Annotated in this window: 104 protein-coding genes and 1 riboswitch (2 of these 105 cut by a window edge); of the genes, 73 read left to right on the plus strand and 31 right to left on the minus strand. The window is 70.2% G+C overall.

The features are described 5' to 3' along the window. From truB to AB0J78_RS12895, 9 genes are all read left to right on the plus strand, one after another. A protein-coding gene (gene truB, locus AB0J78_RS12855; protein ID WP_363789098.1) for a tRNA pseudouridine(55) synthase TruB crosses the window boundary here: on the plus strand, positions 1-746 show its 3' portion. Its footprint begins 163 nt before the window's first position; 746 of the gene's 909 nt are visible here — the last part of the coding sequence; the start codon falls outside the window, past its left edge; its stop codon occupies positions 744-746. 106 nt (positions 747-852) lie between these two features. After that, positions 853-1,839, plus strand: coding sequence for a bifunctional riboflavin kinase/FAD synthetase (locus tag AB0J78_RS12860; protein WP_363789099.1), 987 nt, complete (start codon positions 853-855; stop codon positions 1,837-1,839). A 122-nt stretch (positions 1,840-1,961) separates the two neighbouring features. Continuing rightward, a complete protein-coding gene (locus AB0J78_RS12865) occupies positions 1,962-2,444 on the plus strand; it encodes a helix-turn-helix transcriptional regulator (protein ID WP_363789100.1) in 483 nt (160 codons plus the stop codon). A 221-nt stretch (positions 2,445-2,665) separates the two neighbouring features. Continuing rightward, positions 2,666-3,226, plus strand: a complete 561-nt coding sequence (gene thpR, locus AB0J78_RS12870; RefSeq protein WP_363789101.1) for an RNA 2',3'-cyclic phosphodiesterase — start codon at positions 2,666-2,668, stop codon at positions 3,224-3,226. Between the two features lie 149 nt (positions 3,227-3,375). Beyond that, positions 3,376-3,645, plus strand: a complete 270-nt coding sequence (gene rpsO, locus AB0J78_RS12875) for a 30S ribosomal protein S15 (RefSeq protein ID WP_132674863.1) — start codon at positions 3,376-3,378, stop codon at positions 3,643-3,645. Between the two features lie 254 nt (positions 3,646-3,899). Continuing rightward, complete coding sequence (locus AB0J78_RS12880; RefSeq protein WP_363789102.1) at positions 3,900-6,149, plus strand: polyribonucleotide nucleotidyltransferase; 2,250 nt, start codon at positions 3,900-3,902, stop codon at positions 6,147-6,149. A 102-nt stretch (positions 6,150-6,251) separates the two neighbouring features. After that, positions 6,252-7,592, plus strand: coding sequence for a pitrilysin family protein (locus tag AB0J78_RS12885; RefSeq protein WP_363789103.1), 1,341 nt, complete (start codon positions 6,252-6,254; stop codon positions 7,590-7,592). Between the two features lie 209 nt (positions 7,593-7,801). Continuing rightward, entirely contained in the window at positions 7,802-8,545 is a 744-nt protein-coding gene (gene dapB / locus AB0J78_RS12890) for a 4-hydroxy-tetrahydrodipicolinate reductase (RefSeq protein WP_363789104.1), read from the plus strand. Positions 8,546-8,561: 16 nt separating this feature from the next. Continuing rightward, on the plus strand, positions 8,562-9,011 hold the full coding sequence (locus AB0J78_RS12895) for a hypothetical protein (RefSeq protein WP_363789315.1): 450 nt from the start codon (positions 8,562-8,564) through the stop codon (positions 9,009-9,011). A gap of 16 nt (positions 9,012-9,027) precedes the next feature. On the opposite strand, the gene AB0J78_RS12900 is transcribed toward AB0J78_RS12895, so the two are convergent. Further along, positions 9,028-10,209, minus strand: coding sequence for an FAD-dependent monooxygenase (locus AB0J78_RS12900; protein ID WP_363789105.1), 1,182 nt, complete (start codon positions 10,207-10,209; stop codon positions 9,028-9,030). A gap of 87 nt (positions 10,210-10,296) precedes the next feature. Between AB0J78_RS12900 and AB0J78_RS12905 the strand changes: the two genes are divergently transcribed. From AB0J78_RS12905 to AB0J78_RS12935, 7 genes are all read left to right on the plus strand, one after another. After that, entirely contained in the window at positions 10,297-10,869 is a 573-nt protein-coding gene (locus AB0J78_RS12905; protein ID WP_363789106.1) for a TetR/AcrR family transcriptional regulator, read from the plus strand. A 361-nt stretch (positions 10,870-11,230) separates the two neighbouring features. Continuing rightward, positions 11,231-13,051, plus strand: a complete 1,821-nt coding sequence (locus AB0J78_RS12910) for a hypothetical protein (RefSeq protein WP_363789107.1) — start codon at positions 11,231-11,233, stop codon at positions 13,049-13,051. 218 nt (positions 13,052-13,269) lie between these two features. Further along, positions 13,270-14,883: a hypothetical protein gene (locus AB0J78_RS12915; protein ID WP_363789108.1), complete on the plus strand. Its 1,614-nt coding sequence runs from the start codon at positions 13,270-13,272 to the stop codon at positions 14,881-14,883. A gap of 8 nt (positions 14,884-14,891) precedes the next feature. After that, on the plus strand, positions 14,892-16,130 hold the full coding sequence (locus AB0J78_RS12920; RefSeq protein ID WP_363789109.1) for a YeeE/YedE family protein: 1,239 nt from the start codon (positions 14,892-14,894) through the stop codon (positions 16,128-16,130). A gap of 44 nt (positions 16,131-16,174) precedes the next feature. Continuing rightward, the gene (locus AB0J78_RS12925) at positions 16,175-16,366 is read left to right on the plus strand and encodes a hypothetical protein (RefSeq protein ID WP_363789110.1); all 192 of its coding nucleotides are present in this window, start codon (positions 16,175-16,177) and stop codon (positions 16,364-16,366) included. 69 nt (positions 16,367-16,435) lie between these two features. Beyond that, positions 16,436-16,711, plus strand: a complete 276-nt coding sequence (locus tag AB0J78_RS12930; RefSeq protein WP_363789111.1) for a hypothetical protein — start codon at positions 16,436-16,438, stop codon at positions 16,709-16,711. 270 nt (positions 16,712-16,981) lie between these two features. Next, positions 16,982-17,818, plus strand: a complete 837-nt coding sequence (locus tag AB0J78_RS12935) for a transposase family protein (RefSeq protein WP_363789112.1) — start codon at positions 16,982-16,984, stop codon at positions 17,816-17,818. A 221-nt stretch (positions 17,819-18,039) separates the two neighbouring features. On the opposite strand, the gene AB0J78_RS12940 is transcribed toward AB0J78_RS12935, so the two are convergent. Together AB0J78_RS12940 and AB0J78_RS12945 are read right to left on the minus strand one after the other, a co-directional pair. Then, on the minus strand, positions 18,040-18,534 hold the full coding sequence (locus AB0J78_RS12940; protein WP_363789113.1) for a VTT domain-containing protein: 495 nt from the start codon (positions 18,532-18,534) through the stop codon (positions 18,040-18,042). A 24-nt stretch (positions 18,535-18,558) separates the two neighbouring features. Next, the gene (locus AB0J78_RS12945) at positions 18,559-19,122 is read right to left on the minus strand and encodes a GNAT family N-acetyltransferase (RefSeq protein ID WP_363789114.1); all 564 of its coding nucleotides are present in this window, start codon (positions 19,120-19,122) and stop codon (positions 18,559-18,561) included. Between the two features lie 78 nt (positions 19,123-19,200). Between AB0J78_RS12945 and AB0J78_RS12950 the strand changes: the two genes are divergently transcribed. Continuing rightward, entirely contained in the window at positions 19,201-20,424 is a 1,224-nt protein-coding gene (locus tag AB0J78_RS12950) for a crosslink repair DNA glycosylase YcaQ family protein (RefSeq protein WP_363789115.1), read from the plus strand. A 200-nt stretch (positions 20,425-20,624) separates the two neighbouring features. On the opposite strand, the gene AB0J78_RS12955 is transcribed toward AB0J78_RS12950, so the two are convergent. After that, entirely contained in the window at positions 20,625-21,614 is a 990-nt protein-coding gene (locus AB0J78_RS12955) for a DUF4097 family beta strand repeat-containing protein (RefSeq protein ID WP_363789116.1), read from the minus strand. Between the two features lie 30 nt (positions 21,615-21,644). Then, positions 21,645-22,253 (minus strand): toxin-antitoxin system HicB family antitoxin, encoded by a 609-nt coding sequence (locus tag AB0J78_RS12960; protein WP_363789117.1) that lies wholly within the window; start codon positions 22,251-22,253, stop codon positions 21,645-21,647. Positions 22,254-22,395: 142 nt separating this feature from the next. Here AB0J78_RS12960 and thyX point away from each other — a divergent pair, with 142 nt between their 5' ends. From thyX to AB0J78_RS12985, 5 genes are all read left to right on the plus strand, one after another. Further along, positions 22,396-23,148 carry an FAD-dependent thymidylate synthase gene (thyX, locus tag AB0J78_RS12965; protein ID WP_132620715.1) on the plus strand — a complete coding sequence of 251 codons (753 nt, stop codon included), beginning with the start codon at positions 22,396-22,398 and terminating at the stop codon, positions 23,146-23,148. A gap of 169 nt (positions 23,149-23,317) precedes the next feature. Then, positions 23,318-23,944: a TIGR03085 family metal-binding protein gene (locus tag AB0J78_RS12970; protein WP_363789118.1), complete on the plus strand. Its 627-nt coding sequence runs from the start codon at positions 23,318-23,320 to the stop codon at positions 23,942-23,944. A 135-nt stretch (positions 23,945-24,079) separates the two neighbouring features. Then, the gene (gene dapA / locus AB0J78_RS12975; RefSeq protein ID WP_363789119.1) at positions 24,080-25,012 is read left to right on the plus strand and encodes a 4-hydroxy-tetrahydrodipicolinate synthase; all 933 of its coding nucleotides are present in this window, start codon (positions 24,080-24,082) and stop codon (positions 25,010-25,012) included. A 7-nt stretch (positions 25,013-25,019) separates the two neighbouring features. Continuing rightward, positions 25,020-26,744: a ribonuclease J gene (locus AB0J78_RS12980; protein WP_363789120.1), complete on the plus strand. Its 1,725-nt coding sequence runs from the start codon at positions 25,020-25,022 to the stop codon at positions 26,742-26,744. A gap of 329 nt (positions 26,745-27,073) precedes the next feature. Then, positions 27,074-27,313, plus strand: coding sequence for a hypothetical protein (locus AB0J78_RS12985; protein WP_363789121.1), 240 nt, complete (start codon positions 27,074-27,076; stop codon positions 27,311-27,313). A 64-nt stretch (positions 27,314-27,377) separates the two neighbouring features. Here the strand turns inward: AB0J78_RS12985 and AB0J78_RS12990 are convergent, their stop codons facing one another. From AB0J78_RS12990 to AB0J78_RS13020, 7 genes are all read right to left on the minus strand, one after another. Further along, positions 27,378-28,202 (minus strand): ESX secretion-associated protein EspG, encoded by an 825-nt coding sequence (locus AB0J78_RS12990; protein WP_363789122.1) that lies wholly within the window; start codon positions 28,200-28,202, stop codon positions 27,378-27,380. 3 nt (positions 28,203-28,205) lie between these two features. Next, on the minus strand, positions 28,206-29,408 hold the full coding sequence (locus tag AB0J78_RS12995) for a hypothetical protein (RefSeq protein ID WP_363789123.1): 1,203 nt from the start codon (positions 29,406-29,408) through the stop codon (positions 28,206-28,208). A 32-nt stretch (positions 29,409-29,440) separates the two neighbouring features. Next, entirely contained in the window at positions 29,441-30,004 is a 564-nt protein-coding gene (locus AB0J78_RS13000) for a DUF3558 family protein (RefSeq protein WP_363789124.1), read from the minus strand. Between the two features lie 26 nt (positions 30,005-30,030). Next, complete coding sequence (locus AB0J78_RS13005; RefSeq protein ID WP_363789125.1) at positions 30,031-30,363, minus strand: hypothetical protein; 333 nt, start codon at positions 30,361-30,363, stop codon at positions 30,031-30,033. A 316-nt stretch (positions 30,364-30,679) separates the two neighbouring features. Beyond that, positions 30,680-32,215 (minus strand): long-chain fatty acid--CoA ligase, encoded by a 1,536-nt coding sequence (locus tag AB0J78_RS13010; RefSeq protein WP_363789126.1) that lies wholly within the window; start codon positions 32,213-32,215, stop codon positions 30,680-30,682. 58 nt (positions 32,216-32,273) lie between these two features. Continuing rightward, complete coding sequence (locus AB0J78_RS13015) at positions 32,274-33,401, minus strand: DUF5938 domain-containing protein (protein ID WP_363789127.1); 1,128 nt, start codon at positions 33,399-33,401, stop codon at positions 32,274-32,276. A 30-nt stretch (positions 33,402-33,431) separates the two neighbouring features. Then, complete coding sequence (locus AB0J78_RS13020) at positions 33,432-34,235, minus strand: SDR family oxidoreductase (RefSeq protein WP_363789128.1); 804 nt, start codon at positions 34,233-34,235, stop codon at positions 33,432-33,434. A 185-nt stretch (positions 34,236-34,420) separates the two neighbouring features. On the opposite strand from AB0J78_RS13020, the gene AB0J78_RS13025 reads away from it, so the two are divergent. After that, on the plus strand, positions 34,421-35,053 hold the full coding sequence (locus AB0J78_RS13025; protein ID WP_363789129.1) for a TetR/AcrR family transcriptional regulator: 633 nt from the start codon (positions 34,421-34,423) through the stop codon (positions 35,051-35,053). Between the two features lie 63 nt (positions 35,054-35,116). Here the strand turns inward: AB0J78_RS13025 and AB0J78_RS13030 are convergent, their stop codons facing one another. After that, complete coding sequence (locus AB0J78_RS13030; RefSeq protein WP_363789316.1) at positions 35,117-36,667, minus strand: alpha/beta hydrolase; 1,551 nt, start codon at positions 36,665-36,667, stop codon at positions 35,117-35,119. Between the two features lie 150 nt (positions 36,668-36,817). Further along, entirely contained in the window at positions 36,818-37,564 is a 747-nt protein-coding gene (locus AB0J78_RS13035) for a lysophospholipid acyltransferase family protein (RefSeq protein ID WP_363789317.1), read from the minus strand. 183 nt (positions 37,565-37,747) lie between these two features. Between AB0J78_RS13035 and AB0J78_RS13040 the strand changes: the two genes are divergently transcribed. Both AB0J78_RS13040 and AB0J78_RS13045 read left to right on the plus strand, forming a co-directional pair. After that, entirely contained in the window at positions 37,748-40,237 is a 2,490-nt protein-coding gene (locus AB0J78_RS13040; protein ID WP_363789130.1) for a DNA translocase FtsK 4TM domain-containing protein, read from the plus strand. 250 nt (positions 40,238-40,487) lie between these two features. Beyond that, positions 40,488-41,729 carry a sialidase family protein gene (locus tag AB0J78_RS13045; protein WP_363789318.1) on the plus strand — a complete coding sequence of 414 codons (1,242 nt, stop codon included), beginning with the start codon at positions 40,488-40,490 and terminating at the stop codon, positions 41,727-41,729. Between the two features lie 178 nt (positions 41,730-41,907). Here the strand turns inward: AB0J78_RS13045 and AB0J78_RS13050 are convergent, their stop codons facing one another. The 3 genes from AB0J78_RS13050 to AB0J78_RS13060 all read right to left on the minus strand — a co-directional run bounded on the left by AB0J78_RS13050 (position 41,908) and on the right by AB0J78_RS13060 (position 43,648). Next, positions 41,908-42,411 (minus strand): phospholipase, encoded by a 504-nt coding sequence (locus tag AB0J78_RS13050; RefSeq protein ID WP_363789131.1) that lies wholly within the window; start codon positions 42,409-42,411, stop codon positions 41,908-41,910. A 175-nt stretch (positions 42,412-42,586) separates the two neighbouring features. Then, positions 42,587-43,105, minus strand: a complete 519-nt coding sequence (locus AB0J78_RS13055; RefSeq protein WP_363789132.1) for an amino-acid N-acetyltransferase — start codon at positions 43,103-43,105, stop codon at positions 42,587-42,589. Between the two features lie 42 nt (positions 43,106-43,147). Continuing rightward, a complete protein-coding gene (locus AB0J78_RS13060; RefSeq protein WP_363789133.1) occupies positions 43,148-43,648 on the minus strand; it encodes an amino-acid N-acetyltransferase in 501 nt (166 codons plus the stop codon). A gap of 132 nt (positions 43,649-43,780) precedes the next feature. Here AB0J78_RS13060 and rimO point away from each other — a divergent pair, with 132 nt between their 5' ends. From rimO to AB0J78_RS13095, 7 genes are all read left to right on the plus strand, one after another. Continuing rightward, on the plus strand, positions 43,781-45,199 hold the full coding sequence (rimO, locus tag AB0J78_RS13065) for a 30S ribosomal protein S12 methylthiotransferase RimO (protein WP_363789134.1): 1,419 nt from the start codon (positions 43,781-43,783) through the stop codon (positions 45,197-45,199). After that, a complete protein-coding gene (gene pgsA / locus AB0J78_RS13070; RefSeq protein ID WP_363789135.1) occupies positions 45,196-45,786 on the plus strand; it encodes a CDP-diacylglycerol--glycerol-3-phosphate 3-phosphatidyltransferase in 591 nt (196 codons plus the stop codon). The genes rimO and pgsA overlap by 4 nt, the downstream gene beginning before the upstream one ends. Further along, complete coding sequence (locus AB0J78_RS13075; protein WP_363789136.1) at positions 45,783-46,274, plus strand: CinA family protein; 492 nt, start codon at positions 45,783-45,785, stop codon at positions 46,272-46,274. Before pgsA ends, AB0J78_RS13075 begins: the two co-directional genes overlap by 4 nt. 206 nt (positions 46,275-46,480) lie before the next feature. Beyond that, a complete protein-coding gene (locus AB0J78_RS13080) occupies positions 46,481-46,912 on the plus strand; it encodes a helix-turn-helix transcriptional regulator (RefSeq protein WP_363789137.1) in 432 nt (143 codons plus the stop codon). A gap of 405 nt (positions 46,913-47,317) precedes the next feature. Continuing rightward, positions 47,318-48,148: a PspA/IM30 family protein gene (locus AB0J78_RS13085; protein WP_363789138.1), complete on the plus strand. Its 831-nt coding sequence runs from the start codon at positions 47,318-47,320 to the stop codon at positions 48,146-48,148. Positions 48,149-48,164: 16 nt separating this feature from the next. Next, on the plus strand, positions 48,165-48,977 hold the full coding sequence (locus AB0J78_RS13090; RefSeq protein WP_363789139.1) for a hypothetical protein: 813 nt from the start codon (positions 48,165-48,167) through the stop codon (positions 48,975-48,977). 161 nt (positions 48,978-49,138) lie between these two features. Continuing rightward, complete coding sequence (locus AB0J78_RS13095; protein ID WP_363789140.1) at positions 49,139-50,407, plus strand: solute carrier family 23 protein; 1,269 nt, start codon at positions 49,139-49,141, stop codon at positions 50,405-50,407. A gap of 120 nt (positions 50,408-50,527) precedes the next feature. On the opposite strand, the gene AB0J78_RS13100 is transcribed toward AB0J78_RS13095, so the two are convergent. Together AB0J78_RS13100 and AB0J78_RS13105 are read right to left on the minus strand one after the other, a co-directional pair. Next, entirely contained in the window at positions 50,528-51,307 is a 780-nt protein-coding gene (locus AB0J78_RS13100) for a DNA-formamidopyrimidine glycosylase family protein (RefSeq protein ID WP_363789141.1), read from the minus strand. A 4-nt stretch (positions 51,308-51,311) separates the two neighbouring features. Next, on the minus strand, positions 51,312-52,142 hold the full coding sequence (locus tag AB0J78_RS13105; protein ID WP_363789142.1) for a ParA family protein: 831 nt from the start codon (positions 52,140-52,142) through the stop codon (positions 51,312-51,314). Positions 52,143-52,258: 116 nt separating this feature from the next. Between AB0J78_RS13105 and AB0J78_RS13110 the strand changes: the two genes are divergently transcribed. Together AB0J78_RS13110 and AB0J78_RS13115 are read left to right on the plus strand one after the other, a co-directional pair. After that, entirely contained in the window at positions 52,259-52,987 is a 729-nt protein-coding gene (locus AB0J78_RS13110) for a class I SAM-dependent methyltransferase (protein ID WP_363789143.1), read from the plus strand. Positions 52,988-53,280: 293 nt separating this feature from the next. After that, the gene (locus AB0J78_RS13115) at positions 53,281-53,700 is read left to right on the plus strand and encodes a DUF3040 domain-containing protein (protein WP_363789144.1); all 420 of its coding nucleotides are present in this window, start codon (positions 53,281-53,283) and stop codon (positions 53,698-53,700) included. 84 nt (positions 53,701-53,784) lie between these two features. On the opposite strand, the gene AB0J78_RS13120 is transcribed toward AB0J78_RS13115, so the two are convergent. The 3 genes from AB0J78_RS13120 to AB0J78_RS13130 are packed head-to-tail and all read right to left on the minus strand — an operon-like array spanning position 53,785 to position 58,245. Further along, on the minus strand, positions 53,785-56,037 hold the full coding sequence (locus AB0J78_RS13120) for a DUF3488 and transglutaminase-like domain-containing protein (protein WP_363789145.1): 2,253 nt from the start codon (positions 56,035-56,037) through the stop codon (positions 53,785-53,787). After that, positions 56,034-57,284, minus strand: coding sequence for a DUF58 domain-containing protein (locus AB0J78_RS13125; protein WP_363789146.1), 1,251 nt, complete (start codon positions 57,282-57,284; stop codon positions 56,034-56,036). The genes AB0J78_RS13120 and AB0J78_RS13125 overlap by 4 nt, the downstream gene beginning before the upstream one ends. Position 57,285: 1 nt before the next feature. Further along, positions 57,286-58,245: a MoxR family ATPase gene (locus tag AB0J78_RS13130; RefSeq protein WP_363789319.1), complete on the minus strand. Its 960-nt coding sequence runs from the start codon at positions 58,243-58,245 to the stop codon at positions 57,286-57,288. Between the two features lie 582 nt (positions 58,246-58,827). On the opposite strand from AB0J78_RS13130, the gene mraZ reads away from it, so the two are divergent. From mraZ to AB0J78_RS13150, 4 genes are all read left to right on the plus strand, one after another. Next, positions 58,828-59,259 carry a division/cell wall cluster transcriptional repressor MraZ gene (mraZ, locus tag AB0J78_RS13135; RefSeq protein ID WP_363789147.1) on the plus strand — a complete coding sequence of 144 codons (432 nt, stop codon included), beginning with the start codon at positions 58,828-58,830 and terminating at the stop codon, positions 59,257-59,259. Between the two features lie 209 nt (positions 59,260-59,468). After that, on the plus strand, positions 59,469-60,467 hold the full coding sequence (gene rsmH, locus AB0J78_RS13140) for a 16S rRNA (cytosine(1402)-N(4))-methyltransferase RsmH (RefSeq protein ID WP_363789148.1): 999 nt from the start codon (positions 59,469-59,471) through the stop codon (positions 60,465-60,467). After that, positions 60,464-61,198, plus strand: coding sequence for a hypothetical protein (locus AB0J78_RS13145; protein WP_363789149.1), 735 nt, complete (start codon positions 60,464-60,466; stop codon positions 61,196-61,198). Before rsmH ends, AB0J78_RS13145 begins: the two co-directional genes overlap by 4 nt. Beyond that, positions 61,198-63,042: a penicillin-binding protein 2 gene (locus AB0J78_RS13150; protein WP_363789150.1), complete on the plus strand. Its 1,845-nt coding sequence runs from the start codon at positions 61,198-61,200 to the stop codon at positions 63,040-63,042. The genes AB0J78_RS13145 and AB0J78_RS13150 overlap by 1 nt, the downstream gene beginning before the upstream one ends. A 160-nt stretch (positions 63,043-63,202) precedes the next feature. Here the strand turns inward: AB0J78_RS13150 and AB0J78_RS13155 are convergent, their stop codons facing one another. Further along, a complete protein-coding gene (locus AB0J78_RS13155) occupies positions 63,203-64,549 on the minus strand; it encodes an MFS transporter (RefSeq protein ID WP_363789151.1) in 1,347 nt (448 codons plus the stop codon). A 200-nt stretch (positions 64,550-64,749) separates the two neighbouring features. Between AB0J78_RS13155 and AB0J78_RS13160 the strand changes: the two genes are divergently transcribed. Beyond that, the gene (locus tag AB0J78_RS13160; protein ID WP_363789152.1) at positions 64,750-66,468 is read left to right on the plus strand and encodes an IlvD/Edd family dehydratase; all 1,719 of its coding nucleotides are present in this window, start codon (positions 64,750-64,752) and stop codon (positions 66,466-66,468) included. Between the two features lie 97 nt (positions 66,469-66,565). Here AB0J78_RS13160 and AB0J78_RS13165 read toward each other — a convergent pair whose 3' ends face one another. Then, positions 66,566-67,075: a CHAP domain-containing protein gene (locus tag AB0J78_RS13165; RefSeq protein WP_363789153.1), complete on the minus strand. Its 510-nt coding sequence runs from the start codon at positions 67,073-67,075 to the stop codon at positions 66,566-66,568. A 296-nt stretch (positions 67,076-67,371) separates the two neighbouring features. On the opposite strand from AB0J78_RS13165, the gene AB0J78_RS13170 reads away from it, so the two are divergent. From AB0J78_RS13170 to AB0J78_RS13220, 11 genes are all read left to right on the plus strand, one after another. Beyond that, positions 67,372-68,982: a UDP-N-acetylmuramoyl-L-alanyl-D-glutamate--2,6-diaminopimelate ligase gene (locus AB0J78_RS13170; protein WP_363789154.1), complete on the plus strand. Its 1,611-nt coding sequence runs from the start codon at positions 67,372-67,374 to the stop codon at positions 68,980-68,982. Between the two features lie 94 nt (positions 68,983-69,076). Continuing rightward, the gene (gene murF, locus AB0J78_RS13175) at positions 69,077-70,567 is read left to right on the plus strand and encodes a UDP-N-acetylmuramoyl-tripeptide--D-alanyl-D-alanine ligase (RefSeq protein ID WP_363789155.1); all 1,491 of its coding nucleotides are present in this window, start codon (positions 69,077-69,079) and stop codon (positions 70,565-70,567) included. Further along, positions 70,564-71,631, plus strand: a complete 1,068-nt coding sequence (gene mraY / locus AB0J78_RS13180; RefSeq protein ID WP_132675152.1) for a phospho-N-acetylmuramoyl-pentapeptide-transferase — start codon at positions 70,564-70,566, stop codon at positions 71,629-71,631. The genes murF and mraY overlap by 4 nt, the downstream gene beginning before the upstream one ends. Positions 71,632-71,819: 188 nt before the next feature. After that, positions 71,820-73,217: a UDP-N-acetylmuramoyl-L-alanine--D-glutamate ligase gene (gene murD, locus AB0J78_RS13185; protein ID WP_363789156.1), complete on the plus strand. Its 1,398-nt coding sequence runs from the start codon at positions 71,820-71,822 to the stop codon at positions 73,215-73,217. Positions 73,218-73,278: 61 nt separating this feature from the next. Then, the gene (gene ftsW / locus AB0J78_RS13190; protein WP_363789320.1) at positions 73,279-74,643 is read left to right on the plus strand and encodes a putative lipid II flippase FtsW; all 1,365 of its coding nucleotides are present in this window, start codon (positions 73,279-73,281) and stop codon (positions 74,641-74,643) included. 53 nt (positions 74,644-74,696) lie between these two features. Beyond that, entirely contained in the window at positions 74,697-75,788 is a 1,092-nt protein-coding gene (gene murG, locus AB0J78_RS13195; RefSeq protein WP_363789321.1) for an undecaprenyldiphospho-muramoylpentapeptide beta-N-acetylglucosaminyltransferase, read from the plus strand. Further along, the gene (murC, locus tag AB0J78_RS13200) at positions 75,785-77,242 is read left to right on the plus strand and encodes a UDP-N-acetylmuramate--L-alanine ligase (protein ID WP_363789157.1); all 1,458 of its coding nucleotides are present in this window, start codon (positions 75,785-75,787) and stop codon (positions 77,240-77,242) included. The genes murG and murC overlap by 4 nt, the downstream gene beginning before the upstream one ends. Continuing rightward, positions 77,239-77,964: an FtsQ-type POTRA domain-containing protein gene (locus tag AB0J78_RS13205; protein ID WP_363789158.1), complete on the plus strand. Its 726-nt coding sequence runs from the start codon at positions 77,239-77,241 to the stop codon at positions 77,962-77,964. The genes murC and AB0J78_RS13205 overlap by 4 nt, the downstream gene beginning before the upstream one ends. Before the next feature lie 58 nt (positions 77,965-78,022). Further along, positions 78,023-79,255, plus strand: a complete 1,233-nt coding sequence (locus tag AB0J78_RS13210; protein ID WP_363789159.1) for a nitric oxide synthase oxygenase — start codon at positions 78,023-78,025, stop codon at positions 79,253-79,255. Between the two features lie 200 nt (positions 79,256-79,455). Then, entirely contained in the window at positions 79,456-79,710 is a 255-nt protein-coding gene (locus AB0J78_RS13215) for a helix-turn-helix domain-containing protein (RefSeq protein WP_363789160.1), read from the plus strand. Next, positions 79,671-80,615, plus strand: coding sequence for a transcriptional regulator (locus AB0J78_RS13220; protein WP_363789322.1), 945 nt, complete (start codon positions 79,671-79,673; stop codon positions 80,613-80,615). Before AB0J78_RS13215 ends, AB0J78_RS13220 begins: the two co-directional genes overlap by 40 nt. Here the strand turns inward: AB0J78_RS13220 and AB0J78_RS13225 are convergent. Next, entirely contained in the window at positions 80,606-81,523 is a 918-nt protein-coding gene (locus AB0J78_RS13225) for an SDR family oxidoreductase (protein WP_363789161.1), read from the minus strand. The two genes, AB0J78_RS13220 and AB0J78_RS13225, sit on opposite strands and share 10 nt — an antisense overlap. Before the next feature lie 490 nt (positions 81,524-82,013). Between AB0J78_RS13225 and ftsZ the strand changes: the two genes are divergently transcribed. From ftsZ to AB0J78_RS13285, 12 genes are all read left to right on the plus strand, one after another. After that, on the plus strand, positions 82,014-83,459 hold the full coding sequence (gene ftsZ, locus AB0J78_RS13230) for a cell division protein FtsZ (RefSeq protein WP_363789162.1): 1,446 nt from the start codon (positions 82,014-82,016) through the stop codon (positions 83,457-83,459). A 72-nt stretch (positions 83,460-83,531) separates the two neighbouring features. Then, positions 83,532-84,245, plus strand: a complete 714-nt coding sequence (gene pgeF, locus AB0J78_RS13235; RefSeq protein WP_363789163.1) for a peptidoglycan editing factor PgeF — start codon at positions 83,532-83,534, stop codon at positions 84,243-84,245. Beyond that, on the plus strand, positions 84,242-84,976 hold the full coding sequence (locus AB0J78_RS13240; RefSeq protein WP_363789164.1) for a YggS family pyridoxal phosphate-dependent enzyme: 735 nt from the start codon (positions 84,242-84,244) through the stop codon (positions 84,974-84,976). The genes pgeF and AB0J78_RS13240 overlap by 4 nt, the downstream gene beginning before the upstream one ends. Positions 84,977-85,047: 71 nt before the next feature. Then, on the plus strand, positions 85,048-85,704 hold the full coding sequence (sepF, locus tag AB0J78_RS13245; protein ID WP_363789165.1) for a cell division protein SepF: 657 nt from the start codon (positions 85,048-85,050) through the stop codon (positions 85,702-85,704). 20 nt (positions 85,705-85,724) lie between these two features. After that, positions 85,725-86,012: a YggT family protein gene (locus AB0J78_RS13250; protein ID WP_363789166.1), complete on the plus strand. Its 288-nt coding sequence runs from the start codon at positions 85,725-85,727 to the stop codon at positions 86,010-86,012. A 51-nt stretch (positions 86,013-86,063) separates the two neighbouring features. After that, positions 86,064-86,906, plus strand: coding sequence for a DivIVA domain-containing protein (locus AB0J78_RS13255; RefSeq protein ID WP_132675130.1), 843 nt, complete (start codon positions 86,064-86,066; stop codon positions 86,904-86,906). Between the two features lie 96 nt (positions 86,907-87,002). Then, positions 87,003-87,419: a hypothetical protein gene (locus AB0J78_RS13260; protein WP_363789167.1), complete on the plus strand. Its 417-nt coding sequence runs from the start codon at positions 87,003-87,005 to the stop codon at positions 87,417-87,419. 256 nt (positions 87,420-87,675) lie between these two features. Next, positions 87,676-90,828 (plus strand): isoleucine--tRNA ligase, encoded by a 3,153-nt coding sequence (gene ileS / locus AB0J78_RS13265; protein ID WP_363789168.1) that lies wholly within the window; start codon positions 87,676-87,678, stop codon positions 90,826-90,828. A 119-nt stretch (positions 90,829-90,947) separates the two neighbouring features. Further along, positions 90,948-91,063, plus strand: a riboswitch (SAM riboswitch). A gap of 34 nt (positions 91,064-91,097) precedes the next feature. After that, a complete protein-coding gene (locus tag AB0J78_RS13270; protein WP_363789169.1) occupies positions 91,098-92,420 on the plus strand; it encodes an aminotransferase class V-fold PLP-dependent enzyme in 1,323 nt (440 codons plus the stop codon). A gap of 224 nt (positions 92,421-92,644) precedes the next feature. After that, positions 92,645-93,154 carry a signal peptidase II gene (lspA, locus tag AB0J78_RS13275; protein WP_363789324.1) on the plus strand — a complete coding sequence of 170 codons (510 nt, stop codon included), beginning with the start codon at positions 92,645-92,647 and terminating at the stop codon, positions 93,152-93,154. Between the two features lie 41 nt (positions 93,155-93,195). Beyond that, positions 93,196-94,080, plus strand: a complete 885-nt coding sequence (locus AB0J78_RS13280; protein ID WP_363789325.1) for an RluA family pseudouridine synthase — start codon at positions 93,196-93,198, stop codon at positions 94,078-94,080. Positions 94,081-94,223: 143 nt separating this feature from the next. After that, on the plus strand, positions 94,224-94,508 hold the full coding sequence (locus AB0J78_RS13285) for a hypothetical protein (protein WP_363789170.1): 285 nt from the start codon (positions 94,224-94,226) through the stop codon (positions 94,506-94,508). Positions 94,509-94,597: 89 nt separating this feature from the next. Here the strand turns inward: AB0J78_RS13285 and AB0J78_RS13290 are convergent, their stop codons facing one another. After that, a complete protein-coding gene (locus AB0J78_RS13290; RefSeq protein WP_363789171.1) occupies positions 94,598-95,521 on the minus strand; it encodes an AsnC family protein in 924 nt (307 codons plus the stop codon). A 197-nt stretch (positions 95,522-95,718) separates the two neighbouring features. On the opposite strand from AB0J78_RS13290, the gene dnaE reads away from it, so the two are divergent. The 6 genes from dnaE (at position 95,719) to AB0J78_RS13320 (ending at position 104,896) form a co-directional block, all read left to right on the plus strand. Next, the gene (gene dnaE, locus AB0J78_RS13295; RefSeq protein WP_363789172.1) at positions 95,719-99,303 is read left to right on the plus strand and encodes a DNA polymerase III subunit alpha; all 3,585 of its coding nucleotides are present in this window, start codon (positions 95,719-95,721) and stop codon (positions 99,301-99,303) included. 105 nt (positions 99,304-99,408) lie between these two features. Next, positions 99,409-100,626, plus strand: a complete 1,218-nt coding sequence (locus AB0J78_RS13300) for a cytochrome P450 (protein WP_363789173.1) — start codon at positions 99,409-99,411, stop codon at positions 100,624-100,626. Between the two features lie 129 nt (positions 100,627-100,755). Then, positions 100,756-101,994, plus strand: a complete 1,239-nt coding sequence (locus tag AB0J78_RS13305; protein WP_363789174.1) for a cytochrome P450 — start codon at positions 100,756-100,758, stop codon at positions 101,992-101,994. A gap of 41 nt (positions 101,995-102,035) precedes the next feature. Continuing rightward, the gene (locus AB0J78_RS13310; RefSeq protein WP_363789175.1) at positions 102,036-103,217 is read left to right on the plus strand and encodes a sensor histidine kinase; all 1,182 of its coding nucleotides are present in this window, start codon (positions 102,036-102,038) and stop codon (positions 103,215-103,217) included. After that, positions 103,214-103,858 (plus strand): response regulator transcription factor, encoded by a 645-nt coding sequence (locus tag AB0J78_RS13315; protein WP_363789176.1) that lies wholly within the window; start codon positions 103,214-103,216, stop codon positions 103,856-103,858. The genes AB0J78_RS13310 and AB0J78_RS13315 overlap by 4 nt, the downstream gene beginning before the upstream one ends. Positions 103,859-103,969: 111 nt before the next feature. Beyond that, positions 103,970-104,896, plus strand: coding sequence for a hypothetical protein (locus AB0J78_RS13320; protein ID WP_363789177.1), 927 nt, complete (start codon positions 103,970-103,972; stop codon positions 104,894-104,896). Positions 104,897-104,928: 32 nt separating this feature from the next. Here AB0J78_RS13320 and AB0J78_RS13325 read toward each other — a convergent pair whose 3' ends face one another. After that, complete coding sequence (locus AB0J78_RS13325) at positions 104,929-106,899, minus strand: arabinofuranosyltransferase (protein ID WP_363789178.1); 1,971 nt, start codon at positions 106,897-106,899, stop codon at positions 104,929-104,931. Positions 106,900-107,093: 194 nt separating this feature from the next. Between AB0J78_RS13325 and AB0J78_RS13330 the strand changes: the two genes are divergently transcribed. Then, positions 107,094-107,705, plus strand: coding sequence for a DUF2567 domain-containing protein (locus AB0J78_RS13330; protein ID WP_363789179.1), 612 nt, complete (start codon positions 107,094-107,096; stop codon positions 107,703-107,705). Between the two features lie 29 nt (positions 107,706-107,734). Here the strand turns inward: AB0J78_RS13330 and AB0J78_RS13335 are convergent, their stop codons facing one another. Genes AB0J78_RS13335 through AB0J78_RS13345 form a run of 3 tightly spaced genes read right to left on the minus strand, consistent with a single transcriptional unit; the run spans position 107,735 to position 109,989 of the window. Further along, a complete protein-coding gene (locus tag AB0J78_RS13335) occupies positions 107,735-108,529 on the minus strand; it encodes a hypothetical protein (protein ID WP_363789180.1) in 795 nt (264 codons plus the stop codon). A gap of 40 nt (positions 108,530-108,569) precedes the next feature. Beyond that, the gene (locus tag AB0J78_RS13340; RefSeq protein ID WP_363789181.1) at positions 108,570-109,250 is read right to left on the minus strand and encodes an LON peptidase substrate-binding domain-containing protein; all 681 of its coding nucleotides are present in this window, start codon (positions 109,248-109,250) and stop codon (positions 108,570-108,572) included. Between the two features lie 58 nt (positions 109,251-109,308). Beyond that, on the minus strand, positions 109,309-109,989 hold the full coding sequence (locus AB0J78_RS13345) for an NUDIX domain-containing protein (RefSeq protein ID WP_363789182.1): 681 nt from the start codon (positions 109,987-109,989) through the stop codon (positions 109,309-109,311). A 119-nt stretch (positions 109,990-110,108) separates the two neighbouring features. Here AB0J78_RS13345 and nadA point away from each other — a divergent pair, with 119 nt between their 5' ends. The 4 genes from nadA (at position 110,109) to AB0J78_RS13365 (ending at position 114,658) form a co-directional block, all read left to right on the plus strand. Further along, a complete protein-coding gene (gene nadA, locus AB0J78_RS13350) occupies positions 110,109-111,122 on the plus strand; it encodes a quinolinate synthase NadA (protein ID WP_363789183.1) in 1,014 nt (337 codons plus the stop codon). Continuing rightward, complete coding sequence (locus tag AB0J78_RS13355; RefSeq protein ID WP_363789184.1) at positions 111,119-112,717, plus strand: L-aspartate oxidase; 1,599 nt, start codon at positions 111,119-111,121, stop codon at positions 112,715-112,717. Before nadA ends, AB0J78_RS13355 begins: the two co-directional genes overlap by 4 nt. Beyond that, positions 112,714-113,562, plus strand: a complete 849-nt coding sequence (gene nadC / locus AB0J78_RS13360; RefSeq protein ID WP_363789185.1) for a carboxylating nicotinate-nucleotide diphosphorylase — start codon at positions 112,714-112,716, stop codon at positions 113,560-113,562. Before AB0J78_RS13355 ends, nadC begins: the two co-directional genes overlap by 4 nt. Before the next feature lie 193 nt (positions 113,563-113,755). Next, positions 113,756-114,658: a type II CAAX endopeptidase family protein gene (locus AB0J78_RS13365; protein WP_363789186.1), complete on the plus strand. Its 903-nt coding sequence runs from the start codon at positions 113,756-113,758 to the stop codon at positions 114,656-114,658. Here AB0J78_RS13365 and AB0J78_RS13370 read toward each other — a convergent pair. Continuing rightward, positions 114,622-115,343 carry the 3' portion of a carbon-nitrogen hydrolase family protein gene (locus AB0J78_RS13370; RefSeq protein WP_363789326.1) on the minus strand. The gene runs 70 nt beyond the window's last position, so 722 of the gene's 792 nt are visible here — the last part of the coding sequence; its start codon lies beyond the right edge, outside the window — the gene reads right to left on this strand; it ends in the stop codon at positions 114,622-114,624. The two genes, AB0J78_RS13365 and AB0J78_RS13370, sit on opposite strands and share 37 nt — an antisense overlap.

The following is a 115,343-nucleotide window of genomic DNA, read 5'->3' on the forward strand; positions in this document are numbered from 1 at the left end:
GTGTGCTCGTGCTCGGCCTGGAGCGGGCGACCAAGCTGCTGGGCCACCTCGCCCTGGACACCAAGGCGTACCTGGCCACCATCACGCTCGGTGCCGCCACCAGCACCGATGACGCCGAAGGCGAGGTCATCACCACCGCCGACGCCTCCGAGGTGGACGAGACCGCCGTCCGCGACGGCGTCGCGGCGCTGACGGGCGACCTGCAGCAGGTGCCGAGCGCCGTCAGCGCGGTCAAGATCAACGGCCGTCGCGCCTACGACATCGCGCGCAGCGGCGAGACCGTCGAGCTCGCCGCCCGGCCGGTCACCGTCTCCCGCTTCGACGTCCTCGACCTGCGGCGCACCGAGCGGACCACCGAGCTGGACGTCCTGGTGGAGTGCTCGTCGGGCACCTACGTGCGGGCGTTGGCCCGCGACCTCGGAGCAGCGCTCGGCGTGGGCGGGCACCTCACCGCCCTGCGGCGCACCCGGGTCGGGCCGTTCGGCCTGGCCACCGCGCGCACGCTGGATCAGCTGGAGGAGACCCCCGAACTCTCGATGGGCCTGGACCAGGCCGTCGAGACCGCCTTCCCCCGCCGCAACGTCGACGCCTCGACCGCTCGCGCGCTGTCGCACGGGCAGGTCGTGACCGCCGCCGGCGTCGAGGGGACCTACGGCATGTTCGATCCCGACGGCCGGGCGGTGGCGTTGGTCCGCGACCGGGGCCGCACGGCGAAGGCCGTCCTGGTCATCGTCCCCGGGAACTGACGACGGCCCCGCCGGGTGGTGGAGGGCGCCGCCGCGTGGCTGCGGTCGGGCGGTTCGAAACCACCGCTCGGCGCGTGATCGCGCGGGGGAAGTAGGCTTCTGGGTCGTGCAGCGTTGGCGTGGTTTGGAGCAGCTTCCCGGTGGTTGGGGCCGTTGCGTGGTCACCATCGGTGTCTTCGACGGTGTGCATCGCGGCCACCAGAAACTCATCGCGCACGCGGTGCAGCAAGCTCGGCGGCGGGGCGTTCCCTGCGTGCTGATGACCTTCGACCCGCACCCCGCGGAGGTCGTGCGCCCGGGCAGCCACCCGGCGCAGCTGACCACGCTGCGGCGGCGGGCCGAGCTCGTCGAGCAGCTGGGTGTGGACGTGTTCTGCGTGCTGCCGTTCACCCGCGAGCTGTCCAAGGTGCCCGCCGAGGGGTTCGCGCACGAGGTCCTCGTCGAGAAGCTGCACGCCGCAGAGGTCGTGGTGGGGGAGAACTTCACCTTCGGCCACAAGGCGGCGGGCAACATCGACCTGCTCACCAAGCTCGGCGAGCGCTTCGGCTTCGAGGTCGCCTCCGACGCGCTGGTGTCCGGGCCGGTGGAGCGCTCCGACGACTCCGGCGGCACGTCGGTGACGTTCTCCTCCACCTACATCCGCGCGTGCATCGACGCCGGTGACGTGGTGGCGGCGGCCTCGGCGCTGGGACGCCACCACCGCATCGAGGGCATCGTCGTGCGCGGCGCGGGTCGCGGCGGCAAGGAACTGGGCTTCCCGACGGCCAACCTGTCCACCCCGGACTACACGGCGATCCCCGCCGACGGCGTCTACGCGGCCTGGTTCACCCACCGCAGGCGTGGTGCGTCCCAGCCGGGGCCGGCGATGCCCGCGGCGGTGTCGGTGGGCAGCAACCCGACGTTCTCCGGGACCGAGCGCACCGTCGAGGCCTTCGTGCTCGATGTGGACGCCGACTTCTACGGCGAGCGCGTCGATCTCGACTTCGTGCAGCGGTTGCGGGCCATGGAGCGCTACGACTCGGTGGACGCGCTGATCGATCAGATGAACGCCGACGTCGCCGAGACCCGCCGAATCCTCGGAGTGCGGGCGTGAGCTCCGCCGCCGGGATGAACAGGTTTTCGGGTTCTGGACCCCGTGCGGCCGGTGAGCTGGCAGGATTCGATTCCGGATCACCCCGGGCTCACCGGGGTGGCGGTCACGCAGGGGGAGCGAAGGTGGCGGAGAGCAGCAGCGTCCAGCGAAATCTGGCTCTGCAGCGGCAGTGGTACGGCGAGCCGCTGGGGGACCGGGTGCGCCGACTGGTCGTGGCCTTCCGCATCTCGCAGGCCCAGCTGGCCGACGTGCTCGGCATCAGCGCGCCGATGCTCAGCCAGGTGATGAGCGGCCGCCGCGCCAAGATCGGCAACCCGCAGGTGCTGGCCCGGCTGGTGATGCTGGAGCGCAAGGTCCTCATCCCGGGTGTGGCCGCGGGCGAGTCGGACGCGATCAAGCAGGCCCTGGAGGACGTGCGCCAGTCGCAGCCCTCGGTGGGGCGCGACAACCTGCCGGTCAAGCAGACCGCCAACGGCGAGCAGATCGCCTGGCCGGTGCTGCTGGAGGTGGCCAAGCCCACCGAGCTGGAGGCCGCGGCCTCGCTGCTGGAGGGGCGCTATCCGCGCCTGGCGGGACTCCTACGCCGAGCCGCCGACAGCGAATAGGGCTTTTCAGCGAGTAGCCGTGGGCGCTTTGCGTGGCGGTGCGGGTGGCGGAACCTGAGCGGCTTCGTGGACTCCGGGCGCCACTCCTGATGTATGCCAATACACGGCGTCGCGGCGTCCTCGCCACGAAGCCGCTCAGAACCCGCGGCGGTGCCGGTTGAGTCCCCCACCTGAAGCTGCGGCTTTGCCGCACTCCAGGGACGGGCCGTCATACTTGCGGCATGCGGTTGTTCACCGCGTTGTGGCCTTCGGGTGAGGCGGTCCGGCACCTGTCGGAGGCGATCGCGGCCTTGGACCCGGCTCGGGTGACCGAGGCGACGGCGGGCGTGCGCAAGTTCCGCTTCACCGCCGCCGAGCGCTGGCACCTGACGTTGCGCTTCCACGGCGACGACGCCGATCCGCAGCGCGTCGCCGACCGCCTCGACCGCCGCATGGCGCACGTCACCGCGGCCCCGCCCGTGCTGCGCATGACCGGCTCGGGAACGTTCCGGGGAGTGCTGTGGACGGGTGTCGAACCGGCCACCGAGACCGACCGGCTCGCCCTGCGGGAGCTGGTGCGCGCGGCCGGTGGCGACCCGCACGGGTTCCGGGCGCACCTGACGGTGGCCCGGTGGGCGTCCGGTCGTGCCGACCGGCGGTGGATGCCGGGTCTGCTCGCCGGTTACGCGGGTCCCTGGTGGACCGCCGGAGAACTTGCGGTGATGCGCAGTGACCAGGGCGAAGGCGGTCCGGTGTACCGGGCTGTGCACCGCGTGCCGGTGACGCGCGCTGCGTCGGGGTAACCCAGGCGAGCAGGGCTTCCCTGTTATCCTGGCCTGTGGAACGGCTGCAGTCCGTGGTGGCCGATTTCCGGGGTAACCAGTCCTCACGGCGGTGGCGCCGCACGGCAGCTCGCCGCCCACAGACACGGGACATGCAGAAGGAGTATTTCGTGGCGCTGTCCACTGACGAGAAGAAGCAGATCCTGGCCGAGTACGGCCTGAAGGACAACGACACCGGTTCGCCGGAGGCCCAGGTGGCCCTGCTGACCAAGCGGATCACCGGCCTGACCGAGCACCTCAAGCAGCACAAGCACGACCACCACTCGCGTCGTGGTCTGCTGCTGATGGTGGGTCGTCGCCGTCGTCTGCTCAACTACCTGACCAAGGTGGACATCGAACGCTACCGTTCGCTGATCCAGCGACTCGGTCTGCGTCGTTGACATGACACCGGGGGGAGTGGCCACGGCCGCTCCCCCCGGTGCGTAAAACCGGGCGGTGCCTCGCAGGCGCCGCCAGCAATTCAATAGAGCGCTCACGGTGGCAAGCACTGGGTGCAGGCGTCCGCCGGTCCTCGGTAGTGGCTGCCGGGCAAGTCGTCACGAGACGGTCCCGGGAGCTTCGATCGATGGCCGGCCTTGTCGGATCACCGATCCGGATGCTCCTGCCGTGGGCGTTGTGACGATAGGGAGTCACCTTGACTGAAGCGATCGAAGAGGGCGTGTACGAGTCGACCGCCGTGCTGGACAACGGCGCGTTCGGAACCCGTACCGTCCGTTTCGAGACCGGCCGGCTCGCGAAGCAGGCCGCCGGGAGCGTCGTCGCCTACCTCGACGACGAAACCATGCTGCTGTCGGCCACCACGGCCTCCAAGCAGCCGAAGGAGCACTTCGACTTCTTCCCGCTGACCGTCGACGTCGAAGAGCGGATGTACGCCGCGGGTCGCATCCCCGGCTCGTTCTTCCGCCGCGAGGGCCGGCCGTCCACGGACGCGATCCTGACCTGCCGCCTGATCGACCGCCCGCTGCGCCCGTCGTTCGTCGACGGCCTGCGCAACGAGGTCCAGGTCGTGGTCACGGTCATGAGCCTGAAGCCGGGCGACCTCTACGACGTGCTGGCGATCAACGCCGCGTCGGCGTCCACCCAGGGTTCGGGTCTGCCGTTCTCCGGTCCGATCGGTGCCACCCGCATGGCGCTGATCGACGGCCAGTGGGTCGCGTTCCCGACGCACGAGCAGCTCGAGCGCGCCGTGTTCGACATGGTCGTCGCGGGCCGCATCGTCGGTGACGACGTCGCGATCATGATGGTCGAGGCCGAGGCCACCGACAAGACCATCGACCTGGTCGCCGGTGGCGCCCAGGCGCCGACCGAAGAGGTCGTGGCCGCGGGTCTGGAGGCGGCCAAGCCGTTCATCCGCACCCTGTGCGTGGCCCAGCAGCAGCTGGCCCAGGCGGTCGGCAAGGACACCCAGGACTACCCGGTGTTCCCGGCCTACCAGGACGACGCGTTCACCGCCGTCGAGCAGGCCGTGTCCTCCGAGCTGGCCGAGGCGCTGAAGATCGCTGGCAAGCAGGAGCGGGAGACCCGCCTCGACGAGATCAAGGCGTCGGTCCTGGAGAAGGTCGGCACCGGCGAGGGCGAGGCGTTCGAGGGCCGCGAGAAGGAGATCGGCGCTGCGTTCCGCTCGCTGACCAAGAAGCTGGTCCGCCAGCGCATCATCCGCGACCAGGTCCGCATCGACGGCCGCAGCCTGACCGACATCCGCAGCCTGTCCGCCGAGGTCGGCGTGATCCCGCGGACCCACGGTTCGGCGCTGTTCGAGCGCGGCGAGACCCAGATCCTGGGTGTCTCCACGCTGAACATGCTGCGGCTGGAGCAGACCATTGACTCGCTCTCCCCGGAGACGACGAAGCGGTACATGCACCACTACAACTTCCCGCCGTACTCGACCGGTGAGACCGGCCGGGTGGGCAGCCCGAAGCGTCGCGAGATCGGCCACGGAGCGCTGGCCGAGCGCGCGCTGATGCCGGTGCTGCCCTCGCGCGAGGAGTTCCCGTACGCCCTGCGCCAGGTCTCCGAGGCGCTGGGCTCCAACGGTTCGACCTCGATGGGCTCGGTCTGCGCCTCGACGCTATCCCTGCTCAACGCGGGTGTGCCGCTGAAGGCGCCGGTCGCAGGCATCGCGATGGGTCTTGTCTCCGACGAGGTCGACGGCAAGACCCACTACGTTGCGCTGACCGACATCCTCGGTGCCGAGGACGCCTTCGGTGACATGGACTTCAAGGTGGCGGGCACGAAGGAGTTCGTGACCGCGCTGCAGCTGGACACCAAGCTGGACGGCATCCCGTCCGAGGTGCTGGCGCAGGCGCTGGGCCAGGCGCGCGACGCCCGGTTCACCATCCTGGAGGTCATGGCCGAGGCGATCGGCAAGCCGGACGAGATGAGCCCGCACGCCCCGCGCGTGACCTCGGTGACCGTCCCGGTGGACAAGATCGGTGAGGTCATCGGGCCGAAGGGCAAGATGATCAACTCGATCACCGAGGAGACCGGCGCCGAGATCAGCATCGAGGACGACGGCACCATCTACGTGGGTGCGGCCGACGGCCCGTCCGCGGAGGCGGCGATCGACAAGATCAACGCCATCGCGAACCCGCAGCTGCCGAAGGTCGGCGAGCGCTTCCTGGGCACCGTCGTCAAGACCGCGGCCTTCGGCGCGTTCGTCTCGCTGCTGCCGGGCAAGGACGGCCTGGTGCACATCTCCAAGCTGGGCAACGGCAAGCGCATCGGCAAGGTCGAGGACGTCGTGAACGTCGGCGACAAGCTGCGCGTGGAGATCGCCGACATCGACAACCGCGGCAAGATCAGCCTGGTGCTGGTCAACGACGAGGACGAGAAGTCGGGCGAGAGCGAGGGCGAGGCCGCTCCGGCCGAGGCCTCCGCCGAGTGATCCTCTGATCAGAAATCGCGATGCGGCCCGTCCCGGTCTTCCGGGGCGGGCCGTATTGTCGTGAGTGCGCGGGGATCGCGCGGAGGCGACGAGAACAGGGTTATGAAGCAGCAGAAGCAGACAGCCGGGCACCTGCAACGTCCCGGGACCACTCGGGTTCTCGGTGACAACGGTTCCGCGGAAGTGCGGCGGACGGTGTTGCCGGGTGGCTTGCGCGTGGTCACCGAACCGGTTCCCGGCGTCCGTTCGGCATCGGTGGGCATCTGGGTCGGGGTCGGCTCGCGAGACGAGACCAGGGCGCAGGCCGGTGCCGCGCACTACCTGGAGCACCTGCTGTTCAAGGGCACCGCGAAGCGGACCGCCGTGGGCATCGCGCAGGAGATCGACGCCGTCGGCGGTGAGCTCAACGCGTTCACCTCCAAGGAGCACACCTGCTACTACGCGCACGTGCTCGACGAGGACCTGCCGCTGGCCATCGACATGCTCTGCGACGTGGTCTTCGACGCGGTCAACGACGCCTCCGACGTGGACGTGGAGCGCAGCGTGGTCCTGGAGGAGATCGCGATGCGCGACGACGATCCCGAGGACCTGCTGCACGAGCTGTTCTCCACGGCCGTGCTGGGCGACAGCCCGCTGGGGCGTTCGGTGCTGGGCACCGAGGAGTCGATCAGCGACATGACCCGCAACCGGGTGCACGGCTTCTACCGGCGCAGCTACCAGATGCCGAAGATGGTCGTGGCGGTCGCGGGCAACGTCGAGCACGCGAAGGTGGTGCGGCTGCTGCGCAAGGCGCTGGGCGACCGGCTGACCGGCGACGAGCGCCCGGAGGCACCGCGCGGCGGCCGGATCCGGCTGCCCAAGCAGGAGCGGCTGGTGCTCGAGCCCGACGACACCGAGCAGACGCACCTGCTGATGGGCTGCCGCGGCCTGGATCGCTACGACGAGCGGCGGTTCGCGCTGGGCGTGCTCAACGCGGCCCTCGGCGGCGGGATGAGCTCGCGGCTGTTCCAGGAGATCCGCGAGAGCCGGGGCCTGGCGTACTCGGTGTACTCGTCGAGCACGGCCTACTCGGACGCGGGCACGTTCTCGGTCTACGCGGGCTGCACGCCGGAGCGCTTGGGCGAGGTCGCCTCGGTGATCCGCTCGGTGCTCGCCGACGTCGCGGCCGAGGGCCTGTCGGCGGAGGAGGTCGATCGGGGCCGCGGTCAGCTGCGGGGTGGCCTGGTCCTGGGACTGGAGGACAGCGCGGCCCGGATGAGCCGCATCGGCAAGACCGAGCTCAACTACGGCCGCCACTACACGGTCGAGGAGACCCTCGCCAAGATCGAGGCGGTCACGCCCGAGGACGTCGCGACCCTCGCCCGGGAGATCCTCAACCGCCCCTTCACCACCGCCGTCGTGGGCCCCTACAAGACCCCGGAGGACCTGCCGGAAGGCGTGTAGTGGGCGGTTCTGGTCCGAACCGTCCATGATCGACGTTCCTTCCGTGCGGTCGGTTCGGACCAGAACCGTCCCCGTCCTGGACTCACGCGCGCGCTCGTGCGGATCACCGGGATGGTGTCGGTCACCACGCGGGGTGGGTCGTCGGGTGGCCGTGGGCACGATGCATAGACTTCTGGTGAGCAGCGTCGGTGCGGAGAGGTGTTTCCACGGTGATCAAGGTTGGTGTGCTGGGCGCCCGCGGGCGGATGGGTTCCGAAGCGGCGCGAGCCGTCGGCGAGGCCGCCGACACCGAGCTGGTCGCCGAGGTCGACCAGGGCGATCCCATCGAGCGGCTGGTCGAGTCCGGCGCGCAGGTCGCCGTTGACCTGACCCACCCCGACTCGGTGCTCGACAACATCAAGTTCTGCGTCGAGAACGGCATCAACGTCGTGGTCGGCACCAGCGGTCTCGGACCGGCTGAGCTCGACTCCATCCGCACCTGGCTGGCCGCCAAGCCGGAGGTCGGCGTGATCGTGGCGCCGAACTTCGCGATCGGTGCCGTGCTGTCGATGCGGTTCGCCGAGCTGGCCGCCAAGTACTTCGAGTCCGCCGAGATCGTCGAGCTGCACCACCCGAAGAAGGCCGACGCGCCCTCGGGCACCGCGGCGCGCACCGCCCAGGTGATCGCGAAGGCTCGCGAGGAAGCCGAACTCGGCGAGATGCCCGACGCCACCACCAAGGACCCGGACGGAGCCCGAGGCGCCGAGGTCGACGGGGTGCGGGTGCACGCGGTGCGGATGACCGGACTGGTCGCGCACCAGGAGGTGCTCTTCGGGACCGAGGGCGAGACCCTCACCATCCGCCACGACTCCTACGACCGGCGTTCGTTCATGCCGGGCGTGCTGCTGGGCGTCCGCGAGGTTCCCAGCCGTCCGGGCCTGACCGTGGGGCTCGACGTGCTGATGGGGATCTGAGGTGGCCAAGCAGCTGATGACGGCGCGCACCGCCGCGTTCGTCATCGCGCTCGTGCTGCTGGCCTACCTGGTGCTGATGGGCGGCCGCGCGATCACGATGATCATCAGTGGTGAGCCGGTCTTCATCGCGCTCGGCCTGGCTATCCTGGTCTTCCCCGTGCTGGGCGCAGTTCTCGTCGCCGACCAGCTGCGCTTCGGCGCCGCCACCGAGCGGCTGGCCCGCAGGCTCGACGACGAGGGCGTGCTGCCCGACGTCTCGCACCTCCCGCGCCGACCCTCGGGCCGGATCGAGCGGGAGGCGGCCGACGAGTGGTTCGACGCCAAGCAGTCCGAACTCGAAGCGGCGCCGCAGGACTGGCGCCGCTGGTTCGCGCTCGCGCAGGCCTACGACCTCGCCGGTGACCGCAACCGCGGTCGCAAGGCGATGCGCAAGGCGATCGACCTGGAGCGCGACGACAAGGCCTGAGCCGCAGGCGAAACGCTCAGCCCAGCGCCTCCGCCGCGGCCTCGGCGTCGTGCTCGTGGATCCACTGCAGCGTGTCCGGGATCGCCGCGAGCCGCCGGTCGCGGTCGTCGGCGTCCGGCCCGTCGGGCAGGTGCAGCAGCGCCGACGCCACCCACGAACTCCGCTGGACCGCGCGCGTGCGGGCGCGGCGGAGGCGTTCGTAGCGGGGCAGCGCCTGATCCGGCGCGAAGCGGTGCAGCAGCGAGGCGAGGGTGGCCGCGTCTTCGATGGACTGGTTCGCGCCTTGACCGTGGTGCGGCAGCATGGCGTGCGCGGCGTCGCCGAGCAGCACGATCCCGTCCCGGTGCCAGCGGGTGAGCGGCCGTTGCCCGAACAGGGCCCATCGCTTGTGCAGGCTCGTCGCCGCGACCATCTCGCGCACGCCCGGGTGCCAGTCGGCGAAAGGCGCGCGGAGCCGGTTAGCGGGCACGTCCTCCACCCAGCTGGAGCTCGTCCACGTCGGTGGGTCGTCCACGACGGCCAGGAAGTTGACGAAGGAGCCGTCGCCGATCGGGTAGTGCAGCACGTGGGCGCCGGGCCCCATCCAGAACTGGATGGCGCCGGGGTCGGGCAGCGAGGGCATCGCATCAACGGGGATCAGGCCTCGAAAACCGCTGGTGCCGGAGTAGCGGGCCGTTTCGTCGTCCGCGACCCACCGGCGCGCGGTGGAGTGCACGCCGTCCGCGCCGACGACGAGATCGGCGTGCGCCGTGGCGCCGTCGGCGAAGTGCAGCTCGTATCCCGGGTTTTCGGTCGAGATGTCGACGAGCTGGTGGTCGAGGTGGAGGTCGTCGTGCCCGCAGGCCTCGGCCAGAGCGGCCTGGAGATCGGCGCGGTGCACGCCGTAGTACGGCGCGCCGAACCGGGCCGCGTAGTCGGCGCCGGCCGCGAAGGCGGCGATCCGCCGGCCACCGCGCCAGTCCCGATAGACGAGCTCGGTGGGCACGGCGCTGCGGGCGGCCAGGCGGTCGCGCAGGCCGAGGGCGTGCAGCACGCGCGTGCCGTTGGCCGACAGCGCCACGGCCGCACCCACTTCCCGCAGCTCGGAAGCGCTTTCGTAGACCGCGGACCGGATTCCCCTGCGCCGCAACGCGATCGCGAGCGTGAGCCCGCCGATTCCCGCGCCGATGATCGCTACCGATGGTGACCTCGTCGTCATGTCCACCTCCGACGGTCGTGCCGGCAATCGTTGTACCGATCGGTACAACGATTGCACGCTAGTTGTACCGATCGGTACGGTCAAGGGGTGAGTTCACGAGGCGACAAGCGCGCCGAGCTGCTGCGGAAGGTCGTCGAGCACCTCGCCGAGCACGGCATCGCCGACCTGTCCCTGGCGCCCACGGCCGAGAAGCTGGGTACCAGCAAGCGCATGCTGCTGTACTACTTCGGCAGCCGCGAGGCGCTCATCGCCGAGGCGATCGCCGCGAGCCGTCCCGACGTCTCCGACCTGTTCCGCGAGGTCGGCGATACCGGTGACCTGGAGCGGGCGGCGTGGGAGCTGTGGGAGGCGATCACGCGCGGGCGCCAGCAGCGGCCGATCCGGATCCTGTTCCAGGTGCTGAGCCTGGCCCCGACCCAACCGGAGCGCTACGCCGAGCTCGCCGCGGACGCCGTCAGGGCGATGGTGGAGCCGCTCGTGCCCGTCTACCGGGGGCTCGGCTTCGACGAGCTCGAGGCGCGTTCCCGCGCGAGCCTGCTCATCTCGGGTCTGCGCGGACTGTGCCTGGACCGCATCGTCACCGGCGACGAGGAGCGGATCGAGGCCGCTGCCGGTGTGCTCATCCGAGCCGCCACGACGGCGGAGAACCGGAAATCCTAAGTCCGGTTGAGCTTTCGCGAATACCGCCGTTCGGGCTACTGATCGTTTTTACCAGGCGCTTCTCAGGATCTTGTGGGAAGGGATCCCACGACGTGGTTGAACGTTGACACCTCGTGAGCCTTTCTTGATTATTACTGGCATGTCCAGGTTCGCCTGTCTGGTGGCTCGCCTGCATGTCGATCTCCGGCAGCAGGCCAGCGCGCTCTGTCACGCCTAAGGGATCTCTTTCTCCCGCCGCTGCAAGGCGTTTTCTCTCTCTCCGAGTAGTTCACGACGACGCACGTTCGGAAAACCGCGCATTCCGAACGCGCGAATTCGTCGTGCCCGAATTCGGAATTCTCCACGAAAATCCGGAGCACACATGAAGAAGAGTCTTCGAAGACTGCCCATCGGGCTGGCCGCCATAGCTCTCGCGGTCGGTTCGGTCACGTTGCCGGTTCAGGACGCCTACGCCGATGTCGACGTGTCCTCGCAGTCCGTGAAGGGTGCGGACGGCAAGGACTACACCGTCACCAACCACGTCGTGAAGAGCGCGCTGGAGAAGTCCACATCGGACGGCAAGCCCAAGGAGTGGCTGGTCGTCTGGGCGGGCGACGAGAACATCGCCGACACCGCGGTGGCCGACGTCCGCAACCTGCCGGGCTCGCTGGCAGGCGGCACCGGCAAGGTCGCCAACGCCCTGCCAGGACCGGACTTCCTGGCGATCATCGACGCGACCAAGGGCTCACCCGGCTACGGCCAAGTGGTCAACACGGTCACCGTCGGCCCGCTGGTCGAGAACGAGCCGCACCACATGCAGTACGTGTGGCACAAGGGCGACACCATCTTCGCCGGTGCGCTCTTCGGCGCGGCGACCTACGCGTTCGACGTGACCTCGTTGCCCAACGTCAAGCTCAAGGGCATCAGCCTGCCGACGCAGACGCCGGGCGGCTCCGTTCCCGACGCGTACTGGACGCTCAAGGACGGCACCGCCTACGGCACCTACATGGGTGGCCCGGTGGCTCCGGGGCCGTACCGGTACTCGGACGGCTCGGTGCACCTGGGCAACGGCTTCGCCGGCAGCCCCGGCGAGGTCGTCCGCTTCGACGAGAACGCCAAGGTGCTCTCGGAATCCCCGGCCGCCACACCGGGTGGGGACAACGAGAAGCTGTGCGACAACCTGCCGCGGATCGGTACGCCGACCTGCGCCAACCCGCACGGCATCCAGGCCCGCGAGGACCTGAACACCCTGGTCACGGCGGACTACACCGAGCCGCGCAACATCATCCTGGACCCGGTGAAGGCCCCGTCGCCGTACCTGCGGCGGCCGACCGTGCGGACCTGGGACATCGCCGACCGCAACCACCCGAAGCTCAAGGCGGTCAGCTACCTCCCGAACGGCCCGCGGGCCAACCCGGAGGACCCGCTGCACCAGGAGCAGCGGGCCGTCATGGAGACCACCGTGACGAACCTGCCCGGTCACAAGGGCGCGTTCGCCCAGACCATGCAGGGCGGCGCGGTGTTCTACACGCCCGACATCACCGCACCGGAACCGCACTGGCGCCAGGTCTTCGACGACGGTGCAGCGGTCGTGAACTTCGACAAGGCCAACGACCGCAACGGCGGCAGCTCCAACGGCGGCTGGATCCAGACCAGCCCGGACGACCGGTTCCTGTACCGGGCGATCCAGGGGCGCGCCGCGGGAACCTTCGGCAAGGACGACCCGGGCACCACGGGCGGCGTGTACACATTGGACATCCAGAAGCTGGTCAACTCCGGCAACGATTTCCAGTGCAACATCGACACCATCGCCGAGTCCGAGCACGGCGGTGCCGAGGCCGACTGCCCGACGGTGGCCGGGACGACGCCCATCAACCCGGGCAAGGCCGCAGGCGGTCCGCACTGGGGCGGGTACGACAACTTCGTGCTCGGCCCGGACGGCAAGTACACCGAAACCCAGTCGCCAGGCCGTCTCGCGGTGTCGAACTACTTCGTCGCGCGGTCCGGCAACGACGGTGACCACAAGGTCAACATGGTCGACCTCGGCCCGGACGGGAAGGTTTCGCTCGACGACACCTTCCGCGACGAGGTGACCGGTGAGCCAGGCGTCAACTTCAACCGGCGGTCCTGGCCGCACGGCGAGTTCGGCAACGCCAAGCCGCACTCCGAGCTGTTCGTGGTCTCCGACGGCGACCTGAAGTAGTTCGCGGAGTCGGCCACCGGACACCTGGACTCAGCGGCGAGCGGGTGGCCGCCGCTCCACGGCGGCCACCCACCTCCCGCGGACCGCTTCCAGAGTTGCGCGTGACGAGGTGTCAGAACCCGCGGCGGTGCGAGCCGAGTCCCGCACCTGACGCTTTCCTGAACGAATCCCTGCTTCTTCGACTAGAGCGGATGTGGAACATGCACAGCCACACCGGAGTGTCCAGTGTGGACTTCCTCGCGCTGGTGCTGCGCGTGCTGTTGCTGAGCGGCACCGCGGTGGTCGCCGGCATCGGCCTGCTGCGCGCCGGAGCGGTGATGCGCCCGTGGTCCGCCTGGATCGCAGGCGTCGGCACCGCCGCGCTGGCCGGGTTGTCCGCTGTGGTCCTGCACATCAACACCGGTTTCGCCATCGCGCACGTGGTCCTCGCCCTGGCGGTGCCCATCGCGCTGCGCTGGCGCGGCCCCTCGACCTTCCTCGGCTTCGGCCTGGCGTTGCTGCTCATCGCCGAAGCCGCCCTCGGCCACACCTCGCTGGCCTTCTTCCTCGACACGATCTTCGTCGCGGTCGCCGTGGTCTGGTTCGGCCTGGCGCTGGCCAAGTCCTGGCGCTCCGACAGCGGACTGCGCCCGCGACCCATCGCGCTGACCGGCGCCATCGCACTGGTCGGAGCGGGCATCGGGCAGCTGGTGCTGTCGGGCGTCTTCGACCGCAGGTTGTGGAGCACCGGCTACGGGATCACCGTGCTGGTGCTGGTCATCGGCGCCGTCTCCGTGCTGGCGGTGACCCTCGCGCTGCGCGAGGAACGGCGCGTCTACCGCCTCGGCGCGATCGGCGTGCTCGCCGTCGTCCTGGCCTGGGCCACGTTGCCCGGCATTCCGCGCCCGCACGACCTGCCCGTCCCCGGCATCGCCCGGCTCGCCCAAGCCGCCGGAACGCCGGTGCTGGTCAGCCCGCAGCGCGCGGGCCGAAACCTGGTGCACTTCCCGGAAAGCGCCGGACAGGGCATCACCGTAGAGCAGGGCGACCGGATCGCCCGAGCGGTCTCGATCCCCGGCGCCTCCGGCACGTGGGCCGAGGTCGACCTGCCTCCCGGCAGCAGCGACCTGGTCATCTCCCGGGCAGGCGAGACGGGGACCGTCGAGGTCGACACCGGTGATCTGCCGGAGGTTCCCGGCGCGGCCGACCCGGAGTGCGCCAGCGCTGCCCTGGGCGGCATCATCGCCGGTGCGCCCGCCCCGGTGATCTGCCCGAACACCGAACTTCTCGCCGAGGACGCCGACGCGCTGCGCAAGCAGGTCTCCTACCTGGCCGAGCTGAAGGTGCCCTCGCTGTCCGTCGTGGGCGACGACACACCGCGCGGCAAGGCCGCGACCGACGTCGTCCTCGCCGAAGCCGCTCACCTCGGCGTTCCCATCAACGACAACCCCGACGGGGCGTTGCTGCAGGTATCGGGCTGGCAGAAGGCGTCCCACACCTTGGAACGGGTGAACTTCCTGTACGGAATGCACCTCGCGCCCTGGCTGTTGCACGGTCCGGTGGTGAACTCGACCGCGGGTGCGGCGCTGCCGCTGCGCTTCGACCCGCGCGACCGCAACGCCCTCACCTACGGCATGACCCAGGCGAGCGCCTTCGGCGACCCGCCGTCGCTGTCCGGATACCGGGAGTGGGCGCGCGCCCGCGGCGAGAACATCGCCGGCGAGATCACCATCTACGCATCCGCCCAGGTCGACGTCATGCAGATGGGCGGACACGAGCATGGCGGAAACCTCGGCCAGTGGATCCCGCAGGGGACGATCGTGGCCATCTCAGGTCCGCTCACGGAGAAGTAGGAGTGCAGATGTCTGTTGTGGACGTTGAAAGACCAGCCCCACCACCGGTGCGCACGGCACCGCCCGCGCAACGAGGAGTCGTGGCGATCGGCATCGCGATCGCCGTCTTGCTCGGGCTCGCCGTGGCCAACGCCGCCGGGTGGAAGATGACCGTGCTCTACGGCGTCGGCCTCGCCCTGGGGCTGGTGCTGTTCCACTCCCGGTTCGGGTTCACCTCTGCATGGCGCCAGCTGATCACCGTGGGACAGGGCCGCGCGATCCGCGCGCACATGCTCATGCTGGGCGTGGCGGCCGTGCTGTTCGCGGGAATCCTCGGCAGCGGCTACTCGCTGTCCGGCACGCCCGAACCGCAGCTCCAGACCGCCGGCCTCGGCGTCGTGTTCGGCGCGTTCCTGTTCGGCGTCGGCATGCAGGTCGGCGGCTCCTGCGCCTCCGGCACGCTCTTCGCGGTCGGCAGCGGGCAGACCGCGATCATCTTCACCCTCGGTGGGTTCATCGCCGGCTCGGTGTTCACCGCGTTCATCTCGCCGTTCATCAAGAGCGTGCAGAGCATCGGCCCGAAGGTCTCGCTGGCCGAAACCCCGCTCGGCTACGCCGGTGGCGTGCTGATCACGCTGGTCATCATCGGTGTCATCGTGGGGGTGTCGCTGCTGGTCGAGCGGCGCCGCACGCCTCCGCCGATCGACCAGCCGCCGATCGCCAAGGGCGTGCTGCGCGCCCTGCGCGGCTCCTGGCCGCTGTGGGTCGGCGCGGTGCTGCTGGCCGTGCTCAACGCGGCGACGCTGTTCGTCTCCGGCAGCTCGTGGGGCATCACCTCCGCGTTCGGCTTGTGGGGTGCGAAGATCCTCGGCTGGATCGGCGTCGACGTCTCCACCGCCCCGTTCTGGCAGGACCCGGAGAACGCCGCGAAGCTCACCGCATCCGTACTCACCGACCGGATCTCGGTGATGGACTTCGGGATCATGGCCGGCGCGCTGATCGCCGCAGCCCTGGCCGGGGCCTTCACCCTGCACCGCAAGATCCCGTGGCGGATGGCCGTCGGCGCGGTGCTCGGCGGAGTCCTGATGGGCATCGGCGCGCGCTTCGCAGGCGGCTGCAACATCGGTGCCTACTTCTCCGGCGTCGCCTCGTTCAGCCTGCACGGCTGGCTGTGGGGCGTGATGGCCATCTTCGGCACCTACGCCGGTGTCGCGCTGCGACCGCTGTTCGGGCTGGGCAACCCCAAGCCTTCGGACGCCGTCTGCTGATCTTCCACCGGCCGCGGCCGGTGGTGGGGAAAAGGAGGAACAACATGTTCAAGTCCGTCCGCCGTGCCGCCGCGTCGGTGGCCATCGCCGTGAGCGCCGTGCTGCTCACCGGAGGCGTCGCCAACGCCGAGTCGGTGTGGGTCCTGCCGGGTGTCGACCTCGGAGCCGTGCTCACCCCGACCGTGCAGCTGCCCACCCAGCTGCTGGCTCCTGTCGTCGCGCTCCTGGCCGGCTGACCAGCTAGTTCGGACCCGCCGCGTGGCCCGCGCACCGCGCGGCAGGTCGACCGAGAGAAGGGAACCCGCATGAAGCACACCGCACCCCGCGCCATCACCGCCTCGCTCCTGGTCGGAGCGGCCCTGTGCACCGCAGCGCCGGCCGCTCTGGCGGCACCGGAAGCCCCGGCTGCCGTCACGGCCCAGGACGGCCCGGCCGTCGTCGACGAACCCGACACCGGCGACCTCAACAACAAGTGGACGTTCGCCCCGGTCGGAGTACCGGTCTTCGGCCTGATCGACTCGGTCCTCGGCGTCCCGGCCCGCCTCGGCCTCCCGGCCCTGCCGACCCTGCCGAGCTTCTGACGAGGCTTTCTCCGGGAAGACGACGTCCCCTCGCACCCCACTGCGAGGGGACGTCTCCGCGAGGAGACGCCCCCTTTCGACGCACCCCACCCGGCCTCAGCCCGCAATCCAACCCCGGTTTTCAGTGAGGTGATCTCAGTAAGGCGTGGTGGGTGTCGCCGTGGCGTGATCTGTGGAGGCGGCAGAGAGCCTGCCTAATGAAGTGGGACGTGGGGACTCCTGGTAGAAGAACTCCGACCAAAGATGATCTTCACCAGGTAAGGCCCCCACGTGATCACCTATCGTGCCATCCTCGATGTTCCTCGTGATCTCGCCCTGTATCTCGCCAGACTGCTGGCCACCCATCGGTGCGAGCTGGGCACCCGGAAAGGCCGTCGGGCACTGAGCCCGTTCGGTCAGGCAGTGCTGGGATTGCGTTGGTTCCGGGACAACACCGCTATCGCCAGACTCGCACGTGATCACGGGATCTCCCGCGCGACCGCCTACCGCTACCTCGACGAGGTCACCGACGTACTCGCCGACCAGCACCCTGACCCGCACGAAGCTCTCCGGCAAGCCAAAGACGACGGCTGGACCTCGGTGATCTGCGACGGCAAGATCTTCTCCTCAGACCGGGTCAACGAAAAGACCATCAGCGCCAAAAACACCGTGATCGACCGGTGGTACTCCGGAAAAACCCGCGAACAGGGCGGCAACATTCAAGCGCTCGCCCAGCCCGACGGGTTCCCGATCTGGGTCAGCGACGTCGAACCAGGCTCGGTCCACGACATCACCGCCGCCGACAAACACCTTCTCGGCACCCTGCATTGGGCCGCCTCCCAGCTCGACCTGCCCACCCTGGCCGACGCCGGCTACCAGGGCGCCGGCGCCGGAATCCACACCCCGGTCAAACGCTCCAAGAAACACCCCGGCAGCCCACTCACCACCGACAACCACACCTACAACCTGCTCCTGCGCAGCCTGCGTGCTCCCGGCGAACGCGCATTCGCCCTCCTGACCGGACGCTGGCGAGCCCTACGCCACTTCACCACCAGCCCCCGCAAAATCGGCCGCATCGTCCAAGCCGCACTCGTACTCACCCACCACGAACACGGCCGCCTGACCTAACTCTTACTGAGAACACCTCAGTGGAAGTCAGGACCCGGATTTCCACCGAAGTCGGTCCCTGATTTCAGTGGAAATCGGAACCGGAGTCTCCGCCGGGGCCCGGGTCCGGGGCCCGGGTCCTGGGATCGGAGCCCGTCGTTTGGGGTTCGGAGCCCGGGATTCGGGGTTGGGGTTCGGTGGGAGTTGGGACCCGGATTTCCACTGAAATCCGGGTTGTTGGATTAGAGCCAGGCGGCCATCGCTGATGGGGCCGCGGCAAGGGCGCCGAAGCGGGCGAAGCGGCCGATGAAACCGGTGATCAGGAACGTCGACACCGGCACCTTGGCCCAACCCGCGATGATGGCCACCGCCGCGAACGGGGGAAGGCTGGCGGCGGCGCTGATCAGCAGGACGGTGCCCGCCCAGACCGGGCGGGTCCGGCAGTTCTCGCGGAACTGCTCCAGCCACGTCTTCCAGCGGCCCTTGGACTCCGGTTTCTCCCTCTTCTCCCTGCGCATGAACGCGGGAAGGCGGATGGTGCCCCTGGCCGCGTAGTAGTGGAGGAGCTTGCCGCCGATCTGACCGGTGGCGATGACCAGCGCGAGGACCCACCAGGGGATGTCCGGTTCCTTGAGCACCAGGCCCACCGCGAACAGCTCGACGCTGATCAGCGGGAGGAGCGCGGAGGCCACCGACACACCGAACGTGGTGGACAGCAACCCGATGATGGTCAGCACTTTCGGCTCCCGAGGGGGCAGGCGTCAGTGGTGCTCGAACTCGAATTCCAGCGGACCGGTCAGGCGCATCTCGCGAAGCGGGCGCCCACCCGCGTCCAACGTGCGAACAGTACCGTCCGGTGCCCACCCCGCAGCGCGGTAGAACGACAGCGACGCCGAGTCCGACTCCGGGACCCACGCGATGCCACGCGTCGCACCGTGCGCGGCGAACCGACGACCCATCGTGCCGAGCAGCCGTCCGGCGTGACCCCGACGACCCCATCGCGGCTCCACCAGCAGCGAGCTGACCAGCACCGTCGTCGACGCGTCATCGGGGAGGGAGCCGTCGGCGGCGGCGACTTCGGGCTCCGGGGCAGGGCCTGCGACGCAGAAACCCACGGTCCAGTGTCCCTCGATCGCGAGTAGCACGGTGGCCGCTCCGGAGGTGACGGCTTCTCGCCACTCCTGCTCGACCTCGGCGCTGTCCAGCCCGGCCAGCACGGCGGGGGACAGGATCTCGGCGTAGGCGGTCTGCCACGTCTCGACCTGAATGCGTGCGATCTCGGCGGCGTCGGACGCCACTGCTTCGCGCACATCGGCTTCAGCCATGCGCGACAACCTAACGTGTCGGTTCCGAGCACCCGGCAGCAGTCCGCGTTGTCGGGGAGTGCTGGCACCATCGCCCGGGTGCAGACCATCAGCAACGACACGGCACGGCGAACGGCATTGGCGGCGCAGGGCTTCGCCGACCCGCGACCACGCGGCGCGGTGACCCGGCGGCACCTCCAACGGGCCCTGTCCCGGACCAAGCTGTTGCAGCTCGATTCGGTCAACGTCGCGGTGCGCGCGCACTACATGCCGCTGTTCAGCAGGCTCGGCGCCTACCCGGCGGAACTGGTCGACACCGCTGCGTGGTCGCACACCGCGCGGCAGCCCCGGATGCTCGTCGAGTACTGGGCCCACGAAGCGTCGCTGATCCCGGTCGAGGACTGGCCACTGCTGCGCTGGCGGATGCGCGAGTTCGGCGGTGCGTGGCGCAAGCGCTCCCGCGAGCTGCTGGAGCAGAACCCCGAGCTGGTCAACGACGTGCTGAACGCCGTCAAGGAACTCGGACCGATCGGTGCCGGCCCGCTGGAACGCGAGCTCGGCGGCGGGGAGCGGCAGGGGCGCGGCCCGTGGTGGAACCGCACCGACACCAAGCGGGTCTGCGAGCTGCTGTTCGCGATGGGAGAGCTGACCACCGGCACCCGCCGAGGTTTCGAGCGGCTCTACGACCTGCCGGAACGCGTGCTGCCCGCCGAAGTCCTAGCCCACGAGCCCGAGGACGCCGAAGCCGTTCGCGCACTCGTGGAGCGCTCCGCCCAGGCCCTGGGCATCGGCACCGAGACCGATCTGCGCGACTACTACCGGCTGTCCCCGGACCAGTCCAAGCAGGCGGTCGCGGAACTCGTCGAAGACGGTGTGCTCGAACCGCTGGTGGTGCACGGATGGCGCCAGCCCGCCTACCGCCACGTCGAGGCCCGCGCTCCCCGCAAGGTCGAAGGCCGGGCGCTGCTGTGCCCGTTCGACCCGCTGATCTGGGAGCGCTCGCGCGCCGAGCGGATCTTCGGCTTCCGCTACCGCATCGAGATCTACGTTCCAGAACCCAAGCGGCAGTACGGCTACTACGTCTTCCCCTTCCTCCTCGACGGTGAGCTCGTCGCCCGCGTCGACCTCAAGGCCGACCGGGCGGCGGGCGTGCTCCGGGTGCCCGGAGCGTTCCTCGAACCCGGCCGCGATGCCGCGCCCGTCGCGCCCGAGCTGGCCGCCACCCTGCGCGAGATGGCGACCTGGCTCGGCCTCGACGAGGTAGTAGTAGGCGAAAGAGGCGACCTAATACGCCCCCTCAACGCGGAACTCGGGCGTCTTTGAGGAATTGCTTTGCGTGGCGGTGCGGGTGGCGGAACCTGAGCGGCTTCGTGGACTCCGTGCGCCACTCCTTATGTATGTCCAATACACGGCGTCGCGGCGTACTCGCCACGAAGCCGCTCAGAACCCGCGGCGGTGCCGGTTGAGTCCCACACCTGAGACAGCGGCTCCGCCGCGTCTTGAACGGTTGTGCGCAGCGGGTTTCAGCTGGCCGTGGTGAGGACTGCGTCGCCGCTGCCGGTGCGGCCGAAGATGCGCAGCGTTGGCTCGGTCTCCGGTCGCTGCTCGGCGACGTCCAGGTCGCTGCGGGCGGCACCGGTGGACGAGGTCAGGTCGACCTCGGCGTTCGTTCCCCGGTGGATCGACACCTGCAGCTCGCCGGACCCGGTGATCAGCTCGATCTGCCCGTCGACCGCGTCGGCCAGGGTGATGTCACCGCTGCCGGTGCGCACCAGCACGTCGTCGGAGACCTCGCCGAGCCAGATGGCACCGGACCCGTTGGCCACCGAGGACGGTGCCTCGATGACGCCGACCTCGACGTCACCGCGCCCGGAGCGCGCGTGCACGCCGCCGCGCATCGCGCCCAGCCGGAGGTGTCCGGAACCGCTGCGCACGGTGGCCCGGTCGGTGGCCTCTTCGATCGAGACGGTGCCCGTCCCGGCCTGCACGTTGACCTTCCCGGCAGAACCGGACACGGCGACCTCGGCGGACCCGCTCTGCACGCCGACCTCGGAGCCCAGCGGCGCGGTGACCCGCACCGCGAGCGGAACTCCGCGCAGCGGTGCGTTCGACGGGGCTCGCACGACCAGCCGGCCGCTGGACATGTCGATCCGCGTGCGGCGCACGGCCTCGATGATCGGCTCGCGCGGCAGGTTGCCCAGGTCGAGCCCGCCGCGGCCGCCGGGCGTGCCGAACTGACCACCGGGCGTGCCGAACTGCTCGGTGACCCAGCTCAGCAGCCCGGACAGCCCGTTCTGCCAGTCCTGCCCGCCCGAGCTCGGATCGTGCCGGACCTCGACGTGGGTCATCGCCGTGTCGGTCAGCTCGACCACGACCGAGCCGCGGTTGTTGCCGATGTCGATGCGGATCGGAGCGGCGGAGTCGAAGTCCTGGCTGCGCAGCAGATCCGTCAGTTCTTCCTCGGCCTCGGACCACTCCTGGTCGAGGTCGGGTTCGTCGTTGTTGTCGGTCATCTCAACTCGCCCTTCCGCTGTGTGGCCGGATCAGCCCTGCACCCAGCCGCGAACGCGGGAGCCGCCGCCCTCGCCACCGGGCCAGCCGCCGAAGCCGGGCCCGTCCCACGGCCCGCCGCGACCACGCCCGTGGCCGTGCCCGCCGTGCCCGTGCCCACCGCGTCCGCGACGCGGCCTGTCCCACGGGCCGCCGCGTCCGCCTCCGCGCAGCGCGCCCTGCACGGCCTGCGCGACGAAGGTGTTCAGCGACACGCCCTGGGCGGAGGCGGCCTGCTCCGCCTGGGACTTGATCTCCTCCATCAGCCGCAGGGTGATGCGGCTGATGTCGCCGTTGTCGCCGCTGGGCGGCGGGGGCGGTGGTGGCTCGGCCTCGTCCTCGGTGTGCGACGGGCTGCTGCCGCCGCCGCTGACCACGACGCGCACGTCGCGGCCGTCCAGTCGGAGGTCCACGACCTGGCCGTCGAGGTTCGTCGTGACCTCGGCCGCCAGGTCGGACAGTGCGTTCATGATCGCCAGCCGCGCGGCCGGCTCGATCGCGCCGGAGAGCACCGCCGCCGTCTGCCGCGTCTGGTCGTCGCCGGCGGCAGCGGCGGAGGTGAGGTCTTCGCGAAGCTGGTCGATGTACGGGTTCAAGTCCATGACACCACTATGGCGGCATCCGTGACGTCATGCAAACACCCGATGGTGTCATCTGGCGTCAGGCGATCTTGTCGGGCCAGCCGGTTAGGCTTTCGGGCAACACATGGGGAGTCGTGAGAAGCAGGAAAGGGGCACGCCAGTCGTGACCGAGATCGTGCGGCCGAAAGTGCAGCTGATCGGCAAGACCGAGTTCTTCCCGCCCGAAGACGTGGACTGGTCGACCGACGCCGACGGTGGGCAGGCGCTGGCCGAGTTCGCCGGTCGTGCGTGCTACCAGTCGTGGCGCAAGCCGAACCCGGCGACCGCCACCAACGCCGGGTACCTCAAGCACATCCTGGAGGTGGGCCACCTGTCCGTGCTGGAGCACGGGTCGGTGTCGTTCTACCTGACCGGGATGTCCCGCTCGTTGACCCACGAGCTGATCCGCCACCGGCACTTCTCCTACTCGCAGCTCTCGCAGCGCTACGTCCCGGAGCGGGACGCGGCGATGGTCGAGCCCGACGTCATCGCCGAGGACCCGGAGCTGCACGAGAAGTTCGTGCAGGCGGCCGAGGCGAGCGTGCAGGCCTACAGCGACCTGCTGGCGGCGCTGGAGGAGAAGTTCGCCGACGAGCCGAAGATGACGCTCCGCCGCAAGCAGGCCCGGCAGGCGGCGCGCTCGGTGCTGCCCAACGCCACGGAGACCCGCATCGTGGTCAGCGGCAACTACCGCGCCTGGCGGCACTTCGTCGCGATGCGCGCCTCCGAGCACGCCGACGTGGAGATCCGCGGCCTGGCCGTGGAGTGCTTGAAGCAGCTGCAGAAGGCCGCGCCGAACGTCTTCAGCGACTTCGAGATCACCACGCTCAAGGACGGCACGGAGGTCGCCTCCAGCCCCTTCGTCACCGAGGGCTGAGGATCATCCTGATCTGTGGTCATCTCGCTCGCCGGTGCGTGTAGCGGAACCTGACACGCGCCCGTCGAAGTTCGACCAACGGCACCCGTGGGGAAACCGCGGGTGCCGTTTTCGTCTCGATCGCGGACACGTCCGACACTCGGGAAGATCGGCGTTTAGAGTGGGCGCCATGGGTGTCGCCAGCGAAGAACGCCAGCTGTTGTGCGAGCTGTTCGAGCAAGTCGGCCCGGACGCGCCGACGCTGTGCGAGGGGTGGACGACGAGGGACCTCGCGGTCCACCTGGTCGTGCGTGAACGCCGTCCGGACGCGCTGGCGGGCCGGCTGATCAAGGCGCTGGCCGAGCGCGGTGAGCGCGCCGAGCAGGAGCTGCGCGAGCTGGCTTGGCCGGAGCTGGTCGACCAGGTGCGGCAGGGGCCGCCCAAGTGGAACCCGATGAGCATCGGCGGGGTCGACGAGACGGTCAACGCCGCCGAGTTCTTCGTGCACCACGAGGACGTTCGCCGCGCGCAGCAGGGCTGGCAGCCGCGTCCGTCCGACGAGGCCCGCGACGAGGCGCTGTGGAAGTCGCTGGGCCGGGTCGCGCGGATGTTCTACGGCCGCAGCCCGGTGGGCGTGGTGCTGCGCCGCCCCGACGGCACCGAGATCCCGGCCAAGCGCGGCCCGCGCACGGTGCGCATCATCGGCGAGCCCAGCGAGCTGCTCCTGCAGGCCTTCGGTCGGCGTGAAACCAAGGTCACCTTCGAGGGCAACGAGGCCGACGTCATGGCGATGCAGGACCTGCGCCGCTCGTTCTGAAAAACTGCTCGTCAGAGCACCGCTGGACCGAAAGAAACACGGCATTTCGAGCCCGCCGGAGACGCCTTTCCGGCGGGCTCGGTTCAGCTCGGCCGGTGGTCTTCAGCGGGTTCCTGACCAGGTAGCGTCAGGACCATGACCGACTGCCCCACCGCCATTCCGGGCCGCCCGTTCGGCCGCGTCCTGACCGCCATGGTCACGCCGTTCGACGAAGACGGAAAGGTCGACCTGAAAGTGGCGCAGGAGCTCGCCGCTTACCTGGTCGACAACGTCGGCAACGACGGGTTGGTCGTCAACGGCACCACCGGTGAGAGCCCCACCACCACCGATCGGGAGAAGGAGCAGCTCCTGCGCGCGGTGGTCGAGGCCGTGGGCGACCGGGCGACCGTCGTCGCCGGTGCAGGCACGAACAACACCGAGCACTCCGTGGAGCTGGCGCGCTCCGCCGAGAAGGCCGGTGCGCACGGCCTGCTGGTCGTGACCCCCTACTACTCCCGGCCGCCGCAGGAAGGGCTCTTCCAGCACTTCTGGACCGTCGCCGACGCCACCGACCTGCCGGTGATGCTCTACGACATCCCGCCGCGCAGCGTGGTGCCGATCCAGGTCGACACCCTCAAGCGGCTGGCCGAGCACCCGCAGATCGTCGCGGTCAAGGACTCCAAGCACGACCTGTGGGCGGGCAGCGAGGCGATGAACGATGCGGGTCTGGCCTACTACTCCGGTGAGGACCCGCTGAACCTGCCGTGGTTGTCGGTGGGTGCGGTCGGTTTCGTCAGCGTGATCGGCCACGTGGTCGGCGACCGGCTTCGCAAGATGCTCGACGCCTACGAATCCGGGGATGTCGCAAGCGCTCTGGAAGTCCACAAGGGACTCCTCCCGGTCTACCGGTCGATGAACTTCGTCGGTGGTGTCATCTTCGCCAAGACCGCTCTGCGGTTGTGCGGCTACGAGACCGGGCAGCCGAGGCTGCCGCTCCCGGCCGCCACCGAGGAGCAGGTGCGGTTGATCACCAGTGACCTGTGGGATGCTGGTTTGGTATTGGTCAACCCGGACGCAGCACAGAGGTGACACAGCGTTGAGCGCACAGGCGACAGCCACCGAGTACCACCCGGTGACGCCGACTTCGTCGGCACCACCACGCCCGTTGGCCGAAGGTGGTCTCAGGGTCGTCGCGCTCGGTGGCATCGGCGAGGTCGGCCGGAACATGACGGTCTTCGAGTACGAGGGCCGGCTGCTGATCGTCGACTGCGGCGTGCTGTTCCCGGAGGACGACCAGCCCGGCGTGGACCTGATCCTGCCGGACTTCGGCGCGATCGAGGACCGGCTGGACGACATCGAGGCCCTGGTCCTCACGCACGGCCACGAGGACCACATCGGCGCGGTGCCGTTCCTGCTGCGGCTGCGGCCGGACCTGCCGGTGGTCGGCTCGAAGTTCACGCTGGCGCTGCTGGCGGCCAAGTGCCGCGAGCACCGGCTGAACCCGCAGCTGATCGAGGTTGCCGAGGGCCAGCGCAGCACGCACGGCGCCTTCGACCTGGAGTTCTTCGCGGTCAACCACTCGATCCCGGACGCGCTGGCGGTGGCCATCCGCACGCCCGCAGGGGTCGTGCTGCACACCGGTGACATCAAGCTCGACCAGTTGCCGCTGGACAACCGGCTGACCGACCTGGCGGGTTTCTCCCGGCTGGGCGACGAGGGCGTGGACCTGTTCCTGGTCGACTCCACCAACGCCGAGGTGCCGGGCTTCGTCACGCCGGAGCGCGAGATCGGCCCGGTCCTGGACCGGGTGATCGGCAAGGCCACGCAGCGGGTCATCGTGGCCTGCTTCGCCAGCCACGTGCACCGCGTGCAGCAGGTGCTGGAGGTCGCCCAGACGCACGGCCGCAAGGTCTGCTTCGTGGGCCGGTCGATGGTGCGCAACATGGGCATCGCCGCTGATCTGGGCATGCTCGACGTGCCGGAGGGCCTGCTCGTCGACCTGGACCAGGCGCTGGAGATGCCGGAGGCCGAGGTCGCGTTCGTCTCGACGGGCTCGCAGGGCGAGCCGCTGTCGGCGCTGTCGCGGATGGCGCGCGGCGAGCACCGGCAGATCGGCATCCGCGCCGGCGACACGGTGGTGCTGGCGAGCTCGCTGATCCCGGGCAACGAGACGGCCGTGTTCGGCGTGGTCAACGGCCTGGTCCGGCTGGGCGCCCAGGTGGTGCACCAGGGCCACGCGAAGGTCCACGTCTCCGGTCACGCCTCCGCCGGCGAGCTGCTGTACCTGTACAACGCGGTGCGCCCGAGCAACGTGATGCCGGTGCACGGCGAGTGGCGCCACCTGCGCGCGAACGCCGAGCTGGCCCGGTTGACGGGTGTTCCCGCTGATCGCGTGGTGATCGCCGAGGACGGCGTGGTGGTCGACATGGTGGACGGCATCGCGAGCATCGCGGGCCGCGTCGAGGTCGGTCACGTCTACGTCGACGGTCTGTCGGTGGGTGACGTCGGTGAGTCGACGCTGTCGGACCGGTTGGTGCTGGGCGAGGGCGGTTTCATCGCGATCACCGTCGCGGTGGACGCCACGAACGGGCGCGCGGTCTCGTCGCCGACGATCTCCGGCCGGGGGTTCTCGGACGACCCGAAGGCGCTGGACGAAGTGGTGCCGCTGGTGGAGATGGAGCTGGCGCGCACCGAGGCCGAGGGCATCACCGACACGCACCGCATCGCCCAGTCGGTGCGGCGGGTCGTGGGCCGCTGGGTGGCCGAGAAGTACCGCCGCCGCCCGATGATCGTGCCGAACGTGCTTCCGCTCAGTTCCTGATCCCGTAGCTTGAACGGGGTGGCTCGGAAATCCTTCCGGGCCACCCCGTTCGCGCGTTCGCGTCACCCCGGGTGACCGCCTGGTCTGGGCGGACATCATGATCGGTGCTCGTTTCCGATCACCCGTTACCCGGTCGTGCGGGAGTCCTCTGAGGAATGCCCGATTTCACCGTGCACACAGGGTGTTTTCGAACACCTCACGAGTGGAGTCAGTGGCACGTTGGCGTGACCCACCGAGCTGGGTGGCGCGTCCGCTGCCAGGGTGAATCCCGCCGGTTCGAGCTTACTTCGTTCCGCTGGAAAACCACTCGCCAAGATTGGGGTCTGAAGGTGCGCACTTCCGCTCGACTTCTCGGCGCTGCCGCCGCTGCAACGGCACTCATGGCCATCGGGGGCCCGGCCTTCGCTGACAGCTCGGACAACGAAGGGGTCAACCTGCTCAACGACAACAACGTGAGCGCCGTACCGATCCAGGCGTGCGGCAACAACGTCGGGGTCCTGGGCGTGGCGGCGCCGATCGCCTCTCCGCAGCACAGCTCCTGCGTCAACGCGCCGATCACCGAAGGCTGAGCCGACGCGGCACCGTCGAAGAGGGGCCGACCTTCTCTGGGAGAGGTCGGCCCCTCTTCGCGTCTCAGACGCGAGCCGCCGGGCGGGTGAGCAGCCGGATCATCTCGTTGATCGTTCCGACGAGCTTCCGGGAGTCGGCCGGTGCCAGCGTGTACCACTCGCGCCCGTCGCGCCCCGGCTTGCGCTGGGCCAGGTAGCAACCGGCTTCGGTGGCGAAGAACTGCGTGTTGAACGGCAGCGAACGCGTCCGCCGAACCTTCTGGTCGTAGGCGCGCACGGTGATGAGCCCTTCCAGGCTGCGCTTCGCGGTGAAGGCGTTCGTCAGCGCTTTCGCTTGCGCGCCGCGGACTCCGGCGTAGCCCAGCGCCGAGGACAGGCTCCGCTTGGAGCCGCCCATCCGCGTGGTCACCTGCGTCAGGTGCGCGTAGGGGATCGACACCGACGCGTCCTCGGCGGCGGTGACCTTGCCCAGCAGGTTGATGGCGTTGCCCGCCGGACCACCGTGCTCGTGCCGCTTGACCCGGATCTCCCGCAGGTCGTCAGGGGTTTCGCCGTCCGCCTGGTACGCCTGGACGGTGCTGCGGCCGTACTCGACGAGCACGGCGTTGAAGTCCTCGCCCTCGCGCGCGTGAACGGCGAGCCCGATCGCCAGCGGCGGTCGGGCCAGCAGGTGGACGGCCTCTTCGACGAAGGGGTGCAGCTCGTCGCCGTCGAACAGGCTCTGCTGGATGAGCTGGCGCCGACCGAGTTCGGCTGCCTCGCGGCGGTCGTCCTCGGTGGCGTCCAGCGGCAGCCAACCGACCCGCAACAGGGGGTGCAGCTGCAGGTCGAACCGGGTGCAGAGGTAGTTCGCGGCGGCGGGAGGCAGGCTCAGTTCACGCCTGGCCACGTATCAGCGGCCTTGGTCGGCGTCACCGAAGACGGGTGGTGCGGTGCGCTGCATGTCGTTGGTGAACACGTCGTCCCGCTCGACGAGCCAGCCGGGACGCTGGTGCTCCTGCTCCTCGGACTCACCCTGCTTGCCGCGCCCGGCACCGGCACCCGCCCCGGGTGCACCGGCCTGGCCACCACGACCGGCGGCGGCGCCACCGGAGGCGTTCGCGCCACCGGCACCGCCGAGACCGCCCATCCCAGCCCGGCCACCGGCACCGCGACCTGCGGGCACACCTGCGCCGTCGCCGCTGCGACGACCACCGGGGCCGCCGTTGGGGGAGGGCGCCCAGCGACCGTTGTGGGGGTTCTGCCGCTCCCACGCGCCGGTCTGCGGGTTCTGCCGGAACAGCGTTCCGTCCGGACCGCGCACGACGCCCGGCGGAAGCCCGGGAGCCGTGGGGGTCGGCGTCGCCCAGGACGGGTTCGACGCGGCCGGCGCGGACGGTGCGTGCACCGCGGGTGCAGCGCTCGGAGCCGAAGCCCAAGCCGACGACGTGCCGGACGGTGCGGAGTGCGCGCCACCCGAGTACGAGGAGCCGCTGTCACCAGCGGAATACGTGCTCGAAGTCGGGTAGGACGACACCGGTGGAGCCGCGGGCGGCGGCTGGTCGGCGGGCTGGAACTCCGGCAGCCGCGCGATGACGCCCTCGGTCTGCTGGCTGTAGCGCTCCATGACCTGGTTGGCCTGCTGGTTAGTGTCCACGTAGGCCTGCTGCCGGTCCTCGTAGTCCGACATCCACCCGGTCACCGGGTTCGAGTCGAGGCCCCAGTCCTCGACCCACCCCTTCTGCGGCGGGTCGAGAAGAGCACCCTGCCCGCTCGGCAACGGGTCGTCCTTGACGGGAAGAGCCTGAAAAGTCTCCCGCTGGTAGGTGTTCTGCTCCTCCAGAGCAGCCTTGACATCACGCGAGGTGGAGGCAGCGGAGTGGGCCAGCGGCTTGATCTCGGCGATCGAGGCGTTCGCGGCATCGGCAGCGGCGCCTTCGTGGGCCGCTTCCGCAGCGCGCAGGGCGTCGGCGATGTCGGTCGCCATCTGATCGAAGTTCTTCGCGACGTTCTCCCAGAGCTTCACGCCCTCGTCCGAAGGAGATGGCAGAGCCGCAGCATCTGGGGCGCCACCCATCTGCTTCCGGTATTCCTTGGCGCTACTGGCGTAGCACATGTCCAGCATCGTGTTGTCTCCCCAGAGGATCCTTATTTGGCGGCGGGAAGGGTGGGCACCGACGCCTCAAGCGCTTTCTGCGTCATCGAGCACGGGTCCGCGGTACCGAAGGCGAACGCGCCCAGCACCTGGTTGTTCATCGTTCCCAGGTACATCCAGCAGTTCTGGGTCTGGGTCGGGTCTGCCTTGTTGCCCTGGACCGTCGGGTGACCGGCGATGTTCAGTTCGCGGTAGTCGACGAACGTGGCCTTGTTGTCGATGTACCACTGGACCGAAGTGTTGGACGGTCCGAGTGAAAGGGTCGTGGCGCCGTTCTCGGACTTCCAGGTGCACTGCGGTGGCATGTCGGGGTCCACCGAACTGGTCTCGACCTCACCGGCTGGATTGAGGCCCAGCGACGTGGCGGTGTCAGCCGGGAGCAGCTGGCAGAGGTCAACAGCGGACGCGTCCTTGGGATCGCTGATCGCTGGACCGGTCTGGCCCTGGGGCGGCGGTGGTGGCGCGGTGTCGTCGCCCGAACCACCCGAGCACGCGCCCATCGTGATGGTGAGCGCGACGGCCGCGCTCGCTACCAGGCTTCGCTTCAGAGTCTTCATCTCCGCCATCTTGCCGTGATCGAGATTCACTGTTCGGTGTGGCGCACGCTGGAGGCTGCGGCGTCGTCGTTGCGCCTGTACTCGTCCAGGGTGGCCTGGTAAGCCTCGATCTTTTCGGTGAGCTTGGTGTTCAGCTCCTTGACGATCATCTGAAGGGATCCCTGGTCACCGACGGCGCGCTCGTTGATGGCTTTGAATGCCGACGAGGTGTAGTTGTCCTTGGCCGTCAGTTCACCGGCGAAAGCGCCCGGACCGGACCTCGCGATGCTCTGGACCATCGAGCGCGCGTTCTCCCGGATGTCTTCGAGCTTCTTGATGGCGCTCTCCAGCCCAGCTGGATCGACCAGGTACCCGGCCACGGCGGTGTTCCCCCTACTTCGAATGACACGTCTGGCGTGGGTCCATCTTCGGCGATCACCTGCGGTGATCACAGCTTTTTGGACCGGCGCACATTATGAATGCGATCACCCTACTGGGTGAGTCGATTCGGGGGCGGATCACCTGGATGTCGCAATCCGCGACCGGAACTTCGCGCTGAACTGCGCGTTCGCGCATGACCTCGGGGTGCCGACAAGCCCGTTTCGACGCGACTTCCCCTAGCAGGCGTCGAAACCGCGAAGGTCGGCCGACACGACCCCCCGCGTGTCGGCCGACCGCCCCCGATCCTGAACTCGATCAGTTCTCCAGGATCTGCTTGCGGATTTCTGGTTTGAGGACCTTGCCGATCTTCGATCGGGGGAGGTCGGACCAGATCTCCAACTGCTTGGGCGTTTTCACGCCGCCCAACCGCTCCTTGACGAACGCCGTGAGCTCGTCGGGCTCGGCCCGCCCGCCGGCGCGGAGCTGCACCACCGCGGTGACCCGCTCGCCCCACTTCTCGTCCGGCAGGCCGAGCACCGCGCAGTCCTGCACGGCGCGGTGCTCGCGCAGGGCCTGCTCGACCTCGGCGGAGTAGACGTTGAACCCACCGGTGATGATCATGTCCTTGGCGCGGTCGACGATGAACAGGTAGTTCTCGGCGTCGAGGTAGCCGATGTCGCCGGTGTGGTGCCAGCCGTGCTCGCTGACTTCCTCTGTGGCGGAAGGGTTCTCGTGATAACCGGCCATGACCAGCGGGCCGCGCACCACGATCTCGCCCCGCTCGCCCCTGGGCAGCTGCGCACCGGACCCGTCCATGACCGCCACCTGCGTCAGCGGGCTCGGCCTTCCCGCGGACGAAAGCCGTTCCACCGCCACCGTGCCGTCCGCGCGGAAGTGATCCGCCGGGGGCATCGTGGCGATCATGTTCGGCGCCTCGGTCTGCCCGAAGAGCTGGCCGAGCACCGGGCCGATCCGCTCCAGCGCTTCCCGCAGCCGGGTCGGCGACATCGGTGCGGCGCCGTACCAGAGGCAGCGCAGCGAACTCAGATCCGTCGAGTCGAGGTCGGGGTGGTCGAGGAGCCCGTAGATCACCGTCGGCGGCAGGAACGCGTGCGTGATGCGATGCCGTTCGACCAATCGCAGGAATTCGCCCAGGTCCGGCTCCGGCATGATGACGATCTCGCCGCCCAGCGACAGGATCGGCCAGGTCAGCACGCCTGCGGAGTGGGTGAGCGGCGCCAGCGCCAGGTACCTCGGCCGGTCGCCGAACGGGTAAGACATCAGCGTCAGGGCGGTCGCCGTGGCCATGTTGGTCCCGGTCAGCCGCACCCCCTTCGGTTCGCCCGTCGTGCCACCGGTTCCGGCGAGCATGCACAGCTCGTCACCGGCGACCGCCGGTGCCCGGTGGCCCGGGTCGTCGACCCCGATCCAGTCGGAGAAGGTCAGCGCACCGTCGACCTCCCCGTCCAAGCAGACCAGGGTGAGGAGTTCCGGCAGCTCGTCGCGGATGCGCTGCACCAGCGGAGCGAACCGCTCCTGGAACAGCAGGCACCGGCAGCCGAACATCGACAGCAGCTGCCGGTTCTCCGCCGCCTCGTTGCGCGGGTTCACCGGGCACCACACCGCGCCCGCGCGGGAGATGCCGAAAACGCTGGTCAGGGCGAGCGGATCGTTGCCCGACAACACCGCGACGCGGTCTCCGGGCCGGATTCCGGAGGCGATCAGAGCCCTGGCCACCCGCCAGGACGATTCCTGCACCTCGGCGTAGGTCAGCGATTCCCCGTTCGTGGTCAGGCAGGGCCGCTCGTCTCCGAGCGAAGCCCCTTTGTCCAGGTATTCGGCCAGCTGCACGGCTACCTCGCTGGGTCGGGCGCGCCGGTCGCCGAACGTCGGCGACCGGCGCGGCGGGTCACTGGTGGACTTCGACGATCGGGTTGAGCACGAGCCCGAAGGCGCGCAGCGTGCCCAGGAGCTCCCGGTGGCCGAACGCCTGGCAGCCGGAGGCGAAACCCGCCCTCCTGGGGCGGTCCTGCAGCAGGTGCGCGGCCGCGTGCACGTTGAGCAGCGCGGTCTGCTTGTAGTTGCAGTTGCCGTGGATGACGCAGTGCGCGCGCCCCAGCGGACCCGAGGCGTGCACGGAGTCCAGCGAGGTGTTGATCCGCGGGTTCTCCCTCGGCGGCATCTCGCTTCGGACCTGCGCCGACGTGGCGTCGATGACCTCGTACTTCTCCTGCTCGGACTTGCCCTCCATCTGCTGCAGGGCGGCCGTGACGATCTGCGGCACGGCCTGCATCAGCTCGCGGTTGAACACCCCGCCCGACGCGCGGGCGTTGGCGACCCGGGGGTCGTTCTTGAACCACACCGGGTGCGAGGTTCCGCCCCACGGCAGCGCGAGCGCGAGCTCGTGCTGGCCCGGAACGACGACCTCGGTCAGGCCACCGTCGGCGGGCCACGCCACGAACTGGTTCTGCTCCAGGTAGAAGGCTTCGGAGAACGCCGCGTTGGTCAGGATCGTGTTGGTCGAGGCGACGGTCGGGTAGCCCTTCCAGAACACCTGGATGTCGAGGGTGTCCAGCCCGGGGGTCTCCAGGCAGATGTTGGCCGCGATCTCGCCGATGGTGTACATCTGCGCCAGACCGGGGGACAGCAGCAGGCCCTGGGCCGCGAAGTCGGCGCCGTAGCGCCGTTCCACGTCGATCATCCAGTTCTGCTCGCCGTTGGGATCGGTGTAGTGCGCACCGATGTCCAGGCACGCCTGCACGACCTCGTAGCCGTAGCGGGCGAAGGGGCCGACGGTGTTGATCACGACCTTGGCGCCGCGGAACTGTTCGGCCAGCGCCGACGCGTCGTGCTCCACCTCGACGATCTCGTGCGGCACGGTCTCCACACCGGGAACCGCCTCGACGGCTTCCTTGACGCGCTGGTGATCGCGGCCGGCGGCCAGGAACGGGATGTTGTACTCGCGCAGGTATTCGCAGATGAGGCGTCCCGTGTAGCCGGAGGCCCCGTAGACGACGACAGGCTTGTCAGTGCTCACGAACTCGTCCTTTCGCAGTGGAGAAGTGGCTCAAATGCCCATGCCGCCGTCGACCGGGAGTCCTGCTCCGGTGATGTACTTGGCGGCTCCCGATGCCAGGAACACGACGGCGTCGGCCATGTCGTCGACCTGCCCGAGCCGTCCCTGCGGCGTCAGGTCCACGACCGCCTTGGCGGCTTCCTCGGGGGAGGGGAAGAGCCCGATCTCCGCGCAGTCGACGGCGAGCTGGTTGCCCATCGCGGTCGGGGTCAGGCCGGGGTAGATGCAGTTGACGCGAACCCCGTAGCCGAGCTTTCCGGACTCCGCGGCCGCGACCCTGGTCAGCCGGTCGATGGCGGACTTCGTCGCGGAGTAGATCGAGATCCCGGGGAAGGCGATGGTGGCTGCGACGGAGGCGACGTTGACCACGGCTCCGCCGTTGCCGGCCGGACCGTCCGGGCGCATCGCGCGGAAGGCGTGCTTGAGCCCCAGCGCCGTGCCGAGCACGTTGACGTCGAGCATCTTGCGGACGTCGGTGGGGTCGAGATCGGCGACGAGACTGGTGATCTCGACACCGGCGTTGTTGACCAGCAGGTCGAATCCGCCGAGCGCGGCGATGACCTCCGGGACCGCCGCGGCCCAGCTGTCCTCGTCGGTGATGTCGAGCTTGATGAATTCCGCCGTGGCGCCCTTCGCTCGCAGCGACTCGGCGGTCTGCTTGCCCTCGTCGTCGAGCACGTCGCCGATGGCCACGGCGGCGCCCGCGTCAGCAAGCGCCTCGGCCATTCCGGCGCCGAGGCCGCGCGCACCCCCTGTGACCAGTGCTCTTCTTCCGGACAGGTCGTAACTCGTCATGCGGAATCTCCTCCTTGAGATCACTGCTGAGCTCTGCCCTCGAACCTGGAGTGCGAGTTGGGTCACCATAGAAGCGTTCTTTGACAGTCGTCAAGAAATCCTTTGACAAGTGTCAAGGAAAGGGTGAGGGATAGACTGGCGGGCAGCCACGACGCCGGATCCAGCCAGCCGACAGGGACGAACCCGTGACCGAGGTCGCTGAAACCAAGCAGGAGCGGATCGCTCGCCGCCAGGTCGACAAGTTCGAGACGCGACGCAGAGAGCTCGCCGTCGCGACGCTCCACACCCTCGCCGACCTGGGATACGCGCGCACGAGCCTGCGGGAGATCGCGCAGAACTCAGAGTTCTCGCACGGCGTCCTGCACTACTACTTCGCCGACAAGCGGGACCTGATCACCCAGGCGGTCCGGCAGTACGAAGAGGTCTGCGTGACCCGCTACGACGACGTCGTGGCGAACGCGGGTACCGCCGAGGAGCTCCGGAACGGCTTCGTCGACATGTTCTTCGGGACCCTCAAGGCCGACGCCCACCTGCACCGGCTCTGGTACGACCTGCGCAACCAGAGCCTGTTCGACGAGTCCTTCCGCAACGACGTGCTCGACATCGACGGCCGCAGGCAGGAGATGATCTGGCGCGTCCTGAGCCGCTACGCCGAGCTCTCCGGCACCGAACCGGCCACCTCGCGGGCGGCCGCCTACGCGACCCTCGACGGCGTCTTCCAACTCGCCCTGCTCCACCAGCTGTCCGAAATGGACGAACAGGTCGTCGGCCTCGCGGAAGAACTGGCCCGGTTGATGGACCTCCTGCTCGCGAAATAGCCCCCAGCACAACGAAACCGGGCCGACCTCCTTCAGGAGGCCGGCCCGTTCTCGTGGGGTTGGTCAGCGGTGGTTGGACTGCAGGGCTTCTCGCAGGACCGCCGGTTGGCCGTGGGCGGACTGGGTGCCCACCGCTTCCGGGGTGGGTTGCGGCAGCGGCTCGCACGTGGTGTCCGGGCCGTCGCCGGGCTGGCGGGCGGGGAGCTTGCCCGTCAGCAGGTAGTCCGCGATCTGGTCGTCCTCGCAGGCGTTTCCGCTCAGCGAGCCCGAGTGGGTGGTGCCGCCGGGGAGGCTGATCAGGCTGGAGTTCGGGAAGCGCTCGCGGGCCTCCAGGGCTCCCGGGAACGGGGTGGCGGCGTCGAGCTCTTCGCTGATGAGCAGCGCGCTCTCGACCTCGCTGCCGTCGACCTCGACCGGCTTGCCCGCCTTGGCGGGCCAGTTCAGGCACGGGGCGTTGTACCAGGCGTTGCCCCAGGTCTCGAAGGGCGCCTTGGCGTGGGTCTCCCAGTTGTCCTCGCGCCACTGCTCCCAGCTGGTCGGCCACTGGATGTCCGTGCACTGCACGCCCGTGTAGATGGCGTAGCCGTTGTCGTCGCCCGGGGCGTTGGTGTCGTCGTAGAGCGCCTTGGCCGGGGCCCAGTCGCCGTTGTTGACCCACGCCGAGAACGCCTGCGCGCGCTCCGGCCAGACCGACGTCGAGTACCCGGCCTGCAGGAACAGGTCCGTCCACTCCGACGAGCCGATCACGCCACCGGCGGGCTGCTGGTCGAGCCTGGCGAGCTGGTCGTAGTACTGCTCCTCCACGTCGGCCGCGGTTGTGCCCAGGTGGTAGGTCGCGTCGTTGCGGGCGACCCAGTCGAAGAAGATCTTGATGTTGCGGTCGAAGGCCACGTCCTGGTTCAGGTTCGCCTGGTACCAGATGTCCTCGACGTCGACCACGCCGTCCATCACCACGCGCCGCATCCGCTGCGGGTGCAGCGTGCCGTAGACCTGGCCGAGGTAGGTGCCGTAGGAGAAGCCGTAGTAGTTGATCTGCTCCTGGCCCAGCGCCTTGCGGATGCTGTCCATGTCCTCGACCGAATCGGTGGTCTTGATGTGGTCGAGGAGCTTGCCCGCGTTGCCGCACGCCTTCGCGTAGCCCTCGGTGCGCTCCAGCCAGGTCTTCTCCAGCTCGGGCGTGGGCACGTAGTGCGGGCGGTCGTAGCCGAAGTAGTTCGGGTCGCACGACAGCGCGGGCTCACTGCTGCCCACGCCGCGCGGGTCGAAGCCGATCCAGTCGTAGGCCGCGCCTGCGTTCTTCGGCACGTACGAGCCGAGCACGCTCAGGTTCAGCCCCGAACCGCCCGGGCCACCCGGGTTGACCAGCATGACTCCCTGGTACTGGTACTCCGGAACGGTGTGCTTGACGCGCGAGACCGCGAGCTTGATCTGCTCGCCCGCCGGGTCGGCGTAGTCCAGCGGAACCGAGACCGCGCCGCACTCGGCACCGGCCTTCTGCAGGGACTCGCTGGCGCACGGACCCCATTGGATCGGCGCCGGTGTGAATTCGGGTGCCGGCGCGGCCGATGCCGAGCCGACCGTCGGCGATGAGCCGATCAGCAGCCCGAGCGCCAGCGCGGTGGTGGCGGCTTTTTTCACGAATCGTCCTCGTCTGTCCGAGTTCTCGCCGGTGACGGCGATGCAGTGTGGACAGTTAACGAGATCGAATCGGTTCAGAGATCGTGATTGGCGAAAAATGGTCGAACCGGCCGCGTTTCCGCTCGGTCACCTGCTCAGCCAGGGGGAGGGCTTGTCGGTGACCGGGCGGGTCGGGTCCTGGTGCAGCGGTGCCTCGGGCTCGTCGATGCGCAGCGGGATCAGGCCCTCGGTGATGGCGCGCATGATGCGGTCGCGGGCGCGCGCGGCGTCACCGACGCGATCGGCGGCCAGGTCGGAGAGGTCCACCGGGGAACCGAAGTGGACCCGCATCGTCGGCCGCCGCACGAGAGCCCGCAACCACGACGAGAGCAGAACCCACAGGTCACGAGCGCTCTCCACGCGGACCATGCCGTAGCACATGGCCTCGTGCGCACCCCACTGGCTGATCGGGATCACCGGGGTCCCGGCGGCCAGCGCCATGCGCGCCACACCGGTCTTGCCCCGCTCGGGCCACATGTTCGGCTCCAGGGTGAGCCGCCCCTCCGGGTAGACCAGAACCGGATTCGGGTCCTCGGTGAGCGCGTTGACGACCTTTCCCAGCGCCTCGCCCGCGCTCGCCTTGCCCCGGTCGGCGCGGACGTGACGCCCGGCGCGCATGATCGAACCGATCACCGGCGCGTCGAACAGTCCTCCGGTGGCCACGAAGCGCGGCGAGATCCTGCGCTCCCGGCAGGCCGCGATGAGCACCAGCGGATCCAGGTTGCCGATGTGGTTGGCCGCCATCAGCAGCGGCTTCCCGCGCAGGTCATCCGGCACGTCGCCAGTGATGATCAGTCGCCCGGTCAACGCGATCAACGCGCGGTCCACGCGCATCAGCGCGCGCCACAGCCTCGGCGTGGTGCGGAACAGGTTCTCGCGGTCGCTTCGGTGTGTCGGCTCCGGGCCGCTGGGCAGGGCAACCATGATGGGCAAGGATCTCATGGCTTGTGCGCCGGAAGGGCGCGAACCCCTGTGGTTGTTGTGACGGGAGAGGCGGGTGCCGATACCGTGTGGGGCATGGCGAGCCGGACAACTAACGGGGGGCGGGGCTCGTCGCGCGGCAAGGCGGCGACGCAGCGTAGCGGCTCCGCCGCGAAGCGTGGCGGCTCCGCTGCGGGGGCGAAGGGCAAGAGCAGCGCCTCCAAGGGGCAGAGCAAGCCGAATCCCCGATCGACGCACGCGCCGCGCAAGACGCCCGCGAAGCGCACCCCCGCCAAGAACACCAAGAAACAAGGCGGCGGACTCGGCGGCGTGGTCCGCGCGGTCGGCAAGACCCGCGAGCTCGACCCCGCCCACCGCCGCGACGGAATCGCGCTGATCCACCTCGCGCTGGCCGTGATCGTGGCCGCGGGTGTGTGGTGGAAGGCGGGCGGGCCGGTCGGTCACTGGTTCGACTGGGCGCTGCGCTCGGTCATCGGCATCGGCGCGCTCGTGCTCCCCATCGTCCTGCTGATCACCGCGGTGATCCTGATGCGCACCGAGACCAGCCCAGAAGCCCGGCCGCGCGTGGTCATCGGCTCGGTTCTGCTGCTGTTCGCGACGCTGGGAACCATCCACGTCCTGTCGGGTTCCCCGTTGGAGTCCGAAGCATGGCCCGTAGCGGGAGGTGCACTCGGATTCGTCGCCGGTGGCGCGCTGGCCTACGGCCTGACCGGCTACGTCGCCGTTCCCGTGCTCGTCCTCGCAGGACTGTTCGGGCTGCTCGTGCTCACCGGGTCCTCGGTCCGCGAGGTGCTCGCCAAGCTGCGCGGCGAGGGCCACGACGACGAGGGCGGCTTCGAACCCGCGCCCAGCAAGGCCGAACTCGAAGGCGATCCGAATGCGGTCAAGCTGCGCCGCCCGTCCCGGCGCCGCCAGTCGGCGATGTCCGAGCAGGACGAGCAGCTCTCCCTCGACGACGTCCCGGACGAGCCGGCCAAACCCGCCAAGCCCAAGGCCGCCGAGGTCCCGGCCGCCAAGCCGGAGAAGCCCGAGAAGCCGAAGAAGAGCGATCAGCCGCTGATCAGCCGCGACGTCGAGGGCGACTACCAGCTGCCGCCGCTGGACGTGCTCACCGACGGGGACCCGCCGAAGAGCCGCAGCAAGGTCAACGACTCGATGATCGAGGCCATCACCGCGGTCCTGGAGCAGTTCAACATCGACGCGCAGGTCACCGGCTTCACCCGGGGCCCGACGGTCACCCGCTACGAGGTGGAGCTCGGGCCCGGCGTGAAGGTCGAGAAGATCACCGCGCTGACCAAGAACATCGCCTACGCCGCCGCCACCGACAACGTGCGGCTGCTCGCCCCGATCCCCGGCAAGTCCGCGGTCGGCATCGAGGTGCCCAACAGCGACCGCGAGATGGTGCGGCTCGGCGACGTGCTGCGCTCCAGCGATGCCGCGAAGGACACGCATCCGCTGGTCATGGGCTTGGGCAAGGACATCGAAGGTCACATGGTGACGGCGAACTTGTCCAAGATGCCGCACCTGCTGTGCGCGGGTTCGACCGGTTCCGGTAAGTCGAGCTTCGTCAACTCGATGCTGGTGTCGTTGCTGGCGCGCGCCACCCCGCAGGAGGTCAGGATGATCCTGATCGACCCGAAGATGGTGGAGCTCACGCCCTACGAGGGCATTCCGCACCTGATCACGCCCATCATCACCCAGCCGAAGAAGGCCGCTGCCGCGCTGGCCTGGCTGGTGGAGGAGATGGAGCAGCGGTATCAGGACATGCAGGCCAACCGGGTCCGGCACATCGACGACTTCAACGCCAAGGTGCGCTCGGGCGAGATCACCGCGCCGCTGGGCAGCGAGCGCGAGTACAAGCCGTACCCGTACATCCTGGCGATCGTCGACGAGCTGGCCGACCTGATGATGACCGCTCCGCGCGACGTCGAGGACGCGATCGTGCGGATCACGCAGAAGGCCCGCGCCGCGGGCATCCACCTGGTGCTGGCCACCCAGCGGCCGTCGGTGGACGTGGTCACCGGCCTGATCAAGACCAACGTGCCCTCGCGGCTGGCGTTCGCGACCTCGTCGCTGACCGACTCCCGGGTCATCCTCGACCAGCCCGGCGCCGAGAAGCTGATCGGCATGGGCGACGCGCTCTACCTGCCGATGGGTGCTTCGCGGCCGGTGCGCGTGCAGGGCTCGTTCGTCGCCGACGACGAGATCCACCGCATCGTCGCCTACACCAAGGACCAGGCCGACCCGGACTACACCGACGGGGTCACCGCGGCCAAGGCGGGGGAGAAGAAGGAGGTCGACTCCGACATCGGCGACGACCTCGACGTCCTGCTGCAGGCGACCGAGCTCGTCGTGACCAGCCAGTTCGGGTCCACTTCGATGTTGCAGCGCAAGCTGCGGGTCGGGTTCGCCAAGGCCGGCCGGTTGATGGACCTGCTCGAATCGCGCGGGGTCGTCGGTCCGTCGGAGGGTTCCAAGGCGCGCGACGTGCTGGTCAAACCGGACGAGCTGGAGAACGCCCTGTACTCGATCCGCGGCGGGCCACCGCCCGGCGAAGAGGAGTGAGCACGGTCCCGCGGCGAGGTTCAAGCCGCGGGACCGTTTCTTTTTCCGCGCTTTTCACATTGTTCATCACCGTTCGTTTCGCATTCTTTCCACTGCTCCGTTTGCGTTCTTCGAATTGCTCTGAACGGAATTTCCAGCGGGCTCGATTCAGATCCTTTCTGCGATAACCTCTCCGCCGCTGACGGTTGATCCGCCCGCGGGTTGAGGGGTATTCCGCATGGTCTTTCGGAAAGTTCGCGCTTTGTTGGTCGTGTTGTTCTCGGCGGCATTGGTGGTCGCCGGATTGCAGCACGCGGCGTTATCCGCACCCGCTCCCGGCGATGTCGGGACCCAAGACGTGGACAAGGGCGAGCTGCTGCGCGTCGGCGGCTCCAGCTATCCGCGGCTGGTGCGGCTGGAGAACTCCGGCGAGGCCAACGGCCGCGTGCTGTCGAGCATGACGACCTACCGGGACAACGCCGGTTTCGCGGTGATCTTCGAGAGCCGCGACGACGGGAAGACCTTCCAGCCGCTCTCCGAGATCCACGATCCCGCAGGTGAGGACACCAAGGGGATGTGCTGCTCGACTCTGTACGAGCTTCCGCAGCAGGTCGGTGACATGCCTGCCGGGACGCTGCTGTGGGCCGGTTCCGCGGGCATCGGTTCCGACGAGGACGAGCGGCGGACCAGCATCCGCGTGTGGCGCAGCGACGACCACGGCAAGACCTGGAGCTACCTCTCCGACGTCGTGCAGGCCCCGGTCGGGCCCGGCGTGTGGGAACCCGAGTTCACCGTTTCCGACCAGGGCGACCTGGTCGCGTTCTATTCCGATGACAGCGACCCGAAGCACGATCAAAAACTGGTGCAGGTGCGTTCCTCGGACGGTCGTAATTGGACCGATGCGAAGGACATGCTGAAGAACGACGAGTTCACGGTGCGCCCCGGAATGTCGGGAGTTCGCAAACTGCCGGACGGCACCTACCTGATGGTCTACGAGGTCTGCAATTACGACCCGGTGCACACCTGCACGGTCTGGATCCGCAAATCCTCTGACGGCTGGGACTGGGGCGACCCCTACGACCTCGGCACCGAGATCGTCTCAGACACCGGCGGGCAGCCCCTCGGCACGCCGACCATCGCTCTCGCGCCCGGCCCGACCCCCAACGGACGACTGCTGCTGGGCTACCAGATGCTCGGCGGTGACAACGGCGGCTGGGCGCCCGGCAACGGCAAGACCGTGATGGTCAACGACGACCCGAAGGACCTCGACGGGCCGTGGAAGGAGATCCCGTCCCCGGTGCAGATCAGCTACAACCAGGGCAGCTCCTGCCGGAACTTCAGCCCCAGCCTGCTGGCCGGCGAGGACGGCAAGTCCATGATCCACGTGGCCACGGACTTCGAGCACTACATCGGCGGGCCGTGCGAGGCGTTCTACGGGGTCGGCCCGATCGACGGCGGGGCCGCTGCGGCGAAGTCCGAACCCCGTCCGATGGACACCCGGATCGGCCGCTGACGGCCGAGCAGCGGGAAAAGACGGCCCTCACCCGGCGAGACGGTCCTCCCGCCGGGTGAGGGCTTTTCGAATTTCGCGCGAAATTTGAATCCGCCCACGCGGTCGGGCGTGTCTGCGCAGGTCAGTGGGGTGCGGTTGGCTTGGTTGTCGAACTTCGCGCGAAATTCGAACAGGGCGCTCAGCGCTGGGCGGCGCGCTCCGGGACGTTGGCCATCTCCACGGCTTCGGCGAGCGACGAGGCGGAGCCGCCGAACTGGCGAACGGCCTGGTAGTACAGGTCCGCGGTGGCCTCGCAGGCGTCCTCGCCGTCGCACGCCGAGTACATGTCGTCGCGGAAGTTGTCGTCGATCTTCAGCCGGTGGTCCTCGGTGAACCGGTCCTGCGACTTGTAGTTGCGGTAGCCGAAGTCGTGCCGGTCGCAGCTCTCCAGGAACTCGTAGCCGAACGGCGAATCCGGGGAGTAGGAGCAGCCGTCGGAGGACCAGTCGAGCTGGTCGGGGTGGGGCTGCTCGGAGCGGGTCTGGGTGAACTCGTCGAGCGAGTACTCGTAGAGGTAGTTGTCGGTGGTCTTCTGCAGCTCTTCCGGCGTGAGGTCGGCGGCGAGCGCCGTTCCGCCGGTCAGCAGCAGGGCACCGGTGGCGGCCACGGTGGCGATCAGGCCACGGCGACGGTTGCGTTCCAAGGCAGGCTCCTCTGGGGGGAACGGATGACCACAGTTGTTTATAACCGGTACCAGAGGGGCTCGTGAGAAAGTTGCGAACTTACGAACGCGAACGGTTGATGAACGACGGCGGGTGGAGTTCGGGCTCAGGCGGAGCGGGGAGCGGAAACCCCGAAGCGGCTCCGGCGCGGCGCCGTCACACCGGCAGTTCGAGGAGCATCCGGGTGTTGCCCAGGGTGTTGGGCTTGATGTTGGCCAGGTCCAGGAACTCCGCGACTCCGGCGTCGACCGACCGCCGCATCTCCTCGTAGACCTCGGGGCTCACCGGAGCGCCGTCGATGGTGCGGAAGCCGTGCCGCCCGAAGAACTCCGTCTCGAAGGTCAGCACGAACACGCGCGTCAGGCCCAGCTCGGTGGCCAGCTCGACGAGCCGCCGGACGACGCGGTGCCCGATGCCGCGCCCCTTGACCACCGGATCGATCGCCACCGTGCGGATCTCGGCGAGGTCCTCCCACAGCACGTGCAGCGCGCCGCAACCGACCACGCGACCGCCGTCCTCGGCCACCCAGAACTCCTGGATGTCCTCGTAGAGCGTGACGAGTTCCTTCTCCAGGAGCACTTCTCCCGCGTAGGTGTCGACCAGCGCCTTGATCGTCGGGACGTCGGCGATCCGAGCCCGTCGAATCACTATCTCCGACGGCGCATAACCATTCATGCATCCATCGTAACTCCGCGCCCTCGGCGGAGCGCGCGAATATCAGGCCAGCTGCAACAGCATCCGCGTATTGCCCAAGGTGTTCGGCTTGACGTGCGCCAGGTCCAGGAACTGGGCGACGCCCTCGTCCGGCGAGCGGCGGATCTCGTCGTAGACGTCCGGCGGGACGGGCGTGTCGGCGATCGGCCGGAAGCCGTGCCCGGCGAAGAACTCCGTCTCGAAGGTCAGCACGAAGATCCGGGACAGTCCCAGCTCCGCGGCGCGCTCGATCAGCCGGTCGACGATGAGGTGGCCGACCCCGCGCCCCTTCTCCATCGGGTCGACGGCCACGGTGCGGATCTCGGCGAGGTCCTCCCACAGCACGTGCAGCGCGCCGCAGCCCACGATGTGCCCCTCGTCCTCGGCGACGCGGAACTCCTGGATGTCCTCGTAGAGGGCGACCAGTTCTTTGCCGAGGACCACCTTTCCCGCGTAGTGGTCGATCAACGATTTGATCGCTCGCGCGTCGCGGGCTCGTGCCGGTCGCACCTCGATGGCATTCACGTTAGGTAAGCCTAACCATTGCAACAGGACGATGGTCGTCCGGACAGTCGTAATCTTGGCCACCACTCGGAGGCATTCTGCGGTGGCAGGCTCGTTGCCGAGGGTCGACGGCAGGGACGTTAGGCTCGGCGTATGTCAACCGAGCAGCAACACCACCGAGTCGCCATGGTCACGCTCGGTTGCGCCCGCAATGAGGTCGATTCCGAGGAGCTCGCCGGCAACCTGCACGGCCGGGGCTGGGACCTCGTCGAACCCGACGCCGCCGAAGTGGTCGTGGTCAACACCTGCGGCTTCGTCGAGTCCGCCAAGAAGGACTCCGTGGACACGCTGCTGGCCGCCTCCGACACCGGCGCGAAGGTCGTCGCCGTCGGCTGCATGGCCGAGCGCTACGGCGCCGAACTCGCCGAGCAGATGCCCGAAGCCGACGCCGTCCTGGGCTTCGACCACTACGACAACCTCGCCGACCGGCTCGATGACGTCCTCGCCGGTCGCGCCGTGCAGCCCCACCAGCCGCAGGACCGGCGCACGATGCTGCCGATCAGCCCGGTCTCGCGCCCGGCCGCCGCGGCCGAGGTCGCCGTCCCCGGTCACGGCTGGGTGCCCGCCGCGCGGGAGGTCTCCCGCCGCAGGCTCGACGACTCTCCGGTCGCCGCGCTCAAGCTCGCGTCCGGATGCGACCGCCGCTGCTCGTTCTGCGCCATCCCCTCGTTCCGGGGCTCCTTCCTGTCCCGCCCGCCGGAGGAGATCCTCGGCGAAGGCGCCTGGCTGGCCCGCAACGGCGCCAAGGAGCTGTTCTTGGTCAGCGAGAACTCCACCTCCTACGGCAAGGACCTCTCCGACCAGCGCGCGCTGGAAACCCTGCTGCCGAAGCTGGCCGAGCTCGACGGCGTCGAGCGGGTGCGGGTGTCCTACCTGCAGCCCGCCGAGACCCGTCCGGGCCTGGTGCGCACCATCGCCTCCGCGCCGGGCGTGGCGCGCTACTTCGACCTCTCCTTCCAGCACTCCAGCGAGTCCGTGCTGCGCCGGATGCGCCGGTTCGGCTCCACCGAGTCGTTCCTGCAGCTCATCGAGCAGATCCGGGAGCTGTCGCCGGAAGCGGGCATCCGCAGCAACTTCATCGTCGGCTTCCCCGGTGAGACCGAGGAGGACTTCGCCGAGCTGCAGGACTTCCTCACCCGGGCCCGGCTCGACGCCATCGGCGTGTTCGGCTACTCCGACGAGGACGGCACCGAGGCCGCGGGCTTCGACGACAAGCTCGACCCGGACGTGGTCGCCAAGCGCGTCGAGCAGCTGACCGCTCTGGCCGACGAGCTGATCGCGCAGCGCGCCGAGGACCGCATCGGCACCGAGGTCAGCGTCATCGTCGAGCGCTTCGACGATGACGACGTCATCGGCCGCGCCGACCACCAGGGTCCCGAGGTCGACGGCGAATGCCTGATCGTCGAGTGCGACGAGCTCGCGGTCGGTGAGCTGGTGCGCTGCGAGGTCATCGACAGCGAAGGCGTGGACCTGGTGGTGCGACCGCTGGAGAAGTCCGGGGAGCAGCCATGACGGCAGAAGGCCAGGCGCCGCAGGCGCCCGTCCTCAACATCGCCAACGTGCTGACCATGTCCCGGCTGCTGCTGGTGCCGGTCTTCCTGGTCGCGCTGTTCTGGGGCGACGGGCACGACGAGCTGTGGCGCTGGGTCGCCACCGGTGTGTTCGCGCTGGCCTCCATCACCGATCGCATCGACGGCGAGATCGCCCGCAAGCGCGGGTTGGTCACCGACTTCGGCAAGATCGCCGACCCGATCGCCGACAAGGCGCTCACCGGCGCCGCGCTGGTCGGGCTGAGCCTGCTCGGCGACCTGTGGTGGTGGGCGACCTGGGTGATCATCGTCCGCGAGCTGGGCGTGACCCTGCTGCGGTTCTGGGTGATCCGGCACGGCGTGATCGCGGCCAGCCACGGCGGCAAGATCAAGACACTGCTGCAGGCCATCGCCATCGGGCTCTACCTGCTGCCGCTGGGCTCCTGGATGGACATCCCGCGCTGGATCGTGCTCGCCGCCGCGCTGATCGCCACTGTCGTGACCGGCCTTGACTACGTGATCCGCGCGCTGCGGCTGCGGGCCGCGGGCGACGCGAGGGCCGGCGCATGATCCTCGAACCCATCGGCCTGCCGTTCTCGCAGGTCGCGGCGTTGATCGATGCCCTGCGGCAGCGCGGTGAGACGGTCGCGACCGCGGAATCGCTCACCGCGGGACTCGTCGCGGCGGCGCTGACCGAGGTGCCCGGCGCCAGCGCCGTGGTGCGCGGCGGTCTCGTCGTCTACGCCACCGACCTCAAGGACCGGCTCGCCGGGGTGGACCCCGACCTGCTCGCCGAGCACGGTGCGGTTCACCCGGACGTGGCAGCCCAACTCGCCGTCGGCGCGTCGCGTCGGTGCGGGGCGGATTGGGGCATCGGGCTCACCGGCGTGGCGGGCCCGGATCCGCAGGACGGAGTCGCTCCCGGCACCGTTCACCTGGGCTTTACCGGTCCGCGAGGAACGCAGGTGCGCACGGTGGTGCTCGACGGTGATCGCCACGCGGTGCGCGCGGCGGCCGTTCGGGTGGCTCTGGAACACTTCGCCGCGCTGCTGCGTTGAACAATTTGCAGGAGGGGTCGTCATGTGTTCGCGTGCGCTGTGCGCTGCGTAAACATGGCCCAACGAGGACTAGGCCGATCGATCATGGACCGTTCGCCCTGGGCGGACTTCCGCTCGATCGTTCTCGTTCCGGCCCATCGATGAGTAACGTAGGGGGCGTTCACGCGTAGTGCACGCGGAAGGCGACGAAGGAAGGGAGGCGCGCGATGACCGTATTGTTGCGGGAGGCGGTCGGTGAACGGCTGCGCCGCGCCCGGACCGCACAGTCTCGGACGTTGCGGGACGTTTCGCGCGCTGCCCGGGTGAGTCTCGGATACCTGTCCGAGGTCGAACGGGGCCGCAAGGAGGCGTCCAGTGAGCTGCTGTCCTCGATCTGTGATGCCTTGGACCTGCCGCTGCCAGAGCTGTTGGTGACCGTGGCCGGTGACCTCGACGGGACGATGGTCGTGCCATCCGTCGTCGAGCAGCCGGCGACCGCGGACCTCGACGGTGGTCAGCTGGTGCCGAGCCTCATCGGTGCCGAGCTCGCCGACGCCGAGCAGCAGTTCGCCGATGCCGGTGACGCCCGCGCGGGGCTTCAGCCGGTGCTCAGCCAGCGCATCAGCGCTCCGGTGCGCAAGCAGGTAGTGGCCGCCTGAACGACTATGAGCTTGTGAGGAGTTGCTTCGCGCAGCGGTGCGGGTAGCAGAACCTGCGGCGGTGCGAGTTGAGTCCCACACTGAAACAGCGGCTCCGCCGCAATTCTCAACAGGGTCTAGACGAGACGACACACCCGACCGCCCCGCGTGCCACCGGCCCGCGGGGCGGTCTGGTTTTAGTTGATCACGGTTCAATGTCCGTTATGCCCCCGGAGCAGCGGCGGTCGGACGGGGCTGGTTCGATCAACGTTGAGCGGTCCGGGAAATACCCGGAGATCTGCCGTGTTTGGTGGAAGCGGACACAACTACCTGACACGATGGAACCAGCCGAGGCTCTTGATGCGTTGTATCGGCGAGAGATCGGCTGGGGGCAGCCGGCAAGCGGAGAGAAGGCAGGCGGAGGAGATGGCCAACCCGTTCGTGAAGGCCTGGAAGTACCTGATGGCGTCGTTCTCGTCGAAGGTCGACGAGCACGCCGACCCGAAGGTGCAGATCCAGCAGGCCATCGAAGAGGCCCAGCGGCAGCACCAGAGCCTCTCCCAGCAGGCCGCGTCGGTGATCGGCAACCAGCGCCAGCTGGAGATGAAGCTGAACCGCCAGCTCGGCGAGGTCGAGAAGCTGCAGGCCTCGGCCAAGCAGGCGCTGGTGATGGCCGACCAGGCCCGCACCGAAGGGGACGAGGCCAAGGCCCAGAAGTACGAGGAGACCGCGACGCAGCTGGCCAGCCAGCTGGTCACCGCGGAGCAGGGCGTCGAGGACCTCAAGACGCTGCACGACCAGTCGCTGGGTGCCGCCGAGCAGGCCAAGCAGGCCGTCGAGCGCAACGCGCAGGTCCTGCAGCAGAAGATCGCCGAGCGCACCAAGCTGCTCAGCCAGCTGGAGCAGGCCAAGATGCAGGAGCAGGTCTCGGCGTCGATGAAGTCGATGACCGAGGTGTCCGCTCCCGGCAACACGCCCTCGCTGGACGAGGTCCGGGACAAGATCGAGCGCCGCTACACCACCGCGCTCGGCGAGGCGGAGCTCGCGCAGAACAGCGTGCAGGGCCGGATGATGGAGGTCGAGCAGGCCTCCGTGGACGCGGCCGGCGCCAGCCGCCTCGCCCAGCTGCGCGCCTCCATGGGTGGCGGCGAGCAGCAGCAGGTCACCGGCGGTGCGCAGCAGCAGCTCTCCAGCGGCGGTGAGCAGACCCCCGCCGAGACCAAGAAGCAGGAGAAGCCGCAGGCTGACCAAGCCTGATCGAGGCGGAGGCGCCATGTCCCGGAAACAGGAGCTCGCGCAGCTGGGCGAGGCGGCCCTGGAGACCCTGCGCGGGCCGGTGGCGACCGAGGTCCGGCGCAAGTGGGCCGACTGGCGCGACCCGCGTGCCCGGCTGGTCCGCAGGCGCAAGGCGGCCAAGCGGATCGCGGGCACCAGCGGCGCCACCGCCGGTGTCTTCGGGCTGGGTGCCGTCGCTTCGTGGATGACGCCGATCGTGGATTCGGTCTTCTTCTGGCAGTGGGCCGGGGAGACCGCCGCGGTCGGTCTCGGCGGTGTCGCCGTGGCCGGTGGTGTGGGCGCGGTCAGCGCCGGGTTGAAGTACCGGAAGTTGAAGAACACGCCGCTGCCGGAGTCCACCGCCAGCGAGCCGCTGCCCGCTCCGGGTTCGGCCGCGCGACCGCCGATGCAGCGGTTGCGGGAGGCGGAGCAGACGCTCAACAACGCGCTGGTCGAGCTCACCTCGGCCGGTGCGGGTGCTTCGGCGACCGAGGCGCGGGCGACAGCGGACACGGCTGCGGCGGAGCTGCGCCGGGGCGCCAAGCGGCTGGTGGCGGTGGAGTCGGCGATGCGCTACGCGCCGCCCGCCGAGCAGCAGGAGCTCCGCGCGGACGTCGACCGCCTGCGGGCGGAGCTGGACGAGGGCGTGTCGGGCTACGGCGGTGTGGTGGCCGCGGCCGGGCGCGCGGTGGCCGCGAGCGGTTCGGGCGAGCAGCGGCACCTGCTGCAGGACGCCACGGACCGGTTGGCCGGTCTCGCCGCCGGGATGCGCGAGGTCTTCGGCGAAGTGGACGGGTCCGCTCAGCACTGATCTTCACCACGCGCTGCATGCGCATCACTAGTGGTAGTCGATAATTTCTCACATTCGACGGACCGGGTGCCTTGATTGCGTGATGCCGAATAGTAATCTTTCCCCAGTCATCACATGCCGTGACAGTAGTTCCACCTGAACGGTGGCTCGGGGAGGCCAATGTGGCGTTGTGGGCCGTGCACGGCAACGGTCGACCACTGCTGCGCGATTCCGTCGTTTCCTCCGAGGAGCGCCTGAGCTGGCCGCTCACGATCGGCTTCGGCGTGCAGCACCTGCTCGCGATGTTCGGCACCACCACTCTCGTGCCGCTGCTGACCGGATTCCCGGTCGCCACCACCCTGCTGCTCTCCGGTGTGGGCACGCTGCTGTTCCTGGTGATCACCCGCAACCGGGTGCCGAGCTACCTGGGTTCCTCGGTGGCGTTCGTGGTGCCGATGAGCGCCGCGGTCAGCGAGGTCGGCGCCGGTCCGGCGGCCCTGCTCGGCGGGATCATGGTGGTCGGACTGGTGGTGCTGGCCTTCGGCGTCGCCGTCAAGGCGCTGGGCGTGCGCCTGCTGGAGACCGCGATGCCGCCCGTGGTCACCGGCGCGATCGTGCTCATGATCGGGCTCAGCCTCGCCCCGCAGTCCGTCTCGTCCTTCGACCAGCAGCGGGTTCCCGCCGCTCTGACGCTGGGAACCGTCGTGCTGCTGACGGTGATCAGCCGCGGCATGGCGGGACGAGCGGCGGTGCTGATCGGCGTCCTGGTGGGGTGGCTGTACGCGGCCGGGATGGGCCAGCTGGTGCCCGAGCGGGTCGCCGAGCTGGCCGCGGCGCCGTGGATCGGCTTCCCGGAGATGATCACGCCGCAGGTGCACGTCTCCGTGGTGCCGTTCGTGCTTCCGCTGGCGATAGTGCTGGTCGCCGAGCACGTCGCGCACCTCAAGGCGGTCGCCGCCGTGTCGGGCCGCGATCTCGACCCCTACGTCGGTGACGCGCTCATCGGCGGTGGGCTGGCCACGATGCTGTCGGGTTCGGCCGGTGGCTCGGCGGTGAGCAGCTACGCGGCCAACATCGGCGTCATGGCCGCGACGCGCGTCTACTCCACGGCGTCCTGCTTCGTCGCGGCCCTGTCGGCGATCGTGCTGTCGTTCTCCCCGAAGCTCGCCGCCCTGATCAACACGGTGCCGATGGGCGTCCTCGGCGGAGCGACGCTCGTCCTGTTCGGGATGCTCGCGCTGGTCGGGGTCCGGATCTGGCTCGACGCCCGCGTCGACTTCGCCGACCCCGTCAACCTCGCGGTCCTCGGCACGGCCGTCATCGCCGGCGTCGGCGATCTGACGCTCAGCGTCGGCGACCTCCGCATCACCGGTCTCGTCTGGGGCTCCATCGGGATCGTCATCGTCTACCCCCTCCTGCGGAACCTCGCAGACCTCCGCAATGTCCCCTGACCAGCACTCCCTTGGTCCCCCGGCCCCGGGACTCGCGCACCCGTTCTCCCGATTTCAGTGGAAACCGGGGTTCCGAGTTCCACTGAAGTCCGTGTCCTGATGTCCACTGAAATCCGGGGGTCAGGGTTGGCAGCGGGGGCAGTGGTAGGTGACGCGGTGGTCCGGGGGTTGGCCCTGGGATCCTCTTCGGACCGGGTTTCCGCAGCGCAAGCAGGCCCTTCTGGCGTAGACCCAGTGCTGATCGCCGCGGCGGAGGCTCTTGGTCGTGGTCTGCTCCGGATGCCAGGCGTTGCGCAGGAGGAGGTCGTGGCTGAGCCGGACCGCCGCGCGGGCGTCGATCTCGCCCACCGGGGTACGAGGGGAGCGGCCGAGGAGGAAGCAGACCTCGGTCTTGTAGAGGTTCCCGACGCCCGCCATGATCCGCTGATCCATCAGGGCCAGGCCGATCTCGCGGTCCGGGTCGGCGGTGAGCCTGCGCAGCGCTTCGTCCTCCTGCTCAGGGCCCCAGTCCGGGGACAGCAGATCCGGGCCCAGGTGCCCGATGAGCTCCGACTCGCCCGAGGTGGGCAGCCATCGCAGGTCGTGCAGGGCGAAGCCGACCGCGACCCGGTCGGCCGTCGCCAGGATCGCGCGCACCTGATGTCCGGGCCGCCGCCATCGGCCGCTCGGCGGGTACAGGTGCCAGGCGCCGTCCATCCTCAGGTGGTTGTGCAGCGTGCGGCCGTGCTCGAAGCGGATCAGTAGGTGCTTGCCCGCCGGGCGGACCTCGCTCACCACCCGGCCCTTCAGCTCCACAGTGGACAGGCGGGGGTGCCGGATCTCGCCGCGGATCAGCTCCCGCCCGGCCAGGGCCTCGTTCAGCCGGTGGCAGGCGAGGAAGACCGTGTCGCCCTCGGGCACCGAGTCACTCGGCTTCCTCGGCGAAGTCCTCGTCCTCGGGCTCCGGACGGCGGGTCCGGCCCGCGCGCAGCGTGCGGGCGAGGATGAGGTTGAACGCCAGCGCGACCTCGCGAGCGCCCGGCGTGCCCCACTGGTGGATCGGCATGCACGCGCCCTGGGCCTGCTGAACCGCGAGCCGGTCCGGCAGCGCGACCGGCATCACCAGCGGGCCGAAGATGTCCCGGAGCTCGTCGATGCGGTACTGGTGCTCGTGCGACCTCGGCCGCACCCGGTTGACCACCACGCCCAGCGGCTGGAGGTCCGGGTTGGTGGCGCGCTCGGCCTGGACCGCCTCGAAAGCGCGCTGAACACCGGACACCGCGAAGATCGTTGGCTCGGTCACCAGCAGCGCTCGGTCGGCCGCCACCAGCGCGGACCGGGTCAGCCGGCCCAGCGACGGCGGGCAGTCCAGCAGCACCAGCTGGTAGGGGAGCTCGCCCTCGGCGATCAGATCGTCCAATTCGGACAGCGCGTCGTCGAGCCGGGACAGGTGGTCGCCGTCGGCGTGCCCGTTGAGGCTCTCGGCGTCCTCCGAACCCACCAGCACGTCGACCTCGTCGCCCCACGAACTGCCGGTCACCGCGGCCCGCAACACCTCCGGGCCGGGATCGGCGAGGACATCGCTCAGACCCTTCGCGGTCTTCTCCGGTTCCAGGGCGGCCGTGGCGTTGCACTGCGGGTCGAGATCGACCACCAGCGTCCGAACCCCGCGCCGCATGGCGGCCGAGGCAAGCCCGAGCACCACGGTCGTCTTGCCCACGCCACCCTTGAGACTCAGCACCGCAACCGTCTGCACGCGGTCAGCCTACGGAACCGGCGTCGACATGAGCAGTGCTGGCCGTGTTTTGCCCAGGCGGTCCTGGTGCGGCACGCCGTTGCGGATCTCGGCTCGCCCGGCATTACGCTTTTGGCATGAGATCGGACGCCGTCCACCAGGTGCTGGAAACCGAGATCGCCGACGCGGCGCAGCGGCTCGGCCGCCGACCGCGCGTGCTCGACGTCGGCGGCGGCAGCGGCGTGTGGGCGGTGCCGCTGGCCGAAGCGGGCTGCGCGGTGACCGTCATCGATCCCAGCCCCAACGCTCTGGCGACCCTGCAGCGCCGTGCCGAGGACGCCGGGGTCGCCGATCGCGTCACCCCGCTGCAAGGGGACACCGAAGCCCTCGCCGCGCTCAGCCCCGACGGTGGTGCGGACCTCGTCCTCGCCCACGGTCTGCTGGAGGTCGTCGACGACGTCGACGCCGCCATCGCGGCGCTGGCCTCCTCCACCGCCCCCGGCGGAGCGGTGTCGGTGCTGGTCGCCAACCGCTACGCGGCGGTCCTCGGCCGGGCGCTGGCGGGCCGCGTCGGGGAGGCGCTGCGGTTGCTCAACGACGCCGACGGCGTCCTGGACGCCGGATCGGAAACCCTGCAGCGCCGGTTCGACACCGACGGGCTCCAGCGCTCGCTGAGCGCGGGCGGGTTCACCGTCGAGCTCGTCCAGGGCCAAGGGGCGCTCAGCGACCTCGTGCCGGGCTCGGTCACCGACGACAACCCGCGCACCGCCGACGCCGTCGCGGAGCTGGAGCAGGCCGCGGCCACCCGCTCGCCGCTGCGCGACATCGCCACCCGCTTGCACGCGATCGCTCGGAAGCCCGGCTGAGACCAGGGCGGACCGTGCGGTTTCGGAAATTTCGAAGATCGGCCGTCCAGGTGACAAGATGATCACTGACCGCGACTACCCTGGGTGCCTCGGCTGATTACCGCTGGTCGTTGACCTCGTGGAAGATGTCGATCACAGCCCCGAACCGACGATGTCCGCAATGTCGCAGGTTTCCGGTGGCCGGACCGGGTAGTCGTCGCGTCTCCGGAACCGTATCCTCAGTGGTGACGCCCCCAAGCGTTCGCCGGTCGGCAAGCCCGGCGCCACCGAGAACCTGTGCCGGAGGAGGAGTCATGCCACTCTCCGAGCACGAGCAGCGACAGCTCGAGCAGATCGAGCGCGCGCTCTACGCCGAGGACCCCAAGTTCGCCTCCACCGTGCGCGGAGGACGGCTACAACGCCCATCCCGACGTCGGCGTTTGCAGGGCATCGCCGTCTTCGTGCTGGGCCTTGCTCTGCTGGTCGTCGGCGCGGTGATCCCCGCCCTCCGACCGGCGGAGATCCCGGTGTTGAGCGTGGTCGGCTTCCTCGTGATGTTCGGCGGAGCAGTGATCGTCCTGTCCGCGTTGCGCGGTGGCGGCGATGACGCCGAGGCCACGGATGACAAGAGCGGCGGCGGGGACAAGCCGAAGCGCGGTTCCGGCCGTGCCTCCGGGCGCGGATCGCTGGCCCAACGCATGGAGGAGCGCTTCCGCAAGCGCTTCGAGCAGTAGAACCCCACATCGACGATCGCCGCCGGGCCCCATGAGGACCCGGCGGCGATCTTCGTGCGTGCGGGCAGCGGTTCCGGCCGGCCCTCAGGAGGTGCGCCACGGGGGCAGCGCCGAGCGCGGGAAGAGGCGGGAGCGCAGGTCCAGGGGAGCGTTCTGCTGGAGGCTCGCGCTGATCGCCTTCAGCGTCTCCGGCAGGGTGCCGTCCGCCTGGGAGGTGGGCGCGTACCACTCCCGCTCGACGGCCTTGACCAGCTGTTTCAGCGCGTCGGCCCCCATCGCGTCCAGGTCGTGGTCCTTGGCCAGCCGGTCGGCGAGCTGCCGGGCCGTGTGCGTGTCGCGCGGCTGGTAGCCGCGGTCCCGGAACTCGTCCAGCACCTCCCGCCACGCGGTGTCCGCCGCACCCGCGCGGCCCTCGGTGATCGCCTGGAGGCGCTGGCCGCGGCGGATCTCGCGCACGGCCAGCGGAGTCGCCGCGCCCGCGCAGGCCACCAGCGCGATCAGCACGAGCACCACCACCGACCAGCTGCGATCGGCCGGCTCGCGGCGCTGCTCGGGCACGTCGCGGGCGTCGGGCTGGTCGGGCTGCGGCCCGGCCGCAGGCGGAACCGGTGCTCCCTGTTCGGGGGCGGGCTGCGGCTGACCGGGCAGCGGGGCGGGCGCCTGCGGCGGGTGCAGCGCGGTGTCGAGGAACTGCGGCAGCGCGGTGCGGCCGTCGCTGAGCGGCGTCGGGTCGAAGGTCTGCCAGCCCCAGCCGGGGAAGTACGCCTCCACCCAGGCGTGCGCGTCCTCGGTGGTGATGACCTGCTCGGTGCCGTCCTGGTAGCCGGCGGTGAAGCCGACCGCCACGCGCGACGGGATGCCGATCGAGCGCAGCAGCACCGCCATCGACGAGGCGTACTGCTCGCAGAACCCGCGCTTGCCCCGGAACAGGAAGTCGCTCAGCGCGTCCTGCCCAGTCGCGGGGGCCGTGGTCAGGTCGTAGCGAAACCCGTTGGCGGGATCGGTGAAGTACCGGTTGACCGCCACGGCCTTGTCGAACTCGGTGGGCGCGTTCTCGGCCAGCCGCCGCGCGAGATCGGCGACCCCCGGCGCGATGCCCGAGGCGTCGACGTAGGCGGGGTCGATCGGCATCGGCCCGCGCGCGGCGCGCAGCTCCTCCGGCGAGGGATCCGGGACGATCACCTGCTGCGTGTAGGGCCGGGTCTCCTGGTTGGTCTGGGTGAACACGATCCCCGCGGCCGGGTCGTACCGCCAGTTCCGGCCCATGCCCGACACCGCGACCGGCGTGCCGAAGACCGGCAGCCAGGGGTCGCGGTATCCGATCGGCTGGACCTCGATCCGCTCGGGCCTGCCGCGTCCGATGGTGGTGCCCTCCGGCAGCGGCAGCGGGGCGTTCGCGTCGACGCCCTGCGTCAGGCCGTCGAGCTGCCAGCCGGAACGCGGGTCGAACTTGCGCAGCGTCATCGCGCGCAGGTAGCTGTCCTGCTGCAACCCCCGGACGCGGAAGAGCTCGACCACCTGGTCGCGGTTGAGCTGCCCGCGCAGCGAGGTGAACGGCTGCAGCCCGATCCCGTCGGTCCCGCCGAACTCCTCGGGGACCGAACCCGGCAGCCGGCCCTCGGTGCCGACCCCGGTGAACACCGAACCGGCCAGCACCGCGATCACCCCGGCCGTGCCCGCGACCACGGAGGTGGTCCGGCCGAACAGCGCGTAGGCGACCCGGTCCGTTTCCTCGTAACGCCTCCACCTGCGGTGATGGCCACCGGAGGCGAGCAGCAGCGCGTATCCGGCACCGCCCAGCGCAAACGACCACCACGGCAGCATCCGGTCCGACAACGACGCCGGGATCGCGAACACGCACAGCAGCACCAGGCCCGTCACCGCGGGCGTGCCGATGCCCACCGCGATCAGATCCACCAGCAGCGCCACCACGCCCAGGCCGAGGCACACCAGCGCCTGCAGCGGCGGCTCGGCCGCCACCGGCGGCACCCCGGTGCTGATGAGCTCCCTGGTACCGCCCAGCAGCCGGGCCAGCTCGCCGAACGCGGCGGGTCCCGGCAGCACCCCGAGGAACGCGCTGGACCCCGCGAACAGAACGGTCAACGTCACCAGCAGCACGGTCAGCTGCCCGGCCGCGATGCCCACGTTCGGCCAGCTCAGGTGCCTGCCCAGCACGCCGGCGCCCACGACGGCCGCGACCGTGATCAGCGCGGGCAGCAGCCAGCGCAGGTCCGCGAGCACCCCGGCGAACGCCGCCGAGGCGCACATGACGGCCACCGCTCCCGCCGCAGCGGCGACCAGCGAGGTGTCGAGGGAACCGGTCTCGTCGGTGCTCACTGCATCATTCCCGCGGTGTCGCCTGCCTTGGTCTGCCCGCACAGCTCCCGCCACACCTCGGTGATCGGCGTGCGCGGGCCGTCGGCCACCACGACGGTCCAGCCCGCCGCGCGCAGCCTGCGCGCGGCGTCGTCCACGTCGTTGCCCGCGCCGTCGCCGTTCCACGACCGGACCGCGAGCAGCACCGCGATGCTGCGGGTCTCCTGCGGGCGCAGCTTGGTCAGCTCCGCGACGGCGGCGGTGGTGGTCTCGCCGAGCACCGCGATGAGCTCGTGCCCGTCGCCGGGGTCGCGGCTGCACTCCAGATCGCGCTGCGGGGACGGGCGCACGGCTGCCAGCGAGTCCAGCAGCGCTTCGTCCCGGCCGCCGTCGTCGCCGCCGATGTTGCGGGTCAGCGGCTGTCCGTCCTCGGTGACCAGCCGGACCTGCTGGCCGTGCTGGGCCAGGTGCAGGCAGATGCTGGCGACCGCGGAGATCGCCCACTCGACGCTGTTGCCCGCGCCGTTGCCCCGGTGCGCGGCCGAACGCCGGTCCAGCAGCACGGTGACGCCACCGTGCCAGGGTCGTTCCTCCACCCGCACCATGAGCTCGTCGCGTCGCGCGGTGGATTTCCAGTGCACCCGGCGGATGTCGTCGCCCTGCCGGTACTGGCGGACCATCGCGTCGTCCTCGCCGTGCCCGGCGCGCAGCCGCGCGGTGCCGTCCTCGCCGGTGCCCAGCCCGGATCCGGCGGGCAGCCCGGCCAGCTGGACGACCTGCGGCGTGGCCACCAGCCGGGAGCGCCCGGCCAGCTCGCGGTCGAACAGGGCCAGTCCGAACGGGTCGCCGATCCAGGTGCGCAGCGGTCCGATGTGGTGGATGCCGCGCAGCGCGGGGATCACCGAGTAGGTCAGCACCTGGCCGCCGTGGCGGGGCACGAACGGCAGCCGGAACCGGGGTCGGCCGCCCAGCGCGTGCGGGGTGCCGTCCTCCAGGACCAGCCCGTCGGCGGGCAACCGGCCGCTGCCGCTGACGTGCAGCTGCACGTCAGCCCGCGATCCGACCTCCACGCGCGGTGGATCGATCACCCGCCGAGCCGCCACCCCGAACCTGACCTGGCCGGACAGCGCAAGCGCCAGCAGCGGCAATGCGATCACGAACGCCGAGACCCGCAGCAGGTCCCGCTCGTCGAGGACCAGCGCGCAGATCCCGGCTGCCACGCCCGCGGCCAGCAGGCAGCGACCGCGGATGGTCAGCCCGGACAGCATGTCAGCCTCGTTCGTCGTGCGTGTCGCCGCGCGGCACCGGGATGCGCTCCAGCAGCTGCCGCACCAGGTCGGTCGCCGAGCGGCGGGCGGCGCGGGCTTCGCTGGTCAGCACCAGCCGGTGCGCCAGGACCGGGACGGCCACGGCCTGCAGGTCGTCGGGGATGACGAAGTCGCGGCCGGCCAGCGCGGCCTGCGCGCGGGCGGCCCGCACGAGTTGCAGCGTCGAGCGCGGCGAGGCGCCCAGCCGCAGCTCGGCGAGGTTGCGGGTCGCGGTGACCAGCTCGATCGCGTAGCGGCGGATGTCGGTGGAGATGTGAACCTGGGAGACCACGCGCAGCAGTTCCTGCACCTCGGCGGCGTCGGCGGCCGGGCGCAGCTGGCTCAGCGGGTCGTGCCCGGAGTGCTCGTCGACCATCGCCAGCTCGGCCTTGGCGTCGGGGTAGCCGATCGACACCCGCGCGGTGAAGCGGTCGCGCTGGGCCTCCGGGAGGGCGTAGGTGCCCTCCATCTCGACCGGGTTCTGCGTCGCGATGACCATGAACGGCGAGCCGAGCGCGTAGGTGTCGCCGTCGACGGTGACCTGCTGCTCCTCCATGCACTCCAGCAGCGCCGACTGGGTCTTCGGCGAGGCGCGGTTGATCTCGTCGCCCACCACGACGTTGGCGAACACCGGGCCCGGGCGGAACTCGAAGCTCTCGGTCTGCCGGTTGTAGATGGACACGCCGGTGATGTCGCTGGGCAACAGGTCCGGGGTGAACTGGATGCGGCTGACGGTGCAGTCGATCGAGCGCGCGAGGGCCTTGGCCAGCGAGGTCTTGCCCACCCCGGGGACGTCCTCGACCAGCAGGTGGCCCTCGGCGAGCATGGTGACCAGCGCGATCCGGACCACCTCGGGCTTGCCGACGAGGACCTGCTCGACGTTGGCGGCGATGCGCTGGATGGTCCCGTGCACGTGATCGATGCCGGGCGCGGCGGCGACGGGCCCATCGGTCGTTGGTCCGACGGCACCGGTCAGCTGGGTTTTCGGCGTCACGCCACCTCCTGGATTGCGCCCTCCCGGTCATGTCTGGCCCGCAGACCGGGGGTGCCGGGAGGACACCCGGACCGGGCTGGCGGAGCGGGAGGCGGCACTGCCCCCACTTCACCCCACCACCGATGCCCGGCGGCTGCCGAACATCGAACGGACCTGAGCATAACCGCCTGCCCGACTAGTTGATCTACACGCGTGCTGACCGGCGGTTTTCGCGAATTTCCCACTCATCGTGGCTGGTGGACCGGCGGTGGTGCGTGGTGGGGTGGGGGCACAGCGGCGCCCCCGTTTTCCCCCACTCCGCCCCCACGGCGTGCTACCTGCGGAAACAGTCGCGACCCCGCCGGGGTGAAGGGGGCGTTTCGTGTTGACGGTGGAGCGAAGTGGGGTACTGTGGGGCGCGGTGGGGCAAAAGGGGGTCCTGCTGCCTTCGTCGGCAGTTGACTCCGCGTCGGTTCGGCGTGGGGACCAGTCGTCGGCAGGGGCGATCCGGGCCGGGGGAGGTGGACCGGGATGTTTCTCGGCACCCATCACCCCAAGCTCGACGACAAGGGGCGCTTGACGCTGCCGGCGAAGTTCCGGGACGCACTGGCTGGGGGTCTGATGGTCACCAAAGGTCAGGACCACTGCCTCTACGTCTTCCCGCGCGACGAGTTCGAGCAGATGGCGCGCAAGGTCGCCGAGGCTCCGTTCACCAACGAGGCAGTTCGCGCCTACCAGCGGTACCTGTTCGCCGGAACCGACGAGCAGCGGCCCGACGGGCAGGGGCGGATCTCCATCGCGCCGGAGCTGCGGCGCTACGCGGAGCTGAACAAGGAGTGCGTGGTCATCGGCGCGATCACCCGCCTGGAGATCTGGGAGGCGGAGAGGTGGCAGAGCTACCTCGACGAGCACGAGGAGGGCTACGCCCAGGCTCGCGAGGAGGTGCTGCCCGGCGTGTTCTGAGCGCGACGGTCGGGTTTCGTGAGGCCTCGGTCCGCTCGGCTTTCGCCTCCTGGTGCATCTTCCCCGGTACCAGGAAGCGACGGGCGGGCGGGGACCTGACGGGATCCGGCGCAAGAGGGGATCAACGCTGCGACGGTCGGTGCGCACTGCTGAGTGCGCGCCGATCGCTGGTTATGAGCAAGAACGGCACGCGGGAGGGAGGGACCGCAGTGGCCGACAAGCCGCATGAGACGGGCGGTTCCGCCCGCGACAGGCACGTGCCGGTGCTGTTGGAGCGCACGCTGGAGCTGCTCGCGCCTGCGCTGTCCCGGGACGGGGCGGTGGTCGTCGACGCCACGCTGGGCATGGGCGGGCACTCCGAGGCGATGCTCGCCGCGCACCCGGGGTTGACGCTGGTCGGACTCGACCGCGACCCGGACGCGCTGCGCCTGGCGGGCGAGCGGCTGGCGCCGTACGCCGACCGGATCCACCTGGTGCACGCGGTCTACGACGAGTGGGACCGGGTGCTCGACGAGCTCGGACTGTCCGCTGTGGACGCTGCGCTGTTCGACCTGGGCGTGTCCTCGTTGCAGCTGGACGAGGCCGACCGCGGTTTCGCCTACTCGCAGGACGCGCCCCTGGACATGCGGATGGATCCCGGTGCGCCGCGCACCGCCGCCGACGTCCTCAACACCTACGCGCACGAGGACCTGGCGCGGGTGCTGCGGGTCTACGGCGAGGAGAAGTTCGCGGGCAAGATCGCCTCGGCGATCCTGCGCGAGCGCGACAAGGAACCGTTCAGCAACAGCGCACGGCTGGTCGAGCTGCTCTACAACGCGGTCCCGGCCGCCAGCCGGCGCACCGGAGGGCACCCGGCCAAGCGCACCTTCCAGGCGCTGCGCATCGAGGTCAACGCCGAGCTCGACGTGCTGGAGCGGGCGCTGCCCGCGGCTCTGGAGTCGCTGGCCGTGGGCGGTCGGATCGCGGTCATGTCCTACCACTCGCTGGAGGACAAGATCACCAAGCGGGAGCTCGCCGATCGCGTGAAGTCCCGCACCCCGGTCGACCTGCCGGTCGAACTCCCCGGGCACGGGCCGGAATTCCGGCTGCTCACCCGGGGTTCCGAGCAGGCCGGTGAGGACGAGAGAGAAACCAACCCCAGGGCGGCTTCGGTGCGGCTGCGCGCCGCCGAGCGGATCCGCGGGGGCAACGGCGAGGAGGCGACATGACTGCACCTGCACGTGCCAACGCGGCTTCACGGACCGACAGCGCCCAGGCCGAGACCGTCGAGAAGACCCGCACGGCACCTCAGCCGACGGGGCTGAAGCCGCCGCCCAAGAAGGCCGACAAGCGCCGCACCCGCTCGGCCGCCGCCGAGCGCGCCTACGCGCGTCGCGAGGAGCGCCGCGAGCAGTCCGCCCGGCGCCCGCGCCAGGTCCGGCAGGGCATCGAGGAACGACGTCCTGTCGCGGCCATGCCGCGCGCCAAGCAGCTGGTGCACGACCGGGTCTCGACGCTGGCCCGGCTGCCGCTGGTCGTGGTCGTGATGGTCGTGCTGGCCACCGGCCTGGCGGCGACGCTGTGGCTGTCGATCTCGGCGGTCAGCGGCAGCTACCAGCTGCAGGAGGGCGAATCCCGGGTCAACGCGCTCAACGAGCGCAAGGAGCAGCTGCAGCGCGACGTCAGCACGATGGGTTCGACGCCGGAGATCCAGCGCCGCGCCGAGCAGGAGCTCGGCATGGTCAAGGCCCCGGCGCCTGCGCACCTGGTGCCGCAGCCGGACGGTTCGGTCGTGGTCGTCGGTGAGCCGGAGAAGGCCACCGCCCCGCCGCCACCCGCCCCGCCCGCGCCGCCGGCCGCGCAGGGTCAGGCGGTCGTGCCCGGTCAGCCGGTTCCGCCGGCGGCCCCGCAGACCGCGCCGCAGAACGACCCGGCCCAAGCGCAGGCGATGGGGCGCTGATGCCGCGCAGGCCCCAAACACGAGGTCGCACCGCCCGCACCAACGTCGCCGGAAGCAACCGGCGGTTGTTGGTCGGGCGGTTGCTCATGGTGATCGCGTTGCTGGTCACCGGGGCCAAGCTGGTCCAGGTGCAGGGCGTGGAAGCCGGTGAGCTGTCCAGCCAGGCCGAGAAGCAGCGGATCACCAAGGACGCGATCCCCGCCGAACGCGGGTCCATCGTGGACCGCAACTCCAACGTGCTCGCCTTCTCCAGCGAAGCGCGCCAGCTCTACGCCAACCCGCGCCAGCTCACGCAGGCTTTCGACGAGCAGCACGCCAAGGATCCGAGCAAGCCGACCTCGGTGCAGCACAAGCAGGAAATCGCCCGGTTCATCGCCAAGACGCTGCCCGGCCAGATCACCGAGCAGGAGGTGCTGGACGCGCTGTTCAAGGACGCCGCGTTCACCTACTTCGGTCCCGAGATCGATCCCAGCCAGGCCAACCTGATCACCGAGAAGTACCCGCACATCGGCGCCGAGTACCGCGCCACCCGCGAGTACCCGGCGGGCAACCTGGCGGCCAACGTCATAGGCGCGGCGAACTGGCGGATGGACGAGCGCAAGGTCCAGGGCCAGATCGGCCTGGAACTGGCGATGAACAAGGTCCTCGCAGGTCGCAACGGCACCAAGGTCTCCGACACCGCGATGGGGTCGAGCCTGGTCATCCCCGGCACCGAGCGAGAGCTGGAACCGGCCACCCCCGGTTCGGACGTGCAGCTGACCCTGGACTCCGACCTGCAGCACATGGTGCAGCAGGCGGTCTCCGACTACGCCGGCCGCGCGGGTGCCAAGAGCGCGAGCGCGGTGGTCCTCGACGCCAAGACCGGCGAGGTCTACGCGCTGGCCAACGACAAGACCTTCGACCCGCGCGGCCCGTGGGTGGGCAACCTCGGCAACCCGGCGGTCACCACGCCCTTCGAGCCCGGCTCCGTCAACAAGCTGATCACCGCGGCGGGCGCGATCGAGCACGGCGTGGTCAAGCCCGAGACGGTGCTGCAGGTGCCGGGCAGCATCGAGGTCGCCGACCGCACGGTGGGTGACGCGTGGGAGCACGGCACCATCGGCCTGACCTTCACCGGCGTTCTCGGCAAGTCCTCCAACGTGGGGACGCTGATGGTCGCCCAGCAGCTCGGCGAGCAGCGGTGGTACGACCTGGCCAAGGCGTTCGGGCTCGGCAAGCTGACCGGCATCGGCCTGCCCGGCGAGAGCGGGGGCAGCCTGCTCCCGCGCGAGAAGTGGTCGGGCTCGTCCTTCGCGAACCTGCCCATCGGGCAGGGGCTCTCGATGACCGTGCTGCAGATGGCGGGCATGTACCAGGCGATCGCCAACGACGGCGTCCGCATGCCGCCGCGCATCATCGAGGCCGAGATCGGCCCGGACGGAACGCGGATCGAACGGCCGCGTCCGGAACCGGTCCGGGTCGTGAGCCCGCAGACCGCGCACACCGTCAAGGACATGCTGCGCTCGGTGGTGCAGAACGGTCCTGGCAGCGCCGACGACGGCACGGGCCCGGCCGCCGCGATGCCGGGGTACCAGGTGTCGGGCAAGACCGGTACGGCGCAGCAGATCGATCCCGCGTGCCGCTGCTACAGCCAGTCCAAGTACTGGATCACGTTCGCAGGCATGGTCCCCGCGGACGATCCGCGGTTCGTGGTCGGCCTGATGCTCGACGCCCCGTCCGGTTCCCGCGAATCCAGCTCGGCGGCGCCGCTGTTCAACACGATCGCCAGTTCCCTCACCCAGCGCTACCAGATCCCGCTGTCCAAGGAACAGGCCCCGATGCAGACGCTGCAGCTCCCTGAGTGAACCGACAACCGGCTCTCCCCTTCGCGGGGAGAGCCGGTTGTCGGTGTGCGGTGTGTTGCGAGGGGGCAGTTCTGGTCCGAATTGACCGGGCAAAACGGACGTGATCAGGGGTCGATTCGGACCACAACCACCCCTTGGTGGGCTTCCGGGGGAGTTCGGGTCAGTTCCGGTCGAGGTTCTTCGTGGCTCGGGTGGTCTGCGGGGTCGTGGATCTCGTCGTGGCGGTGGGGTCTTCGGACTTGGTGAGGGTGAGGAAGAGGGCTGCTGCGGCGAAACCGCAGAGGGCGAGGAGGTAGAGGCCTGCCGCGTCGGAGTCGAGAGTGGATTCGACCCAGGTCTTGGCGACCGGGGCGACGAAGCCGCCCAGGTTGCCCAGCGAGTTGATGAGGCCGATGCCGGCCGCCGCGGCGGTTCCCGTCAGGTAGGCGGCCGGGAAGGTCCAGAAGACCGGCTGAACGGTGATGTAGCCGGCCGCGGCCACCGACAGGCCCGCGATGGCCAGGACCGGGTTGCTGAAGGCCGCGGAGGCCGCGATGCCGACCGAGCCGACGGCGACGCAGGCGGCCGCGACGAAGCGCTTCTTCGGCTGGGCAAGGCGGTCCGCGGCCGTGTTGACCACGATGTTGACCACCAGCGCCACGGTCCACGGGATCGCCGTGACCAGCCCGACCAGCAGTCCGACCTCGCTGCCGACGGCTTCGGACACCTGCGTCGGCAGGTAGAAGGTCATGCCGTAGACGCTGCACTGGATCAGGAAGTAGATCAGGCAGAAGTACAGCACCCGGAGGTCCACCAGGGCCGACAGCAGCCGGTGCGGTCCTCGCTTCGCCCCGTCCTCGGCGTCCAGCGCGGCTTGCAGGGTGGTGCGCTGCTCCTCGGTGAGCCACTTGGCGTGGGCGGGGGAGTCGTCGAGGTAGAAGAACGCCCACACGCCCACGACGCAGGCGATCAGGCCCTCGACGGCGAACATCCACTGCCAGCCCAGGAACCCGGCCGCGCCGTCGAGCTCCAGCAGCGCGCCCGACAGCGGTGCGCCGAGCACGGAGGCCAGCGGGATGCCGAAGTAGAACAGCGCGTTGCAGCGGGCGCGGTAGGCGTGCGGAACCCAGTAGGTGATGTAGAGGATCACGCCGGGGAAGAACCCGGCTTCGGCCACGCCGAGCAGGAAGCGCAGCAGGTAGAACAGGAACTCGCTGTTGACCAGCGACATCGCCGCCGAGATGAGTCCCCAGGTGACCATGATCCGGCACATCCACCAGCGGGCACCGACCCGCGTCATGATCAGGTTGCTGGGGACTTCGAACAGCGCGTAGCCGATGAAGAACAGGCCCGCGCCGAGCGCGTACGCGGCCTCCGAGATGCCGGCGTGCGCCTGGAACTCCTCCTTGGCGAAGCCGATGTTGACGCGGTCCAGGAACGCGATGACGTACATCAGGAACAGGAACGGGATCAGTCGGACCATGACTCGCCGTACCGCTGTGCGCAGCGCCGGGGCGTCGGATCGCACCGTGCCTCCTCGTCGAGGTTCGGTATGTCGAACGTTGTTCGTGATTTGGATCACGAGCGTAGGAGCGTCGCTCGGCGGCGTCAACGGTCCCGTTCGAAATGGCAACCACTGTTCGGTATTGCGGATGGGCTATTGCGCGCTGCCGCACGAGCTGGTTACGTCCCTTCCATCCGCTGGAAACCACAGCTCAGGAGGACGCGATGAGCACGCCGCGGCGCAGCGCCAGCTGGTTCGGGGCCTACGGGCGAGCAGGCATGACCGCTCGTTCCTGGGTGAAGAACCAGGGCTACAGCGACGAGGTGTTCGACGGGCGGCCGGTCATCGGCATCGGCACGACCTGGTCGGAGCTGGCCCCGTGCAACGCCCACCAGCAGCGCATCGCCGAATCGGTGAAGCGCGGAGTGTGGCAGGCGGGCGGATTCCCCCTGGAATTCCCCAACATGGCGCTCGGCGAGACGCTGATGCGGCCGACCACCATGCTCTACCGCAACCTGCTGGCCATGCAGGCCGAGGAGACCATCCGCGCCAACCCGCTCGACGGCCTGGTGCTGCTGTCCGGTTGCGACAAGACCACTCCGGGGCTGCTGATGGCGGCCTCCAGCGTCGACCTGCCAGCCGTGATGCTCACCGGCGGACCGATGCTCAACGGCAAGTACCGGGGAACCGACATCGGCTCCGGCACCGCCGTGTGGCAGGCCGAGGCCGACCTGGTCGCGGGTCGCATCGACCAGGAGGAGTGCTACTTCATCGAGGGCTGCATGTCCCGCTCCAACGGGCACTGCATGACGATGGGCACCGCCTCGACCATGGCCTGCGTCGTCGAGGCGCTGGGCATGCAGCTGCCCTACGCCGCGTCCTGGCCCGCCGTGGACGCCCGCCGCTACGCCACCGCGCAGCAGACCGGGCAGCGGATCGTGGAGATGGTCTCCGAGGACCTCAAGCCCTCCGACATCCTCACCCGCGAGGCGTTCCGCAACGCCATCCGCGCCAACGCCGCCATCGGCGGCTCCACCAACGCCGTGGTGCACCTGATCGCGATCGCCAAGCGGGTCGGCGTGGAGCTCACCGTCGACGACTTCGACCTCGACACCCGCGAGGTGCCGACGCTGGTGAACCTGCAGCCCAGCGGCAAGTTCCTGATGGAGGACTTCTGCTACGCGGGCGGGCTTCCCGCGGTCCTCAAGGAGCTCGGCGCACTGGTCGATCGCGAGGCGATCACCGTCAACGGCAAGACGATGGGCGAGAACATCGCCGACGCCGAGGTGCACAACCGCGAGGTCATCACCTCCTTCGACGAGCCGTTCCAGGCCGTGGGCACCGGCACCGCGGTGCTGCGCGGATCGCTGGCGCCCGGTGGTGCCGTGATCAAGCAGTCCGCGGCCTCGCCCCGGCTGCTGGTGCACCGGGGCACGGCGATGGTGTTCGAGGACGTCGACGAGTACTACGCGGTGTGCAAGGACGACGATCTCGACGTCGACGAGAACACCGTGCTGGTGGTCCGCAACGCCGGGCCGAAGGGTTACCCGGGGATGCCCGAGGTCGCCAACGTCCCGGTGCCGAAGAAGGTGCAGGACGCCGGGTTCGACGACATCGTCCGCATCTCCGACGGCCGGATGAGCGGTACCGCCTACGGCACCGTCGTCCTGCACGTCACGCCCGAGGCCGCGGCCGGAGGACCGCTGGCCTTCGTCCGCACGGGCGACACCATCAGCATCGACGTGCCCAACCGGCGGCTGGACCTGGAGATCCCGGACGAGGAGCTCCAGCGCCGCCAGGCCGAGTGGAAGGACCCGGACAACCCCTACGAGCGCGGTTGGCAGCGGCTCTACTACGACCACGTCCTGCAGGCGTCCGACGGTGCCGATCTGGACTTCCTCGTCGGCAAGTCCGGCAGCTACGTCCCCCGCGACGGCCACTGACCGAGCGACGGACCGCGCTGAGCGACCTACCCGGATGCTCAGCGCGGTCAGGCGCGTGGCGTTCGAATTTCGCGCGAAATTCGAAGGGGCTGGGGTGTCAGAGGCCGGCGGGGACCTGCGGGTCGCTCCAGCCGAGGTAGTTGCTGAAGTAGGAGGTGCTGTCGGCGTGGCCGATGGCGCCGTTGACGCTGCTGCTGTGGAAGCCGCCGTTGCCGTCGGCGATGCCGACGTGGCCGTACTCGCTGATGTTCCAGTAGACGAAGGCGCCGGCCGGGGGAGTGGAGCCGTCGGTGTGGGCCTTGCCCGCGGCGACCGCGCCGTTCCAGTGGTCGATGGCGGAGGGCCAGACGCCGGTGACGCCCCAGGCGTTCTCGGCGGCCATCTCGCACATGCCCTCGTAGGAGGTGTCTCCCGTGTGGGCCTCGTACCACTCGACGGCGCCCTGGGCGGTGCCGTCGCCGGCGTCGAGCGGGGTGACGGCGGCCGGTGCGGTGGCGGCGGGTTCGGCGGCCGGCGCGGCCGGCGCGGTCTGGGCGGTCAGCGGAGCGAGGAGCAGTGCGGCGGCGAGACCGGTGGCGGCCACGCGGCCGGGACGATGGTTTCTCACGACTTCCTCCAGAGGCTGGTGAATCTCCAACGGGCATCGGAACGTTATAGGTCCGGAATGTCGTGAGCCAGGGGTGCGTCCACTTCTCGCCACGGCGCCTGCCGAGCCTGAAAGCGGACACCCTGCCCGGCGTCCGTCACGCTTCGGAACGGGCGTGCACGGGGCGTCGAAACGCGCGCCCCGAACAGCGCAGCGCCCGGAGCGCCACTGCTCGGTTCAGCGCAGCGGTCGTGCGGCCGAACGGGTGGGCGACCATGGAGATGCGGCCGACGGTGCTACCGGTAGCCTTGCGCGACGTGCCTTCCGCGGTCGCGACTGCTCCGCCTCGACCCACCCGCGTCGAGCCGGTGCAGATCAACAAGCTCGCCGATGAAATCGGCGCGCGCGTGGTGCGCGTACCTGGTCAGCCCGCCTTCGAAACGGCGGTCACCGGTGCCACACTCCGCGCTCAACACGTGCGTCCCGGCGACCTCTTCGCCGCCCTACCCGGCATCCGCGTGCACGGCGCCGACTTCGCCGAGCAGGCGCTCGACGCGGGCGCGCACGCGGTGCTCACCGACGCCGACGGAATCCTCCGCGCGAACCTGACCGAGCATCCCGCGGTCCGCGCGGGGCGCGTGGTGCTGCTGGAGCACGACGACCCGCGCGGCGTCCTCGGCAGGGCGTCGGCGCTGATCTACGGGGACCCGTCCAGCAAGCTGAAGATCCTCGGCGTCACCGGCACCTCCGGCAAGACGACCACCAGCTACCTGCTGGAATCCGCGCTCAACGCCGCCGGCCTCACCACCGGCCAGATCGGCACGGTGGAGACCCGGATCGCCGGTGAGCGCCTGGACAGCGCGTTCACCACCCCGGAGGCCCCCGACCTGCAGGCGCTGCTGGCGGTGATGGTCGAGCACGACGTGACCACGGTCGCCATGGAGGTCTCCAGCCACGCGCTGGCCATGGGCCGCGTGTCGGGCACCCGCTTCGCGGTCGGGGCCTTCAGCAACCTCTCCCAGGACCACCTGGACTTCCACCGCGACCTGGAGGACTACTTCCAGGCCAAGGCGCTGCTGTTCGACGGGCGCGCCGAGCACGAGGTGGTCTGCGTGGACGGCGACTGGGGTCGCAGGCTGGTCACCGCTGGCACGGTCACCGTCTCCACCGAGAGCACCGGCGCCGACTGGACCGCCACCGACGTCACGGCGTACCCGACCGGCGAGCAGACCTTCACCGCGCACGGTCCCGGCGGCATCGAGATGCCGATCCGGCTGCGCCTTCCCGGTCCGTTCAACGTCGCGAACGCGCTGCTGGCGATCGGTGTGCTGCACGCCGCCGACGTCCCGCTGGTCGCGATCGAAAAGGGCCTCGCCGAGGTCGACGTGCCCGGTCGGATGGAGCGTGTCGCGCTGGGGCAGGACTTCACCGCTGTGGTGGACTACTCGCACAAACCTGGTGCGGTTTCGGCCGTGCTGGACGCCGCGAGAGCGCAGGTCGACGGCGACGTCGTCGTCGTGCTCGGCTGCGGAGGCGACCGGGACACCGCCAAGCGCCCGCTGATGGGCGAGGCCGCCGCACGGCGGTCGGAACTGCTGATCGTCACCGACGACAATCCGCGGAGCGAGGACCCGGCCGACATCCGGGCCGCGATGCTGGCGGGGGCCCAGGAGGTGCCCACCGGCGAGCGTGGTGAGGTGATCGAGATCGGCGACCGCCGAGCGGCCATCGTCGCGGCGGTCGAACGTGCCAAGTCCGGCGACATCGTGGTCGTCGCGGGCAAGGGTCACGAGACAGGACAGGATGTGGCGGGCGTGGTGCACCCCTTCTCGGACCGGGAGGAGCTGGCCGCCGCGCTGCGCCATAGGCTTGGCCACAACGAAGAAACCCAAGATCGTCGGGGGCGGGACACGACAGCGGGCGCGTGAGCGCCGAAACGCTGGCGAAGCAGCAGATCAGGAGGCCGGGTGACAACCCGGCCTGCCGGACGCGGATGTCCCGCAAGAACACCGAGGAGGCAGGTTGATCCGGCTCAGCCTTGCTGACATCGCTTCGGCGGTGGACGGCAGGCTTCACCGTGCGGAAGGTTCGGAGATCGTCAGCGCCGGGGTCGAGTTCGACTCGCGCAAGATCACCGACGGCGGGCTTTTCGTGGCCGTGCCGGGAGAACGCGTCGACGGGCACGACTTCGCCGCGCAGTCCATCACCGACGGCGCGACCGGCGTGCTCGCCGCGCGCGAGGTGGACGCCCCCGCAGTGCTGGTGCCGACGGTGCCGGTCGAGGAGCGCTCCAGCGCCATGGCGCTGGCCGGCGACACCGACGGCACCGGAGCGGCCGTGCTGGCCGGGCTGGCGAAGCTGGCCCGCCACGTCGTGGACCGGCTGCCGGAGCTCGCCGTCGTCGGCGTGACCGGCTCGTCCGGCAAGACGTCCACCAAGGACCTGATCGCGCAGCTGCTGGCCCCGATGGGGCCGACGGTCGCGCCGCCCGGCTCGTTCAACAACGAGCTCGGCCACCCGTGGACGGTGCTGCGCGCCGACGAGCAGACCCGGCACCTCGTGCTGGAGCTGTCGGCCCGCGGTGTCGGCCACATCGCGAGCCTCTGCGAGGTCGCCCCGCCGCGCATCGGCGTGGTCCTCAACGTCGGCCACGCGCACCTGGGCGAGTTCGGCTCGCAGGAGGCGGTCGCGCAGGCCAAGGGCGAGCTCGTGGAGTCGCTGCCCGCCGACGGAGTCGCGGTGCTCAACGCCGACGACCCGCTGGTGGCGGCGATGGCCGAGCGCACCCGGGCGCGGGTGGTCTTCGTCGGCGAGTCCCCGAAAGCCCACGTGCGCGCCGAGGACGTCGAGGTCGACGAGCTCGCGCGGCCGACGTTCACGCTGGTCACCGGAGAGGGAACCCCGGCCGGGCGGACCACGGCGCGCGTGACGCTGCCGCTGTTCGGCGAGCACCACGTCGGCAACGCCCTGTCGGCCGCGGCCGTGGCGCTGGAGCTGGGCGCGACGCTGCCGCAGGTCGCCGAACGGCTGGGCTCCATCCAGCGGGTCTCCGCGCGACGCATGGAGGTCGCCGAGACCCCGAACGGCGTCACCGTGGTCAACGACGCCTACAACGCCAACCCCGAGTCGGTGCGCGCCGCGCTGAAGACGCTGGCCGCGATGACCAGGGGCCGCCCCGCGCGGGCGTGGGCCGTGCTCGGGCCGATGGCCGAGCTCGGCGACGCCGACGTGGAGGCGCATGACGAGATCGGGCGGCTGGCCGTCCGGCTGAACATCGACCGGCTCGTGGTGGTCGGCGAACAGGCCCAGGCGATGCACCAGGCCGCATCGCTGGAAGGGTCGTGGGGAGAGGAATCGGTGCTCGTTGCGGACATCGACGAGGCCGTCGCGCTGCTGCGCGCCGAGCTGCGTCCGGGTGATGTGGTCTTGACCAAGGCGTCCAACTCGGCCGGGCTGTGGCGAGTCGCGGAAGCCTTGTTCGCCGATGGCGGTAATGGAGAGCAGCAGCAGTGAAGCCGATTCTGATTTCCGCCGCGGTGGCGCTGGTGGTCTCGATCCTGTTCACGCCCTACCTGATCCGGGTGTTCTCCCGGCAGGGCTTCGGCCAGGAGATCCGCGAAGAGGTGCAGGGCCAGCACGCCGCCAAGCGCGGCACGCCGACGATGGGCGGCATGGCCATCCTGGTCGCGATGTGGTGCGGCTACCTGGTCACACACCTGGTGATGGGCGAGCCGCCCACCGCCACCGGGCTGCTGGTGCTGGGGCTGACCACGGCGCTGGGCATCGTCGGGTTCCTCGACGACTTCATCAAGATCCGCAAGCAGCGCAACCTGGGTCTGAACAAGACCGCGAAGCTGGTCGGCCAGCTGGTCGCTTCGGTGCTTTTCGCGATCCTGGCGATCCAGTTCCCGAACCAGAACGACGTCACCCCGGCGTCGGTGGACCTGTCGTTCCTGCGGGACATCACGGTGATCTCGTTCGGCGCGGTCGGGTTCGTGATCTTCGCCTACATCGCGATCAGCGGCTGGTCCAACGCGGTCAACTTCACCGACGGCATGGACGGCCTGGCCGGTGGCACGGCGGCGATGGTGCTGGCGACCTACGTGCTCATCGCGTTCTGGCAGCTGCGCAACGACTGCTTCGGCGCCGGCCCGGCCCCGGGCTGCTACACGGTGCGCGACCCGCTGGACATCGCGGTGGTCGCGGCGGCGGCGATGGCCGCCTGCGTCGGGTTCCTGTGGTGGAACGCCGCGCCCGCGAAGATCTTCATGGGTGACACCGGCTCGCTGGCGCTGGGCGGTCTGCTGGCGGGCCTGTCGATGGCGACCCGCACCGAACTGCTGATGATCATCATCGGTGGCGTGTTCGTCGTCGAGGCGCTGTCGGTGGTGCTGCAGATCGTGGTGTTCCGCACGACTCGCCGACGCCTGTTCCGGATGGCCCCGTTCCACCACCACTTCGAGCTGGCGGGCTGGGCCGAGACCACGGTCATCATCCGGTTCTGGGTGCTGGCGGGCATCAGCTGCATGTTCGGCGTGGGGCTCTTCTACGCCGACTGGCTGGCGCTGGCGCGGTAGGGATCTCCGCGTGGCGGAACCTGAGGGCTCCGCGGACCGCGGGCGCCACCGTCCCACGCGCGGCGGAGCGGCCGTCCTCGCCACGAAGCCGCTCAGGACCCGCGGCGGCGCCAGTGCCTAGGGTGGGCTGAGCGGCTTCGCCGCTCGAAGACGATGAATCGCACGACGACGAGGCAGGGAGGCGGGCCGTGAGCCGGTACCGAGGGTTGCAGGTGCTGGTCGCCGGTGCCGGGGTGTCCGGGCGGTCGGCGGCGGAGGCGCTGCTGGCGGCGGGTGCCGAGGTGACGGTCACCGACGGTTCGGCGGACCGGCTCGCCGCGCTCGCCTCGCTGGAATCCCAGGGCGCGCGGCTCGTTCCCGGGCTCAACACCCCGCCGGAGGGCACGGACCTGGTGGTCACCAGCCCCGGCTGGCGGCCCGACGCGCCGCTGCCCGCTGCGGCCGCCGCCGGCGGGATCGAGGTGATCGGTGAGGTCGAGCTCGCGTGGTGGCTGGACCAGGAGCGGCCCGAGGGCCCCGCGACGTGGCTCGCGGTGACCGGCACGAACGGCAAGACGACCACGGTGAGCATGCTGGAGTCGATCCTGCGCGCCGCCGATGCCGACGTCGTGGCCTGCGGGAACGTCGGGCTGCCCGTGGTGGACGCGGTCCGCGCTGGGCACCGGGTGCTGGCGGTGGAGCTCTCCAGCTTCCAGCTGCACTGGCAGCAGGCGCTGCGCCCGAAGGCCGGTGCGGTGCTCAACCTCGCCGACGACCACCTCGACTGGCACGGCTCGCTGGAGTCCTACGGCGAGGCGAAGGCGAAGGTGTTCGCGGGCAACGACGTCGCGGTGTTCAACGCCGACGACGAGTGGTCCACCCGGCTCGTCGAGGCCGCCGGGGGACGGCGAGTGTCGTTCACCCTAGGCGTCCCGCAGGCAGGTCAGCTCGGCGTCGACGAGGACCGGCTGGTCGACCGCGCTTTCGGTGATGACGTGGAACTCGCCCGGCTGTACGAGGTCCGACCGGCGGGTCCGCACAACGTGGCGAACGCGCTGGCCGCGGCGGCGCTGGCCCGCGCCCTCGGCGTCGAACCGGCGGCCGTCGCGGCGGGCCTGCGCGACTTCGAGCCCGGCGCGCACCGCTCGGTGCTCATCGCCGAAGCCGACGGTGTGTCCTATGTGGACGACTCCAAGGCCACCAACCCGCACGCCGCCGACGCCGCCCTGCGCGCCCACGACTCCGTCGTGTGGATCGCGGGTGGCCTGCTCAAGGGCGCCGACGTCGACGAGCTGGTCCGCGCCAACGCCGGACGGCTCGCGACCGCGGTGCTGATCGGTCGGGACCGGGGCGAGTTCTCCGCCGCACTCGGCCGACACGCCCCGGATGTGCCCGTGCACGAGGTCGCATCGGGGGACGATGCGGGCATGCTCGAAGCGGTTCGCCTGGCGCACGACAGCGCGCGGCCCGGCTCGGTGGTGCTGCTCGCCCCAGCGGCAGCGTCGATGGACATGTTCACCGACTACGCCCACCGCGGCAGGGCTTTCGCCGACGCGGTGCGCGACGTGCTGTCCGAAACCCCGGCGGCGACGACGCGCGGCGGGTGATCCGGTGACCACCGCTGCGACGAAGGGCGCTGCCGCGCGAGATCCCCGCAGGCGGGCCGGGGTGACGGTGCTGTCCACGCTGACCGCCTGGCTGACCCGCCCGCTGGCCTCGTTCCACCTGCTGCTGGCCGTCTTCGGCCTGCTCACGGTGTTCGGCTTGGTGATGGTGCTCTCGGCGTCCAGCGTCGACTCGTTCAACCGGGACGGCTCGTCCTACAGCGTGTTCGTCAAGCAGGTCATGTACTGCGTCGCGGGGCTCGTGCTGTTCTACGTCGCGCTGCGCGCCCCGGTGCGCCTGCTGCGCCGCTACAGCCTCGGCATCCTGGCCTTCTGCCTCGGACTCCTGGTGCTCGTGCTGATCCCCGGCGTGGGCACCGAGCTCAACGGTGCCCGGAGCTGGTTCTTCGTCGCCGGCGTGTCGTTCCAGCCCGTCGAGTTCGGCAAGATCGCCTTCGCGCTGTGGGGCGGGCACGTGCTGGTCACCAAGCGCGGCCTGATGACCCAGTACCGCCACCTGCTGGTGCCAGTGGTGCCCGCCGCGCTGCTGATGTTCACGCTCGTGATGATGCAGCCCGACCTCGGCTCGACGATCACGCTGTTCGTCGTGCTGCTGGCGCTGCTGTGGTTCGCCGGAGCGCCGCTGCGCCTGTTCCTCGTGATGGCGCTGGGCGCGGTCACCGGCGGCATCGCGCTGGCGATGATCGCCGAATACCGGATGGCGCGGCTGACGTCCTTCCTCGACCCGGCATCGGACCCCTCCGGCAACGGCTACCAGGCCATGCAGGCGCTGTTCGCGCTGGCCGACGGCGGACTGGTGGGCCGCGGCCTCGGCCAGGGCTGGTCTAAGTGGCAGTACCTGCCCAACGTGCACAACGACTACATCTTCGCGGTCATCGGCGAGGAGCTCGGGTTCATCGGCTGCGCCATAGTGCTGATGCTGTACGCCACCACGGCCTACGTGGGCATGCGCATCGCCTTCCGCAACACCGACCCCTTCATCCGGCTGGTCGCGGCGACCCTGACCACCTGGCTGGTCGGCCAGGCCGTGATCAACATCGGCTACGTGGTCGGCCTGCTGCCCACCACCGGTCTGCCGCTGCCGCTGATCTCCTCGGGCGGGTCCTCGGTGGTGACCAGCATGCTGGTGTTCGGCCTGCTCGCGAACTTCGCCCGGCACGAACCCGAGGCCATCGCCGCGCTACGGTCTCTGGGACCGGGGCGGGTCGGCAAGCTGCTGCGACTGCCCACCCCGGCGCCCTACCGGCCGCCGGCGAGGCGGAAGACTTCCCGGCCCGTTCCCCGGACCCGGCCCGGCGCAAAGAGCTCCGGCGCGTCCGGAACGCGCCGGAGCGGAGCAGAACCCCGCGCACGAGGTGCGCGCAGCGGGCCCGGCTCCCGGGCTCAGACACGAGGAGGACACCGTTGAGCGGGGACGAGACGGTCCGCATCCAGCACCTGGGCGGACCGCAGGGCGCTGCTATGGGCATGCGTCGGCTGTCGGTGGTGGTCGCCGGAGGCGGCACCGCGGGGCACATCGAACCGGCCCTGGCGCTGGCCGACGCGGTACGACGCATCCGCCCCGACGCCCAGATCACCGCGTTGGGCACCGAACGAGGACTGGAGAACCGGCTGGTCCCGGCTCGCGGATATCCGCTGGAGCTGATCCCGCCGGTGCCCATGCCCCGCAAGCCGAACGCCGACCTGCTCAAGCTGCCGCTGAAGGTGCGCGAATCGGTGCACCAGACTCGCGACGTGCTCGACAAGGTCGGCGCTCACGTCGTCGTCGGCTTCGGCGGCTACGTCTCGCTGCCCGCCTACCTGGCCGCCCGCGGCCGGGTGCCGATCGTGGTGCACGAGGCCAACGCCCGCGCCGGACTCGCCAACAAGGTCGGCGCCAAGCTCGCCGCCCGGGTGCTGGCGGCGACGCCGGACAGCGGACTGCCCGGTGCCCAGGCCATCGGCATCCCGCTGCGCGAGTCGATCACCCGGCTGGACCGCTGGAAGCTGCGGATGCAGGCCCGCCAGCACTTCGGGCTGCACCCGCACGCACCGACGATCCTGGTCTTCGGCGGTTCGCAGGGCGCGCAGACGCTCAACACCGCCTTCTCCGGTGCCGCGCAGGCGCTCGGCCGCGCCGGCATCGGCGTGCTGCACGCGCACGGACCTAAGAACAGCGTCGCCATCCAGCAGGTCATGGGCGCGCCGATCTACCGGACCGTGCCGTACCTGGAGAAGATGGACCTCGCCTACGCCGCCGCCGACCTGGTCGTGTGCCGGTCCGGTGCGATGACTGTCGCCGAGGTCTCCGCCGTCGGCCTGCCCGCCGTGTTCGTGCCGCTGCCGCACGGCAACGGTGAACAGGCGCTCAACGCTCAGCCGGTGGTCAGCGCCGGAGGAGCCCGGCTGGTCGCCGACGCGGAGCTGACGCCGCAGCGGGTCATCGACGAGATCATCCCGATGGCGCTGGACGCGCAGCGCCTGCAGATGATGAGCCAGGCCACCATGGGCAGCGGCCACCGCGAGGCCGACCAGGTGCTCGCCCGCATCGTGATGGAGGTGGCGGGTCAATGACCGCCGACATGGACCGACTGCTCGATCGGGTTCACCTGGTGGGCATCGGTGGGGCTGGGATGAGCGGCATCGCCCGCATCCTGCTCGCCCGCGGCCGCCAGGTCTCCGGCTCGGACGCGCGCGACTCGCGCACCGTCATGGCGCTGCGTGCCCAGGGCGCGAGCATCGGGATCGGGCACCACGCCGAGAACCTCGACCTGCTCGACCAGGAGCCGACGGCCGTGGTGGTCTCCACCGCGATCCGCCCGGACAACGCCGAGCTGGTCGCCGCGCAGGAACGCGGCATCACCGTGCTGCGGCGGGCCGAAGCGCTGGCCGGGCTGATGTCCGACCACCGCGTCGCCTGCGTCGCGGGCACGCACGGCAAGACCTCGACCACCTCGATGCTCACCGTGGCGTTGCAGCACTGCCGGATCGACCCGTCGTTCGCCATCGGCGGCGACCTCAACGAGTCCGGCGCCAACGCCCACCACGGCGACGGCGGGGTCTTCGTCGCCGAGGCCGACGAGAGCGACGGATCGTTCCTGGTGTTCGCGCCGTCGGTGGCGGTGGTGACCAACGTCGAACCCGACCACCTGGACCACCACGGCACCGCCGAGGCCTACACCAAGGTCTTCGAGGACTTCATCGGCCGCATCGAACCGGGCGGCGTGCTCATCGCCTGCTCCGACGACCCCGGCGCGGAAGCCCTTGCGGTGCAGGCGGAATCGGCCGGGGTGCGGGTCCGCCGTTACGGCGCGAACGCCACCGCCGACGGCGACGCCCGGCTGGCCGGCTACCGCGCAACCCAGGGCATCGGCGTGGTGTCGGTGGAGCTGGTGGGCGTGTCCGGCGAGCTGGTCGACGTGCAGGTCGCCGTCCCCGGCGAGCACATGGCGGGCAACGCCGTCGCGGCCCTGCTGGCCGGTCTGGAGCTCGGCGCCCCGCTGGAGGGGATGCTGGAAGGTCTGGCCGCGTTCGGCGGTGTGCGGCGCCGCTTCGAGTTCAAGGGCCGGGTCAACGGCATTCGCGTCTACGACGACTACGCGCACCACCCGACCGAGGTCGCCGCGCAGCTCCGCGCGGCCCGCCCGGTCGTCGGGGCGGGCCGGTTGATCGTGGTGTTCCAGCCGCACCTGTTCTCCCGGACCGCGACGTTCGCCGCCGAGTTCGCCGAGGCCCTGGGCCTGGCCGACGAGGTCGTCGTGCTCGACGTCTACGGAGCGCGGGAGGACCCGCAGCCGGGCGTGACCGGCAAGCTGATCTCCGACGCGATCCCGCTGTCCGCCGAGAACGTGCACTTCGAGCCGTCCTTCACCGACGCGGGCCCGCGCGTCGCGGGCCTGGTGCGTCCCGGCGACCTGGTGCTGACCATGGGCGCGGGTGACGTGACGATGCTCGGTCCGGAGATCCTCGGCGAGCTCGACCGGGCCCTCGCTTCCGGCGGCAACGGCAACGGGGAGGACCACGGGTGACGGACCGGAGCGCGGCGGAGCGAGCGCGGCGCCGTCCGGTGCGCCGGAGCGCGCCGCCCGCTCCCGCCTGGCGGCGCTTCCTGCTGCCGGGCGTGCTGGCGGTGGCGACCATCGGTTTCCTGGTCGTCTACTTCTCGCCGCTGCTGGGCGTGCGCGCGGTGCGCGTGGAGGGCAACGAGGGTCTGCCCTCCGACGCGGTGGTCCAGGCCGCCGGGGTCGCCGAGGGCACTCCGATGCTGCGGGTGGATCCGGGGCAGATCCGGGAGCACCTGCGCGGCTTGCCGAAGGTCGCCGACGCGACGGCGGTGCTGGACTGGCCGTCGACCGTGATCATCCAGGTCACCGAGCGGACCCCGGCGGCGTACTTCCGCGCCACCGACGGGATCCGGGTGCTCGACCTGGCAGGGGTGCCGTTCGAGACGGTCGCCCAACCGCCCGCCGGTGTGCCGGAACTGCGCGCGCCGAAGGCCGCCGCCGACGACCCCACCACCCGAGCCGCGCTGTCGGTGCTGGTGGCACTGCCGGTCCCGGTGCGGGGTGAGGTGACCGCGGTGGTGGCGGGCAGCCCGAGCGACGTGCGGCTGGAGCTCACCGGCGGTCGCACCGTCGACTGGGGTTCGTTGAAGGACACCCAGCGCAAGGCGCTGATCCTGACGCCGCTGCTGACCCGCCCCGGCAAGGTCTACGACGTTACGACACCCGCGCTGCCCACGGTCGCCTGAACGGCCGTCAACGAACGGCACCGGATCAAGATCGTTTCCGTCGCGCTAACGTGGCGGCGTGTTCAGGGTGAGTGGTGAAGCGCCGGAGGCGGTCTTCTCCGGAGGGTCCGGTGCGGCGGAACGGACCCGCCGATTACGACCCGTCCCACCGCCACCCGCGCCCAGAGCACCCGCGATCGACCTCGCCGAGGCCGAGGAGTTCCTGCGGCTGTTCCACGTCGAGAACCGCGTCGAGGCCCCGATCCAGCAGCGGCTGGCGCGGATGCGCTACGAGGTCGAGACGACGGGCACCTACCGGCACACCCCCGACGAGCTCTCCTACGGCGCGAAGGTCGCCTGGCGCAACAGCGCCCGCTGCATCGGCCGGTTGTACTGGCGCAGCCTGAAGGTTCGCGACCTGCGCGACGTGCACACGGTCTCCGGGGTGGCCGCGCACTGCGTCGAGCACCTGCGGATGGCCACCAACGGCGGCAAGATCCGCCCGGTGATCAGCGTCTTCCCGCCGGAAACCCCGCAGCGGCCCGCGCCGCGGATCTGGAACGAGCAGCTCATCCGCTACGCCGGTTACCGCGACCACGACGGCAAGGTGCTCGGCGACCCGCGCTACGCCCGGTTCACCGAGACCGTCACCGGTTTCGGCTGGCGGGCACCGGCCCGCCGCACGGGGTTCGATCCGCTGCCGCTGGTGGTGGAGACCCGCGAGGAGGGCGCGCACATGTTCGCGCTGCCCCCGGACGTGGTGCACGAGGTCCCGATGACCCATCCCGAGCTGCCGTGGTTCGCCGAGCTCGGGCTGCGCTGGCACGCGGTTCCGGTCATCAGCAACATGCGGCTGAGCATCGGCGGAGTCTCGTACCCGGCCGCGCCGTTCAACGGCTGGTACATGGGCACCGAGATCGGCGCCCGCAACTTCGCCGACACCGACCGCTACAACCTCGTCCCGGTCGTCGCCGAGCGCCTGGGCCTGGACACCTCGCGCGAGGACACCCTGTGGCGGGACCGCGCGCTGGTCGAGCTCAACCGCGCCGTCCTGCACTCCTACCAGCGGGCGGGCGTGACGATCACCGATCACCACACCGAATCGCACCGCTTCCTGACCCACCTGGAGAGGGAGGAGTCGGCGGGACGCAAGTGCCCGGTCGACTGGTCGTGGATCGTCCCGCCGATGTCGGGCGCCCAGACCCCGGTCTTCCACCGCTACTACGACGAGGAAGCCCCGGGCCCGAACTACTACGCCGACGACGAGGCCACCCAACGCGCCCTCACCGGAGGCCCACCCCACTTCGCCTGAGCCGCCGGGTTTCAGCGCAGGTATGAAGGGTTCTTCATTGGCCTGCGCAGTTGCGACCGGGTGGGTGACGCAGAACGGTGATCGCAGGGGCTTCGGGTTCATCTTGCTGACTGAACGTTGTGGATTTGCAGTGAAATCACTTTCGCGCGGTGTGTAGCGGAAGTGGTTTTCCTGCAACAAAACATCGATCCGATTGATGTTTGAAGATCCGGTACAAGTTCCGCTCGTACCCGACTCCCGGTCAGCAGGCGGCGTTGGCTCGGACGTTCAACAGCCGGAACACCCCGGTAGCAGGGACCCGGATTACCGCAGTATTCGGTGGCCTGATTACGGCTGTAATCCGGGTCCACGAGTGCGGCGCGGTCGGGTTGTCGGGGTGCGGTCGTAGGCTCCGGGGGTGCGGGCTGCTCGGTTGGTGTCGTTGTTGTGCTTGTTGCAGGTCCGGGGGTCGATGAACGGGCCTGAGCTGGCGCGCGAGCTGGAGGTCTCCGAGCGGACGGTGGCGCGCGACGTGCTGGCGCTGGCCGAGGCCGGGGTGCCGGTCTACGCCGAGCGCGGGCGCGGTGGCGGGTACCGGTTGCTCGGCGGCTACCGGTCGAAGCTCAACGGCCTGCACCGCGAGGAGGCCGAGGCGCTGTTCCTGTCCGGGGTGCCGGGGGCCGCGGTCGACATGGGGCTGGGCGAGGCGGTCGAGGCCGCCCGCCTGAAGGCGGCCGCGGCGCTGGCGCCGCCGTTCCAGGACGCGCCGCAGCGGGTCGGGCAGCGGTTCCACCTCGACGCTCCCCGCTGGTTCCGCGAGGCCGAAACACCCGCCCTGCTGGCGGAAATCGGCCGAGCGGTGTGGCGCGACCTGCGGATCACCGTCGGCTACCAGCGCGGTGAACGCCTCGTCCGGCGCGAGCTCGAACCGCACGGTCTCGTCCTCAAGGCCGGTGTCTGGTACCTGGCCGCGCGCTGCGACGGGCGGTTCCGGACCTACCGGGTCGACCGGTTCCGCGAGGTCGACGAGGGGGAGGAGTTCGTCCGCGACGAGACCTTCGACCTCGCCGCGTTCTGGGACCGCACCGCCGAGGAGTTCTCCCGCTCGCTGCTCACCCTCGACGTCGAGGTCCGGCTCAGCCCCACCGGGCTCCGCCGGCTGCGCGGCACCGTCGACGGCCCGGCCGCCGCCGAAGCCGAGGCCGCCGCCGGAGAACCCGACGAGCACGGCTGGGTCCGCACCACGTTCCGGGCCGAATCGCTGCAGGTCGCGTTCTCCCAGATCCTCGCGCTCGGACCGGAAGCAGAGGTCCTGGCGCCGGAACCGCTGCGCCAGGACCTCGCGAGCGCCGCCGAGCGCTTCGCCGCGCTCTACCGGTAGTCGGCCGCGTCGCCCTGCCCGCCGACCCACTCGACCTCCAGCGCGAACCGCCAGCAGTCCGGCTGCGAGCCGTCGGTGTCGGTGAATCCGTACTCCTTGGCCAGGAATCCGCTGGACAGCGACCGGGTGTTCCAGCGCGCCACGTCCGGGTCGTTCGCCAGCGCCACCACCGCGCGGCCCACGAAGGCGGGGGATTCGGCGATCGCGAAACCCGGTGGGGCGATGGTGGACTCGCGCCAGTTCTCCTCGGTGACCTCGTAGTGCTCCAGCATCATCTCCGAGCGCAGCCAGCCGGGCGTCAGCGAGACCGCGGTGCCGCCCAGCGGCGCCAGCTCCTCGCCCTGCGCGCGGGCCAGCCGGTGCAACGCCGTCTTGGCGACGTCGAAGAACGCGCCGCACTCGTTGCGGTAGAACCGCTCGTTCACCTCGGCCGTGCCGTCGGTGAGCTCCACGACCAGTCCGCCCGAGCGCCTGCTGAGCAGGGCGAGCGCGAAGTGGCTGGTGATCATGTGCGCCTCGATGCCGGTGCGCAGCCGTTGCAGGCCCTTGGTCAGGTCCTGCTCCCAGATCGGCTTGTTCCAGTCCATCAGGTGCTCGCCGCCGAGGTCGTTGACCAGTACGTCCAGCCGCCCCTGCTCGGACTCCACGCGCCGCACCAGGTCCCGGACCTCGTCCGGGACGGTGTGGTCGACCCGGACCGCGATGCCCGTCCCGCCCGCGCGCGTCACCATCTCGGCGGTGTCCTCAATGGTCTCCGGGCGGTCGTAGTCCGAGCGCTGGGTCCGGGTCGTGCGCCCGGTGCAGTACACCGTCGCGCCCGCCGCGCCGAGTTCCACCGCGATCCCGCGTCCGGCTCCCCGCGTCGCCCCGGCGACCAACACGACCCTGTCTCGCAGATCCGCTGCCATGGCTTCCTTCCTGACGTCTCGTTCCCTGAGAACGGAGACGGTCGCAGCCAATCCAGACACCTGCAGTCCGGATTCCCCGGCGCTGTCCGCTGCGAAGAAGCCCCTTGCCGAATCTCGACTGCCTCAACCGGGTGAGCGGGTGGCCAGGTACGGTGTTCGTTGTGGTGATCACGTTCGCGGACGAGTTCATCGCAAGGGGAGGAACGAGAAACTGGGCTCGCTGCGGCAACGGGCGGACCCGCTGAGCTACACGGACGACGTCGGGCGGAAACGACGAGGTGCACAGCACAGAACTGCTGCTACCGAAACCGGCGTGGCTGCTGGACGCAAGGGTGCGATCGCGCCTACGGTCCGGACCGGGCACGGGGTCGGATGCACGTCGAATCCCGCGCCGACGACCAGGGGGAGCCGCATCGGCGGCACCGGCTAAGCGGCCGTCCCGGCGGTCGATGCAGAGAGCACACCAGCCACGATCAGGAAGGCGGATCCGATGACGCCCCCGCACAACTATCTCGCGGTGATCAAAGTCGTCGGCATCGGTGGCGGCGGCGTCAACGCCGTGAACCGCATGATCGAGGTCGGGCTCAAAGGTGTTGAGTTCATCGCGGTGAACACCGACGCGCAGGCCCTGCTGATGTCCGACGCCGACGTCAAGCTCGACATCGGGCGCGAGCTCACTCGCGGTCTCGGTGCCGGCGCGGCGCCGGAGGTCGGTCACAAGGCCGCCGAGGATCACGCCGAGGAGATCGAAGAGGTCCTCAAGGGCGCCGACATGGTGTTCGTGACCGCAGGTGAAGGCGGTGGCACCGGAACCGGTGGCGCCCCGGTGGTCGCCAACATCGCGCGCAAGCTCGGTGCGCTGACCATCGGTGTGGTCACCCGGCCGTTCTCCTTCGAGGGCAAGCGCCGCGCGTCCCAGGCCGAACAGGGCATCAAGGAGCTGCGCGACTGCTGCGACACCCTGATCGTCATCCCGAACGACCGGCTGCTGCAGCTCGGCGACATCGGCGTGAGCCTGATGGACGCCTTCCGCTCGGCCGACGAGGTGCTGCTCTCCGGTGTCCAGGGCATCACCGACCTGATCACCACGCCGGGTCTGATCAACCTCGACTTCGCCGACGTCAAGAGCGTCATGTCCGGAGCGGGCAGCGCCTTGATGGGCATCGGCTCGGCGAGGGGTGATGGCAGAGCCGTCGAAGCCGCGCAGAAGGCGATCAACTCGCCGCTGCTGGAGGCGTCGATGGAAGGCGCCCACGGAGTGCTGCTGGCCATAGCGGGCGGTTCGGATCTCGGTCTGTTCGAGATCAACGAGTCGGCGTCGCTGGTGCAGGAGTCCGCGCACCCCGAGGCCAACATCATCTTCGGTACGGTCATCGACGACTCGCTCGGCGACGAGGTCCGAGTCACCGTGATCGCCGCCGGGTTCGACTCCGGCACGCCGACGCACAAGAAGCTCGAACCGACGCGCGTCGGCGGTCGCACCGAGGAGGCGGAGGCTCCCGCGCCGAGGACCGAGAAGCCCGCTGCCCCTGAGAGCACCGAGACCCAGCAGGCCCCGGCCCAGCCGAGCGCTCCGGCGCCCGCGCAGCCGGCACCGGCTCAGCCGGTCCAGCAGTCGGCGCCCGCACCGGCTCCGGAGGCTCCGCAGCCCGAGCAGCAGCCCCCGGCTCCGCAGCAGCCGACCACGCCGCAGCAGACCGGTTTTCAGCAGCAGAGCCCGCAGCCGAGCCAGCAGCAGAGCCCGCAGCCGCGGTCCTACGGCGGAGACGGTTCGACCACCGGGCAGCAGGGCGTGTCGGTGCCCGGCCGCCCCAGCAGCGGCTACCCGACGCACTCCACCGGCGCCTCGCGCCCCGGTGGGCTGCCGAACCGGGCCGTGCCGGTGGGTGACGACACCGACGACGACGTCGACATTCCGCCGTTCATGCGGCGCTGACGCATGAGCGAGAATCGACACCGGGGACCGCGGGTTCCCGGTGTCGATTTTTCTTTTCAGGAGGCTGGGCAAGTGCGGATTCGGCGCGTGACCACCACGCGGGAGGGCGGTAGCTCCAAGGCTCCGTTCGACTCCTTCAACCTCGGCGGCAGGGTCGGCGACGCGCCGGAGGCGCTCGCGGCCAACACGCGCAAGCTCGCGGAGGGAATCGGCCTGCCCGAGGACCACCTCGTGTGGATGGAGCAGATCCACGGCCGCACCGCGACCATCGTGGACGGCCCGCAGCCGACGGCGGTGGAGGCCTCCGACGCGCTGGTGACGGCTCAGCCGGGGCTCGCGCTGGTCGCCCTGACCGCCGACTGCGTTCCGGTGCTGCTGGGCGACCCCGAGGCCGGGGTGATCTCCGCGGTGCACGCCGGGCGCGTGGGCGCGCGCGTGGGAGTCCTGCCCGCGGCGCTGAAGTCGATGCGCGAGGCCGGTGCTCGGCTCGACAGGGTGGAAGCGCTGATCGGGCCCGCGGCCTGCGGTGCCTGCTACGAGGTGCCGCCGGAGATGCAGGCCGACGTGGAGGAGCACCTTCCGGGCAGCGCCTGCAAGACCCGCAAGGGCACCACCGGGCTCGACCTGCGGGCGGGGTTGTTCGAGCAGCTCGCGCAGGTCGGCATCGCCAAGATCGGCGTCGACCCGCGCTGCACCGTGGAGACCCGGGAGCTTTTCAGCCACCGCCGCGACAACGGCAAGACCGGGCGCTTCGCCTCGGTGATCTGGATGGACGAGCAGTCGTGACGCCCGAAGAACGTCGCGCGGAGTTGGCCGAGTCGCTGGCGGAGGTCCGGGAGCGCTTGGCGGAGGCGTGCCGCGCCGCCGGTCGGTCCCCGGAGGAGGTCGAGCTGCTCGCTGTGACCAAAACCTTCCCCGCATCCGATGTGGCTCTTCTCTCCGATCTCGGGCTGTCGGCCTTCGCCGAGAACCGGGAGCAGGAGGCGCGCGGCAAGGTCGCGGAGTTCGCCGAGCTTCGGCCGCAGGCCCCGCGGCGCTGGCACATGGTCGGCCAGTTGCAGCGGAACAAGGCTCGCGCGGTGGCCCGCTGGGCGGACGTGGTCGAGTCGGTCGACAGCGAACGGCTCGCCGAAGCGCTCTCCCGCGCGACCGCCAACGCCCTCGAAACGGGCGAGCGGGAGCGCCCTTTGGACGTGTTGGTGCAGGTCAGCTTGGACGGAACCACTGGCAGGGGCGGCTGCGCGCCGGAGGACGTGCACCGACTCGCCGACATGATCACGCGAACGAGCGGTCTTCGGTTGCGAGGAGTGATGGCGGTGGCTCCGCTCGGTGGCGACGCAGCTGTGTCGTTCGACACACTTTTGTCGATCTCCGAGCGCTTGCGCATTGATCACCCCGAAGCTGTGGATGTGTCGGCGGGGATGTCCGGTGACCTGGAAAGTGCCGTTGCCCACGGCTCGACCAGGGTGCGTGTCGGAACCGCGCTGCTCGGTGGGCGGCGGTTAACCTCGCCGTAGCCGTCAAAAGGGGGTCGAAGGCCGGCCACCTCGTGCTCGGTGTCAGGGAGCCGCAGAGGAAGGGCATGCCGATGAGCGCTCTGCACAAGTTGAAGGCCTACTTCGGCATGGTCCCGGCCGACGAGGTGGACGAGTACGAGGACGAGATCGCCTACCGCGAGCGGTACGACGATGATCGTCCTGCGTACGACTCCCGTCCGACCTACGGCGACCGGGGCGCGTACGACGACGACCGGGCAGTGCCCCGGCGCAGGTCGGCGGGCACCCGCGGCGGCTTCCAAGCCGACGCGGAGACCGAGTCCTACGCCGAGGAGTTCCGGGAGCCGCCGCGACCGCGGCGGCAGTGGGCGTCCGAGACGCCGTCGCGCAGCACTCTGCCCAACGATCAGCCGCGAAGTGACAGCGTTTCGCGTTTGCGGGCGGTGACCGACACGGGCACCCAGTTCAACTTGAGCAAGATCACAACTCTGCATCCGCGCAGCTACAGCGAAGCGCGGACCATCGGCGAGCAGTACCGAGACGGCACGCCGGTGATCATGAACCTGACCGAGATGGAGGAGGCCGACGCGAAGCGTCTGGTCGACTTCGCCGCAGGTCTGGCGTTCGCGATGCGGGGTTCGATCGAGAAGGTCACCAACCGGGTGTTCTTGCTCTCACCGCCGAACGTCGACGTCGCGGCGGAGGACAAGCGACGGCTAGCAGAGGGGGCCTTTTTCAACTACGGGTGAGTGGTGGCACAGTTGAAGGTGTGAACCCGGTGCAGATCGTCCTGTTCTACGTTCTGTTCTTCTTCTGGCTCCTGCTCACGGCGCGTATCGTGGTGGAACTCGTGAGAGTGTTCGCCCGCGAATGGCGACCCGTTGGGGGGGTTGCAATCGCGTTGGAGAGCATCTACACAGTGACCGACCCACCCGTAAAGTTGGTGCGTCGGGTGATTCCGACGGTCCGGATCGGCGGCGTCGGACTGGACCTATCGATTATGGTGCTGCTGCTGGTCGTGTTCATACTGATGCGACTGGTGCAACCGGCCGGGTGACGGGGAACCCGACCGACCCGCAGCTGCCGAAGGAGTGCGTGAGGTGATCTTGTGGGCCTGACCCCCGCCGACGTGCATAACGTCGCGTTCAGCAAACCTCCGATCGGCAAGCGGGGCTACAACGAGGACGAGGTGGATGCATTCCTCGACCTGGTTGAAGCCGAGCTTGCCCGGCTGGTTGAGGAGAACAACGACCTGCGTGGCCAGGTGGAGCAGCTGGAGTCCCAGCTGCAGTCGGCCCAGGTCGACCTGGACGACGCCCGTAGCCAGGCTGCGTCCGCCGCTGCCTCGACCCCAGCCGCCCCACCGGAGGAACCGCGCCGGCTCACCCCGGTCCCGGCGCCGACCGCTGCCGAGCAGACCTCTCCGGGCGGTGATCACCACGTGCAGGCCGCCAAGGTTCTGGGCCTCGCGCAGGAGATGGCCGACCGGCTGACCGGTGAGGCCAAGGCCGAGGCCGACGGCATGTTGTCCGAGGCCCGGACGAAGTCGGAGCAGCTGCTGTCGGAGGCTCGTTCGAAGTCCGACAGCATGGTCAACGAATCTCGGACCCGAGCCGAGACGATGCTCAACGACGCCCGAACCCGGGCGGAAACGCTTGAGCGGCAGGCGCGCGACAAGGCCGCCAGCCTGGAACGCGATGCGCAGCGCAAGCACGCTGAGGTGATGGGCAACATCACCAACGAGAAGAACGCCCTCGAGAAGAAGATCGAGACTCTCCGCACGTTCGAGCGCGAGTACCGCACTCGACTGCAGACCTACCTGGAGTCTCAGCTTCGCGAACTGCAGGACCGAGGCTCTGCCGCGCCAGCGGAGAGCAGCAGCAGCGGAAGCCGTTCCGGTCAGCAGGCCACCAGCTACAGCTTCGGGGCCAGGGCGGCCGAAGCGGGCTGATTCCCCGTTCAAGACTTGGCACACCGGCGGTGATGGGTCATGGCCCGTCACCGCCGGTGTCTGTCGAGAGGGGAACGGCGAGAGACGGGAAAGCTAGTGCTGCTGGTCGTTCTGCTGCTGGTCCTGGTGGCCGCCGCGACGTTGGTGGCGGCCGTGCTCGGCGGAGGCTCCGGCCTCGCGTGGATCTCGGTCCTGGCCAGCGCCCTCGGGGCGGCGCTGCTGATCGCCGACCGGATCAGGACCCGCCGGAAGGGCAGGAAGACCACCCTGGCCCGGCCGCTGGGCGCGGAACCGGGTGAGGAACGCAGCAACGCGGCCGAGGCGGCCGATCCGGACGCCGAGGTCGTGGTGGTCGACGAACGTCCGCGCTACCACGTGCGGACCTGCGAGTGGCTCGGTGAAGCGGAGACGCTGCCGCTGGAGCTCGGGGAGGCTCGGGAGCTCGGCTTCACGCCGTGCGCCCGGTGCGCGCCCAACGCGACGATCGCGGCGGAGTCCGGCCGGAGCCGGTGAAAACAACTGGCGAGATCCCGGTACTCTGTGAAGACCAGGCGTTGATCCGGCCATCACCGGGGAGCCTCCGGAAGAACGGGCGCCCGCGGGCGCCTCAGTAGAACCGGACGGGTCCGGCCCGTCACAGCCGGCAATCGAGTGGCCGTCGGCGTTCGCGCCGTCGGCAAGCGGGGTGGTACCGCGGTGCCCGGTGAGTCCGGGACGTCGTCCCCGTCCTCCAGGGCGGCAACGACACATTGCGAGGAGCAGCTCCGCGATGGCATACCCCAAGGTTTCCTTCGGCGCGTCCGACGAGCGCGGCGTGGCGGCCCAGCCCGCGTTCCCGGCGATCGAACGCCAGGTGCTGGACTTCTGGGCCGACGACAAGACCTTCCGCGCCTCCATCGACGCGCGCGAGGCGGGCCACAACGGCTCCAACGAGTACGTCTTCTACGACGGCCCGCCGTTCGCCAACGGCCTGCCGCACTACGGCCACCTGCTCACCGGCTACGTCAAGGACGCGGTTCCGCGCTACCAGACGATGCGCGGCAGGCGGGTCGAGCGCCGGTTCGGCTGGGACACCCACGGCCTGCCCGCCGAGGTCGAGGCGGAGAAGCAGCTCGGCATCACCTCGAAGGCCGAGATCGACAACATGGGCATCGCCGCGTTCAACGAGGCGTGCAAGACCTCGGTGCTGCGCTACACCGCGGACTGGGAGGACTACGTCACCCGCCAGGCGCGCTGGGTGGACTTCGAGAACGACTACAAGACGCTCGACCTGGACTACATGGAAAGCGTCATGTGGGCGTTCAAGACCCTGTGGGACAAGGGTCTGGTCTACGAGGGGTACCGGGTTCTCTGGTACTGCTGGCGCTGCGAGACGCCGCTGTCCAACACCGAGACCCGCATGGACGACGGCTACCGGCCGCGCCAGGACCCCGCGGTGACGGTGGGCCTGCGCCTGACCGCGCCGGGAAAGGACCTCGACGGCGCGCTCGCGCTGGTGTGGACGACGACGCCGTGGACCCTGCCGTCCAACCTGGCCGCCGCCGTGCACCCCGACGTGGACTACGCGCTGGTCGCACCCGCCGAGAGCACCGAGCGCTACCTGCTCGCCGAAGCCCGCCTGCCGGCCTACGCCCGCGAGCTCGGCGAGGACGTCGCCGACCGAGTGGTGGCCCGGTACAAGGGTTCCGACCTGCTGGGCACCCGCTACGAGCCGCCGTTCGACTTCTTCGCCGGCCGGGAGAACGCCCACCAGGTGCTGGCCGCCGACTACGTCACCACCGACGACGGCACCGGGATCGTGCACATCGCACCGGCTTTCGGTGAGGACGACAAGCTCGTCACCGACGCCGCCGACATCGTGCCGGTGGTGCCGGTCGACTCGCACGGCAAGTTCACCGCCGAGGTGCCGCCGTACGAGGGCGTGCAGGTCTTCGACGCCAACAAGCACATCGCCCGCGACCTCAAGGAACGCGGACTGCTGCTGCGCCACGAGACCTACGATCACCAGTACCCGCACTGCTGGCGCTGCGACAACGCGCTGATCCAGCGGGCGGTGTCGTCCTGGTTCGTGGCGGTGAGCCAGTTCAAGGACCGGATGGTCGAGCTCAACAAGCAGATCAACTGGGTTCCCTCGCACATCCGCGACGGCCAGTTCGGCAAGTGGCTGGAGAACGCCCGCGACTGGAACATCTCCCGCAACCGGTACTGGGGTTCACCGATCCCGGTGTGGGTCTCCGACGACCCCGAGCACCCGCGCACCGACGTCTACGGTTCGCTGGACGAGCTCGAACGCGACTTCGGGGTGCGTCCGGCGAACCTGCACCGCCCGGAGATCGACGAGCTGACCCGGCCCAACCCGGACGACCCGACCGGCAAGTCGACGATGCGCCGGGTGCCGGAGGTGCTGGACTGCTGGTTCGAGTCGGGCTCGATGCCGTTCGCGCAGGTCCACTACCCGATGGAGAACGCCGAGTGGTTCGAGCACCACTTCCCGGGTGACTTCATCGTCGAGTACCACGGGCAGACCCGCGGCTGGTTCTACACGCTGCACGTGCTGGCCACGGCTCTGTTCGACCGGCCGGCGTTCAGCAACGTGGTGGCGCACGGCATCGTGCTGGGCCACGACGGGCTGAAGATGTCGAAGTCCAAGAAGAACTACCCGGACGTCAACGAGGTCTTCGACCGCGACGGTTCCGACGCGATGCGCTGGTTCCTGATGTCGAGCCCGATCCTGCGCGGCGGCGACCTGGTCGTCACCGAGCGCGGCATCCGGGACGCGGTGCGCCAGGCGGTGCTGCCGCTGTGGAACTCCTGGTACTTCCTCGCGCTCTACGCCAACGCCGAGGGCGTCAGCGGGGAGTTCCGCACCAACAGCCAGCACGTGCTCGACCGCTACGTGCTGGCCAAGACCCACGAGCTGGTCGGCGACGTGCAGTCCTCGATGGACTCGCTGGACCTGGCGACCGCGACCGCGAACGTGCGGGAGTTCCTGGAGGTGCTGACCAACTGGTACGTGCGCCGCTCCCGGGACCGGTTCTGGGCGGGCGACAAGGACGCGATCGACACGCTGCACACCGTGCTGGAGGTGACCTGCCGTGTGGTGGCCCCGCTGCTGCCGCTGACCGCCGAAGCGGTGTGGCGCGGGCTCACCGGTGGCCGCTCGGTGCACCTGACCGACTGGCCGCTCGTCGACGAGCTGCCCGCCGATGCCGCGCTGGTGTCGGCGATGGACCAGGTGCGGCAGGTGTGCTCCTCGGCGCTGGCGCTGCGCAAGTCCAACAAGCTGCGGGTCCGGCTGCCGCTGGCCAAGCTGGTGGTGGCCACGCCGGAGGCCGAGGCGCTGCGCCCGTTCGCCGACCTGATCAGCGACGAGGTCAACGTCAAGGGCCTGGAGCTGAGCACCGACGTGGCCGCGCACGGTCACTTCGAGATCGCGGTCAACGCCCGCGCGGCCGGTCCGCGCCTGGGCAAGGACGTGCAGACCGTGATCAAGGCCGTCAAGGCCGGTGATTGGCAGCACCGCGGGTCCGCTGTGGTCGCCGCGGGCATCGAGCTGCAGGAGGGCGAGTTCACCGAGCGGCTGGTCTCGACCGACTCCGGTGCCGCGGCGGCGCTGCCGGGCGGTGACGGGCTGGTCGTGCTCGACACCGACGTCACGCCGGAGCTGGCGGCCGAGGGCCTGGCCCGCGACGTCGTCCGGGTGATCCAGAACGCCCGCAAGGACGCCGGTTTCGAGGTCTCGGACCGCATCACGGTCGTCGTCGAGGCCCCGGCCGAGGTGGTCGAGGCGGTCGAGGCTCACCGCGAGTTCATCGCGGGCGAGACCTTGGCCGACGCGGTCAACCCCGGTGACGCGGCCGACGCCGCCACCGGCACCGTCGGCGACGGTGTGGAGGTCAAGGTCGCGGTCTCCCGCGTCTGACCCCGCTTTCGCGCATCGAGGCCCCGGGAGTCCGCTCCCGGGGCCTCGTTCGCACACCGTGCCCACCAAGTGGGACGGCGTTGTCGTCGAGCGCGGCGAGGGCTAGCCTTCGCCGCGAAGGTCATGAGTGCCAGCGTCAAGCCCCGGCTTGCTGGCCGGCAACCCTCCTACCGCGGTGGGGTGCCCCGGGTGAAGACCTGGCCGGTCGCGCAGTGCGGCTCGGCAAGCGCGGGCCCGCCGAGGGCCCTCGAGGCCCCGGGAGGGTCGCGATGTCTTCAGCCGTCATCGATGTTCCGAGCCAGTCCGTCGCCGTCCCCGGCGTTGTCGGAGCCGGACTGCGGGTTCCCCTGGTCACCGGCGGAACCGCGAACTACGCCAACCTCGACCACGCCGCCAGCGCCCCCTGCTTGTCGGCCGTGCGCGACGCCGTGGACGAACTGCTGCCGTACTACGCCAGCGTGCACCGGGGCGCCGGGTTCGCTTCGCAGGTGTGCACCCGGGTCTACGAGGGCGCGCGCCAGGTGCTGCTGGACTTCGTCGGGGCCCGCCAGGGCGACGAGGTCGTGTTCACCCGCAACACCACCGACGCGCTGAACCTGCTGGCCTCCGCCGTGCCGCGCGGCACCTCGGTGGTCGTGTTCGACACCGTGCACCACGCCGCGCTGCTGCCCTGGCGCAACGTCCGCCGCATCCCCGCCCCCGAGACGCCCGCCGACGCGGTCGCTGCCCTGGACGCGGCGCTGGCCGAGTGCCCGGAGGGGCCGCGGCTGGCCGTGCTGACCGGGGCGTGCAACGTCACCGGCGAGCTGTGGCCGGTCGCCGAGCTCGCCCGCGTGGCCCGCCGCAGGGGAGCCCGGACCGTGCTGGACGCCGCGCAGCTCGCGCCGCACCGCCCGATCCGCCTCGTCGAGCTCGACGTCGACTACGCCGCCCTGTCCGGCCACAAGCTCTATGCCCCCTTCGGCGCCGGAGCCCTGATCGGCCGCGCCGACTGGCTCAACGCCGCAGAACCCCACCTCGCCGGGGGCGGCGCGACCCGCGCGGTCAACGAGCGCGCGGTCAGCTGGACCACCGGACCCGAGCGGCACGAGGCCGGCTCGCCCAACACCGTCGGCGTGCACGCCCTGGCCACCGCCTGCCGCACCTTCGCCACCCGCTGGGAGGGCGTCGTCGAGCACGAGTCGTCGCTGCTCGGGCGCCTGCGCGCGGGGCTGGCCGAGATCCCCGGGCTGCGCGAGCTGAGCCTGTTCGGCACCGGGCACGACCGGGTCGGCGTCGTCAGCTTCACCATCGACGGGCAGGACCCGGGACTGATCGCCGCCGCGCTGTCGGCCGAGCACGCCATCGGAGTACGCGACGGACTGTTCTGCGCTCACCTCGGCACCAAGAACCTGCTGGCCCGAGCGGGCTCGGACGCGGAGCGGGCGCTGCGCGCCAGCATCGGCCTCGGCACCACGGCCGAGCACGTCGACCGCCTCGTCGAGGCCCTGAAATCCCTGGTCAGCGACGGTCCTGCAGCGATCTACCGGCAGGTGGACGGCCGCTGGGAGCCCACCGAGGACCACCGCCCCCTCCCGCCGTTCCTGCCCTGAACGAGGGTGCGGGATTCGAATTTCGCGCGAAATTCGAGTTCGAACTTCGGGAGTCGAACTTCGCGCGAAATTCGACCGGTGGTCCTGGTGCACCGGTGGTCGTCCGGGTCGGGGACAATGACGGTGTGAGCACCGAGCACCCACCTCCTGAGCAGGCGGCCTCCGCGTCGGAGTCCGCCGAGTCGAACCCGGCCTCCGGCGCCCGCAAGGGCGGGTCGGGGAAGCTGCTGGCGCTGCTGTTCGGAGTGGCGGCGGTGGGGCTGGCCCTGGACGTGGTGACCAAGATCGCCGTGGTCGCGAACCTGGAGGGCAACCCGCCGGTGAAGGTGCTCGGCGGCCTGTTCTACCTCGACGTGCTGCGCAACCCCGGTGCCGCGTTCTCGATGGCCACCGGCCTGACCTGGCTGCTCGCCCTGCTCGCCATCGCCGTGGTCGGCGTGATCGTGTGGCTGGCGCCGAAGCTGCGCTCGCCGGGCTGGGCCGTGGGCCTCGGCCTGGTGCTCGGCGGTGCCTGCGGCAACCTCGGCGACCGGCTGTTCCGGGCGCCCGGCCCGCTGCAGGGGCACGTGGTGGACTTCCTGTCCTTCCTGGCGCCCGGCGGCCAGGTGTTCCCGGTGTTCAACGTCGCCGACAGCTGCATCACCTGCGGCGGCATCCTCGTTGTGCTGCTGTCCCTGCTGGGCCGCGACTTCGACGGGACGGTCCACCGCAAGCAGAAGGCCGGCAAGTCGTGAGCGAACTCCGAAACCTCCCCGTGCCGGAGGGCTTGGAAGGCATGCGGATCGACGCGGGCCTGTCCAAGCTGCTCGGCCTGTCCCGCAACGCCGTGGCCGGACTCGCCGAGGCCGGTGACGTGCTGGTCGACGGCAGCCCGGCGGGCAAGTCCGACCGGCTGATGGCCGGTTCCTGGCTGGAGATCACCCTGCCTGCCGCCGAGCAGCCGCTGCAGGTGGTGGCCGTGCCGGTCGAGGGCATGAAGATCCTGCACCAGGACGACGACATCGTCGTGATCGACAAGCCGATCGGCGTCGCCGTGCACCCCAGCCCCGGCTGGGAGGGCCCGACCGTCGTCGGCGGCCTGGCCGCGGCGGGCGTGCAGATCGCCACCTCGGGCGCCGCCGAGCGCCAGGGGGTGGTGCACCGCCTCGACGCGGGAACGACCGGCGTGATGGTGGTGGCCAAGAGCGAGCACGCCTACACGGTGCTCAAGCGCGCGTTCAAGGAGCGCACCGTCGAGAAGCGCTACCACGCGGTCGTGCAGGGCCTGCCCGACCCGAGCCGGGGCACCATCGACGCCCCGATCGACCGGCACCCCCGGCACGACTACAAGTTCGCGGTGGTCACCGGTGGCAAGCCGAGCATCACCCACTACCAGACGGTGGAGGCGTTCCGCGCCGCCTCGCTGATCGACGTCAAGCTGGAAACCGGCCGCACCCACCAGATCCGGGTGCACTTCTCGGCGATCAAGCACCCCTGCGTCGGCGACCTCACCTACGGCGCCGACCCGGTGCTGGCCCGGCGCCTGGCCATGACCAGGCAGTGGCTGCACGCGCGGAGCCTGTCCTTCGAGCACCCGTCGGGAGGCTGGGTGCAGTTCGAGAGCGAGTACCCGGAAGACTTGCAGAAAGCGCTGGACGAGTTGCGCGATCAGGACGGCTAGGAATTGGTCGTTCCGCTGACGAAGCCGCTGGAGAACCCGCGGCGGTGCCGGCCGAGACCCGCACCTGAAACAGCGGTTCCTCCGCGAGAGCAGCTCGTGGACCAGGTAACGTGGTGATCGGATCGTGCGACGAAGGGGGTCCGATGGCTCAGGAATTTCAGGGATCGGACACACCGACCCCGCCACGCGGCATGCCGGTGATCGACCCGCAGGCCGATCTGGACACCCCGCCGGAGGGGTTGAACAGCCTCGGCGAGGTGATCAGCGCCCAGGACGTCGGCCCGGCCACGCCGTCGGTGATCGGCGAGCCGGAGCCCGAGCTCCCCAAGAACGACGCCGGCGACTGGCCGACGCTGCAGTACCGCAGCAAGCAGCGTCCCGAGAAGTCCAGGCGCAACCCGCTGGACTTCTTCCGCCGCGACTCCTGATTCGCACTCGCTCCGCTGGGCGGTGCGAAGGCGAGAGCGCAGCGGTTCTCGCCTGAAGCAGCGGCTGCGCCGCGCTCCTCGCACGGCCCCTAGAGGTCGGTGATGTCCCAGAGCAGCGTGCGCTGCTGGTCGCCCGGTTGCGGGGTCCAGCGGACCGCCGAGAGCTCGGTGGACTCCGGGAGCACGTAAACCGTGTGGCCACCGGCTGTTTCGCCGGGCTGCACGCCCATCCGGTGCGGTGGGCGGGACGACATCGACACCGGGGCCTTGGCCACCGGAGAGCCGTCCTCGGTGACCAGTTCCAGGTACATGTCGGGCAGCGACGCGAACGGGACCTGGCCCTTGTTGGTCATCTCGGTGTGCACCACGACGGAGCGCTCACCGGGCTGGAGCTCGTACCCGGCCGCGGTGAACAGGAAGTCCGCCGGGTCGACGACCTCGATGAGCTGGATGCTTATCTGCTCGCCGGACACGCCCTGGACGTCCAGCTTGGTGCCGACCTTGCCGGTCGGGGCGGGTGCCGGAGCGGCCGGCTGATCACCGCGAGCCCACGCGGCCGAGCCGGGAGGCCCCCACGTGCTCATCGGCGGCGTCGGCGCGACCGGCTGCTGCGGGTGGGGCATCTGATGTGGACCGGAGACCTGGTGCTGCCCGGAGACCTGGTAGGGCCCGGAGACCGGGTACGGACCGGACACCTGGTGCGGGCCCGAGACCTGGTACGGGCCGGACATCGGGTGCGGGCCGGTGTACTGACCGGGCGCCACCGGGTGCGGACCGCTGGCCGCGTTCTGCGCAGCCCACTGCTGAGCTGCGGCGACGGCGTTGCGGATGCCCTGCTGATCGCATTCGACCCCGACGATCAGGGGCAGCCCGGTGGTCGACAGCGCGGCGAGTCGCGCCGCGACGTCGCGCACGTCCATGCCGAGCCGCCCGGCGATGTCCGGGACCGCCGCTCGGCCCATCTCTGCCACGACGCTCAGCAGGCGCACATCCACGGGATCAGGGCCAGTCACGTCGTCCCACGCTACCCGCTCGGGCTGACGCGTGGTGGTGAGGCACGAGTTCCGCGACACCGACGCCGACCTGCGCATGATCTGCGACACGCCGGGCGCGTGGAACTCCGCGCAACGCCACGGCGAATCGCCGGTGACGTCGGTGCCCGGAGATAGGCTGGCAGCTCTCGAACACCGCCGCGAAGGAGGACTTCTCCGTGTCTGTCGACCCCTTCGTTCACCTGCACGTGCACACCGAGTACTCCATGCTCGACGGTGCGGCGAAGGTGGGTGCGCTGTTCGCGGAGGCGGAGCGGCTCGGGATGCCGGCGGTCGCGATGACCGACCACGGCAACATGTTCGGGGCGGACGAGTTCTACCAGCAGGCGCGCAGGACCGGCATCAAGCCGATCATCGGCATCGAGGCGTACTTGGCGCCGCACAACCGCTTCCACAAGAAGCCGGTGTTCTGGGGCGAGGCCAAGCAGCGCGGCACCGACGAGTTCGGCGAGGGCGGTGACGTCTCGGGCGCGGGCGCCTACACGCACATGACGATGTTCGCCCGCAACGCCACCGGCCTGCGCAACCTGTTCACGCTGTCCAGCCGCGCGAGCTTCGAGGGCATGTACCGCAAGCCGCGCATGGACCGGGAGCTGATCAGCGAGCACTCCGAGGGGATCATCGCGACCACCGGGTGCCCGTCCGGCGAGGTGCAGACGCGGTTGCGCCTGCGGCAGTACGACCAGGCGTTGCAGGCCGCGGCCGACTACCGGGACATCTTCGGCAAGGACCACTTCTTCCTGGAGCTGATGGACCACGGGCTGCCGATCGAGCGGTCCGTGCGCGAGGGGCTCCTGAAGATCGCCCAGGAGCTCGATCTCAAGCCGCTGGCCACCAACGACAGCCACTACGTGACCGTCGACCAGGCCGATTCGCACGGTGCGCTGCTGTGCGTGCAGTCGGGCAAGACGCTGTCCGACGACAGCCGGTTCAAGTTCGACGGCGACGGCTACTACCTCAAGTCCGCCGAGGAGATGCGCGCGTACTGGGACGCCGAGGTCCCGGGCGCGGCGGACAACACGCTGCTGGTCGCCGAGATGGTGGAGTCCTACGAGGACGTCTGGTCCTTCCAGGACCGGATGCCGCGCGTCACCGACGGCAGCGGCAAGTCCGAGCGGGAGCTGCTGGAGGCCGAGGTCGAGCAGTACCTGCCGACGCGCTACCCGGACGGCGCGAGCCAGGAGTGCCTGGACCGGATCAAGACCGAGCTCGACGTCCTCGACACCAAGGGCTACTGCGCGTACTTCCTGGTGGTCGGTGACCTGACCCGGTGGGCGAAGTCGCAGGGCATCCACGTCGGACCGGGACGTGGTTCGGCAGCGGGATCGCTGCTGGCCTACATCCTGCACATCACCAACCTGGACCCGCTGGAGCACGGCCTGATCTTCGAGCGGTTCCTGAACCCGGAGCGCGACTCCCCGCCCGACATCGACCTCGACTTCGACGACCGCCGTCGCGACGAGGTGCTGCAGTACGCGATCAACAAGTACGGCCGGGACAAGGTCGCCCAGGTCATCACCTTCGGCAAGATCAAGACGAAGGCGGCGATCAAGGACGCCGCCCGCGTCCACCACGGACAGCCGGGCTTCGCGATCGCCGACAAGATCTCCAAGGCGCTGCCGCCGCCGATCGCGGCCAAGGACATCCCGCTGTCGGGCATCGTCGACCCGCAGCACGAGCGCTACACCGAGGCCGCCGAGGTCCGCGCGCTGATCGAGACCGACCCGTCGGTGTCGCAGATCTTCGACACCGCGCGCGGGCTGGAGGGCCTGATCCGCAACGCCGGTGTGCACGCCTGCGCGGTGATCCTGTCCTCGCAGTCGCTGATGGGCACGGTGCCGCTGTGGGCGCGCGACGACGGTTCGATCATCACCGGCTGGGACTACCCGTCGTGCGAGGCCATCGGCCTGCTGAAGATGGACTTCCTGGGTCTGTCCAACCTCACCATCCTCGGCGACGCGCTGGAGATGGTGAAGGAGAACCACGACCTGGAGATCGACCTCTCCAAGCTCGGGCTCGACGACGCCAAGACCTACGAGCTGCTGGCGCGCGGTGAGAGCCTGGGCGTGTTCCAGCTCGAAGGCGGCGGCATGCGCGAGCTGCTCAAGCGCATGCAGCCCACCGAGTTCGGCGACGTGGTGGCGGCGAACGCGCTGTACCGGCCGGGCCCGATGGAGGTCAACGCCCACCTGGACTACGCCGACCGCAAGAACGGCAAGAAGCCGGTCGAGCCGATCCACCCGGAGCTCGACGAGCCGCTGAAGGACATCCTGGCCGAGACCTACGGTCTGATCGTCTACCAGGAGCAGATCATGGCGATCGCGCAGCGGGTCGCCGGGTACAGCCTCGGTCGAGCGGACATCCTGCGTCGCGCGATGGGCAAGAAGAAGAAGGAGGTCCTGGACCAGGAGTTCGAGGGCTTCCAGGCCGGGATGCGCGACCAGGGCTTCTCCGACGAGGCCATCGACAAGCTGTGGGCGACGGTCCTGCCCTTCGCCGGCTACGCGTTCAACAAGTCGCACGCCGCCGGTTACGCCCTGGTGGCGTACTGGACGGCCTACCTCAAGGCCAACCACCCGGCCGAGTACATGGCCGCGCTGCTGACCTCCAACGGTGACAACAAGGACAAGATGGCCGTCTACCTGGCGGAATGCCGCCGGATGGGCGTGCAGGTGCTGTCCCCGGACGTCAACGAGTCGAAGGAGACCTTCGCTGCCGTCTCCGGCAACATCCGCTTCGGCATGAGCGCGATCCGCAACGTCGGTTCGAACGTGGTGGCCTCGATCGTCAAGAGCCGCGAGGAGCAGGGGCGCTACACCTCGTTCACCGACTTCCTGGACAAGTCGGAGATCCTTGCGTGCAACAAGCGGGTCATCGAATCGCTGATCAAGGCGGGCGCGTTCGACTCGCTGCAGCACACCCGGATGTCGCTGTCGCAGCACCACGAGGCCGCGGTGGACGCGGTGATCGGGCTCAAGCGGCAGCAGGCGATGGGCCAGTTCGACCTGTTCGGCGCGGAGAACGACGCCGAGACCGCTCAATCCTCATCGCCGCTGGCGCACCTGCAGTTCACCGACGAGGAGTGGCCGCGCAAGCAGCTGCTGGCCTACGAGCGCGAGATGCTGGGCCTCTACGTCTCGGCGCACCCGCTCGACGGTGCGCAGCGGTTGCTGGCGCCGTACCAGGACACCGGGATCGCCGAGCTCGTCGGCGGTGAGCGGGAGTCCGGCGGCAAGGAGCAGATCAAGATCGCGGGGATGATCTCGGGGATCCAGCGCCGCATCAACAAGAACGGCCACCCGTGGGCGATCGTGACGCTGGAGGACCTGGACGCCTCGGTCGAGGTGCTGTTCTTCCCGAAGTCCTACGAGATGTTCGCCGACTGCCTGGTGGAGGACACCGCGATGGCGGTCAAGGGCCGCATCAACGAGCGCGAGGGCACGATCAGCGTCTTCGCCTCCGACGCGGTCCCGGTGGACATCTCGGGGGCCGAGACCGAGCAGGGCGGCGATTCGGCGTTCGTGATCAAGGTGCCGGTGGGCCGGGTGGACCAATCGCTGGTCAACGAGCTCAAGCGGACCCTGCAGGCGCATTCCGGGACGACTCCGGTGCACCTGAAGCTGCAGGGCCCGCGCGGGACGACGCGGCTGGCTCTGTCGAGCGACTTCTTCGTGTCGACGGAGAACGGCTTGCAGGGCGAGCTCAAGGGGCTGCTCGGGGCGGGTTGCTTCGAGGTCGCGTGATTCGTCGGGTTTGCGCTGAGAGCGCCCTCAGTCCGGTGTGACAAGCCGTTGTGAACGGTGTTCACTGGATTTGAGGGTTCTCCCCGCCTACCCGAAGGAAACTCCATGTCCACCACTGAGGCGCACCTCGACGCCGTGCCGTTCGACAGCGAATTCGTCTCGAACCTCTACGACCGCTACGGCGAAATCCGTTCCGCCACACCGGTTCAGCGCATGATCACCCCGCACGGCCTGCCGGTCTGGACGATCACGCGACATGACGACGTCAAGGCTGCGCTGACGAATTCGCGGCTGGCCAAGGACTTCCGCCGCAGTCGCGACGTGATCCTGGCCAAAGCCGGCGGAACAGGTCGGCCCTTCAACAGCGACGACCTCAGCGAGCAGATGCTCAACCTGGACCCGCCGGACCACACGCGGCTGCGGAAGCTGGTGGTCAAGGCGTTCACCGCCCGCCGGATCGAGTCCCTGCGGCCTCGCGTGGAGGAGATCACCGCCGAACTGCTAGACGCGATGGCCGGGTCCACCGAGGTCGAACTGCTCGACGCGCTGGCGTTCCCGCTGCCGATCCGGGTGATCTGCGAGCTGCTGGGCGTCGACGAGAGCCGCCGCGACGACTTCCGGCAGTGGACCAACACCTTGTTGGACGCCTCCGACGACGAATCGCGGGCGCAGGCCGGCACCGCGATGGCCGCCTACCTGGTCGAGCTCGTCGCCGCCAAGCGCCAGAACCCGGCCGATGACCTGCTCACTGCGTTGATCGAGGTGTCGGAGGACGAGGACCGGCTCAGCGAGGGCGAGCTGATCTCGATGGTGTTCCTGCTGCTGGTGGCAGGTCACGAGACGACGGTGAACCTGATCGGCAACGGTGTGCTGGCGCTGCTGCGCAACCCCGAGCAGTGGGCGGCGCTGGTCGCCGACACGAGCCTGGTGACCGGCGCGGTGGAGGAGGTGCTGCGCTTCGACGGCCCGGTGATGCACGGGACCTTCCGGCACACCACCGAAGCCGTGCTGATCGGTGACGTGGAGATCCCGGACGGCGAGATCGTGTGGGTGGGCCTGGCCTCGGCCAACCACGACCCGGAGAAGTTCCCGGAGCCGGAGCGGTTCGACATCGGCCGCGACCCGCACGGGCACCTGTCGTTCGGGCACGGCATCCACTTCTGCCTGGGCGCGCAGCTCGCCCGCATGGAGGCGCAGATCGCGCTGCGCCAGCTCGCCGAGCGCTTCCCCGGGCTGAGCGCGGCCGGGGAGCTCGACGACGTCGAATGGCGGTTCTCCACGCTGATCCACGGCCTGCAGCGGCTGCCGGTCCGGCTGGCGTAGTTCCCCGTTTGCCCGGCGAGGGTCGGTGCGCGCGCGGTTTACTGGTCGCAGAGCCTGTTCCCGGACTCGTTCTGCGTGTCTCGCACGCGGTTCAGGAACGCGCTCTCACCACTCACGGATGGGGGTTCCATGACGGCGCACACCGACCCGATTCCCTTCGACGCCGGGTTCGCGCAGGACCTGCACGCCCGCTACGCGGAGCTGCGGGCCGCCGGACCGGTGCACCGGCTGGTCAACGAGAGCGGCCTGCCGGTCTGGGTGGTGACCCGGTACGACGACGCCCGCGCGCTGCTGGCCGATCCTCGGCTGGGCAAGGACGCGCAGACCATCTTCCGGCTGGTCATGGACCGCTTCGCGCCCGGCGCCGAGCGGCCGGAGTCGGAGGACGGCAGGTTCGCCGGCGGCGGGTTCGACATGCACATGCTCAACATGGACCCGCCGGACCACACGCGGCTGCGGAAGCTGGTGGTCAAGGCGTTCACCGCCCGCCGGATCGAGTCGCTGCGACCGCGGATCGAGCAAATCACCGAGGAACTGCTGACCGCGATGGCCGGTCGGTCCGAAGTGGACGTCCTGGACGCGTTCGCGTTCCCGCTGCCGATCCGGGTGATCTGCGAGCTGCTGGGCGTCGACGAGAGCCGCCGCGACGACTTCCGGCTCTGGACCAACCGGCTGCTCGACGACCTCGACGCGGAGGCGTCCGTGCAGGCCGCAGGCGAGATGTCGAAGTACCTGACCGAACTGCTCGCCGCCAAGCGCGAGAACCCCGGTGACGACCTGCTCACTGCGTTGATCGAGGTGTCGGAGGACGAGGACCGGCTCAGCGAGCCCGAGCTGATCTCGATGGTGTTCCTGCTGCTGGTGGCAGGTCACGAGACGACGGTGAACCTGATCGGCAACGGCGTCCTGGCGCTGCTGACCAACCCGGACCAGTTCGCCGCGCTGCGCGCGAACCCGGACCTGGTGGACGGCGCGGTGGAGGAGATGCTGCGCTTCGACGGCCCGCTCATGCACACCACGTTCCGCTTCACGACCGAGCCGATCACGATCGGCGGAACCGAGATTCCCGCAGGCGAATTCGTCTGGGCGGGACTGGCCGCCGCCAACCGCGACCCGGACCGCTTCCCGGACGCCGACTCGTTCGACATCTCCCGGGACGCCCAGGGGCACCTGGCCTTCGGGCACGGCATCCACTTCTGCCTCGGTGCCCCGCTGGCCCGGATGGAGGCGCAGATCGCGCTGCGCGGCCTGATCGCGCACTTCCCGGACCTGACGCTGGCCACCTCGCCGGAGAAGCTCGGCCGCCGCAACTCCAGCCTCATCCACGGGCTCCGCGCGCTCCCGGTCCGCCCGGCTTCTCATCCGTGAGGAGGAGGTGGGGCTCGTCCCCACGCGCCTACGGTGGGCCGATGCCCACCTCGTGGCGGCTCGACCAGCGGTTGGCGCTCGACGGCGTCGCGGCCGCGCTCGTGCTCGTCCTCGCCGCCGGCGCGTCGCTGAGCGCGCTGCGGGGTGCGGCACCGTGGCTGTGGATCGCCTCGGTGATCGCGCTGATCGGTCTCGCGGTGTGCGTGGCGCTGCGCAGGATCCGGCCCTTCGCGACGCTGCCGCTGGCCAGCGCCTGCGTGCTCGCGCTCGTCGTCCTGCCGGAGCTGCCCGGTGGCGTCCCGCCCGTCCTGCTGCCGTTCACCGCGATCTACCCCGTGCTGCTGTACTCGGTGATCGCCCACACCGACCACCAGGTGCTTCCCGTGGCCTGCGGGCTGATCGGATCGGCGCTGGTGGTGGCCCGCACGGTGGTGAGCTTCCCGGGAACCGGGGCGCCGCCGGTCGTGCTCGGGGCCGTCGCGGTCGCCTCGGTGCTCTCGGCGTGGGCGCTCGGGCGGTACCGGCGGATCCGCGTGTCCTACGTGCGCGCGCTGGAGGAGAACGCCGAGCGCGCCGAGCAGCTGCGGCAGGAGCAGGTGCGCGCGGCGATCGCCGCGGAGCGGCGGTTGATCGCTCGTGAGATCCACGACGTGGCGGCGCACTCGCTGGCGGTCGTGCTCACCCAGGCCGACACCGCGCGCGTGCTGTTCGACCGCGATCCCGAACGCGCGCGGGAGATGCTCTCGACCGCGCTGGAGGTCGGCCGCGACGCGATGCAGGAGATGCGCGGGATGCTCGGAGTCCTGCGTTCGGGTGACGACCCGGTGAGTGGGGACCAGGACCGCGATCTCGATTCGCTGATCGGTTCCTTCCGCCAGGCCGGGGCGGACGTGGAGCTGCGCAGCTCCGGGACCAGGCACGATCTCGGAACCGCCGAGCGGCACGCGGTGTACCGGGTGGTCCAGGAGTCGGTCACCAACGCCCTCAAGCACGTCGGCCCGGAGGTGAGGTGCCGGATCTTCCTGGTCTGGGAACCGCAGCGGCTTACCGTGATCGTGACGGACGACGGCCCCGGGACCGCCGACGACCTCACCGCGCGCGGTGGGTACGGCCTGGTCGGGATGGCCGAGCGGATGCGGCAGATCGGAGGGCGATTCGTGGTGCGCAGCGAGCCCGGTGCGGGCACGACGGTGCGGGCGGAGTTCGAGTTGGGGGAGCGGTGACCGCGATCCGCGTGGTCGTCGCCGACGACCAGGAGCTGATCCGCTCCGCGCTCGGGATCGTGCTCGGCCTGCACGAGGACATCGAGGTCGTGGCCGAGGTGGATTCGGGTTCGGCGGCGGTGGAGGCCTGCCGGAGGCACCGGGTCGACGTGGTGCTGATGGACATCCGGATGCCCGGAATGGACGGCATCGCCGCGACCGAGCTGATCAGCGCCGAGCAGCCGGAGACCCGGGTACTGATCCTGACCACCTTCGACCTGGACGAGAACCTCTTCGCCGCGCTGCGGGCGGGCGCGGGCGGTTTCCTCACCAAGGACACGCCGGGGGAGGAGGTCGCGGCCGCCGTGCGGGAAGTCCACAAGGGACATTCGATCGTCTCACCGCGCGCCACCCGCACCCTGCTGGAGGTGGCCCGGTGGGCGGCGCCGCGCGGTCCCGATCCGCGGTGGGACTCGCTGACCGGCCGCGAGCGGGACGTGCTCGCGGCCCTGGCGCGCGGGTCGTCCAACGCCGAGATCGGGGCCGAGCTGCACCTGGCGGAGACGACGGTGAAGACCCACGTCGCGGCGATCCTGCGCAAGCTGGACGTCCGCGACCGGCTGCACGCGGTCATCTGGGCCTACGACAACGGCGTCGTCTGAGGGGTCCTCGCGGATCGTCCGCGAGGTCTCCGAAATCTCCTCCTCGAGGAGGAGAAGGTCTCTTCGTCGCGGTGGAGGTCGCGCGCCGCCGGAATCACGACCATTGCCGTCATGACCGAACAACGGAAGTTCGCACGAGGTTTCGTCCTCGTCGGTGGCGTTCTGCTGGTGCTGGTCGCGTCGGTGTGCGCGATCACCGGTGCGGTCAGCCCGATGGCAGACCCGTCCGACCTCTTCGCCTCCGCGTTGACCCTGCTGCCGCAGCCGGCCGCGAACCTGGTGGTCGCGGTGATCGGTGCGGTGACCGCGGCGACCGCGCTGGTGTCCGCGGGCCGCGCTGCCGTCCCGCTGCGGACGGCCTCGATCGTCGGCCTGCTGGTGCTGCTCGGCCCCGGCGTGCTGGCCGCTGTCGGGTACTTACCGTTCCTGCTCGTCTCGGCGCTGGCGGGAGACCCCGATCCGCTGCGGAAGTACCTGTCGGTGGCGCTGGTGCTCCAGCTGGTCGTCGTCGCGCTGGTGGTGACGATGCTGTGGACTTGGATCGAGCAGGCGGCGCGCGGTGGCGGAGCGACGAGGCCGGGCCGAGGGCGGATGTGGACGTGGATCGCCATCGCCGTGCCGCTGGTGTACGCCGTGAGCCGGGTGCTGATGGCGACCGGGTTCCCCGGCCTGTCGATGGAGAACACCAGCGCCGCAGGCGGTCTCGGGCTCGCGGCGGCCGCTGCGGGCGGTGCCGTCCTGACGTGGGGGCTGATCCGCCCGTGGGGCGAGCGCTTCCCGCGCTGGATGGTCGGGCTGGCGGGCAGGCCTGTGCCGGTGCGGATGGCGGTGCTGCCCGCGCTGTTCGTCGCCGTGCTGATGCTGGCGGGCAGCAGGCTGCTGGTGCTGCAGGTGCTCGCCGACAGCCCCGGGATCCCGAACCACCCGCTGGTCTGGCTGCCGATCGTGCTGTGGCCGCTGTGGTCGGTCGCGCTCGCCGCCGCCGCGATGCACTACCGGTTCCGCCGGGCACGGCCCGGAGTGGAGGTCGTCCGATGAACGTCCTCGAAAGGCCGTGCCCGGCCGCCGGATCAGCGCAGCGCGATGATCGTGTACGGGCCGACGTCGCGCTTGACGAAGGCCGGGGAGTTGAAGAGCTCGCGGTCGAAGTAGACGTGGTAGTCCCGCACGTTCGGGTTCTGCGGGAACGAGTCTCCCTTGAGCTGCAGGGCGAGATCGCCCTCGTGCTCCGGCGGGGCCTCCACGTCGGAGTAGCGGCTCTGCGGGTTGTCGAGGATGAACACGTTGGGGCTCTTGAACTTCGAGCCGCGCACCATCCGCAACAGCTCGTCGCTGCTCTTGGCCTCGGTCCAGCGCTCGATCTCGGCCGCCCGGTCGTCGTAGTCGGCCAGCGGGTTGGCGTAGTGCGGCGTCTCCTGCTGGAAACCCCAGTACGGCTGGAAGGACATGAGCTTGTAGTCGGTGCTCAGCAGCACGTTCTGGTCGGGCTCGCGACCGGTGAGCGAGGCGATCGCGCGGATCTCGTCGTCGAACCAGGAACCGCGCTGCCCGGGGTCCTTGTTGCCCTTGGCGTTGTCGCCGGTCGGGTAGTAGTCGGTGTAGGCCTGCTCGGTGTTGGCGCGGAGCTTGTCGCTGATCGCCTCCTGGGTGACGCTCACCGCGCCGATCAGGCCGAGCGCGCAGGCGACGAGGCTGATCTGCACCGCGTACCGCGGGTCGATCCTGCGCCGCAGGTAGCCGATGAGCTCCAGCAGCCCGAGCACGCCGGCGACCGCGAGCGTCAGGTCCAGGACGACGTTGAGCCGGAACGCCAGCAGCGTCGTCTTGGCCAGCAGGGCGAGCGTGGACAGGGCGAACCAGCCGTAGATCGCCAGCACGATCGCCAGCATCGAAGCGGCGATCTCGCTGTGGCGGCAGCGCAGCAACAACCACACGAAGCCCGCCAGGCACAGCCCGCCGAACGCGGTCGCCTCGGTCATCGGCACCGGCAGGAGCGCGCCGTCCTCGGGCAGGTAGTGCTGCGCGGCGCTGCGCGGGTTGTTGAGCAGGAAGCCGGTGGACAGCACGTAGGGCAGCCACACGATCAGCGCGATCAGCAGGCTGACCACGCCGATCGGCAGCAGCCGCAGGAACAGCTGCTTGACCACCGGTCCCACCCCGGCGCCCTGGCGGACCCGGCGCACGCCGGTGATCAGCGCCATCAGCATGATCATCACGACGGCGAAGCCGAAGTGCAGCGTGTAGGTGATCGCGGCGAACCCGACGTAACCGCCGATGCAGATCAGCGTCCAGCGCGGTGTGCCCTCGGTCGTCCGCAGCGAGCGCCAGGCCAGCACGGCGACCGGCACCAGCCACGCGGCCGACGGCCAGGCGTAGGGCTCCACGATGCCGTGCAGCATGCCCGACAGCGCGGTCACGACGGCGGCCAGCAGCGCGAGCCGGCGACGCAGCACCACGCTCCAGAGCGTGAACGCCACGACAGCGGTCACCGCGACCCAGCACAGCGCGTAGAGCTTGTAGGCCGCCCAGCCCTCCCAGCCCAGGAGGTTGGCGAAGCGGCCGCCGAGCCAGAACCAGCCGCTCGGGTAGTAGGGAGCGGTCTCCGCGTAGTTCATGTCGGCCAGGCCCAGCGTCGAGGCCATGCGCGTCATCAACTGCATGCGGAAGCCGTTGTCGGTGGACGATCCGCCGTAGTAGAAGCGCGAGGACTGCAACGGGATGGCCAGCGACAACGTGCTGAAGGCGCTCAGCGCGACCCAGGTCGCGGCGAGCTTGCCCCAGCGGCCGATGCGCGTGGCGCGGTATCCGAACGCCAGCAGCGCGAACAGGGCTGCCAGGACGAGACCGCTGCTGAGCATGGTCAGCGCCTCGGGCGCGTAGCTGGGTTCGCTGATGCTCAGCCGCGCGGCGGCGAACTGCAGCACCATGCTCACCACTGCGGCGACCGCGGAACCGGCGACCAGTTCGGCTACGGTGTTGCGCAGCGGGAGCCGGACGGCCGAGTTCTGCCGCGGCTCGTCGATCGGGCTCGGTCCGGTCAACTGGGGAGACGGCAGGATTCCCACCACTTCACTCGTCCTTCGGCGTAGCCGACATGAGGGCTCGCGCAGAATAGTTGATGTGCGCACCGCGCCCGTCCATCGGGTGACTGGGAGGGGTGCGAAGAAACGCTATGGTGACCGGAAAATTTCGCAAGCCGGGCCGGTGGCGGCGAACGCGAGGAGGAGGTCGGCGGGTGTCCGACAGCCCAGTGGACGATCCGGGCACGACGCGTGCTCTCCCGGAGCGGATCGAGCCCGAGGAGGCCGCGCTGCTCTCGGTCCTGACGCCACCCAGTCCGAAGGTGGTGGTCAAGGCCGACCTGCTGCCGGCGATCAGCGCGATCTCGCTGATCGCGTTGCTGGGGTTGCCGATGGGCTGGTTGTGGTCGCGGCTGGCACCTCCGCAGGAGAGCGTGCTGGGGCGTGGCGGCACGGTGAGCCCGCTGCTGGTGGAGAGCTACCACGAGTTCGACGGCATCGCGATCTTCACGCTGCTGGCCTTCGCCGCCGGTCTGCTCACCGCCGCGGTGCTGTGGCGGATTCGCGGCAGGCGCGGCCCGGTCCTGCTCATCGGCGGTGTGCTGGGCTCGCTGGTGGCGTCCTGGCTGGGGATCCAGATGGGCGGCTCGCTCGCGGCCGGGCTCTACCCGATGCCGTCGAACCCGCAGCTCGGCGACCTGATCACGGTCGCCCCGGAGATCACCACGATGTGGGTGCTGGTCGCCATGCCGTTGGCGCTCTCCCTCGGCTACGGCATCGCGACGTCCTGGAACGGCTTCGACGACCTGGGACGACGTCTGAAGTAGGGGCTTCGGACCGCAACCGCCCTGTGCCCTCACCGCGGACGCAACGAACCGCCGATCGCGTTCAGCGTCTCGGGCGTGACCGCGCCCGGGACGTCCTGGTCCGCGGCGGCGACGAAGACCACCGAGCTCTTGCCGTCGCTGTTGGTGGCCACGGCCGTGACAGCGACCGAGCGGGCGTCGCAGCCCGCCGGGGCGGGCAGCGCGACCCGGGCGTTGATGCGCGTGGCGGGCAGCCCGCCGCTGAGCCGCAGCTGCTCGGGCGGTGACTGCTCGACGAGCGGGGCGACGCCGTCGCGGGTGAACGCGTGGCCGATGAACCTGCCGATGGCCTCGCCGGCGACGGCGGTGTTGTCCGGTCCCAGCCGGGCACTGGCGCCCGCCATCGCGCGGAAGCTGTTGTCGTCCCCCGGGCAGAAACCCAGTTGCTGGTGCGACACCCCGGTGAGCGTGACCGCGTCCTCCGGCGGTCCGACGGCGTGCACGCTCTCCGGGTTCGGGTCGACCTCCCAGTCCGGCGGCACGTCGTAGGCGGCGTGGCGCTTGGGCACGGCGACCACGTGCCACCCGGACACCACGGGCTCCGCCGAGGACGTGGTCGCGGGGGCCGGGTCGGGCGGCTGCGATCCGGCCTGCTGGCTCCGGAGGCCGAACACCAGCACCGCCGACATCGCGCCGATCAGCACGACGGCACCGAGCGAGACGGCGAAGATCAGCCATCCGCGCTTCTTCCCGCGGGGCGGCTCGAACCCCTGCTGCGGCTGCTGGAAGGCGTTGAAGCCCCGGTACTGCCGTTGCGGATCCCAGGGGTCACCAGGTGAGGACATGCGCCGATCCTAGATCGGGCGGACCCCTTACCTGCCCCTGCTAGTTCAGGCTGGGTTGTTGCGCGAACTCGGCCAGCGGCGCCGGAACCGCGCGCAGCTCGCGCAGGAACTCGGCCTCCCTCAGGAGCAGCTTGCGCACGGTGCGCAGCCGGATCAGCGGGTCGGTCTCCTCCAGCAGGGCCTGGCGGTCCTCGGTCGTCAGCACGCAGTCGTCGGCCAGCAGGTACGACAGGTCGGCGGATTCGGAGTCCTCGCCGGGAACCTCGCGGGGCCCGCTGCGCATGCCCGAGGCGTGGTAGCGCTGGTGGGCGTCGCGCGCCCCCGCGGTGAGCCGTTCGCGGCGGCCCGGGGTGTCGGGCTCCGGTTCGGTGTCGGGCAGCCATTGCACGCGGGCCAGCAGGTAGGGCGCGGATTCGCGGTCGATCTGCAGCAGCCGGAAGCGCCGCTCGCCGAAGGCGGTGACGTCGTAGCGCCCGCCGGGCAGCTGCCGGGCCTCGTCGAGCACGGCCGTGCAGCCGACGTCGTACAACGAGTCGACGTTGTCCTCGCCGACCTCCCATCCCTGCCGGATGGTGACCACGCCGAACCGGCGGTCGGGCACGGCTTCGTTGAGCAGGTCTTGCACGAGGTCGCGGTAGCGCGGCTCGAAGATGTTCAGCGGAAGGTGCCCGCCCGGGAGCAGCACGGACCCCAGGGGGAACAGCGGCAACGTGTCCAACACGCCTCCCAAACTACTTCGATCGACGCAACGAGGCTGCTCCAAGTGAAACAGGCGATGTTCAGGTCGGGGGGCGGAACACCGCGAACGGGTCGGTCACCTGCAGGTCTCGCGAGGTGAAGCGGAACAGCGCGGGCGGTCTGCCCCCGGAGCGCCCGGCGGGCACGGTGCGGCCGGTGGGCTCCAGGACACCGCGCCGGGACAGCACGCGCTGCAGGTTCGTCGCGGCGACCTGGTAGCCGAGCGCGGCCGAGTAGATCCCGCGCAGTTCGGACACGGTGAACTCGGCCGGGGCCAGCGCGAACCCGATGTTGGTGTAGGAGAGCTTGGCGCGCAGCCGGTCTCGCGCGACGAGCACGATCTCCTCGTGGTCGAAGGCCGTCGCGGGCAGGTCGTCGACCGGGAACCAGCGGGTGTCGGCGGGCACTTCGGGGTCGACGTCGGCGGGCACCAGGCACAGGAACGCGGTGGCGATCACCCGCCGGTCGGGCACCCGGCCGGGGGAGCTGAACACCGAGAGCTGCTCGACGTGGGAGAGCTTGTGCACGTCGACCTTCTCGGCGAGCTGCCGCCGGATCGAGGCCTCGACGTCCTCGTCGGCGGCCAGCCAGCCCCGGGGCAGCGACCAGCGGTGCAGCGCGGGCTCTTTGGCGCGTTGCCACAGCATCACCTGGAGTCGTTCGTCGCGGATCTGGAGGACTCCGGCGAGGACTTCGTGAGCTGCGTCTCTGCCATCCGCCATGGCTCCGGTGTTACGATGTGGCACGTTTTCGATTATAAGGCGAAAACCTCGGGGCCGTTGATCCGGGGTGAGTTGCGGGGTCTCCGGCACGTCTCGGGGCCCCCGGCGAGGAGGACGAGATGGCGACTGCGACGTGGCAGCGGACCGATGCCGGCTACACCGGTGTCGAAGCCGATGCCGCCTGGGCCGAGGAGGTCCGGCGGTTGGCCGAGGAGCGCGACGCCGTGCTGCTGGCGCACAACTACCAGCTGCCCGAGATCCAGGACGTCGCCCACCACACCGGTGACTCGCTGGCGCTGAGCCGCATCGCGGCCAACAGCGACGCGAGCACGATCGTCTTCTGCGGCGTGCACTTCATGGCCGAGACCGCCAAGATCCTCGGCCCGGAGAAGACGGTGCTGATCCCCGACGAACGGGCGGGCTGCTCGCTGGCCGACTCGATCACCGCCGAGCAGCTGCGCGCGTGGAAGGACGAGCACCCGGGCGCGGTCGTCGTCTCCTACGTCAACACCACCGCGGAGGTGAAGGCCGAGACCGACATCTGCTGCACCTCCTCCAACGCGGTCGACGTGGTGCGCTCGATCCCGGAGGACCGCCAGGTGCTGTTCTGCCCGGACCAGTTCCTGGGCGCCCACGTCAAGCGCGAGACCGGCCGGGAGAACCTGCACATCTGGGCCGGTGAGTGCCACGTGCACGCCGGGATCAACGGGCCGGAGCTGGCCGAGCGCGCCGCCGCGTCGCCGGAGGCGGACCTGTTCATCCACCCCGAGTGCGGCTGCGCGACCTCCGCGCTCTACCTCGCGGGCGAGGGCACCGTGGAACCGGAACGGGTGAAGATCTTGTCCACCGGCGACATGCTCACCGCGGCGAGGGACACCGGCGCGCGCTCCGTGCTGGTGGCCACCGAGGTCGGCATGCTGCACCAGCTGCGGAAGGCCGCTCCGGAGATCGACTTCCGCGCGGTCAACGACCGCGCCTCCTGCCGCTACATGAAGATGATCACCCCGGCGGCCCTGCTGCGCTGCCTGCGCGAAGGCGCCGACGAGGTGCACGTGCCCACCGACGTCGCCGACCGCGCTCGGGCCTCGGTGGAGCGCATGATCGCCATCGGCAAGTCCGGCGGTGGCGAGTGACCTGGGAGGCCGGTGCCGACCTGCTGGTCGTCGGCACCGGTGTGGCCGGGCTGACCGCCGCGCTGCGCGCCCGCGAAGCCGGTCTGCGCGTGCTTGTCCTGAGCAAGGACTCCGTCGCGGCGGGCAACACCGGCTGGGCGCAGGGCGGCATCGCCGTGGTGCGGCCGGACGAGCTCGACCCGGGCGACAGCCTGCACAAGCACGTCGAGGACACGCTGACCGCGGGGGTCGGCCTGTGCTCGCCGCAGGCGGTGCGCGACATCCTCGCCGACGGTGCGCAGGCCATCGGCCGGTTGCGCGCGGCGGGCGCGGAGTTCGACGCCGTCGACGGCGCGCTGGCCCGCACCCGCGAGGGCGGGCACCAGGCCTTCCGCGTCATCCACGCAGGTGGGGACGCCACCGGTGCGGAGGTGCAGCGGGCGCTGGTGTCGGCCGTGCGCGGTGGCGGGATCCCGGTGCTGGAGCAGCACTGCGTGGTCGAGCTGCTGCGCGGCGAGGGCGGCGCGATCGCCGGGGCGCTGGCGATGGACTCCGAGAGCCGACCCGGTGTGCTGCACGCGCCCGCGGTGCTGCTCGCCACCGGCGGCCTCGGCCAGCTCTACGCCGCCACGACGAACCCCGACGTGTCCACTGCGGACGGTGTCGCGCTGGCGCTGCGCGCCGGGGCGGGAGTGGCGGACCTGGAGTTCGTGCAGTTCCACCCGACCGTGCTCTACGCCGAGGGCGAAGCGCGCGGACGTCGGCCGCTGGTCACCGAGGCGGTGCGCGGCGAAGGCGCGGTGCTGCTGGACGTGCGCGGCGACCGGGTGATGGACGGAGTGCATCCGCTGGGCGACCTGGCGCCGCGCGACGTGGTGTCGGCGGCGATCACCCGCCGCGCCGCGGAGACCGGTGCCGAGCACGTCTTCCTGGACGCCACCGGGATCCCCGGTTTCGCCGAGCGCTTCCCGACCGTGCACGCCTCGTGCCGGGAGGCGGGGATCGATCCGGCGGCCGAGCCGATCCCGGTTGCCAGCGCGGCGCACTACTCGTGCGGCGGTGTGGTGTCCGATGTGGATGGTCGCACCGCGGTGACCGGCCTGTACGCGGCGGGAGAGGTGGCCTGCACGGGCCTGCACGGCGCGAACCGGCTGGCCTCCAACAGCCTGCTGGAAGGGCTCGTCGTGGGCGGGCGAGCGGCCTCAGCCGTGGCCAAGGACCTCGGGTGCGGCCTGCTGTCGCGCACGCCGGTGGGCGAGGTCGAGCCGCCCGCGTTCGCGGTCGTCGAGCGAGACCTGCTGCAGCGCACCATGAGCAGGCACGCGGGCATCGGCCGCAGTGAGAGCGGGATGGCCGAGGCGTGCTCGGTGCTGGACCGCGCCTCCGTCGTCCGTCCGCTGCGGACGCGTCAGGCGGTGGAGGACGCGTCGCTGACGCTGACCGCGCAGGCCTTGCTGGCGGCGGCCAGGCTCCGCGTGGAATCGCGCGGCTGCCACCGGCGCACCGACTTCCCGGACACCGACGACCTGCGCTGGCGGCGCAGCGCGGTGCTCCGGCTGGACGCCTCGGGGTGGTTGATCCACGCCGAGACCGGAATTGCGAGGACTGCGGCATGACTTTCGACTTCGACGGCGCTCGCGAGATCGTCCGCACGGCCCTGGCCGAGGACTTGCGCTACGGGCCGGACGCCACCACCGAGGCCACGGTCGCGGAGGACGCGGTCGCCGAGGCGGGCTTCAACACCCGCAAAGCCGGTGTGCTGGCGGGCCTTCCGCTGACGCGCCTGGTGCTCGACGAGGTGCTGGGCGCCGACGCCTACCAGGTGCTCGACGAACGCGCCGACGGCGATCGGCTCGCCCCCGGTGACTGCGCGCTGCGGGTGAAGGCGCCGGTCCGGGGCCTGCTCACCGCCGAACGCACCGCGCTCAACCTGCTGACCCACCTGTCCGGCATCGCCACCGCGACCTCGGCGTGGGTGGACGCGGTGGCAGGAACGGGATGCCGGATCCGGGACAGCCGCAAGACCCTCCCGGGCCTGCGCGACCTGCAGAAGTACGCGGTCCGCTGCGGTGGCGGCGTCAACCACCGCATGGGTTTGGGCGACGCGATCCTGATCAAGGACAACCACGTGGTCGCCGCGGGTTCCCCGGCGGCCGCCGTCCGAGCCTGCCGCGCCCACGCCCCGGAGCTCCCGATGGAGGTCGAGGTCGGCGATCTCGCCGAGCTCGAAGAGGTGCTGGCGGAGAACGTCTCCCTGGTCCTGCTGGACAACTTCACCCCGGACCAGTGCGCCGAAGCGGTGACCCGCACCCGCGCGCTCTCGCCTGGCACGGAGCTGGAGGCCTCCGGCGGCCTGACCCTCGACGTGGCAGCGGCCTACGCCCGAACCGGCGTCCACTACCTCGCGGTGGGAGCCCTGACCCACTCCTCCCCGTCCCTGGACCTCGGCCTGGACATGTGACCCGGACCAGCATCACCCTCCCAGGTGCTCGAATTCACCCGGCTGCGCAACCCTTTTCGAATTTCGCGCGAAATTCGAGCCCGAAACTCGGCGTTCGAACTTCGCGCGAAATTCGAATCCCCCTGGTCAGGAGGTGTGGGGGCGGTGGGGGTGTTCGTGTTGCGGCATGATCGGGTGGAACGGGAGGTGCGTGGTGGATTCGGCTTTGTTGGGCGGGGCCTCGGCGGCGCGGCGGCCCACCGGTCCGGTGCTCGGACTGCTGGTGGTGGTCGTGTGCCTGCTGGTGGGGCCCGCGGTGGTGACGCTGGCGCTGTTGCCGGTCTTCGGGGTTTCCGCGCTGGCCCTGGTGGGCGGGCCCATGGGGATCGGGACTCAGCTGGTGCTGCTGCTGAGCTTCCTCGGAGCCAGCGGCTTGCTCGCGCTCTGGGTGCTGGTCAAGGAGCGGCGTCCGCTGGCGAGCCTCGGGCTCTTCCCGGCTTCTCGGATCGGCACGCACCTGGCGTTCGGTGCCGGTGCGGCGGTCGTGCTGCTGGCGGTGCCCGTGGCGGTGAACCTGGTCAGCGGGCAGTACCTGGTCGGGCCGGTGCGGTTCGCGCAGATCGGGGCGGTGCTGCTGGCGCTGGTGGGGTTCGCCGTGCAGGCGTGCACCGAGGAGGTCGTCAGCCGCGGGTACCTGCTGCAGACCGCTTACCGGAAGTGGGGGCTCACGGCGGCGATCATCTTCCAGGCGTTGGTCTTCGCGCTCCTGCACGGAGCCAACTTCGACGTCGGCGTGCTGCCGCTGGTCAACGTCCTGCTGGTCGGTCTGTTGCTGGGGCTGTGGGCGGTGGCCGAGGGTTCGCTGTGGGGCGTGTGCGCCTTCCACGTCGTGTGGAACTGGTGCCAGGGCAACGTGGCCGGGATCCAGGTGTCCGGGATGGACATCCAGGCCACGCTGCTGAGCCTCGACCCCGAGCCGGGAACCGCTGAACTGCTCACCGGCGGCGGCTTCGGCGTCGAGGGCAGCATCATCACCACGGTCGTCCTGTCCCTCGCGACGGCGCTGGCGTTCCGAGCGGTTCAGAACCGCCGGTTGGTGAGCACCGGAACGGCCTGACGGGCTCCTTCGACCGCGTCCGGGTCGACGTCGACGACCTCGACGCCGGGTTCGGCGCCGAGCTGCGCGTGGACCACGCCGAGGGGAGTGGCGACGAGGCTGTGGCCGATGCCGGTGGGGGCCTTGCCGGAGGGTTCGCGGCCGATGCTGCGCGGGTCCGCCTGGCCGCAGGCGACGATCCAGGAGGTCGAGTCGAGCGCGCGGGCGCGCACCAGCAGCTCCCACTGCTCGCGCTTGCCCTCGCCGGAACCCCACGAGGCGGGGGTGACGATCACCGACGCGCCCTCGTCGGCGAGCTTCTGGAACAGACCGGGGAACCGGACGTCGTAGCAGGTGGTGAAGCCGATGCCGACGCCGTCGAGGGTGATCACGACCGTCTCCGCGCCGGGGGCGACGGTGTTCGACTCGGCGAAGCCGAACGCGTCGAACAGGTGGATCTTGTCGTAGGAGGCGTCCACGCCGCGACCGGTGATCAGCAGCGTGTTGGTGACCCGCCCGTCGTCGGCGGGGGTGAACATGCCCGCGACCACGGCGATGTCGGCTTCCCGCGCGAGGCGGCGGACCTCGGTGGCCCACGGGCCGTCCAGCGGCTCGGCCAGCGGTGCCAGCTTCACGCCGAAGCAGGCCATCGTCGCCTCGGGGAACACCGCGAGGTCGGCGCCTCCCTCGGCGGCCCGGCGGATCC

It is taken from the genome of Saccharopolyspora sp. NPDC049426 (genome assembly GCF_040676935.1).
GTDB lineage: Bacteria > Actinomycetota > Actinomycetes > Mycobacteriales > Pseudonocardiaceae > Saccharopolyspora.

Coding starts and splice junctions, on each gene's coding strand:
- thpR (WP_363789101.1), top strand. CDS start 2,666: ATGCGGTTGTTCACCGCGTTGTGGCCTTCGGGTGAGGCGGTCCGGCAC.
- AB0J78_RS12885 (WP_363789103.1), top strand. CDS start 6,252: ATGAAGCAGCAGAAGCAGACAGCCGGGCACCTGCAACGTCCCGGGACC.
- AB0J78_RS12895 (WP_363789315.1), top strand. CDS start 8,562: ATGACGGCGCGCACCGCCGCGTTCGTCATCGCGCTCGTGCTGCTGGCC.
- AB0J78_RS12900 (WP_363789105.1), bottom strand. CDS start 10,209: ATGACGACGAGGTCACCATCGGTAGCGATCATCGGCGCGGGAATCGGC.
- AB0J78_RS12910 (WP_363789107.1), top strand. CDS start 11,231: ATGAAGAAGAGTCTTCGAAGACTGCCCATCGGGCTGGCCGCCATAGCT.
- AB0J78_RS12920 (WP_363789109.1), top strand. CDS start 14,892: ATGTCTGTTGTGGACGTTGAAAGACCAGCCCCACCACCGGTGCGCACG.
- AB0J78_RS12925 (WP_363789110.1), top strand. CDS start 16,175: ATGTTCAAGTCCGTCCGCCGTGCCGCCGCGTCGGTGGCCATCGCCGTG.
- AB0J78_RS12930 (WP_363789111.1), top strand. CDS start 16,436: ATGAAGCACACCGCACCCCGCGCCATCACCGCCTCGCTCCTGGTCGGA.
- AB0J78_RS12945 (WP_363789114.1), bottom strand. CDS start 19,122: ATGGCTGAAGCCGATGTGCGCGAAGCAGTGGCGTCCGACGCCGCCGAG.
- AB0J78_RS12955 (WP_363789116.1), bottom strand. CDS start 21,614: ATGACCGACAACAACGACGAACCCGACCTCGACCAGGAGTGGTCCGAG.
- AB0J78_RS12960 (WP_363789117.1), bottom strand. CDS start 22,253: ATGGACTTGAACCCGTACATCGACCAGCTTCGCGAAGACCTCACCTCC.
- AB0J78_RS12970 (WP_363789118.1), top strand. CDS start 23,318: ATGGGTGTCGCCAGCGAAGAACGCCAGCTGTTGTGCGAGCTGTTCGAG.
- dapA (WP_363789119.1), top strand. CDS start 24,080: ATGACCGACTGCCCCACCGCCATTCCGGGCCGCCCGTTCGGCCGCGTC.
- AB0J78_RS12995 (WP_363789123.1), bottom strand. CDS start 29,408: ATGTGCTACGCCAGTAGCGCCAAGGAATACCGGAAGCAGATGGGTGGC.
- AB0J78_RS13000 (WP_363789124.1), bottom strand. CDS start 30,004: ATGAAGACTCTGAAGCGAAGCCTGGTAGCGAGCGCGGCCGTCGCGCTC.
- AB0J78_RS13020 (WP_363789128.1), bottom strand. CDS start 34,235: ATGACGAGTTACGACCTGTCCGGAAGAAGAGCACTGGTCACAGGGGGT.
- AB0J78_RS13035 (WP_363789317.1), bottom strand. CDS start 37,564: ATGCGCGTGGACCGCGCGTTGATCGCGTTGACCGGGCGACTGATCATC.
- AB0J78_RS13040 (WP_363789130.1), top strand. CDS start 37,748: ATGGCGAGCCGGACAACTAACGGGGGGCGGGGCTCGTCGCGCGGCAAG.
- AB0J78_RS13055 (WP_363789132.1), bottom strand. CDS start 43,105: ATGAATGGTTATGCGCCGTCGGAGATAGTGATTCGACGGGCTCGGATC.
- rimO (WP_363789134.1), top strand. CDS start 43,781: ATGTCAACCGAGCAGCAACACCACCGAGTCGCCATGGTCACGCTCGGT.
- pgsA (WP_363789135.1), top strand. CDS start 45,196: ATGACGGCAGAAGGCCAGGCGCCGCAGGCGCCCGTCCTCAACATCGCC.
- AB0J78_RS13075 (WP_363789136.1), top strand. CDS start 45,783: ATGATCCTCGAACCCATCGGCCTGCCGTTCTCGCAGGTCGCGGCGTTG.
- AB0J78_RS13080 (WP_363789137.1), top strand. CDS start 46,481: ATGACCGTATTGTTGCGGGAGGCGGTCGGTGAACGGCTGCGCCGCGCC.
- AB0J78_RS13085 (WP_363789138.1), top strand. CDS start 47,318: ATGGCCAACCCGTTCGTGAAGGCCTGGAAGTACCTGATGGCGTCGTTC.
- AB0J78_RS13090 (WP_363789139.1), top strand. CDS start 48,165: ATGTCCCGGAAACAGGAGCTCGCGCAGCTGGGCGAGGCGGCCCTGGAG.
- AB0J78_RS13110 (WP_363789143.1), top strand. CDS start 52,259: ATGAGATCGGACGCCGTCCACCAGGTGCTGGAAACCGAGATCGCCGAC.
- AB0J78_RS13115 (WP_363789144.1), top strand. CDS start 53,281: ATGCCACTCTCCGAGCACGAGCAGCGACAGCTCGAGCAGATCGAGCGC.
- AB0J78_RS13125 (WP_363789146.1), bottom strand. CDS start 57,284: ATGCTGTCCGGGCTGACCATCCGCGGTCGCTGCCTGCTGGCCGCGGGC.
- mraZ (WP_363789147.1), top strand. CDS start 58,828: ATGTTTCTCGGCACCCATCACCCCAAGCTCGACGACAAGGGGCGCTTG.
- AB0J78_RS13145 (WP_363789149.1), top strand. CDS start 60,464: ATGACTGCACCTGCACGTGCCAACGCGGCTTCACGGACCGACAGCGCC.
- AB0J78_RS13150 (WP_363789150.1), top strand. CDS start 61,198: ATGCCGCGCAGGCCCCAAACACGAGGTCGCACCGCCCGCACCAACGTC.
- AB0J78_RS13160 (WP_363789152.1), top strand. CDS start 64,750: ATGAGCACGCCGCGGCGCAGCGCCAGCTGGTTCGGGGCCTACGGGCGA.
- murG (WP_363789321.1), top strand. CDS start 74,697: ATGGGCATGCGTCGGCTGTCGGTGGTGGTCGCCGGAGGCGGCACCGCG.
- murC (WP_363789157.1), top strand. CDS start 75,785: ATGACCGCCGACATGGACCGACTGCTCGATCGGGTTCACCTGGTGGGC.
- AB0J78_RS13225 (WP_363789161.1), bottom strand. CDS start 81,523: ATGGCAGCGGATCTGCGAGACAGGGTCGTGTTGGTCGCCGGGGCGACG.
- ftsZ (WP_363789162.1), top strand. CDS start 82,014: ATGACGCCCCCGCACAACTATCTCGCGGTGATCAAAGTCGTCGGCATC.
- sepF (WP_363789165.1), top strand. CDS start 85,048: ATGAGCGCTCTGCACAAGTTGAAGGCCTACTTCGGCATGGTCCCGGCC.
- ileS (WP_363789168.1), top strand. CDS start 87,676: ATGGCATACCCCAAGGTTTCCTTCGGCGCGTCCGACGAGCGCGGCGTG.
- AB0J78_RS13270 (WP_363789169.1), top strand. CDS start 91,098: ATGTCTTCAGCCGTCATCGATGTTCCGAGCCAGTCCGTCGCCGTCCCC.
- AB0J78_RS13280 (WP_363789325.1), top strand. CDS start 93,196: ATGCGGATCGACGCGGGCCTGTCCAAGCTGCTCGGCCTGTCCCGCAAC.
- AB0J78_RS13285 (WP_363789170.1), top strand. CDS start 94,224: ATGGCTCAGGAATTTCAGGGATCGGACACACCGACCCCGCCACGCGGC.
- AB0J78_RS13300 (WP_363789173.1), top strand. CDS start 99,409: ATGTCCACCACTGAGGCGCACCTCGACGCCGTGCCGTTCGACAGCGAA.
- AB0J78_RS13305 (WP_363789174.1), top strand. CDS start 100,756: ATGACGGCGCACACCGACCCGATTCCCTTCGACGCCGGGTTCGCGCAG.
- AB0J78_RS13310 (WP_363789175.1), top strand. CDS start 102,036: ATGCCCACCTCGTGGCGGCTCGACCAGCGGTTGGCGCTCGACGGCGTC.
- AB0J78_RS13320 (WP_363789177.1), top strand. CDS start 103,970: ATGACCGAACAACGGAAGTTCGCACGAGGTTTCGTCCTCGTCGGTGGC.
- AB0J78_RS13335 (WP_363789180.1), bottom strand. CDS start 108,529: ATGTCCTCACCTGGTGACCCCTGGGATCCGCAACGGCAGTACCGGGGC.
- AB0J78_RS13345 (WP_363789182.1), bottom strand. CDS start 109,989: ATGGCGGATGGCAGAGACGCAGCTCACGAAGTCCTCGCCGGAGTCCTC.
- nadA (WP_363789183.1), top strand. CDS start 110,109: ATGGCGACTGCGACGTGGCAGCGGACCGATGCCGGCTACACCGGTGTC.
- nadC (WP_363789185.1), top strand. CDS start 112,714: ATGACTTTCGACTTCGACGGCGCTCGCGAGATCGTCCGCACGGCCCTG.